This window comes from Nocardiopsis gilva YIM 90087 (assembly GCF_002263495.1).
In the GTDB taxonomy this organism is placed as follows: domain Bacteria; phylum Actinomycetota; class Actinomycetes; order Streptosporangiales; family Streptosporangiaceae; genus Nocardiopsis_C; species Nocardiopsis_C gilva.
The window spans coordinates 2734004-2844448 of sequence record NZ_CP022753.1; the positions used below are offsets into that span (position 1 = coordinate 2734004).

At 70.0% G+C, this 110445-nt stretch carries 127 protein-coding genes, 2 tRNA genes and 2 pseudogenes (2 of these 131 only partly in view); 114 read left to right on the forward strand and 17 right to left on the reverse strand.

Features of this window, described 5'->3' with window-relative positions:
* The 9 genes and pseudogenes from CDO52_RS12445 to CDO52_RS12485 all read left to right on the forward strand — a co-directional run.
* Positions 1 to 360, forward strand: partial view of a DUF2752 domain-containing protein gene (locus CDO52_RS12445; protein WP_017616916.1) — the 3' portion only. The gene continues 75 nt to the left of window position 1, outside the view; only the last 360 of its 435 coding nucleotides appear in the window; the start codon falls outside the window, past its left edge; it ends in the stop codon at positions 358 to 360.
* 209 nt (positions 361 to 569) lie between these two features.
* Positions 570 to 1376 carry an indole-3-glycerol phosphate synthase TrpC gene (trpC, locus tag CDO52_RS12450; RefSeq protein ID WP_017616915.1) on the forward strand — a complete coding sequence of 269 codons (807 nt, stop codon included), beginning with the start codon at positions 570 to 572 and terminating at the stop codon, positions 1374 to 1376.
* A 225-nt stretch (positions 1377 to 1601) separates the two neighbouring features.
* Positions 1602 to 2852, forward strand: a complete 1251-nt coding sequence (gene trpB / locus CDO52_RS12455; protein ID WP_051060636.1) for a tryptophan synthase subunit beta — start codon at positions 1602 to 1604, stop codon at positions 2850 to 2852.
* Positions 2849 to 3667 (forward strand): tryptophan synthase subunit alpha, encoded by an 819-nt coding sequence (trpA, locus tag CDO52_RS12460; RefSeq protein WP_017616913.1) that lies wholly within the window; start codon positions 2849 to 2851, stop codon positions 3665 to 3667. The genes trpB and trpA overlap by 4 nt, the downstream gene beginning before the upstream one ends.
* Positions 3668 to 3955: 288 nt before the next feature.
* Positions 3956 to 4474 (forward strand): MauE/DoxX family redox-associated membrane protein, encoded by a 519-nt coding sequence (locus CDO52_RS12465; RefSeq protein WP_051060637.1) that lies wholly within the window; start codon positions 3956 to 3958, stop codon positions 4472 to 4474.
* 169 nt (positions 4475 to 4643) lie between these two features.
* On the forward strand, positions 4644 to 5693 hold the full coding sequence (locus tag CDO52_RS12470; RefSeq protein ID WP_017616911.1) for a DsbA family protein: 1050 nt from the start codon (positions 4644 to 4646) through the stop codon (positions 5691 to 5693).
* Between the two features lie 9 nt (positions 5694 to 5702).
* A pseudogene (gene lgt, locus CDO52_RS12475) lies at positions 5703 to 6711 on the forward strand (prolipoprotein diacylglyceryl transferase).
* A 76-nt stretch (positions 6712 to 6787) separates the two neighbouring features.
* Entirely contained in the window at positions 6788 to 7936 is a 1149-nt protein-coding gene (locus tag CDO52_RS12480) for a hypothetical protein (protein ID WP_017616910.1), read from the forward strand.
* Positions 7937 to 8086: 150 nt separating this feature from the next.
* A complete protein-coding gene (locus CDO52_RS12485) occupies positions 8087 to 9100 on the forward strand; it encodes a hypothetical protein (RefSeq protein ID WP_017616909.1) in 1014 nt (337 codons plus the stop codon).
* A 113-nt stretch (positions 9101 to 9213) separates the two neighbouring features.
* Here the strand turns inward: CDO52_RS12485 and CDO52_RS12490 are convergent, their stop codons facing one another.
* Complete coding sequence (locus tag CDO52_RS12490; RefSeq protein WP_017616908.1) at positions 9214 to 10878, reverse strand: bis-aminopropyl spermidine synthase family protein; 1665 nt, start codon at positions 10876 to 10878, stop codon at positions 9214 to 9216.
* Between the two features lie 773 nt (positions 10879 to 11651).
* Here CDO52_RS12490 and gltB point away from each other — a divergent pair.
* From gltB to CDO52_RS12510, 4 genes are all read left to right on the forward strand, one after another.
* Entirely contained in the window at positions 11652 to 16214 is a 4563-nt protein-coding gene (gltB, locus tag CDO52_RS12495) for a glutamate synthase large subunit (protein WP_094932399.1), read from the forward strand.
* 30 nt (positions 16215 to 16244) lie between these two features.
* Entirely contained in the window at positions 16245 to 17699 is a 1455-nt protein-coding gene (locus CDO52_RS12500) for a glutamate synthase subunit beta (protein ID WP_094932400.1), read from the forward strand.
* A 107-nt stretch (positions 17700 to 17806) separates the two neighbouring features.
* On the forward strand, positions 17807 to 18184 hold the full coding sequence (locus CDO52_RS12505) for a DUF2784 domain-containing protein (RefSeq protein ID WP_017616906.1): 378 nt from the start codon (positions 17807 to 17809) through the stop codon (positions 18182 to 18184).
* 160 nt (positions 18185 to 18344) lie between these two features.
* A complete protein-coding gene (locus tag CDO52_RS12510) occupies positions 18345 to 19235 on the forward strand; it encodes a prenyltransferase (RefSeq protein ID WP_094932401.1) in 891 nt (296 codons plus the stop codon).
* 67 nt (positions 19236 to 19302) lie between these two features.
* Here the strand turns inward: CDO52_RS12510 and CDO52_RS12515 are convergent, their stop codons facing one another.
* Positions 19303 to 20004 (reverse strand): maleylpyruvate isomerase family mycothiol-dependent enzyme, encoded by a 702-nt coding sequence (locus CDO52_RS12515; protein WP_083919685.1) that lies wholly within the window; start codon positions 20002 to 20004, stop codon positions 19303 to 19305.
* A gap of 134 nt (positions 20005 to 20138) precedes the next feature.
* Here CDO52_RS12515 and pyk point away from each other — a divergent pair, with 134 nt between their 5' ends.
* Positions 20139 to 21569: a pyruvate kinase gene (gene pyk, locus CDO52_RS12520; protein WP_017616905.1), complete on the forward strand. Its 1431-nt coding sequence runs from the start codon at positions 20139 to 20141 to the stop codon at positions 21567 to 21569.
* A gap of 179 nt (positions 21570 to 21748) precedes the next feature.
* On the opposite strand, the gene CDO52_RS12525 is transcribed toward pyk, so the two are convergent.
* The 3 genes from CDO52_RS12525 to CDO52_RS12535 all read right to left on the reverse strand — a co-directional run bounded on the left by CDO52_RS12525 (position 21749) and on the right by CDO52_RS12535 (position 23896).
* Positions 21749 to 22693 carry a DUF1266 domain-containing protein gene (locus tag CDO52_RS12525; RefSeq protein ID WP_017616904.1) on the reverse strand — a complete coding sequence of 315 codons (945 nt, stop codon included), beginning with the start codon at positions 22691 to 22693 and terminating at the stop codon, positions 21749 to 21751.
* A 222-nt stretch (positions 22694 to 22915) separates the two neighbouring features.
* A complete protein-coding gene (locus tag CDO52_RS12530; RefSeq protein WP_026125438.1) occupies positions 22916 to 23713 on the reverse strand; it encodes a helix-turn-helix domain-containing protein in 798 nt (265 codons plus the stop codon).
* A gap of 100 nt (positions 23714 to 23813) precedes the next feature.
* Positions 23814 to 23896, reverse strand: a tRNA-Leu gene (locus tag CDO52_RS12535).
* 106 nt (positions 23897 to 24002) lie between these two features.
* Between CDO52_RS12535 and CDO52_RS12540 the strand changes: the two genes are divergently transcribed.
* The 5 genes from CDO52_RS12540 (at position 24003) to CDO52_RS12560 (ending at position 29387) form a co-directional block, all read left to right on the forward strand.
* Positions 24003 to 24611 carry an ANTAR domain-containing response regulator gene (locus CDO52_RS12540; protein ID WP_017616902.1) on the forward strand — a complete coding sequence of 203 codons (609 nt, stop codon included), beginning with the start codon at positions 24003 to 24005 and terminating at the stop codon, positions 24609 to 24611.
* A 491-nt stretch (positions 24612 to 25102) separates the two neighbouring features.
* A complete protein-coding gene (locus CDO52_RS12545) occupies positions 25103 to 26554 on the forward strand; it encodes a branched-chain amino acid ABC transporter permease (RefSeq protein ID WP_017616901.1) in 1452 nt (483 codons plus the stop codon).
* 13 nt (positions 26555 to 26567) lie between these two features.
* Positions 26568 to 27554 (forward strand): branched-chain amino acid ABC transporter permease, encoded by a 987-nt coding sequence (locus CDO52_RS12550; RefSeq protein WP_017616900.1) that lies wholly within the window; start codon positions 26568 to 26570, stop codon positions 27552 to 27554.
* Positions 27544 to 28482 (forward strand): ABC transporter ATP-binding protein, encoded by a 939-nt coding sequence (locus CDO52_RS12555; RefSeq protein WP_394296707.1) that lies wholly within the window; start codon positions 27544 to 27546, stop codon positions 28480 to 28482. The genes CDO52_RS12550 and CDO52_RS12555 overlap by 11 nt, the downstream gene beginning before the upstream one ends.
* The gene (locus CDO52_RS12560) at positions 28479 to 29387 is read left to right on the forward strand and encodes an ABC transporter ATP-binding protein (RefSeq protein ID WP_017616898.1); all 909 of its coding nucleotides are present in this window, start codon (positions 28479 to 28481) and stop codon (positions 29385 to 29387) included. The genes CDO52_RS12555 and CDO52_RS12560 overlap by 4 nt, the downstream gene beginning before the upstream one ends.
* 384 nt (positions 29388 to 29771) lie before the next feature.
* On the opposite strand, the gene CDO52_RS12565 is transcribed toward CDO52_RS12560, so the two are convergent.
* Positions 29772 to 30995: an ABC transporter substrate-binding protein gene (locus CDO52_RS12565; protein WP_017616897.1), complete on the reverse strand. Its 1224-nt coding sequence runs from the start codon at positions 30993 to 30995 to the stop codon at positions 29772 to 29774.
* A gap of 384 nt (positions 30996 to 31379) precedes the next feature.
* Positions 31380 to 31796 carry a PaaI family thioesterase gene (locus tag CDO52_RS12570; RefSeq protein ID WP_017616896.1) on the reverse strand — a complete coding sequence of 139 codons (417 nt, stop codon included), beginning with the start codon at positions 31794 to 31796 and terminating at the stop codon, positions 31380 to 31382.
* A gap of 122 nt (positions 31797 to 31918) precedes the next feature.
* Between CDO52_RS12570 and polA the strand changes: the two genes are divergently transcribed.
* From polA to der, 22 genes and pseudogenes are all read left to right on the forward strand, one after another.
* Positions 31919 to 34690, forward strand: a complete 2772-nt coding sequence (gene polA, locus CDO52_RS12575; RefSeq protein WP_017616895.1) for a DNA polymerase I — start codon at positions 31919 to 31921, stop codon at positions 34688 to 34690.
* Between the two features lie 105 nt (positions 34691 to 34795).
* On the forward strand, positions 34796 to 35212 hold the full coding sequence (gene arfB, locus CDO52_RS12580; protein WP_017616894.1) for an alternative ribosome rescue aminoacyl-tRNA hydrolase ArfB: 417 nt from the start codon (positions 34796 to 34798) through the stop codon (positions 35210 to 35212).
* 412 nt (positions 35213 to 35624) lie between these two features.
* Positions 35625 to 37121 (forward strand): 30S ribosomal protein S1, encoded by a 1497-nt coding sequence (gene rpsA / locus CDO52_RS12585; RefSeq protein WP_017616893.1) that lies wholly within the window; start codon positions 35625 to 35627, stop codon positions 37119 to 37121.
* A 78-nt stretch (positions 37122 to 37199) separates the two neighbouring features.
* Complete coding sequence (locus tag CDO52_RS12590) at positions 37200 to 37706, forward strand: GNAT family N-acetyltransferase (protein ID WP_017616892.1); 507 nt, start codon at positions 37200 to 37202, stop codon at positions 37704 to 37706.
* Between the two features lie 17 nt (positions 37707 to 37723).
* Positions 37724 to 38329 carry a dephospho-CoA kinase gene (coaE, locus tag CDO52_RS12595; RefSeq protein WP_017616891.1) on the forward strand — a complete coding sequence of 202 codons (606 nt, stop codon included), beginning with the start codon at positions 37724 to 37726 and terminating at the stop codon, positions 38327 to 38329.
* Positions 38330 to 38486: 157 nt separating this feature from the next.
* Complete coding sequence (uvrB, locus tag CDO52_RS12600) at positions 38487 to 40595, forward strand: excinuclease ABC subunit UvrB (RefSeq protein ID WP_017616890.1); 2109 nt, start codon at positions 38487 to 38489, stop codon at positions 40593 to 40595.
* A 148-nt stretch (positions 40596 to 40743) separates the two neighbouring features.
* Positions 40744 to 41172, forward strand: coding sequence for a VOC family protein (locus CDO52_RS12605; RefSeq protein ID WP_017616889.1), 429 nt, complete (start codon positions 40744 to 40746; stop codon positions 41170 to 41172).
* 109 nt (positions 41173 to 41281) lie between these two features.
* Positions 41282 to 41764 (forward strand): DUF3060 domain-containing protein, encoded by a 483-nt coding sequence (locus CDO52_RS12610; protein ID WP_017616888.1) that lies wholly within the window; start codon positions 41282 to 41284, stop codon positions 41762 to 41764.
* Positions 41765 to 42048: 284 nt separating this feature from the next.
* Positions 42049 to 43044 carry a GNAT family N-acetyltransferase gene (locus CDO52_RS12615; protein ID WP_017616887.1) on the forward strand — a complete coding sequence of 332 codons (996 nt, stop codon included), beginning with the start codon at positions 42049 to 42051 and terminating at the stop codon, positions 43042 to 43044.
* Between the two features lie 225 nt (positions 43045 to 43269).
* Positions 43270 to 44169: a hydroxymethylglutaryl-CoA lyase gene (locus CDO52_RS12620; protein WP_017616886.1), complete on the forward strand. Its 900-nt coding sequence runs from the start codon at positions 43270 to 43272 to the stop codon at positions 44167 to 44169.
* Between the two features lie 173 nt (positions 44170 to 44342).
* A complete protein-coding gene (locus CDO52_RS12625; RefSeq protein WP_017616885.1) occupies positions 44343 to 45998 on the forward strand; it encodes a CTP synthase in 1656 nt (551 codons plus the stop codon).
* Positions 45995 to 46639, forward strand: a complete 645-nt coding sequence (locus CDO52_RS12630) for an NUDIX domain-containing protein (RefSeq protein ID WP_017616884.1) — start codon at positions 45995 to 45997, stop codon at positions 46637 to 46639. Before CDO52_RS12625 ends, CDO52_RS12630 begins: the two co-directional genes overlap by 4 nt.
* 447 nt (positions 46640 to 47086) lie before the next feature.
* The gene (locus tag CDO52_RS12635) at positions 47087 to 48079 is read left to right on the forward strand and encodes a site-specific tyrosine recombinase XerD (RefSeq protein ID WP_017616883.1); all 993 of its coding nucleotides are present in this window, start codon (positions 47087 to 47089) and stop codon (positions 48077 to 48079) included.
* 184 nt (positions 48080 to 48263) lie between these two features.
* Positions 48264 to 49229, forward strand: a complete 966-nt coding sequence (locus tag CDO52_RS12640; RefSeq protein ID WP_017616882.1) for a ParA family protein — start codon at positions 48264 to 48266, stop codon at positions 49227 to 49229.
* Complete coding sequence (locus CDO52_RS12645; RefSeq protein ID WP_193373635.1) at positions 49202 to 49669, forward strand: hypothetical protein; 468 nt, start codon at positions 49202 to 49204, stop codon at positions 49667 to 49669. The genes CDO52_RS12640 and CDO52_RS12645 overlap by 28 nt, the downstream gene beginning before the upstream one ends.
* A 124-nt stretch (positions 49670 to 49793) precedes the next feature.
* Positions 49794 to 50663 carry a segregation and condensation protein A gene (locus tag CDO52_RS12650; protein WP_017616880.1) on the forward strand — a complete coding sequence of 290 codons (870 nt, stop codon included), beginning with the start codon at positions 49794 to 49796 and terminating at the stop codon, positions 50661 to 50663.
* A gap of 23 nt (positions 50664 to 50686) precedes the next feature.
* Complete coding sequence (scpB, locus tag CDO52_RS12655) at positions 50687 to 51274, forward strand: SMC-Scp complex subunit ScpB (RefSeq protein ID WP_026125437.1); 588 nt, start codon at positions 50687 to 50689, stop codon at positions 51272 to 51274.
* Complete coding sequence (locus tag CDO52_RS12660) at positions 51258 to 52838, forward strand: pseudouridine synthase (RefSeq protein ID WP_094932402.1); 1581 nt, start codon at positions 51258 to 51260, stop codon at positions 52836 to 52838. Before scpB ends, CDO52_RS12660 begins: the two co-directional genes overlap by 17 nt.
* A 59-nt stretch (positions 52839 to 52897) precedes the next feature.
* Positions 52898 to 53260, forward strand: a complete 363-nt coding sequence (aroH, locus tag CDO52_RS12665) for a chorismate mutase (RefSeq protein ID WP_026125435.1) — start codon at positions 52898 to 52900, stop codon at positions 53258 to 53260.
* 215 nt (positions 53261 to 53475) lie between these two features.
* A pseudogene (locus CDO52_RS12670) lies at positions 53476 to 54546 on the forward strand (prephenate dehydrogenase).
* A gap of 99 nt (positions 54547 to 54645) precedes the next feature.
* Positions 54646 to 55362: a (d)CMP kinase gene (gene cmk, locus CDO52_RS12675; RefSeq protein WP_017616875.1), complete on the forward strand. Its 717-nt coding sequence runs from the start codon at positions 54646 to 54648 to the stop codon at positions 55360 to 55362.
* A gap of 171 nt (positions 55363 to 55533) precedes the next feature.
* Positions 55534 to 56946 (forward strand): ribosome biogenesis GTPase Der, encoded by a 1413-nt coding sequence (gene der, locus CDO52_RS12680; protein WP_051060634.1) that lies wholly within the window; start codon positions 55534 to 55536, stop codon positions 56944 to 56946.
* Between the two features lie 134 nt (positions 56947 to 57080).
* Here the strand turns inward: der and CDO52_RS12685 are convergent, their stop codons facing one another.
* Positions 57081 to 58358: a multidrug effflux MFS transporter gene (locus tag CDO52_RS12685; protein WP_017616873.1), complete on the reverse strand. Its 1278-nt coding sequence runs from the start codon at positions 58356 to 58358 to the stop codon at positions 57081 to 57083.
* A gap of 728 nt (positions 58359 to 59086) precedes the next feature.
* Here CDO52_RS12685 and CDO52_RS12690 point away from each other — a divergent pair.
* The 3 genes from CDO52_RS12690 (at position 59087) to CDO52_RS12700 (ending at position 61121) form a co-directional block, all read left to right on the forward strand.
* Complete coding sequence (locus CDO52_RS12690; protein ID WP_017616871.1) at positions 59087 to 60139, forward strand: dihydrodipicolinate synthase family protein; 1053 nt, start codon at positions 59087 to 59089, stop codon at positions 60137 to 60139.
* A gap of 214 nt (positions 60140 to 60353) precedes the next feature.
* Positions 60354 to 60869, forward strand: a complete 516-nt coding sequence (locus CDO52_RS12695) for a DUF523 domain-containing protein (RefSeq protein WP_017616870.1) — start codon at positions 60354 to 60356, stop codon at positions 60867 to 60869.
* Positions 60870 to 61047: 178 nt separating this feature from the next.
* Positions 61048 to 61121, forward strand: a tRNA-Pro gene (locus tag CDO52_RS12700).
* 15 nt (positions 61122 to 61136) lie between these two features.
* Here the strand turns inward: CDO52_RS12700 and CDO52_RS29450 are convergent.
* The 3 genes from CDO52_RS29450 to CDO52_RS12715 form a co-directional block, all read right to left on the reverse strand.
* A complete protein-coding gene (locus CDO52_RS29450; protein WP_017616869.1) occupies positions 61137 to 62816 on the reverse strand; it encodes a LacI family DNA-binding transcriptional regulator in 1680 nt (559 codons plus the stop codon).
* A 119-nt stretch (positions 62817 to 62935) separates the two neighbouring features.
* Positions 62936 to 63193, reverse strand: coding sequence for a hypothetical protein (locus CDO52_RS12710; protein ID WP_017616868.1), 258 nt, complete (start codon positions 63191 to 63193; stop codon positions 62936 to 62938).
* A 367-nt stretch (positions 63194 to 63560) separates the two neighbouring features.
* Positions 63561 to 64115, reverse strand: a complete 555-nt coding sequence (locus CDO52_RS12715) for a helix-turn-helix domain-containing protein (protein ID WP_017616867.1) — start codon at positions 64113 to 64115, stop codon at positions 63561 to 63563.
* A gap of 207 nt (positions 64116 to 64322) precedes the next feature.
* Between CDO52_RS12715 and CDO52_RS12720 the strand changes: the two genes are divergently transcribed.
* Positions 64323 to 64598, forward strand: coding sequence for a helix-turn-helix domain-containing protein (locus CDO52_RS12720; RefSeq protein ID WP_051060633.1), 276 nt, complete (start codon positions 64323 to 64325; stop codon positions 64596 to 64598).
* A gap of 5 nt (positions 64599 to 64603) precedes the next feature.
* On the opposite strand, the gene CDO52_RS12725 is transcribed toward CDO52_RS12720, so the two are convergent.
* Entirely contained in the window at positions 64604 to 65362 is a 759-nt protein-coding gene (locus CDO52_RS12725) for a GntR family transcriptional regulator (protein WP_017616865.1), read from the reverse strand.
* 272 nt (positions 65363 to 65634) lie between these two features.
* Between CDO52_RS12725 and CDO52_RS12730 the strand changes: the two genes are divergently transcribed.
* From CDO52_RS12730 to CDO52_RS12800, 16 genes are all read left to right on the forward strand, one after another.
* Complete coding sequence (locus CDO52_RS12730) at positions 65635 to 65970, forward strand: hypothetical protein (RefSeq protein WP_017616864.1); 336 nt, start codon at positions 65635 to 65637, stop codon at positions 65968 to 65970.
* 76 nt (positions 65971 to 66046) lie between these two features.
* Positions 66047 to 66331 carry a hypothetical protein gene (locus tag CDO52_RS12735; protein WP_017616863.1) on the forward strand — a complete coding sequence of 95 codons (285 nt, stop codon included), beginning with the start codon at positions 66047 to 66049 and terminating at the stop codon, positions 66329 to 66331.
* Positions 66324 to 66542, forward strand: a complete 219-nt coding sequence (locus CDO52_RS12740) for a type IV toxin-antitoxin system AbiEi family antitoxin domain-containing protein (RefSeq protein ID WP_017616862.1) — start codon at positions 66324 to 66326, stop codon at positions 66540 to 66542. Before CDO52_RS12735 ends, CDO52_RS12740 begins: the two co-directional genes overlap by 8 nt.
* On the forward strand, positions 66539 to 67189 hold the full coding sequence (locus CDO52_RS12745) for a flagellar biosynthesis protein FlhF (RefSeq protein WP_017616861.1): 651 nt from the start codon (positions 66539 to 66541) through the stop codon (positions 67187 to 67189). Before CDO52_RS12740 ends, CDO52_RS12745 begins: the two co-directional genes overlap by 4 nt.
* Positions 67182 to 67403 (forward strand): hypothetical protein, encoded by a 222-nt coding sequence (locus CDO52_RS12750; protein WP_152471482.1) that lies wholly within the window; start codon positions 67182 to 67184, stop codon positions 67401 to 67403. The genes CDO52_RS12745 and CDO52_RS12750 overlap by 8 nt, the downstream gene beginning before the upstream one ends.
* Positions 67400 to 67747, forward strand: coding sequence for a hypothetical protein (locus CDO52_RS12755; protein WP_017616859.1), 348 nt, complete (start codon positions 67400 to 67402; stop codon positions 67745 to 67747). The genes CDO52_RS12750 and CDO52_RS12755 overlap by 4 nt, the downstream gene beginning before the upstream one ends.
* On the forward strand, positions 67744 to 67941 hold the full coding sequence (locus CDO52_RS27410; RefSeq protein WP_157745554.1) for a hypothetical protein: 198 nt from the start codon (positions 67744 to 67746) through the stop codon (positions 67939 to 67941). The genes CDO52_RS12755 and CDO52_RS27410 overlap by 4 nt, the downstream gene beginning before the upstream one ends.
* The gene (locus CDO52_RS12760) at positions 67938 to 68870 is read left to right on the forward strand and encodes a YqaJ viral recombinase family nuclease (RefSeq protein ID WP_017616858.1); all 933 of its coding nucleotides are present in this window, start codon (positions 67938 to 67940) and stop codon (positions 68868 to 68870) included. The genes CDO52_RS27410 and CDO52_RS12760 overlap by 4 nt, the downstream gene beginning before the upstream one ends.
* Positions 68867 to 69898, forward strand: a complete 1032-nt coding sequence (locus CDO52_RS12765; RefSeq protein ID WP_017616857.1) for a recombinase family protein — start codon at positions 68867 to 68869, stop codon at positions 69896 to 69898. Before CDO52_RS12760 ends, CDO52_RS12765 begins: the two co-directional genes overlap by 4 nt.
* Positions 69895 to 70218: a hypothetical protein gene (locus CDO52_RS12770; RefSeq protein WP_017616856.1), complete on the forward strand. Its 324-nt coding sequence runs from the start codon at positions 69895 to 69897 to the stop codon at positions 70216 to 70218. The genes CDO52_RS12765 and CDO52_RS12770 overlap by 4 nt, the downstream gene beginning before the upstream one ends.
* On the forward strand, positions 70218 to 70490 hold the full coding sequence (locus tag CDO52_RS12775; protein WP_017616855.1) for a hypothetical protein: 273 nt from the start codon (positions 70218 to 70220) through the stop codon (positions 70488 to 70490). Before CDO52_RS12770 ends, CDO52_RS12775 begins: the two co-directional genes overlap by 1 nt.
* Positions 70487 to 70864 (forward strand): hypothetical protein, encoded by a 378-nt coding sequence (locus tag CDO52_RS12780; RefSeq protein ID WP_017616854.1) that lies wholly within the window; start codon positions 70487 to 70489, stop codon positions 70862 to 70864. Before CDO52_RS12775 ends, CDO52_RS12780 begins: the two co-directional genes overlap by 4 nt.
* Positions 70861 to 71139, forward strand: coding sequence for a WhiB family transcriptional regulator (locus CDO52_RS12785; protein WP_017616853.1), 279 nt, complete (start codon positions 70861 to 70863; stop codon positions 71137 to 71139). The genes CDO52_RS12780 and CDO52_RS12785 overlap by 4 nt, the downstream gene beginning before the upstream one ends.
* A 145-nt stretch (positions 71140 to 71284) precedes the next feature.
* Positions 71285 to 71806 carry a RusA family crossover junction endodeoxyribonuclease gene (locus tag CDO52_RS12790; protein WP_017616852.1) on the forward strand — a complete coding sequence of 174 codons (522 nt, stop codon included), beginning with the start codon at positions 71285 to 71287 and terminating at the stop codon, positions 71804 to 71806.
* Positions 71806 to 72231 (forward strand): WhiB family transcriptional regulator, encoded by a 426-nt coding sequence (locus CDO52_RS12795; protein ID WP_094932403.1) that lies wholly within the window; start codon positions 71806 to 71808, stop codon positions 72229 to 72231. The genes CDO52_RS12790 and CDO52_RS12795 overlap by 1 nt, the downstream gene beginning before the upstream one ends.
* A gap of 66 nt (positions 72232 to 72297) precedes the next feature.
* Positions 72298 to 72585, forward strand: coding sequence for a hypothetical protein (locus CDO52_RS12800; protein ID WP_094932404.1), 288 nt, complete (start codon positions 72298 to 72300; stop codon positions 72583 to 72585).
* Between the two features lie 44 nt (positions 72586 to 72629).
* Here CDO52_RS12800 and CDO52_RS27415 read toward each other — a convergent pair whose 3' ends face one another.
* Positions 72630 to 72806: a hypothetical protein gene (locus tag CDO52_RS27415; RefSeq protein WP_017616850.1), complete on the reverse strand. Its 177-nt coding sequence runs from the start codon at positions 72804 to 72806 to the stop codon at positions 72630 to 72632.
* A gap of 108 nt (positions 72807 to 72914) precedes the next feature.
* Between CDO52_RS27415 and CDO52_RS12805 the strand changes: the two genes are divergently transcribed.
* The 21 genes from CDO52_RS12805 to CDO52_RS12895 all read left to right on the forward strand — a co-directional run bounded on the left by CDO52_RS12805 (position 72915) and on the right by CDO52_RS12895 (position 82525).
* The gene (locus tag CDO52_RS12805) at positions 72915 to 73304 is read left to right on the forward strand and encodes a hypothetical protein (protein ID WP_017616849.1); all 390 of its coding nucleotides are present in this window, start codon (positions 72915 to 72917) and stop codon (positions 73302 to 73304) included.
* Positions 73304 to 73774 carry a hypothetical protein gene (locus CDO52_RS12810; protein WP_017616848.1) on the forward strand — a complete coding sequence of 157 codons (471 nt, stop codon included), beginning with the start codon at positions 73304 to 73306 and terminating at the stop codon, positions 73772 to 73774. The genes CDO52_RS12805 and CDO52_RS12810 overlap by 1 nt, the downstream gene beginning before the upstream one ends.
* Positions 73771 to 73998: a hypothetical protein gene (locus CDO52_RS12815; RefSeq protein WP_017616847.1), complete on the forward strand. Its 228-nt coding sequence runs from the start codon at positions 73771 to 73773 to the stop codon at positions 73996 to 73998. Before CDO52_RS12810 ends, CDO52_RS12815 begins: the two co-directional genes overlap by 4 nt.
* An 8-nt stretch (positions 73999 to 74006) precedes the next feature.
* On the forward strand, positions 74007 to 74192 hold the full coding sequence (locus tag CDO52_RS12820; protein WP_017616846.1) for a hypothetical protein: 186 nt from the start codon (positions 74007 to 74009) through the stop codon (positions 74190 to 74192).
* Positions 74193 to 74280: 88 nt separating this feature from the next.
* Positions 74281 to 75018, forward strand: a complete 738-nt coding sequence (locus tag CDO52_RS12825) for a hypothetical protein (RefSeq protein WP_017616845.1) — start codon at positions 74281 to 74283, stop codon at positions 75016 to 75018.
* Positions 75015 to 75239 carry a DUF6011 domain-containing protein gene (locus CDO52_RS29455; protein WP_394296706.1) on the forward strand — a complete coding sequence of 75 codons (225 nt, stop codon included), beginning with the start codon at positions 75015 to 75017 and terminating at the stop codon, positions 75237 to 75239. Before CDO52_RS12825 ends, CDO52_RS29455 begins: the two co-directional genes overlap by 4 nt.
* Entirely contained in the window at positions 75188 to 75427 is a 240-nt protein-coding gene (locus CDO52_RS12830) for a hypothetical protein (protein ID WP_017616844.1), read from the forward strand. Before CDO52_RS29455 ends, CDO52_RS12830 begins: the two co-directional genes overlap by 52 nt.
* Positions 75428 to 75437: 10 nt before the next feature.
* On the forward strand, positions 75438 to 75734 hold the full coding sequence (locus tag CDO52_RS12835; protein ID WP_017616843.1) for a hypothetical protein: 297 nt from the start codon (positions 75438 to 75440) through the stop codon (positions 75732 to 75734).
* A 46-nt stretch (positions 75735 to 75780) separates the two neighbouring features.
* Positions 75781 to 76008: a hypothetical protein gene (locus CDO52_RS12840; protein ID WP_017616842.1), complete on the forward strand. Its 228-nt coding sequence runs from the start codon at positions 75781 to 75783 to the stop codon at positions 76006 to 76008.
* A 41-nt stretch (positions 76009 to 76049) separates the two neighbouring features.
* Entirely contained in the window at positions 76050 to 77012 is a 963-nt protein-coding gene (locus CDO52_RS12845) for a hypothetical protein (RefSeq protein WP_017616841.1), read from the forward strand.
* On the forward strand, positions 77012 to 77611 hold the full coding sequence (locus CDO52_RS12850; protein WP_026125432.1) for an ATP-binding protein: 600 nt from the start codon (positions 77012 to 77014) through the stop codon (positions 77609 to 77611). Before CDO52_RS12845 ends, CDO52_RS12850 begins: the two co-directional genes overlap by 1 nt.
* The gene (gene dnaB / locus CDO52_RS12855; protein ID WP_017616840.1) at positions 77608 to 78912 is read left to right on the forward strand and encodes a replicative DNA helicase; all 1305 of its coding nucleotides are present in this window, start codon (positions 77608 to 77610) and stop codon (positions 78910 to 78912) included. The genes CDO52_RS12850 and dnaB overlap by 4 nt, the downstream gene beginning before the upstream one ends.
* Before the next feature lie 14 nt (positions 78913 to 78926).
* Positions 78927 to 79268 carry a hypothetical protein gene (locus tag CDO52_RS12860; RefSeq protein ID WP_017616839.1) on the forward strand — a complete coding sequence of 114 codons (342 nt, stop codon included), beginning with the start codon at positions 78927 to 78929 and terminating at the stop codon, positions 79266 to 79268.
* Positions 79210 to 79776 (forward strand): DUF6011 domain-containing protein, encoded by a 567-nt coding sequence (locus CDO52_RS12865; protein ID WP_017616838.1) that lies wholly within the window; start codon positions 79210 to 79212, stop codon positions 79774 to 79776. The genes CDO52_RS12860 and CDO52_RS12865 overlap by 59 nt, the downstream gene beginning before the upstream one ends.
* Complete coding sequence (locus tag CDO52_RS12870) at positions 79773 to 80018, forward strand: FDXHR family putative zinc-binding protein (protein WP_033299082.1); 246 nt, start codon at positions 79773 to 79775, stop codon at positions 80016 to 80018. Before CDO52_RS12865 ends, CDO52_RS12870 begins: the two co-directional genes overlap by 4 nt.
* Positions 80015 to 80221 (forward strand): hypothetical protein, encoded by a 207-nt coding sequence (locus tag CDO52_RS12875; protein ID WP_017616836.1) that lies wholly within the window; start codon positions 80015 to 80017, stop codon positions 80219 to 80221. The genes CDO52_RS12870 and CDO52_RS12875 overlap by 4 nt, the downstream gene beginning before the upstream one ends.
* The gene (locus CDO52_RS28140) at positions 80218 to 80664 is read left to right on the forward strand and encodes a hypothetical protein (RefSeq protein WP_017616835.1); all 447 of its coding nucleotides are present in this window, start codon (positions 80218 to 80220) and stop codon (positions 80662 to 80664) included. Before CDO52_RS12875 ends, CDO52_RS28140 begins: the two co-directional genes overlap by 4 nt.
* A complete protein-coding gene (locus CDO52_RS12885; protein WP_017616834.1) occupies positions 80661 to 80906 on the forward strand; it encodes a hypothetical protein in 246 nt (81 codons plus the stop codon). The genes CDO52_RS28140 and CDO52_RS12885 overlap by 4 nt, the downstream gene beginning before the upstream one ends.
* On the forward strand, positions 80906 to 81475 hold the full coding sequence (locus tag CDO52_RS12890; protein ID WP_017616833.1) for a hypothetical protein: 570 nt from the start codon (positions 80906 to 80908) through the stop codon (positions 81473 to 81475). The genes CDO52_RS12885 and CDO52_RS12890 overlap by 1 nt, the downstream gene beginning before the upstream one ends.
* Positions 81472 to 81597 (forward strand): hypothetical protein, encoded by a 126-nt coding sequence (locus CDO52_RS29085; protein ID WP_269769184.1) that lies wholly within the window; start codon positions 81472 to 81474, stop codon positions 81595 to 81597. The genes CDO52_RS12890 and CDO52_RS29085 overlap by 4 nt, the downstream gene beginning before the upstream one ends.
* Before the next feature lie 109 nt (positions 81598 to 81706).
* Positions 81707 to 82525, forward strand: coding sequence for a hypothetical protein (locus CDO52_RS12895; RefSeq protein ID WP_094932406.1), 819 nt, complete (start codon positions 81707 to 81709; stop codon positions 82523 to 82525).
* 132 nt (positions 82526 to 82657) lie between these two features.
* Here CDO52_RS12895 and CDO52_RS12900 read toward each other — a convergent pair whose 3' ends face one another.
* A complete protein-coding gene (locus tag CDO52_RS12900; RefSeq protein WP_017616831.1) occupies positions 82658 to 82918 on the reverse strand; it encodes a hypothetical protein in 261 nt (86 codons plus the stop codon).
* A gap of 107 nt (positions 82919 to 83025) precedes the next feature.
* Here CDO52_RS12900 and CDO52_RS12905 point away from each other — a divergent pair, with 107 nt between their 5' ends.
* From CDO52_RS12905 to CDO52_RS12920, 5 genes are all read left to right on the forward strand, one after another.
* Entirely contained in the window at positions 83026 to 83262 is a 237-nt protein-coding gene (locus CDO52_RS12905) for a hypothetical protein (RefSeq protein WP_017616830.1), read from the forward strand.
* 77 nt (positions 83263 to 83339) lie between these two features.
* Positions 83340 to 83471, forward strand: coding sequence for a hypothetical protein (locus CDO52_RS29090; protein ID WP_017616829.1), 132 nt, complete (start codon positions 83340 to 83342; stop codon positions 83469 to 83471).
* The gene (locus CDO52_RS12910; protein ID WP_017616828.1) at positions 83468 to 83695 is read left to right on the forward strand and encodes a hypothetical protein; all 228 of its coding nucleotides are present in this window, start codon (positions 83468 to 83470) and stop codon (positions 83693 to 83695) included. Before CDO52_RS29090 ends, CDO52_RS12910 begins: the two co-directional genes overlap by 4 nt.
* Before the next feature lie 85 nt (positions 83696 to 83780).
* Complete coding sequence (locus CDO52_RS12915) at positions 83781 to 84206, forward strand: carbohydrate kinase family protein (protein ID WP_017616827.1); 426 nt, start codon at positions 83781 to 83783, stop codon at positions 84204 to 84206.
* 230 nt (positions 84207 to 84436) lie between these two features.
* Positions 84437 to 84766, forward strand: coding sequence for a hypothetical protein (locus CDO52_RS12920; RefSeq protein WP_017616826.1), 330 nt, complete (start codon positions 84437 to 84439; stop codon positions 84764 to 84766).
* Here the strand turns inward: CDO52_RS12920 and CDO52_RS12925 are convergent.
* Positions 84760 to 84987 carry a hypothetical protein gene (locus tag CDO52_RS12925; RefSeq protein WP_152471476.1) on the reverse strand — a complete coding sequence of 76 codons (228 nt, stop codon included), beginning with the start codon at positions 84985 to 84987 and terminating at the stop codon, positions 84760 to 84762. The genes CDO52_RS12920 and CDO52_RS12925 overlap by 7 nt on opposite strands.
* 95 nt (positions 84988 to 85082) lie before the next feature.
* Here CDO52_RS12925 and CDO52_RS12930 point away from each other — a divergent pair, with 95 nt between their 5' ends.
* The 26 genes from CDO52_RS12930 to CDO52_RS13055 all read left to right on the forward strand — a co-directional run bounded on the left by CDO52_RS12930 (position 85083) and on the right by CDO52_RS13055 (position 107936).
* On the forward strand, positions 85083 to 85451 hold the full coding sequence (locus tag CDO52_RS12930; RefSeq protein ID WP_017616824.1) for an HNH endonuclease: 369 nt from the start codon (positions 85083 to 85085) through the stop codon (positions 85449 to 85451).
* Complete coding sequence (locus CDO52_RS12935) at positions 85448 to 85882, forward strand: AAA family ATPase (protein ID WP_017616823.1); 435 nt, start codon at positions 85448 to 85450, stop codon at positions 85880 to 85882. The genes CDO52_RS12930 and CDO52_RS12935 overlap by 4 nt, the downstream gene beginning before the upstream one ends.
* A 126-nt stretch (positions 85883 to 86008) precedes the next feature.
* Complete coding sequence (locus tag CDO52_RS12940; protein WP_083919679.1) at positions 86009 to 86482, forward strand: phage terminase small subunit P27 family; 474 nt, start codon at positions 86009 to 86011, stop codon at positions 86480 to 86482.
* On the forward strand, positions 86469 to 87980 hold the full coding sequence (locus CDO52_RS12945) for a terminase large subunit domain-containing protein (RefSeq protein WP_017616821.1): 1512 nt from the start codon (positions 86469 to 86471) through the stop codon (positions 87978 to 87980). The genes CDO52_RS12940 and CDO52_RS12945 overlap by 14 nt, the downstream gene beginning before the upstream one ends.
* Positions 87977 to 88141, forward strand: a complete 165-nt coding sequence (locus CDO52_RS27420; protein WP_157745557.1) for a hypothetical protein — start codon at positions 87977 to 87979, stop codon at positions 88139 to 88141. The genes CDO52_RS12945 and CDO52_RS27420 overlap by 4 nt, the downstream gene beginning before the upstream one ends.
* Positions 88138 to 89397 carry a phage portal protein gene (locus CDO52_RS12950; RefSeq protein WP_017616819.1) on the forward strand — a complete coding sequence of 420 codons (1260 nt, stop codon included), beginning with the start codon at positions 88138 to 88140 and terminating at the stop codon, positions 89395 to 89397. Before CDO52_RS27420 ends, CDO52_RS12950 begins: the two co-directional genes overlap by 4 nt.
* Positions 89394 to 90179, forward strand: coding sequence for an HK97 family phage prohead protease (locus tag CDO52_RS12955; protein ID WP_017616818.1), 786 nt, complete (start codon positions 89394 to 89396; stop codon positions 90177 to 90179). The genes CDO52_RS12950 and CDO52_RS12955 overlap by 4 nt, the downstream gene beginning before the upstream one ends.
* 61 nt (positions 90180 to 90240) lie before the next feature.
* Positions 90241 to 91500: a phage major capsid protein gene (locus CDO52_RS12960; RefSeq protein ID WP_017616817.1), complete on the forward strand. Its 1260-nt coding sequence runs from the start codon at positions 90241 to 90243 to the stop codon at positions 91498 to 91500.
* Positions 91501 to 91530: 30 nt separating this feature from the next.
* Positions 91531 to 91929 (forward strand): hypothetical protein, encoded by a 399-nt coding sequence (locus CDO52_RS12965; protein ID WP_017616816.1) that lies wholly within the window; start codon positions 91531 to 91533, stop codon positions 91927 to 91929.
* A gap of 71 nt (positions 91930 to 92000) precedes the next feature.
* Positions 92001 to 92171 carry a hypothetical protein gene (locus tag CDO52_RS27425; RefSeq protein WP_017616815.1) on the forward strand — a complete coding sequence of 57 codons (171 nt, stop codon included), beginning with the start codon at positions 92001 to 92003 and terminating at the stop codon, positions 92169 to 92171.
* A gap of 3 nt (positions 92172 to 92174) precedes the next feature.
* Positions 92175 to 92726: a head-tail connector protein gene (locus CDO52_RS12970; protein ID WP_017616814.1), complete on the forward strand. Its 552-nt coding sequence runs from the start codon at positions 92175 to 92177 to the stop codon at positions 92724 to 92726.
* The gene (locus CDO52_RS12975; RefSeq protein WP_017616813.1) at positions 92726 to 93193 is read left to right on the forward strand and encodes a hypothetical protein; all 468 of its coding nucleotides are present in this window, start codon (positions 92726 to 92728) and stop codon (positions 93191 to 93193) included. The genes CDO52_RS12970 and CDO52_RS12975 overlap by 1 nt, the downstream gene beginning before the upstream one ends.
* A gap of 2 nt (positions 93194 to 93195) precedes the next feature.
* On the forward strand, positions 93196 to 93654 hold the full coding sequence (locus CDO52_RS12980) for an HK97 gp10 family phage protein (RefSeq protein WP_017616812.1): 459 nt from the start codon (positions 93196 to 93198) through the stop codon (positions 93652 to 93654).
* A gap of 8 nt (positions 93655 to 93662) precedes the next feature.
* Entirely contained in the window at positions 93663 to 93857 is a 195-nt protein-coding gene (locus tag CDO52_RS12985) for a hypothetical protein (protein ID WP_017616811.1), read from the forward strand.
* A complete protein-coding gene (locus tag CDO52_RS12990) occupies positions 93857 to 94345 on the forward strand; it encodes a phage tail tube protein (protein WP_017616810.1) in 489 nt (162 codons plus the stop codon). Before CDO52_RS12985 ends, CDO52_RS12990 begins: the two co-directional genes overlap by 1 nt.
* Complete coding sequence (locus tag CDO52_RS12995) at positions 94342 to 94848, forward strand: hypothetical protein (RefSeq protein ID WP_017616809.1); 507 nt, start codon at positions 94342 to 94344, stop codon at positions 94846 to 94848. The genes CDO52_RS12990 and CDO52_RS12995 overlap by 4 nt, the downstream gene beginning before the upstream one ends.
* Before the next feature lie 335 nt (positions 94849 to 95183).
* Complete coding sequence (locus tag CDO52_RS13005; RefSeq protein ID WP_232524450.1) at positions 95184 to 98654, forward strand: phage tail tape measure protein; 3471 nt, start codon at positions 95184 to 95186, stop codon at positions 98652 to 98654.
* Between the two features lie 12 nt (positions 98655 to 98666).
* Complete coding sequence (locus tag CDO52_RS13010) at positions 98667 to 99635, forward strand: phage tail family protein (RefSeq protein ID WP_017616806.1); 969 nt, start codon at positions 98667 to 98669, stop codon at positions 99633 to 99635.
* A gap of 1 nt (position 99636) precedes the next feature.
* Entirely contained in the window at positions 99637 to 100809 is a 1173-nt protein-coding gene (locus CDO52_RS13015; RefSeq protein WP_017616805.1) for a siphovirus ReqiPepy6 Gp37-like family protein, read from the forward strand.
* Positions 100809 to 101789 carry a hypothetical protein gene (locus CDO52_RS13020; RefSeq protein ID WP_017616804.1) on the forward strand — a complete coding sequence of 327 codons (981 nt, stop codon included), beginning with the start codon at positions 100809 to 100811 and terminating at the stop codon, positions 101787 to 101789. The genes CDO52_RS13015 and CDO52_RS13020 overlap by 1 nt, the downstream gene beginning before the upstream one ends.
* A 17-nt stretch (positions 101790 to 101806) precedes the next feature.
* Positions 101807 to 102103 (forward strand): hypothetical protein, encoded by a 297-nt coding sequence (locus CDO52_RS13025; protein ID WP_017616803.1) that lies wholly within the window; start codon positions 101807 to 101809, stop codon positions 102101 to 102103.
* 579 nt (positions 102104 to 102682) lie between these two features.
* Positions 102683 to 103414, forward strand: a complete 732-nt coding sequence (locus tag CDO52_RS13035) for an N-acetylmuramoyl-L-alanine amidase (RefSeq protein ID WP_017616802.1) — start codon at positions 102683 to 102685, stop codon at positions 103412 to 103414.
* A gap of 48 nt (positions 103415 to 103462) precedes the next feature.
* Positions 103463 to 103714: a hypothetical protein gene (locus tag CDO52_RS13040; protein WP_017616801.1), complete on the forward strand. Its 252-nt coding sequence runs from the start codon at positions 103463 to 103465 to the stop codon at positions 103712 to 103714.
* Positions 103711 to 105972 (forward strand): right-handed parallel beta-helix repeat-containing protein, encoded by a 2262-nt coding sequence (locus CDO52_RS13045; RefSeq protein ID WP_017616800.1) that lies wholly within the window; start codon positions 103711 to 103713, stop codon positions 105970 to 105972. Before CDO52_RS13040 ends, CDO52_RS13045 begins: the two co-directional genes overlap by 4 nt.
* A gap of 8 nt (positions 105973 to 105980) precedes the next feature.
* Positions 105981 to 106724: a hypothetical protein gene (locus tag CDO52_RS13050; RefSeq protein WP_017616799.1), complete on the forward strand. Its 744-nt coding sequence runs from the start codon at positions 105981 to 105983 to the stop codon at positions 106722 to 106724.
* A 3-nt stretch (positions 106725 to 106727) separates the two neighbouring features.
* Positions 106728 to 107936 carry a hypothetical protein gene (locus tag CDO52_RS13055; protein ID WP_017616798.1) on the forward strand — a complete coding sequence of 403 codons (1209 nt, stop codon included), beginning with the start codon at positions 106728 to 106730 and terminating at the stop codon, positions 107934 to 107936.
* Positions 107937 to 108022: 86 nt separating this feature from the next.
* Here CDO52_RS13055 and CDO52_RS13060 read toward each other — a convergent pair whose 3' ends face one another.
* Positions 108023 to 108316, reverse strand: a complete 294-nt coding sequence (locus CDO52_RS13060; RefSeq protein ID WP_017616797.1) for a hypothetical protein — start codon at positions 108314 to 108316, stop codon at positions 108023 to 108025.
* 284 nt (positions 108317 to 108600) lie between these two features.
* Here CDO52_RS13060 and CDO52_RS13065 point away from each other — a divergent pair, with 284 nt between their 5' ends.
* Entirely contained in the window at positions 108601 to 109569 is a 969-nt protein-coding gene (locus CDO52_RS13065; protein WP_017616796.1) for an ATP-dependent DNA ligase, read from the forward strand.
* Here CDO52_RS13065 and ku read toward each other — a convergent pair.
* Positions 109561 to 110445, reverse strand: partial view of a non-homologous end joining protein Ku gene (ku, locus tag CDO52_RS13070; RefSeq protein WP_026125430.1) — the 3' portion only. The gene runs 69 nt beyond the window's last position; the window shows 885 of its 954 coding nt (coding positions 70-954); its start codon lies off the right edge, out of view; the stop codon is at positions 109561 to 109563. The two genes, CDO52_RS13065 and ku, sit on opposite strands and share 9 nt — an antisense overlap.

Consider the following 110445-nt stretch of genomic DNA (forward strand, 5'->3'; position numbering starts at 1 on the left):
GTCGGCATCGCCGGGGCGATCATGGTCCACTTCATCGACCCGCACGAGCCCGGGCACTACCCGACCTGCCCCTGGCTGATGATGACCGGGACGTTCTGCCCCGGCTGCGGCAGTATGCGGGCCATCAACGCGCTCACCAACCTCGACCTCACCGGCGCGCTGCGGATGAACGTCCTGACGATCGCGCTGCTTCCGGTGATGGCGTACTCCTACGCCAAGTGGGTGTACTACTCCTTCCGCCCGCCGACCGAGCACGTCAGGGCCGCACACCCCTTCTGGCTCTGGCTGTTCCTCGGGGTCATCCTGGCCTTCTGGGTGGTGCGCAATCTCCCGTTCGCCTCGGTCCTCGCACCGGGGTGACACACAGGGGAGGGCGGTGACGGCCCTCACCCGGAACACGGCTACGATCGAAGGCACAGGATCCCCGGTCCGCCTCGGCCCGAAAATGAGATCCTGTGCCTTTCGCGTACGAGCGCGGGCAACGGGGCACCGGCCCGGCCTCGCGCGTTCGATACATTCGGCCGTGCCCGGCCGAAAGATGTCCGGCTATTTGGAGGGGGCAGTCCCACGTGAGCGTGCTCGACGAGATCCTTGACGGGGTACGCGCCGATCTCGCGGAACGGCAGGCGGCCACGCCCCTCGAGCGGCTCAAGGAGATGGCGGGGTCCGTGCCCTGGCCGAAGGACGTCGTGGCGGCCCTCCGCAGCCCCGGTGTCCAGGTCATCGCCGAGGTCAAGCGCTCCAGCCCGTCCAAGGGATCCCTCGCCCCCATCGCCGACCCGGCCTCGCTCGCCCGCGACTACTCCGCCGGGGGCGCGTGCCTGATCAGCGTGCTGACCGAGCAGCGCCGCTTCAGCGGCAGCCTGGCCGACCTCGCGGCGGTGCGCGCCGCGGTCGACACCCCGCTGCTGCGCAAAGACTTCGTGGTCAGCTCCTACCAGCTGTGGGAGGCGCGGGTCCACGGCGCCGACGCGGTCCTGCTGATCGTCGCCGCCCTGGAGCAGGACGCCCTGGTCTCCCTGGTGGAGCGGGCCGAATCGCTGGGTCTGACCCCGCTGGTGGAGGTGCACGACGAGGACGAGGTCCAGCGCGCCCTCGACGCCGGCGCCACCGTCATCGGTGTCAACGCCCGCAACCTCAAGACCCTCGAAGTCGACCGCGGCACCTTCACCCGCCTCGCCCCGCTCATCCCCGACGACCGCATCCGGGTCGCCGAGTCCGGTGTCCGCGGCCCGCACGACCTGCTGGCCTACGCCAGCGCCGGGGCCGACGCCGTGCTCGTCGGGGAGAGCCTGGTGCGCGGCCGCAACCCGCGTGAAGCCGTCGCCGACCTGGTCACCGCGGGCGCTCACCCGGCACTGCGGGACCGGCACTGATGACCACGGTGACCATGTGTCCGCGACGGGGGATCGGCACCGACCGGCGGCCCGCCATGCCCGGGCGATGGCGCTAGGGAGCCCGACGCAGTAGTGGAAGTGCGGCACCCGCCCCTCCCTCCATCCTCGGGTTCCCGTCGCCTGCGGACCGACATCCGTCCATCGGTCGGTATGCCCGCGTCGGAAAACCGGCGTGCCGACCGCACTGATCCCGTGAGAGTCACCATGTCATCGACGCCATCGCCAACACCACCAACGCCAACACAGCCCCCGACGCCTGACGAACACGGGCACTACGGCCGCTTCGGCGGCCGGTTCAGCCCGGAGGCCATCGTCGCCGCTCTGGACGAGGTCGCGGCGGCCTGGGCCAAGGCCAAGGTGGACCCCGAGTACCAGGCCACCCTCCGCGAGCTGCTGAGCAGCTACACCGGGCGGCCCAGCCCGCTGACCGACGCCACGAAGTTCGCCGAGCACTGCGGGGGCGCCCGGATCCTCCTCAAGCGTGAGGACCTCAACCACACCGGGTCGCACAAGATCAACAACGTGCTCGGCCAGGCCCTGCTCGCCAAGCGCATGGGCAAGACGCGGATCATCGCCGAGACCGGCGCGGGCCAGCACGGCGTCGCCACCGCCACGGCCGCCGCCCTGCTCGGCCTGGACTGCGTCATCTACATGGGCGAGGAGGACACCCGCCGCCAGGCGCTCAACGTCGCCCGGATGCGGCTGCTCGGCGCCGAGGTCGTCTCCGTCACCATCGGCAGCCGTACCCTCAAGGACGCCGTCACCGAGGCGTTCCGCGACTGGGTGAGCAACGTCGAGAGCACCCACTACCTCTTCGGTACCGCCGCCGGGCCGCACCCGTTCCCCACGCTCGTGCGCGACCTGCACTACATCATCGGCGAAGAGGCCCGCGCCCAGGTGCTGGAGCTGGCCGGACGGCTGCCCGACGCCGTGGCCGCGTGCGTCGGCGGCGGCTCCAACGCGATCGGCATCTTCGCCGCCTTCATCCCCGACTCCGAGGTGCGCCTCTACGGATTCGAGGCGGGCGGCGACGGCGTGGACACCGGTCGGCACGCCGCCTCCATCACCGGGGGGTCCCCGGGTGTTTTCCAGGGCGCGCGGACCTATGTGATGCAGGACGAGCACGGCCAGACCATCCCGAGCCACTCCATCTCGGCGGGGCTCGACTACCCGGCGGTCGGCCCGGAACACGCCGCCCTCGCCGACAGCGGCCGCGCCACCTACGCCCCCATCACCGACGCCGAGGCGATGGAGGCCTTCCGGCTGCTGTGCCGGACCGAGGGCATCATTCCGGCCATCGAGAGCGCCCACGCGCTGGCCGGCGCCCGCAAGATCGGCGCGAAGCTCGGGCCGGACGCCATCGTGCTGGTCAACCTCTCCGGCCGGGGAGACAAGGACGTCGACACCGCCGCGACCTACTTCGGCCTCATCGACGAGCACAAGGAGCAGGCGTGACGACGACACCGACCACTCTTAGGGCCAAACTGGCCGAGGCCAAGGCCGTCGGCCGGGCCGCCCTCATCGGCTACCTCCCCGCCGGATTCCCCGATGTGGAGTCCTCCATCAAGGTCATCCAGGCCATGGTCGAGGGCGGCTGCGACGTGATCGAGGTCGGGCTGCCCTACTCCGACCCGATGATGGACGGCCCCACCATCCAGCGCGCCGCCGGGCGCGCCCTGGAGGCCGGGACCACCCCCGCCGACGTGCTGCGCGTGGTCACCGCGACCGCAGAGACGGGCGCGGCCGCACTCGTGATGTCCTACTGGAACCCCATCGAGTGCTACGGCCCCGGTCGGTTCGCCGCCGACCTGGCCGCCGCGGGCGGCTCCGGCGTCATCACGCCCGACCTGCTGCCTGAGGAAGCCGACGACTGGTTCGCCGCCACCGACGCGGCCGGGCTGGACCGCATCTTCCTGGTCGCCCAGTCCTCCAGCGAGCAGCGGCTGCGGCTCACCACCGGCGCGTGCCGCGGGTTCGTCTACGCGGCCTCGCGCATGGGCGTCACCGGCGCCCGCACCCGCCTGAGCGGCGGCGCCGAGAAGCTGGTGGCCCGGACCAGGGAGGCCGGGGGAGACCTGCCGGTCTGCGTCGGCCTGGGGATTTCGACCGGTGCCCAGGCGGCCGAGGTCGCGGGCTTCGCCGACGGGGTGATCGTCGGTGCCGGGTTCTGCCAGCGGATCCTCGACGCGCCCGACCTGGAGACGGGGCTGGGCGCGGTGCGCGCGTTCGCCGAGGACCTCGCCGTGGGGGTCCGATCCGCGGCCAGGTGACGCCGCCGACACGGCGCGGGTCCGGGTAAGAATCCGGTGTGAAGGCGGCCCCCTGTGAGAGATCGAAGGTCGTGCGCGGTGTCCGGTGGCTAGAGTGCGGGAGCACGGCCGCCGGACACACCGGGTTCCGACCCACTGCCCACGTGCGGTCACGCCGAGTAGGATCTGTCTCGGCATTCGGGCACGTCGTCGGCGTCGCCCGGGAAACGCGCAGATGAACCGTCTCCACCCCCCAGGGAAGTCGTCGTGGACACCGAAGCACAGCAGCCGTCGAGCCAGGACACCGGCGTGGACGGCGACCCGCCGTCCGATGCGGCGCCGCGGACCTCCGCCCTCACCCGCCACTGGCCCACGGTCCAACCGTGGGTCACGCTGGTCTGCCGCATCGCGCTGGCCGGGATCCTGGCTTTCGCCGCCTACACCAAACTGCCCCCGGCACTGTCGGTGCAGTCGGTCGAGGCCTACCAGCTGTTCTCTCCGGGCGTGGCCGAACTCATCGGCTACACGCTGCCGCTCATCGAGTTCGCGCTGGCGCTGCTGCTGCTCATCGGCCTGGCCACGCGGTACGTGGGCGGGGCGACGGCCCTTCTGATGCTCGTGTTCATCGCGGGCATCGTCTCGGCGTGGGCGCGCGGCCTGGCCATCGACTGCGGCTGCTTCGGCTCCGGGGGGCCGGTCGCCGAGGGCGAGACCGCCTACGGCCTGGACATCCTGCGCGATATCGGCTTCATCGCGCTGGCCGGTATCGTCATGATCTGGCCGCGCTCCCCGCTCGCGCTCGACCGGGTCTTCGGGTTGTACCGCTGACCCCGAGCGGGGTCGCACCGCATGCCTCCGGTCGGGGCGGTGTGCGGACCCGCCGGAAGGTCAGGCGGAACGCGGCCCGGTGCACTCGCGAACCGAGGACCGACAACCCGAACGGCATCCCCGGCTGGGCCGGGAAACGACATTTCCAGCGAAGAACGGTGAACGGCTGATGGGCAAGGCGGAGCGGCGCGCGTCCCGCGAACGACTCAAGCAGGAGCGCCTCAAGGCGCAGCAGCGAGCCAAACGCAACAGGATCCTCGGCGTCGTGGGGGCCGCGCTCGTCGTCGTCCTGGTGGTCGTGGGCGGCGGCTACTGGTACCTGACCTCCTCCAACACCGGCGACAAGCTGACCGCCGACCTTCCCCCGCAGACCCTGCAGCAGGACGGCAGCGTCGTGCTCGCGAAGGACGGCGCCAAGGCACCGGTCGTCGAGGTCTACGCGGACTTCCAGTGCCCGGCCTGCAAGCAGTTCGAGACCGCGGCCGGAAGTACGCTGCAGCAGCTGGCGGCCGACGGCCAGGCGATCGTCCACTACCGGCCCGTGAGCATCTTCGCCCAGCAGCAGGCCCCGATCAGCAGCAACTCGCTGCGGGCGGCCGCGGCGGCCCGGGCGGCGGCCGACTACGGCAAGTACGTGGAGTACAACGACGTCCTCTTCGAGAACCAGCCGGCCGAGGGCAGCCCCGGCTACTCGGTGGAGGACCTGATCTCGTGGGGTGAGGAGGTCGGCATCGACGACGCGGCCTTCGGCAAGCGGGTCGAGGCGGAGAACAAGATCGTCGACACCTACACCGGCGACTACACCCCGAAGCTGACGAAGAAGGCCAAGGACGAGCTGGGCATGGACAAGCTCTCCACGATGACCACGGGCGATCTGCTCGAATGGGGCGACGACAACGGCGTGGACAGCTCCTTCCTGGATGGCACCTACGTCAAGGAGACACTGGACGCGACCAACGCCGTCAACACCCGCTACACCGGCGACAACAAGTTCGAGGGCACGCCGTCCATCTACCTCAACGGAAGCAAGATGGGCAATGAGGCCTACAACCCGCAGCAGCTGAAGCAGGCCATCCTCGACGCGGACCCCGGCGAGGTGCAGTCCAAGCCGCTGGCCTCCGACGAGGGAGCGCAGCCCGAATCCGAGGCGTCGAAGTCCGCGGAGCCCGAGTCCGACGACGCCCCCACGACCGACGAGTCCCCCGAAGCCAAGGAATAGAACCGCCCCATGTACTACGCGGCCATCCCGAGCCCGACGGTGAACTCCATTCCCATCGGGCCGCTGACCATCCACTTCTACGCCCTGTGCATCCTGGCGGGCGTCATCGCCGCCGTGTACTGGAGCGAGCGCCGGTGGGCCGCCATGGGCGGCGAGAAGGGCACCATCATGGACCTCGCGGTCCCGGCGGTGCTCCTGGGGCTCGTCGGCGGCCGCCTCTACCATGTGATCTCCGACTACCAGCTGTACTTCGGGCCGGGCCGGGAGCCCATCAGGGCGCTCTACATCTGGGAGGGCGGCCTCGGCATCTGGGCGCGGTCCCGCTGGGGCGCTGGGTGTGTGGTGGGTGGCACGCCGCCGTGGCCTGTCGATGTCGAAGCTGTCCTTTGCCATCGCCCCGACCATCCCGCTGGGCCAGGCGTTCGGGCGTTGGGGGAACTACTTCAACCAGGAGCTCTTCGGCGCCCCCACCGACCTGCCGTGGGCGCTCGAGATCTCCCCCTACCCCAACGGCGTACTGCGCCCGGGCATGGAACCGGGGGTGTTCACCTACCACCCCACCTTCCTGTACGAGTCGCTGTGGAACCTCGCCCTGGCCGTCTTCCTCGCCTGGATCGGCCGGAGGCTGGCCGACGAGCTCGGCGGCGGACGGCTCTTCGCGCTGTACATCATGGGCTACTGTGTGGGTCGGTTCTGGATCGAGTACCTGCGCGTCGACCCCGCCAACGAGATCCTGGGCTTCCGCCTGAACAACTGGACCTCGATCCTGGTGTTCCTCGGTGCCCTCGCTTACTTCGTGTGGGCCGGTCGGCGGCTCGACCGGTTCTCGACGCGCGTCGTCCCCGTGGGGCACGACGTCGGCACCCAGGTGTTCGACACCGACCCCGCCTCCTCGGGCGAGCGGAGCTCCGCGGCCGACAGCGATTCGGACACAGGGGAGTCGACCGAGACGAGTACGGGGGACGACGAGGCCGCCTCCGGAACCACCAACGGCAAGGGGCCGCAACGCGATACATAGACCGCGCCAGGCCCGCCGCCGCACGCCGTAGACGTCGTGCGGTGGCGGGCCGCGCTGAACGGGTGAGTACGTACACGTGAGTAGATCCGACTCCGCCGGCCGCAAGGGCCGCCGCCGGTCGCGACGCGCCGCACCGGACGATCACGTCCAGGACGGCCACGACCAGGGCGGCGCCGTCGATGTGGCCGACGACGCCTCCGCTGCTGACGATTACGAGTACGACCCGGCGGCCGGCGCCGCCGACGACGGCGACGGCGACGGCGAGAACGCCCAGCGCGGCCGCGCCGGTGCGGGGCGCGGCCGCAGATCCGCCGCGAAGAAGGGCGCCAAGGCCGGACGCGGCCGCCGCAGCGCCGGAAGTCCCGACCCCGTCTCCAAGTTCTCCGCCTCCGCGCTGAAGCGCGTCAGTGTCCTGGGGGACCGCCCCAACCAGGTCGTCTACACCCTCGCCGAACAGAGCCAGCGCAAGCGCGGCTCGGTCGTGCTCGGCACCCTGCTCGCCCTGTGCGGTGTGGCGCTCGTCTCCCTCCTGGGTGTCCTCATCGTCCAGCTCGTCAGGGGCGAAACCATCGGCGGCTACGGCGACGGCGCCAACGCCATCGTCGAACCCCCCAAGGGCCACTCCACCCTCGTGCCGCGCCTTTACCAGGGCCAGACCGAGAGCACCGACGTCTTCGCCCCGATCGCCGAGCGCCCCAAGGACGCCGAGCCCCTGAAGGAGAAAGAGGTCTTCGCCGACGCGGAGAAGCTCAGCCTGAAGGACTATGAGCTGCTCCTGGACGACTCCGAGGTCACCGACACCTGCACGGCGGTCGTGTGGGGCGAACAGCTGCAGCAGGCGCTCGTCGACGGATCCTGCGGGTCGGCGGCGCGCGGCGTGTACCAGGACCAGAACAAGAAGTTCGTGGCGCAGTTCACGCTCTTCGACATGTCCGACGCCGAAGCGGCCGGAAAGGTCGCCACGGCGCTCGACATCAACGACCCCACGAACACCGAGCCCGGGTTCCTGCTGCCGCTCGACGACGACATCAAGGGCCTGCACGAGGGCTACAGCCAGGCGACAGCCCAGGTCATGGGCCACTACCTGGCGGTGTTCTGGGTGGCCCGCGCCGACGGCTCCGACCCCGGGGACGACGACAGCATGGCGACGCTGAACGTGGCCGCCATGGAGGCGGGGGTGTACGTCTTGGAGGAGGTCAAGGCCGCCAAGGAGCAGGAGGGGTGAGCGGCGTCCGCGCTCGCCCCTGCGCAGGCTAGGATTTGCGCACCCGCGGCGGAGCCGACCCGCCCCGGCCCTGCGTCCCCCAACCGACCCGGGAGAACCCCTCTCCCGTGAGCTTTCCGAGAGGTTCTGGTGTCTTCTTCTGAATCGTCCGTGCCTGGTGGTCGTGGCCGGCGGAGGAAAAACGACGACGCCGAGGCCATCGCGGGCCTCGTCGCCGACCCGCGGCGCCCCGAAGGCGCGCCGGGAGAAGACGGAGACACCCCTCCTCGGCCCCCGCGGCCCAAGGGGTCGCGGCGCAAGCGCCCGGAGTCCGCGCCGAAGAAGTCCTTCGGGCGAGCGCTGCCCCTCCTCCTCGGGGCCCTGGGCATCGCCGTGATCGCCTTGGTCGTCGTCCTCGTCATCCAGTTCCTGCCGGGGGCCGCGGCCGCGCCGGAGCAGACCCGTCCGGTCTCCTACACCGTCATCGGTTCCGGCGACAGCCTCAACAATGCGCTGGCCTCCCAGGACGTGGACAGCCGCCCGCTCAACGAGCACGAGGTCTTCCGCAACGAGGAGATCTCCAGCCAGGGCATCACCTTCAAACTGGCCGACCAGACGCTCACCGAGGACTGCGCGGAGCTGGTGTGGGGCGATGACCTGAAGAAGGCCCTGAAGGGCGCGGGCTGCACCCAGGCCGCGCGCGGCTCGTACGTCGCCGACGACTACGTCGGACTGGCCGTCCTGTTCAACCTGTCCGACACCGACGGCTCCCAGGCCGTGGCCGATGCCATGGAGCTCCCGGACGACCCCGACTCCGACGCGGGCGGCTTCCTGCTCACCGGAGCGGACGACGGCGACATCGCCGCTCTGGGCGCCGGATACAACGAGGCGGAGGCCACGGTCAGCGGCCACTACCTGCTGGTGACCTGGGCCCAGCCGAAGGACTCGACGTCCACGGAGGAGAAGGAGAGCCTCTCCTCCCCGCTCATCGCCCTGAGCTCCTTCCGCGACCTGCTCTTCCGCCGGATGACCCAGCTGGAGGAGTTCGCCGAGCACCAGGGCGGAACCAGCGGCGCGGGCACCGACACGGGCACGGGTGGCGGCGCAGGGGCCGGGACCGGCGCGGGCACTGGGACCGGCGCCGGTACGGGCGCGGACCCCGCCGCCGGGCAGCCGGCCGGATAACCGCACTGCGGCGTTTCACGCCCGCCCCCGTTGATCTCGGGGATATCGACCGAATGTCGCCGACTATTCGGTCGATATCCCCGAGATCAACGGGGAAGTCGATGACACCGCCGTCACGCGGCAGATTCGGCCACCAGGCGATCGGCGACATCCCGCAGCTCGCCACAGCGATGCCCGGGCAGATCCAGCAGCGTGTGTCCGGGCAGCCAGGGCGCCGACGCGGCCACGCGGGTCCGCGCCCCCTTCTTGTTCAGCGGGCGGCCCAGGTGGGCGGTGACGGCGACGAGCCCTTCGCGCAGCGTGCTCGTGAGCCGTCCATGGGCCCGGTCCTGGCAGTGCCACAGCAGGCGCTGTCCAGCCGACGCCTCGGCGTCCAGGTCCCGGGCGCTGGCGACGACGACGGTCGTGCGCGGGCCGGGGACCCCACGCAGGAAGCGCACGGTATAGCGGGGTTCGAGCCGGGCGCGCAGGGCCTTCTGCCCCGCTTCGTCCCGCACGGCGTCGGCCGAGGACGGCACGACGACGTGCGCCTCGCTCGCGGAGGCGGCCAGGATCACACGGTCCAGCAGGGCCTCCCAGCCGCCCGTCAGGTTGACCGCCACGCGATCGCCCGGCGTGGGGGAGTCCAGCCAGGTCGACAGCCGTACCTTGCGGACGCCGTCGGGCACCGCGCCCTGCGGCCAGTCGCCCACGACCGTGTCCACGCGGTCCGCCGCACCGTCGCCCACGGCACGCTCCAGCACCGAGCGGGCGTCCTCGGGAGGCAGAGCTGAGGCGGCCTCCTTGGCGTTGGCGCCCTGGCTGTAGATCCGTGCCGCCTCGGCCCCGCCGGCGTCGCCGGTGGGGGTGCGGGACGTGGGGCGCAGCACGTACAGGTCACTGGCCGCGCCGATCGCCTCGGCGCCCAGGTAGCGGTTGAAGTCCGGCCAGATCGCCTCGGAGAGCAGGCTCATCCGCGCCAGGCGGGACTGGGTCTTGGCGGCGAGCGCGGGCGTGGTCGCACTCGCCCCGTAGGCGACGAGGATCCGCCCGCGGCGCGGGTCGGCCAGCCCCTCCAGCCCCCGACGCGCGAACAGCTCGACCCCCTCCGGGGTGTAGGGCGGATCGGTGAAGACGAGGTCGGCCCGCCCCCGCACCGCCTCCGGCAGGCCCAGCCGCAGATCGGCGAAGTGGCACCGCACCGCCAACCCGAGCCGTTCCGCGGCGGCGTCGATGTAGGCCAGCATGCGCTCGTCGATGTCCACGACGACGGCCTCGGTGTCCTTGCACACCAGCGTGGTGGCCAGCGACGTCAGGTCGTGGTCGCCGACGCACAGCAGCCGCGTACCGGGTAGCGCGAAGCGCGTCGCCAGGAAGACACCGCGCCGCAGCGCCGTGCGCGCACTCGCGGCGACGTGATCGAGGTCGACGCGCGACGCGGGCGCCTCCGCGACCAGCCGCTCCAGCTCGGCGGCGGCCTCACCGTGCCCGTCCAGCAGATGGCCCACCGGATCGGCCAGCCTCGGTCGGCCGAAGCCCGCGTACCGGCCGGGGGAGCGCAGCCGCACGCGCGGCTCGCGCTCGGCGGCCGCATCCCACTCGACCTCCTCGCCGAGCGCCTCCAGCACCCGCTCGACCAGGCGGTGGGCCACCCCGGTCTCCCGCACGAGGTCGCGGGCGCTCCACCAGCCCCCACCCGCGAGGGCGGCGAGGACATCATGCAGACGCGCGGCATCGGCGCCCTGCTCACCGAGCAGGTCCGACAGTTCTCCCGAATGATCGATCACGCCCCCGATCATCCCACGGCGCTGACCACGCCCGAGGACGTCGTGCGCCCCATGCCCCTGGCGCGATCACGCGGATCCCTCGGGCGAAGCGGACCGAATCGGAGGCCGTCTCGCGGCCACCGGCGCAAGAGGCGGGGAACCGTGGTCTACTGAGGTCTGCTGGGTCGTCCGTGGCGCCGCGACGCGAGGGGCGCGGGTGGCGCAGTGGGAGCGGTGTGGCGTATCTCGCACACGCCTGTCGGTCGGGGGCGGGGGAGGGGCGCGGTCCAGCGTCTCCCGGCGGTGCCACGTCGGCCCTTCAGCACCTCTGTGATCAGCAAGGATGCCGTGGTGAGCGGAGCCCGATCGGGTTCATGCCGGGCGTGTAAATCCCGCGTTATGTGGCGCGTTCGGGTTGCTTTCAATAAGTTTGATGATGTTTGCGAATCCCAGGGCGTGGAAAGATTCGCGTTGGTCGCACCATGGCGGTGCCGACCAGCCGCGCGTGATCCGCGCTAGGCGATGTACACACGTACGCCGCCACAACCACCCCGCAGTGTGGCGGCGGTTGGTCTAGACCTCCGAGTGGCATCGGGGCTGGGCCACGATGTATAACCTGAGTTACCGCGAAGTTTCGCGACCGCCCGGTCGAACACCGGTTACCACGAGGATGTGAACGCAGGTCCGGCTCTTGCCGTCTGTGGAACCGGTGCCGGGCGGTCTTTCACAATGCACACCGCAGCAGGGCCAATGTCGTCCCGGATGCGCTTTTCACGAAGCCCAGACGTTAGACGACAGGAGGGTAGATGCCTGCTGGCCAGGTGCAGCGTTCGTCTGTCCGACCGAACGCCGAGACCACCCCCAAGGGCCTGTACGACAGCACCTACGAGCACGACGCCTGCGGTGTCGGGTTCGTCGCCGATCTCTCCGGCCGTCGCAGCCACGACATTGTCGAGAAGGCGCTCACCGTACTGCGCAACCTCGACCACCGCGGTGCCGCCGGCGCCGACCCCGACGACGGTGACGGCGCCGGGATCCTCACCCAGATCCCGGACGAGCTGTACCGCGAGGTCTGCGACTTCGAGCTGCCCGCCGCGGGCGCCTACGCCGCCGGCATCGGCTTCCTCCCCGCCGACGCCGCCGAGCGCGCCGACGTCGTCGCCACGATCAACGCCATCGTCGCCGACGAGGGCCTGGTCGTCCTGGGCTGGCGTGACCTCCCCGTCGAACCCCGCTACTGCGGCCCGGCCGCGCGCGAGGTCATGCCGTTCTTCGGCCAGCTCTTCCTGGCCGGACGCCCCGGCACCCCCACCGAGGGACTGACCGGCATCGACCTGGAGCGCTACGCCTACTGCGTCCGCAAGCGCGCCGAGCACGAGACCGGCGTGTACTTCCCGAGCCTGTCCCCCCGCACCATCGCCTACAAGGGCATGCTCACCACCCCGCAGCTGGAGCCGTTCTTCCCCGACCTGTCCGACCGGCGCTACGCCTCCGGCCTGGCCCTGGTCCACTCCCGGTTCTCCACCAACACCTTCCCGTCCTGGCCGCTGGCCCACCCGTTCCGCTACGTCGCCCACAACGGTGAGATCAACACCGTCCGCGGCAACCGGAACATGATGCGCGCCCGCGAGGCCAAGCTCGCCAGCGACCTCCTCCCCGGCGACCTGGACCGGATCTTCCCGATCGTCGACCCCGAGGACTCCGACACCGCGTCCTTCGACGCCGCGCTGGAGCTCCTGCACCTCGGCGGCCGCTCGCTGCCGCACGCGGTGCTGATGATGATCCCCGAGCCCTGGGAGAACCACACCGAGATGGACCCGCAGGTGCGGGCCTTCTACGAGTTCCACTCCATGCTCATGGAGCCCTGGGACGGCCCCGCCTCGGTGTCCTTCACCGACGGCAGCGTCGTCGGCGCCGTCCTCGACCGCAACGGCCTGCGCCCCGGCCGGTACTGGGTCACCGACGACGGCCTCGTCGTCCTGGCCAGCGAGGCCGGCGTCCTCGACATCGACCCCGCATCGATCGTGCGCAAGGGCCGCCTGCAGCCCGGACGCATCTTCGTCGTCGACACCGCCCAGGGCCGCATCATCGAGGACGAGGAGCTCAAGGCCGAACTCGCCGCCGAGCACCCGTATGCCGAGTGGCTGGCCGAGGGCGTCGTCGACCTCTCCGACCTGCCCGCCGCCGAGCCCGCCGAGATCACCGACCTCAACCGGGCCCAGCAGACCTTCGGGTACACCGAGGAAGAACTCCGCGTCATCCTCACCCCGATGGCCCGCACCGGCGCCGAGCCCATCGGCTCCATGGGCACCGACACCCCCGTCGCCGCCCTGTCCAGCCGCTCCCGGCAGCTGTTCGACTACTTCTCGCAGCACTTCGCGCAGGTAACCAACCCGCCGCTGGACGCCATCCGCGAGGAGATGGTGACCAGCCTGGGCACCACCCTGGGCGCCGAGGACAACGTCCTGACCCCCGAGCCGGTCGACTGCCGCCGCCTCACCCTGCCCACGCCGGTCATCGACGACGCCGAGCTCGCCGCGATCGTCGCGGCCGGGCAGCCCGGCGGCAACCCGGCCTTCCGCGTGTTCACCGTCGAGGGCACCTACCCCGTCGACGGCGGGGGCGACGCGCTGTCGGCCCGTCTCGACGAGATCTGCGCCGAGGTGTCGCGCGCCATCGCCGACGGTGCGCACATCATCGTGCTCAGCGACCGCGGATCCGGCGCCGACCGCGCCCCGATCCCGTCGCTGCTGCTCACCGGCGCCGTCCACCACCACCTCGTGCGGGACAAGACCCGCACCGACGTCGGACTGGTCGTGGAGGCCGGCGACGTGCGCGAGTGCCACCACGTCGCGCTCCTGCTGGGCTACGGCGCCTCCGCCGTCAACCCTTACCTCGCCCTGGGCACCGTGCGCGACATGGTCGCCCGCGGCGTCATCGGCGGCATCGAGGCCGACGCGGCGGTGCGCAACACCGTCAAGGCGTTCGGCAAGGGCGTCCTGAAGGTCATGTCCAAGATCGGCGTGTCCACGGTGAGCTCCTACACCGGCGCGCAGATCTTCGAGGCGCTGGGTCTGGGCCAGGAGGTCATCGACCGCTGCTTCACCGGCACCACCTCCAAGCTCGGCGGCGTCGGCTTCGGCGTGCTCGCCGAAGAGGTCCGGATGCGGCACGCGACCGCCTACTCCGCCAACCCCGCCGACCACCGGCGGCTGGCCATCGGCGGCGAGTACCAGTGGCGCCGCGAGGGCGAGCCCCACCTGTTCAGCCCCGAGACCGTCTTCAAGCTGCAGCACTCCACCCGCAGCCGCCGCTACGACATCTTCAAGGAGTACACCTCCAAGATCGACGACCAGGCCCAGGACCTGATGACCCTGCGCGGCCTGTTCCGGCTCAAGGAGGGCGTGCGCCAGCCGGTGCCGATCGAGGAGGTCGAGCCGGCCTCCGAGATCGTCAAGCGCTTCTCCACCGGTGCCATGTCGTATGGCTCCATCTCGGCTGAGGCGCACGAGACGCTGGCCATCGCCATGAACCGGCTCGGCGGCAAGTCCAACACCGGCGAGGGCGGCGAGGACCCCGACCGCTTCACCGCCGACCCCAACGGCGACCTGCGGCGCAGCGCCATCAAGCAGGTGGCCTCGGGCCGGTTCGGCGTGACCTCGCACTACCTCACCAACGCCGACGACATCCAGATCAAGATGGCCCAGGGCGCCAAGCCCGGCGAGGGCGGCCAGCTCCCCGGCCACAAGGTCTATCCGTGGGTCGCCGACACCCGGCACTCCACGCCCGGCGTCGGCCTCATCTCGCCGCCGCCCCACCACGACATCTACTCCATCGAGGACCTCGCCCAGCTCATCCACGACCTGAAGAACGCCAACCCGCAGGCCCGGGTGCACGTCAAGCTGGTCTCGGAGGCGGGCGTGGGCACGGTGGCCGCCGGTGTCTCCAAGGCGCACGCCGACGTCGTGCTCATCTCCGGGCACGACGGCGGCACCGGCGCCTCGCCGCTGACCTCGCTCAAGCACGCGGGCACCCCCTGGGAGCTGGGCCTGGCCGAGACGCAGCAGACCCTGCTGCTCAACGGGCTGCGCGACCGCATCGTCGTGCAGGCCGACGGGCAGATGAAGACCGGCCGCGACGTCGTCGTCGCCGCCCTCCTCGGCGCCGAGGAGTACGGCTTCGCCACGGCGCCGCTGGTCGTCTCCGGCTGCGTCATGATGCGCGTGTGCCACCTGGACACCTGCCCCGTCGGCGTGGCCACGCAGAACCCCGCGCTGCGCGAGCGGTTCTCCGGCAAGGCCGAGTTCGTGGTCAACTTCTTCGAGTTCATCGCCGAAGAGGTGCGCGAGTACCTGGCGGCGCTGGGCTTCCGCTCGCTGGACGAGGCCATCGGCGCCGTCGACCTGCTCGACACCACCGAGGCCGTCGAGCACTGGAAGGCCGCGGGCCTCGACCTCGCGCCGATCCTGCACGAGGTGGAGCCCTGGGCCGACGACCACCGCCACCAGGTGCGCGGCCAGGACCACGGGCTGGAGAAGGCCCTGGACAACACGCTCATCCAGCTCTCCGAGGGCGCTCTGGACTACCGGGAGCCGCTCAAGCTGGAGCTGCCGGTGCGCAACGTCAACCGGACGGTCGGCACGATGCTCGGCCACGAGGTCTCCAAGCGCTACGGCGCCGAGGGCCTGCCCGAGAACACCATCGACATCGCCTTCACCGGATCGGCCGGCCAGTCGTTCGGCGCGTTCGTGCCGCGCGGCATCACCCTGCGTCTCACCGGCGACGCCAACGACTACGTCGGCAAGGGGCTCTCAGGCGGACGCATCATCGTCCGGCCGCCCGAGGACGTGTCCTTCGCCCCCGAGGAGCAGATCATCGCCGGAAACGTCATCGCCTACGGCGCGACGTCGGGCGAGGTGTTCCTGCGCGGCATCGTCGGCGAGCGGTTCTGCGTGCGCAACTCCGGCGCGCTGGCCGTCGCCGAGGGCGTGGGCGACCACGGCTGCGAGTACATGACCGGGGGGCGCGCCGTCGTCCTCGGCCGCACCGGGCGCAACTTCGCGGCCGGAATGTCCGGCGGCATCGCCTACGTGCTCGACCTCGACAGCGAGCGGGTCAACGGCGAGATGGTCGACATCGAGCCGCTCGACGGCGCCGACCGCGAGTTCCTGCGCGACGTGCTGGAGCGGCACCACGCCGAGACCGGCTCGGGTGTCGCGCGGAACCTGCTCGGCGACTTCGACACGGCCGCGGGGCGGTTCGCCAAGGTCATGCCCCGCGACTACAAGCGGGTGCTGCTCGCCCAGGCCGCCGCCGAACGCGACGGCCGCGACGTCAACGAGGCCGTCATGGCCTCCGCGCAGTCCTAGTCAGCGCCTACGAAAGGAGGGAAACCACAGATGGCTGACCCGAAGGGCTTCCTCAAGATCACCGAGCGGGAGCTGCCCGCCCACCGCCCGGTCGACGTTCGGATCCAGGACTGGCGCGAGGTCTATGCGGACTTCGACCGCGCCACGGTGACCAAGCAGGCGTCGCGCTGCATGGACTGCGGCATCCCGTTCTGCCACAACGGCTGCCCGCTGGGCAACCTCATCCCCGAGTGGAACGACCTCGTCTACCGGCACGACTGGGGCGAGGCCATCGAGCGCCTGCACGCCACCAACAACTTCCCCGAGTTCACCGGGCGGCTGTGCCCCGCCCCGTGTGAGTCGGCGTGCGTGCTGGGCATCAACCAGCCGGCCGTGACCATCAAGAACGTCGAGGTCTCGATCATCGACCGGGCCTGGGAGGAGGGCTGGGTCCGCCCCCAGCCGCCCGAGGTGCGCACCGGCAAGAAGGTCGCGGTCGTCGGCTCCGGCCCGGCCGGGCTCGCCGCCGCCCAGCAGCTCACCCGCGCCGGCCACGACGTGACCGTCTTCGAGCGCGCCGACCGCATCGGCGGGCTGCTGCGCTACGGCATCCCCGAGTTCAAGATGGAGAAGCGGCACGTCGACCGCCGGGTCGCGCAGATGACCGCCGAGGGCACCGAGTTCCGCACCGGGGTCAACGTCGGCGTGGACATCACGGTCGAGCAGCTGCGCGCCGAGCACGACGCGGTGCTGCTCGCCGGCGGCGCCACCGCCTGGCGCGACCTGCCCGTCCCGGGCCGCGAGCTCGACGGCGTCCACCAGGCGATGGAGTACCTGCCGCAGGCCAACCGGGTGCAGCAGGGCGACATCGAGCGGCCCGCCATCACCGCCGAGGGCAAGCACGTCATCGTGATCGGCGGCGGCGACACCGGCGCCGACTGCGTGGGCACCGCGCACCGGCAGGGGGCCGCCTCGGTCACCCAGCTGGAGATCATGCCCAAGCCCCCGGTGAACCGGCCCGACTCCCAGCCGTGGCCGACCATGCCGATGCTGTACAAGGTCACCAGCGCGCACGAGGAGGGCGGTAAGCGGATCTACTCCGTGAACACCGTGGAGTTCCTCGGCGACGAGCAGGGCCGCGTGCGCGCGCTGAAGCTCGTCGACGTCAAGCGCACCGACAAGGGCTTCGAGCCGGTCGAGGGCACGGAGCGGGAGATCCCGGCCGAGCTCGTCACGCTCGCCATGGGCTTCGTCGGCCCGGAGAAGGAGGGCATGATCGAGGCGCTGGGCGTCGAGCTCGACGGGCGCGGCAACGTCGTCCGCGCCGACGACTACGCGACCACCGTCGACGGCGTGTTCTGCGCCGGTGACATGGGCCGCGGGCAGTCGCTCATCGTCTGGGCGATCGCCGAGGGCCGCTCCGCGGCCGCCGGTGTCGACCGCTACCTGACCGAGCAGACCGCCCTGCCGGTGGCCATCCCGCCCACGGAGCGGCCGCTGGTGTAGCGCGTCAGCGCGAAGCACAGCGTGGCGGGGGCCGTCGCCCGGGGCGACAGCCCCCGCTTCCGTTGCCGGGCCTGTCGGGCGCGATCACGGCCGCATAGCCTGAAGCCATGGCCTACCGAGTACTCGGTGAGACGGCGATGCTGCTGCACTTCGCCTTCCTGGTCTATGTCACGCTCGGGGGGTTCCTCGCCTGGCGGTGGCCCCGGCTCATCTGGCCGCACTTCGTGTGCGCCGGGTACGGGATCCTGATCACGCTCATCGGCTGGCCGTGTCCGCTGACCGGTGTCGAGGACTGGGCGCGGGAGAAGGCCGGCCAGGAGGGGCTGGCCGGGTCGGGCTTCATCGACCACTACCTCACCGGGGTCATCTACCCCGAGCAGTACCTGGACGCGGTGCGGTTCGGCGTGGGGGTCCTCATCTTCGTCGCGTGGACCGGCGTGCTTCTCCTGCAACGTCGGCGATCCGCGACGGCCCATGCCAGGTGAGAGGTCCACAAGACGCGTTAAGAACGCGTGAGAATCTTCCGTGCAGAATGTCCGATTATTGCCGGAGTGGCGCCATCGACCTGGGCAAACGGTGACATATGGCGTACCTCACGGAGGTTTCAACCGGGCACTGCGGGCGTACCTTCGAAATATGAGCTTATTGACCATGGAAGACCTCCGAGCAGCAGAGCACTTCATCTCCCGCACCGCACGGCTGATCGACCGGCACCGCTTCGCGTTCCACTTCTCCAGTGGGCCGGCCGCCCCGATCCTGTCGGCCCTGGAGTCCTACCGGAACGTCGACGGTGGCTATGGCAATGGGCTGGACCCCGACCTGAGAGGTCACGGCAGCCAGCCCATCGCTGTGGAAACCGCCCTGCGCTATCTCGACGAGCTCGGCTCCATCGGCCGCGACACCGCCGCCGACATCTGCAAGTACCTCACCCGCGTCACCCACAGCAACGGCGGCGTCCCCAGCGTCCTGCCCAGCGTCCGGCACACCGAGGCCGCCCCCTGGTGGCGCGAGGCCGACGACTTCGCCGGAGCGCTCGCCCCCACCGCCTCCATCGTCGGCATCCTGCACAAGCACCACGACCCCCACCCCTGGCGGGACCGGGCCACCTCCTTCTGCTGGACCCGCATCGTCGGAATCAACTGGACCGACCCCATTGAAGCCATGGGGATCTGCACCTTCCTGCAGAACGCGCCCAACCGCACCCGCGCCAACGCCGAGCTCGACCGGCTCGCACCGATGATCCGCGCCGTCGTCGAACTCGACCCCGACGCCACCGGCCACGTCCACACGCCCCTCGACCTCGCGCCCAGCCCCGACCACATCGCCCGCCGCCTGTTCACCGATGCTGAGATCGACAAGCACCTCGACGCCCTGCTGGCCCAGCAGGCCGACGACGGCGGCTGGCCGATCAACTGGGAGAGCTGGGCCGACACCGCCACCAACGAGTGGCGCGGCATCATCACCATCCAGCGGCTGCTCACCCTGCGCGCCTACGGCCGCATCGGCAGCTCCGTCCCCGCCCCGATACAGGCCTGACCCGCCCGCACACCGGCGGTCGGCGCGACCGGGCATCCCGGAACCGGCCGACCGCCGCCCCGTGTGATCACACCCCCCGACCGGCCGCATCCGGCCGACCCAGCGTCAGCACCCGCACCCCCGAACCGGCCAGCGCCTCCGGCCCCGGATCACCCGGCAGCACCCGCCCCGTCGCGGCCCGCACCGCCGTCATGGTCGGCACCCCCGGATCTCCCTCGCCGAACAGCAACCGCGCCACCACATCCAGCGCCTCCGGCGACGTCCACGGATCGCGCCCCAGCGCATCCGCCAGGTCCAGGCCGTGCAACGCCAGCTCCACCACGCGCGTCACCAGGAAATCGGTGAGCAGCATCGCATCGCCGTGCCGCGTCAGCACCACCCGGTCCGACGCCTCCTTCGCCAACCGCGGCTCCAGCTCCCGCCACACGCCCTCGCAGACGCGCCCCATCTCACCCGCGTCCGACCGGCGCGCCGCCGCCTCCACGGCGCCCGAAACCCGCTCCTCGTCCGTCTCCGCGGACATCCGCCCATCCGGCGTGTAGTACCCCGCCGCGTCCACCAGCGCCCGCTCCGGCGCCACCTCATCCAACATCGACGCCACCCGGTGCAGCGCACCCACCGTGTGCACCGCCAGCGCCGCCACATCCCACGGCGCGCACCGCGTCGGCCGCACCACCTCCTCCTCCGTCAACCCCAGCAGCACCCCCGTCACCCGGGACGCCTCGGCGCGCAGCGCCGCCATCACATCAGCCCGTTGCCACTCAGCCATGCGGCGGAAGCTACCGCCCCACCCCCGCCGGCCACGCAGCGGGGGACAGGAGTTCGCCGGAACACCAGCTCACCGACGCTCAGTCGCAACCTGGTTTAGACCACCTGGGTCCGGAATAGTCGTAGAGTTGCAACGTGACACGTCGAGCAAAAATCGTCGCGACCCTCGGCCCAGCAACCTCGAGCCCGGAGACCCTCCGCGCGCTTGTTGACGCCGGGCTGGACGTAGCGCGACTCAATCTCAGCCACGGAACATACGAAGACCACCGCAACAACTACGAGAACGTACGCGCCGCGGCCGAAGCCGCCGGACGCAGCGTCGGGATCCTCGCCGACCTCCAAGGACCCAAAATCCGCGTCGGCACCTTCGCCGACGGCCCGGTCGAGCTCGCCCCCGGCGACGAGTTCACCGTCACCATCGACGACGTCCCCGGCGACGCCCGCCGGGTCTCCACGACCTACAAGGGCCTGCCCAGCGACGTCCGCCCCGGTGACCGCGTCCTCATCGACGACGGCCGCGTCGTGCTGGAGTGCACCAAGACCACCAGCGCCGACGTCCACACCCGCGTCATCATCGGCGGCCCCGTCTCCAACAACAAGGGGCTCAACCTCCCCGGCGTCTCCGTCAGCGTCCCGGCCCTCACCGACAAGGACGAGGCCGACCTCCGCTGGGCCCTCCGACAGGGCGTCGACATCGTCGCCCTGTCCTTCGTGCGCAGCCCCGCCGACGCCGACGAGTGCTTCCGCATCATGGACGAGGTCGGCGTCCGCGTCCCGCTCATCGCCAAGATCGAGAAGCCCCAGGCGGTCGAGCGCCTCCAGGACATCATCGAGGTCTTCGACGGCGTCATGGTCGCCCGCGGCGACCTCGGCGTCGAACTGCCCCTTGAAAACGTCCCCATGGTGCAGAAACGCGCCATCGAGCGCTGCCGGGACAAGGCCAAGCCGGTCATCGTCGCCACCCAGATGCTGGAATCCATGATCAGCTCGCCCCGGCCCACCCGCGCCGAGGCCTCCGACGTCGCCAACGCCGTCCTCGACGGCGCCGACGCGGTCATGCTGTCCGGCGAGACCAGCGTCGGCGAGTACCCGATCGAGACCGTGCAGACCATGGCCCGCATCGTCGCCGCCGCCGAGCAGGAGTCGCTGCGCGCCTCGCACATCCTGCAACGGGTGCCGGAGACCACCGGCGGGTCCATCGCCCGCGCCGCCGCCGAGGTGGGCGCCACCATCGGGGCCAGGGCCCTGGTCGCCTTCACCATGTCCGGCGAGACCGCGCGCCGCCTGGCCCGCTACCGCTCGCCCATCCCACTGATGGCCTTCACCACGGAGTCCTCCACGCGCGCGCAGCTCTGCCTCACCTGGGGCGTCGAGACGCACTGCGTGCCGTGGGTCGACCACACCGACGCCATGGTCGCCCAGGTCGAGAGCGAACTCCTGGAGATGGGCGCCTACAACAAGGGCGACAAGATCGTCATCGTCGCCGGCAGCCCGCCCGGAACCCCCGGTTCCACCAACTCGCTGCGCGTCCACCGCCTCGGTGACGCCATCGCGCATGGCCAGTAGTCCATGAGCACCCACCCGGACCCGGCCGCGGGGCGTCGCGGGGCCGCCCTCCGGCCGGGTCCGTGGGCGCGGTTCAGCGCCGCCTGAGCGGACGCGGACGGCTCGCCCCGAGGGGCTCAGGCGGATCAATCCGCCGAGCGCTGTCGGGGACGGCCAGGACGCTTCTCGGGGCGATGCGATCACTGCGGCTGCACGTTGGAGACGCCGTTCTCGTAGGGAACCCGCTCCAGGGGCATGTCCCACGGCAGCAGGTTCCACGGGCTGGCCGGGTCGGTGGTGAGGATCCCCAGGGCCGTCCACACGCGGTCCGACCCCGCGTCATCGGAGCCGCCGCCGTGCCAGAGCAGGTAGCCGCCGTGGAACGCCTCGGCCAGCTGGTGCCAGCTCGCGTAGCGGCGCTGGAGGTCCGTGGCGACGCGCCGCAGCAGGTTGTGCGTCTCCACCGGGCTCAGCCAGTCGAGCGTGGCGCCCCCGCAGGCCAACCGGATCAGGTGCACCGACTTCCACCACTGGTAGGCGCCGATGACCACGGTCTCGGCGGAGTCGTCCGACCCGGTGATCTCGCGCATCCGCTCGACCTGCTCGGGCGTGAGCCGGATCCGCTGCTCTTCGCGCTGCCCCTCGGGATCGCGGCTGCGCGCCGTGCCCGTGCGCAGATCGACGACCAGGTCGGCGCGGTCCCCGGCGTGCAGCTCATCCCAGAGGCGATCGACCGTCGCCAGCAGCGTCTGCCGGTTGACGATGCCCCACTCCTGCTCGAAGACCCTGCGGTAGCGCCGGCGCAGCTGCGGCCGGACCACCACGTCCCAGGGCTCGGCCAACGCCACGCGGAACGGCGCGGCCACCGCCGCGGCCCAGCGCTCGGTGCTCAGCGGCGCGTCGGGGTTCTTGGTGCGCAGCGTGGGCGCCTCACGGGCGCCGATGACCAGCTCGGCGAAGGACCCGGCCGCCAGCGCCACGATGGGCAGGATCGCCCACGCGCCCTGGTCGGCCACCACGAGAACGACGATGAGCAGTGCGAGGGGAGCCATCAGCCACGGCTGTCGCCGCTGAGACCCCCAAGCCACGACGGCCCAGGCACCGATCGTCAGCGCCCCAACCACCCCGGCGACCGCGGTGAACACCCCGCACTCCCTTCGCAACGGGTCCCGGCGCGCCGTCGACGTCGACTGACGATGCCGCTACCCGGACCACTCCCGATTACAGGATCGGGGACTATAGCCCGTCGTGGCGACCAAACCCACGGGTTGTGCCCAGGTTGTAGCCGTGATGTGACCGGTCCTGGTCACTAAGGTGCGCTGGGCATGGCAAACGTCCTGTTCAGGGCCTTCCAGGGTGGGTAAGTCTCAGTATTTCGGGCCGACGAACGAGTCCAGGAGAGCGACCGAGGGCTTCTTGGCGATGGAGACGATGCCTTGGACCTGGTGGCCCTCCCTGCCCCGCTTCCATCGAAACTTCCATTCGATGCCGAGCAGGTCCAGCATGACGACGAGCAGTCCCAGAATGTCGCGGGAGGCGTTGGAGAAGAAGTAGCGAGGGTACTCGTAGTACTTCCACTCGCCGTCGACCATGCGCCGCACGCGGTTGGTCGTCCTACAGCCGTCTGAATGGATGAGCCCGCGCACGAACTCACGGGGATGGTTCTCGACGATAGCGATCTGCCACTCCGCTAGTGAGATCTGGCGTTCGTGCTTGCGGCGGGCGCCGTGCTGAGGGAAGATGCACAGCCAGTGCTTCCAGTACGCCTTCACGTCCTTGCAGCCGGTCCTGTTGACGACGATGACGCGATGATTCGGTAGCACGGTGTGCAAGGCGTTGGTGCACTCCTGGACCAGGCCAGGCCAGTCGTTCGCGCAGGAGATCTGGAGGGCCCACACCTTCTTCGCTCGTTCTCCCACATAGCCGATATAGCCGTCGCCGAGATACAGGCCGAGGAGGTAGGAGTAAGCGCGGTGGTCCAGGCTTGCCCCCGAGCACCGGGGGCAGTAGGTCTCCGATTCGTTCTTCGTGGAGCGTCGTCTTCGTCCTGTCCGCCAGTTCCGGACGGACTGGACGGAAACATTGCATGCCTGAGCTACGGCATGGTCTGTCCATCCTTGGGCGTGGAGTCGCAGGGCCTCGTTGACGGTTGCGCGGGGGTACATACGCCTAGCGTGCCGCGGCGTTCGTACGGGAGTTCGACTATCCACAAGAAAATAACCCCCGAATGGCTCGGAGGAGCTGTTCGGGGGTGGGGTGCGCGGGTGCCGGAAGTGGGATTCGAACCCACAAGCCCTTTCGGGCAATCGCTTTTGAGACGATCGTGTATACCATTCCACCATTCCGGCATGATCCGGACGTCTGCCTCATTTGGCTGAGAAGCCGGATCAGGGTATCGACTTGGCTCCAGTGGGCCCGCCGACGTCCCGGAGTCTACACGTCCTCGGTAGGCTCATGTACGTGACGACGACGCAGAGCCGCGTGGTGATCGCGGAAGACGAGGCCCTGATCCGGCTGGACCTCAAGGAGATGCTTGAGGAAGACGGCTATGCCGTCGTTGGGGAGGCGGGTGATGGCGAGACGGCGATACGTCTCGCGACCGAGCTCAAGCCGGACCTTGTCATCCTCGACATCAAGATGCCTGTCCTGGACGGGCTGTCCGCCGCCGAGCGCATCGCGGCGGAGCGGATCGCTCCGGTCGTGATCCTGACCGCCTTCTCCCAGCGCGAGCTGGTCGAGCGCGCGCGGGACGCGGGTGCGATGGCGTATCTGGTCAAGCCCTTCAACAAGGCGGACCTGGTCCCCGCGATCGAGATGGCGGTCAGCCGGTACGCCGAACTCTCCGCCTTGGAGGCGGAGGTCACCGGGCTCCAGGACCGACTGGAGACGCGCAAGCTCGTCGAGCGCGCCAAGGGGCTGCTGCAGAGCCGACACGGGCTGAGCGAGCCCGAAGCGTTCCGGTGGATCCAGAAGAACTCGATGGACCGGCGGCTGACCATGCGCAAGGTCGCTGAGACCGTGATCGAGACGCTGGAAGGGCAGCCACCCCAAGGGGAGAAGTAGACCCACCCGACCGACAGCGCGTCGACCGCCGCACCGATAGCTACCAGGGCGCGCCTCCCGGACCGTATCCGGAAGGCGCGCCTTTTTGTATGCCACGTGTATGTCGCCCGACACGCCCGACGTCGGGTGGGAAGTAACGCAGCGTCACCGTCGGCCCCGATGAAGCGGGGCGGCGGCGCCCCACGTCACACACGATCTTCGGCCGCGCCGCACGCGCCTTGAGAGCGCTCCGTCGGGCGGGTATCACAGAGAGTCTCACCAGGTCAGAGGTAATAACCCCGGTTTCGTCCCGGGGTTTCGGTCTCCGGTCAACCGGCTTCGTGTCCCGATTTGATCACGTATGTACACAAAGGGGTGACGTTTGGGTCACGTGGCTTAAGGCGTGCTGAATGACCTGGGTAAACCGGGCTAAACTCACGCCACCGAACAGCAAAGAACCGGTCTGGCGCCCCTGCCCGGATCGGCCATCCTAAAATGCGCAAGGAGTGCGCGTGCGCACACGCCTCGTGACAGTGCTGCTCGCCGCGATCACCGCAATCCTGGTGATCCCGGTGCCGGCAGCGGCAGACGTCCAAGGCGGTGAGTCGCTGACCGGACAGATTCGCGCCCCAGGGAGCGATGAGGGTGTCGAAGGCATCGACATCACCGTCACCCGAGACGGCGCGGACATCGGAACGGCGACCACCGACTCTGCCGGCGAATGGACCGTGGAACTCCCCGAACCGGGGGACTACCGCGTGGTCTTGGACGCAGAGTCCGTACCCGACGAGTTCACCCTCCGGGCGAAGCCCGGCCCCGAACGGGATGTCACCGTACGGGAGGGCCGATCCTTCACCGTGGTCTTCCCCCTGGTCCCGGCCGGGCAGGAAGACGTGGAGAGCACGCCGAGCTCCCCATCTCCCGACGACGGGGACGCGGACGGCGCCTCACCGGGGGAGGGGTCCACACCCGTTGGCGACGAGGACGAGGGCGTGGTCGAGGCTCCCGGCGTCGAGGCCGGAACTCCCTTCGGTTCGAAGGTCCTGCAGCTCGCCCTCTCCGGGGTCATCTTCGGCCTGATCATCGCGATCTCCGCCGTCGGCCTCTCGCTGATCTTCGGCACCACCCGGATGATCAACTTCGCCCACGGCGACATGGTCACCTTCGGCGCCATGATGGCGATGATGTTCAGCAACATGGCGCTGTTCTCCAGCTTCAACGCTCTCTTCGACGGCGTCCCCGTGCTGGACTTCGCCACCAACCCGCTGGTCATCGGCCTCCTCCTGGCGGTCGTCCTCGGCGGCCTGCTCGGTGCGGGCATGGAACGTTTCCTCTGGCGCCCACTGCGCCGCCGCAACGTCGCGCTGATCCAGATGTTCATCGTGACGATCGGTCTCGCGCTGATCCTGCGGCACCTGCTGCTCGTCGCATTCGACGCCCGGCGCACCAAGTACCCCGAGTTCCGCATCCAGGAGATGATGCAGCTCGGCCCGTTCGCCATCACGTCCCGCGACCTCACCATCCTCCTGCTGTCGATCGTGGTCCTGGTGGCGGTGGCGAGCATGCTGCAGCTCACGCGGATCGGAAAGGCGATGCGCGCCGTCTCCGACAACCGGGACCTCGCCGAGTCGTCCGGCATCGACGTCGACCGGGTCACGCTCTACGTCTGGGGCCTCGGCGGCGCCCTGTCGGCGCTGGGTGGCGTCTTCCTCGGGCTCAACCAGACCGTCTACTGGCAGATGGGCTTCCACCTGCTGCTGCTGATGTTCGCCGCGGTGATTCTGGGCGGTCTCGGTACCGCTTACGGGGCGATGGTGGGTGGCCTGGTGATCGGCCTGATCGCCCAGCTGTCGACGCTGTGGTTCGCGCCGCAGCTGATGAACGCCTGGGCGCTGGCGATCATGATCATCGTGCTGCTGGTCCGGCCCCAGGGAATCCTGGGCCGACGCGAGCGGGTCGGGTAGGGGAGTAACGACGATGGACATTCTGAACATCCTCACCGCCTCCCTGGAGTCGGCGATCGGGCCGATCGCGGCGATCTACGTGCTCGCGGCCATCGGGCTCAATATGCACTTCGGCTACACGGGCCTGCTCAACTTCGGCCAGGTCGGCTTCATGCTGGTCGGCGCGTATGGCGTGGCCATCCCGGTGGTCGTCTACGGCCAGCCGCTGTGGGTCGGACTGCTGGTGTGCGTCGCCTGCTCCGCCCTGCTGGCCCTCCTCCTGGGCATTCCGACGCTGCGGCTGCGCGCCGACTACCTCGCCATCGCCACGATCGCGGTGGCGGAGGTCGGGCGCCTGCTGTACCGGGCGGAGTTCGCCCGGCCCCTCACCGGCGGCGTGTACGGCCTGCAGGGCTTCGCCACCGACTTCAACGAACTCAACCCGATTCCATCCGGGCGCTACGACTTCCTCGTCGTCTCCTACTCCTCCCGTCAGCTGTGGCTGATGCTGGCCATCTGGGGCCTGGTCGTCCTGGCGCTGGCGATCACGGCGCTGCTGATCCACAGCCCCTGGGGCCGTGTCCTCAAGGGCATCCGGGAGGACGAGGAGGCCGTGCGCAGCCTCGGCAAGAACGTCTTCGCCTACAAGATGCAGAGCCTGGTGCTGGGCGGCGTGTTCGGCGGCCTGGCCGGCGCGATGATCGCGCTGAACCAGCAGAACATCACGGCGGACCAGTTCATGCCGCAGGTGACCTTCTACCTGTGGGCGATGCTGCTGCTCGGCGGCGCCGGGCGCACGCTCGGCCCCGTGATCGGCCCGATGGTGATGTGGTTCCTGCTCACCGCGTTCGACGAGACGCTGCGGGCGCTCTCCCGGGCGGAGGTGCTGCCGTTCATCGGCAACGCCGACATCGGCGCGCTGCGGCACGCGTTCGTGGGCATCGCTCTGGTGCTGTTGATCATCTACCGGCCGCAGGGAATCATCGGCAACCGCAAGGAGATGCTGGTCAATGTCAAGTGACGCGATGGAGCCCGGGGGCCAGGGCACGGGCGCCGTGCTCGACCGGATGGCCGGTGTCGAGCCGCGTCCGGGCGTGGCCAAGCCGGATCCGATTCTGCGGGCGAGCGGGGTGCGCCGCTCGTTCGGCGGGCTGACCGCCGTGGATGTGGGGCACCTGGAGGTGCAGCGCGGCACGATCACCGCGCTCATCGGCCCGAACGGGGCCGGAAAGTCGACGCTGTTCAACCTGCTGACCGGGTTCGACCGGGTGGACGCGGGCGAGTGGTCCTTCGAGGGCCGACGACTGAACGGCATGCCCGGCCACAAGGTGGCCCGGAACGGCATGGTGCGCACCTTCCAGCTCACCAAGGCGCTGACCAGGATGACCGTGCTGGACAACATGCTGCTGGCGGCCCAGGGCCAGATGGGGGAGCGGTTCTTCGGCTCGTTCCTCCGGTGGCAGTGGGCCGGCCAGGAGCAGGACAATGTGCGGCGCGCCATGGAGTTGTTGGAGCGCTTCAAGCTCGACACGAAGAAGGACGACATCGCGGGCAGCCTCTCCGGTGGGCAGCGCAAGCTGCTGGAGATGGCCCGCTCACTGATGGTGAACCCGTCCATGGTGATGCTGGACGAGCCGATGGCCGGGGTGAACCCGGCGCTGGTGCAGTCGCTGCTCGGGCACATCACGGCGCTGCGCGACGAGGGCATGACGGTGCTCTTCGTCGAGCACGACATGGACGTCATCATGGGCATTAGCGACTGGATTGTGGTCTTGGCCCAGGGGCAGGTGATCGCTGAAGGACGGCCCGACGACATTCGCTCCAACGAGCAGGTCATCGACGCCTACCTGGGCGCGCATCACGACGAGCCTGGCAGCGGCGGCGAGTCCGCCGACGCCGGGAACTCCGGCGATGACGGCACCGCGGCCGGTCAGGAGGAGGGCAGATGAGCGAGTACCCGGGGGCGGGCCCCCGCCCCACACCCGACCACGGTCAGGGCCACGCCCACGGCCCGGCGCATGACCACCCGCACGACCACGGGCCGGAGACGGCGGAGGAGGCGGCCGCTCTGCAGGACGTGCGCGAGGACGTGCTGGAGCACGCCGGTCGTACCGTGATCGAGGACTATTCCGACTACCTCCTGGTCGCCGAGGAGATCGAGGCGGGGTACGTCCCCGAGGTCAACATCCTCAACGGCTGCACCCTGACCCTGGGGGAAGGGGAGGTCGTCGGCATCATCGGTCCGAACGGCGCGGGCAAGTCCACGCTGGTCAAGACCATCTTCGGGCTGATCCCGGTGCGCGGGGGCTCGATCGCGCTGCGCGGGGAGGGCATCGCCAATCTCAGCGCCCACGAACTGGTGTCGCGCGGGGTGGGCTACGTGCCGCAGACCCGGAACGTCTTCCCGTCGCTCACCGTCGAGGAGAACCTGGAGATGGGTGCCTTCCTGCGCCCGAAGGCGTTCCATCGGCGCTTCGACGCGGTGGCCGAGGTGTTCCCGCTGCTGGCGCAGCGCCGCCGCCAGAAGGCGGGTGCGCTGTCCGGCGGTGAGCGCCAGATGGTCGCGATGGGCCGCGCCCTGGTGATGGAGCCGTCCGTGCTGCTGCTGGACGAGCCCACCGCCGGACTGTCGCCGATCTTCCAGGACGAGGTGTTCCGGCGCGTCAGGGAGATCAACGCGACCGGTGTCTCGGTGATCATGGTGGAGCAGAACGCACGCCGCTGCCTGCAGATCTGCGACCGCGGCTACGTGCTGGACCAGGGCCGCAACGCCTACACGGGGACCGGCCGTCAGCTGCTGGACGACCCCAACGTCATCGAGCTGTACCTGGGAACCCTGGCCAAGGCGGGCTAGTCCCGGCACCGGGAACACGAGCGCGCACACGAGGGGCGGTGCCACAACGGCACCGCCCCTCCGTCGTGCGCGGGAGACCTCGCCGATCGGGTTCTCCCATCGCGCCGGGGCCTTTCGGCCGGTGATCCCAGGCGTGCATCCGGAACGACGGACAACGACCGACAACGTCAGAGGCGTGCCCCGGGGCATCGCGCGGAGCGGGAGAGACCGGGGTCTGCTGGGCGCCCCAGCCCCCCTCCGCCCCGCTGCCGCTTTTCACCGCAGAACACCGGAGGAGCGGAGCAGGCCGACCCAGCAGACCCGCTGTCCCTGGCAGCACCTGGCCCCCGGACGGCGGTCCGGGGGCCAGGGGTGCGGGGCGATGGTTGTGGTGGGTTCGGCGGGCTACGGGACGGTGATGGACTCGTGCTTCACGTGCTTGCCGCCGTCCTCGAAGCCGTAGACCTGGAAGGTGGCCTGGCTGACGTCGCCCTTCTCATCCAGGTTGATGGGGCCGCTGACGCCTTCGTAGTCGATGTCCTTGCCTTCGCGGATCAGGTCGCGGCACTGGGCGAAGGAGGTGCACTTCTCGCCGTCCTGGGTGACGGGGGCGAGTTCCTTGACGAAGACGGTCGGGTCGGTGCTCTCGGCCTGCTCGGCGGCGAGCGCCGCCACGATGGCGCAGTCGAAGATCTGGCTGGAGAACTGCATGATCTCCAGGTCCTCGTCGAACGCCTGCAGGTCCTTGACGAAGCCCGCTTCACCGACGTCGGGCGCGGTGCCCTGGAACCCGTCGATGATGCCGGGGTTGTCCGAGTCGACCGAGGAGCCGAGCGTCTCGTCGTTCAGACCGTCCGTGCCGTACATCTGGTCGGCGTCCACACCGGACTCCAGCAGGCCGGTGATGATCTGCACGCCCTCCTCGAAGGCGACCATGACGACGGCGTCGGTCTTCTGGTTGGCGATCTCCGTGACCACGGAGTCGAAGTTCGGGGCGTTGGGGTCGTAGCCTTCCTGGTACTTGACCTCGATACCGTTGTCCTTCATCGCCTGGGCCGCGGCGTTGGCCAGGCCCTCGCCGTAGTCATCGGCGCGGTAGGCGATGGCGACGTTCTGGTGGCCGTCGCTGGCGACCTTCTGCGCGAGGACCGGTCCCTGCAGCAGGTCGCTGGGGGCGGTGCGGTAGTAGTACTCGGTCGGCTTCTCCTCGGTGAGACCGGGCGCGGTGTTGGAGCCGGAGCACTGGACGGTCTCCGAGCCGGTCACCGTGTCGATGATGGCCAGGGTCATGCTGGAGCTGGCGGCGCCGAGGACGACGTCCACGTCGTTGTCGACCAGTCGCTGCGCGGCGTCGTTGGCCTGTGCGGCGTCGTTGGCCTCGTCGCCGGTGAGGATGGCGGGAACCTCCTGGTCGAGCACGCCCCCCGCTTCGTTGATCTCGTGCAGCGCGAACTTCGCGCCGCTGATCTGGGGAGGTCCCAGGTGGGAGAGGTCGCCCGTCTCCGGGAAGACGTACCCGAACTGCAGCGCTTCGCTGTCCGCTCCGTCGCCGTTACCGCCACAGGCGGCGGCTCCGAGGGTGATGGCCGCGGCCGCCGCGGCGAGGCTTAGGGCCTTCTTGCCTGGCATCGAGGACTCTCCGTTCAACCGGCTGTTAGCGATGGGGACGGGTCGCCGTTCGAAGCCGCATGGTGAGGGCTTCGCTTAATGTCCGGCGTTAGCGCGACTTAATCATCAGCGTTCATGAACCGGAAGATTGTTGGTCATGTCGGTGCAGAGTCGGGTTCATGCCGTTATCGCTCTGTAGTCATGTTTCGCTGGTAAATACGCAGATCAGAGCGGTTGGTTGGCAAATAAAGCGACGCAATGGCCGGATGTCGCTACCCTGGGTGATCCTATGTTCGGGTCTCGGTCACGTTCTTCCCAGCGACGTCTTCCCAACAACGACAGTGGGGGTGGGGCCACCGATCCGGCGGCCCCACCCCCACAGGGATGGAAAGGGATGAATTGGGCTCAGGCGTCGCGCAGTAGGCAGGTCAGCCGCGAGGTGCACACCCGCCGTCCCTCGTCATCGGTGATGGCGATGTCCCAGGTGGCCAGCGTGCGGCCCAGGTGCACCGCCGTGGCCACACCGGTCACGTACCCCTCGGTGGCGCTGCGGTGGTGCGTGGCGTTGATCTCGATGCCGACGGCGATCCGGCCCTCGCCCGCGTGGATCGCGGAGCCGACCGACCCCAGGGTCTCGGCGAGGACACACGACGCGCCGCCGTGCAGCAGGCCGTAGGGCTGCGTGTTGCCGGACACGGGCATCCGGCCCACGACGCGCTTGGCCGAGGCCTCGCTGACCTCCAGCCCCATCCGCTCCCCGAGCCCACCGCCCGCGTTGGTGTTCCCCATCAGCTCGGCGAGCTGCTCGGCGTCCAGCGTCATCGTCCCCTGCCCTCTCTCGAAACTCCGTCGGCGACGCCCGAAAACACGGGCCGCCCGGATGACCTGGCGCGTCCAATCGCAAGGGACGCGAAAATGTCCGCACCGCATCCTAGGATTTGCTTGTGGTGAAGACTCAACAGACCCCCGATCAGAACAGTCCCTCCCCGGCCGCCGGGGGTGAGGCCGCGGGCCGTCGGCGCCTACTGCTGCTGGACGGCCACTCCATGGCCTTCCGCGCCTTCTTCGCGCTGCCCGTGGAGAAGTTCGCGACGAGCACCGGCCAGTCGACCAACGCGGTCTACGGCTTCACCTCGATGCTGATCAAGCTGCTGCGCGACGAGCAACCCACGCACATCGCGGTGGCCTGGGACCTGTCCGGTCCGACGTTCCGGCACGAGGTGTACGAGGAGTATAAGGACGGCCGCGCCGAAACCCCGCAGGAGTTCCCCTCCCAGGTGGAGCTGATCCAGGAGCTGCTGCGGATGATGGGCGTCACCAGCGTCTCAGCCACGGGCTTCGAGGCCGACGATGTCATCGCGACCCTCGCCCAGCGGGGCGGCGCCGAGGGTATGGAGGTGCTCATCGCCTCCGGCGACCGCGACGCGTTCCAGCTGGTCACCGACGGCTGCACGGTGCTCTACCCGGGCAAGAGCCTGTCGGAGCTGACCCGGATGACCCCGGAGCGGATCGAGGAGAAGTACGGCGTGCCGCCGGGCCGCTACCGCGACCTCGCCGCGCTGGTGGGGGAGAAGGCCGACAACCTCCCCGGTGTCCCGGGCGTCGGTCCCAAGACCGCCGCCAAGTGGATCACCAAGTACGGCTCCCTGGACGAACTGGTCGCGCACGCCGACGAGGTCACCGGCAAGGCCGGGCAGAACTTCCGCGACCACCTCGACGACGTCCTGCGCAACCAGCGGCTCAACGAGCTCGCCACCGACGTCGAGGTCGGCGCCCCGGTCACCGAGCTCACCATGCGGGAGGCCGACCCCTCCTCCATCAACTCCCTGTTCGACGCCCTGGAGTTCGCCTCCACCCTGCGCGACCGCCTGTTCGCCGTGGTGGGGGCCGACGCCGAGCAGGGTGAAGACGAGTCCGAGAACAACGCCGAGGACTTCTCCGTCGACCTGACGGTCCTGGGCACCGGCGAGGTCGGCGCCTGGCTGCGCGGCCACGCCTTCGATGGCAAGCGTGTCGGCCTGGCGCTGTCCGGGGAGTGGGGGCGCGGTACCGGGTCGATCAGCGGCCTGGCGATCGCCGCCGCCGGCGGAGCCGCCGCCCACATCGACCCCACGGCCCTGGACGCCGACGACGAGCGGGCGCTGGCCGCCTGGCTGGCCGACCCCGCCCACCCCAAGGCGGTGCACGACGCCAAGGGCCCCATGCTCGCGATGGCCGCCCACGGCTGGGAGCTCGGCGGCCTCACCAGCGACACCGCGCTCGCCGCCTACCTGGTGCAGCCCGGCCAGCGCAAGGTCGACCTCGTCGACCTGTGCCGCAAGTACCTCAACCGCGAGCTCAGCGAACACACCGGCGGCGGCGAGCAGCTCACCCTCGACGTCACCGGGGAGGGCGACGCCGCCGACACCGCACGGCGCGATCTCGCCCTGCGTGCCCGCGCCACCCTCGACCTGGCCGTGGGCCTCGACTCCGATCTGCGCAAGCGCGGCGCCGACCGCCTCCTCGCCGACCTGGAGCTGCCCCTGGTGCGGGTCCTGGCCGCCATGGAGCGCACCGGCATCGCGGTCGACCGCGCCTACCTCGACGGCCTGGAGGAGGAGTTCGCGGCCGCGGTGCGCCAGGCGGTGGCCGAGGCCCACCGTGTGGTCGGCCACGAGTTCAACCTCGGCTCGCCCAAGCAGCTGCAGCAGGTGCTGTTCACCGAGCTGGAACTGCCCAAGACCAAGCGCATCAAGACCGGCTACACCACCGACGCCGACGCGCTGGCCTGGCTGGCCACCCAGACCGACCACGAACTCCCGGCGATCCTGCTCCGCCACCGCGACCAGACCCGGCTGCGGACCACGGTCGAGGGCCTGATCAAGACGATCGCCGAGGACGGCCGCATCCACACCACCTTCAACCAGACGGTGGCGGCCACCGGGCGGCTCAGCTCCACCGACCCCAACCTGCAGAACATTCCCGTGCGCACCGACGCGGGGCGGCGCATCCGCCGCGCGTTCGTCGTCGGGGAGGGGTACGAGGACCTGCTGACCGCCGACTACAGCCAGATCGAGCTGCGCATCATGGCGCACCTGTCGGAGGACGCCGCGCTCATCGAGGCCTTCCAGACCGGCCACGACTTCCACGCCGAGATCGCCGCCCGCGTGTTCAAGGTCGGCGTCGACGAGGTCGACGGCGAGGCCCGCGCCCGGATCAAGGCGATGAACTACGGCCTGGCCTACGGGCTGAGCGCCTATGGCCTCTCCTCCCAGCTGGGGATCACGCCCGACGAGGCGCGCGGCCTCATGGACGACTACTTCGCGCAGTTCGGCGGGGTCCGCGCCTACCTCCACTCGGTGGTCGAGCAGGCGCGCCGCGACGGCTACACCGAGACGATGCTCGGCCGCCGCCGCTACCTGCCGGACCTGACCAGCGACAACCGCCAGCGCCGGGAGATGGCCGAGCGGATGGCGTTCAACGCCCCCATCCAGGGGTCAGCCGCCGACATCATCAAGGTGGCGATGCTCGACGTGGACGCCGCGCTGCGGGAGGGCGGGTTCACGTCGCGGATGCTGCTGCAGGTGCACGACGAACTCGTTCTGGAAGTGACTTCGGCCGAGTTGGCGGATGTCCGAAAACTGGTATCGGAAAAGATGGCGAACGCCTATGCTCTCCGTGTGCCGCTGGCCGTGTCGGTCGGCGTCGGCCGCGACTGGCACGACGCCGCCCACTAGGCGTTCCGTGCGGGCACGGCGTGTTCCGCGACGGACCCGACGCCCACTGGCGCCGGTGCGGTACGCGCACCCGTTGTGAAGATCCAGGGAGAGGAGGGGCCGACGATGCCGGGCTGTGTCCGGGTAGTCCTGGTCGACAGCGAGCTGCGGTGGCGTTTCTCCCGCTCCGGGGGGCCGGGCGGGCAGCACGTCAACACGTCCGACACGCGCGTCGCGCTCTCCCTGGATCTCACCGCCACCACCGCCCTCACCGACGACCAGCGTCGGCGCGCGCTGCGGCGGCTGGAGGGCCGCCTGGTCGACGGCGTGCTGACCGTCACCGCCGCCGACAGCCGCTCCCAGGCCCGCAACCGCGACCTGGCCCGGGAGCGACTCACCGCCGTACTGGCCGAGGCGGCCGCGCCGGGGCCCCGTCCCCGTCGGGCCACCCGCCCGAGCCGGTCGGCCAAGGAGCGCAGGCTGAATTCCAAGCGCCGCCGCGCCGAGCTGAAACGGACACGCGCGCGGCGGTTCGACGACTGATTCGGGCGTGCGCGCTCGAATCCGCGACCCTTGATGCGTGAGAGGGGCCACACTCTGACGTGGGACGAGTGAGAGTAGAATGCCCCGGTTGCGGTCTTGGTCCGTTAGACGGCCGGGATTCCGATTGACCAAGACGCCCGCGTCTCATATTCTGACCGGAGCGTTGTGGACTCGCATGCGCAGCTCGACCTCGAAAGTTCGTTCCGAGTGAGGCAGACCGACCGCCTCTACCTGGGGCGCACCGGAGCCGGGTGGGCGCGACGGTCGCTTGGCACTTGCGGATAGGCGGGGAGACCCCCGGGGCGTTCATGGCTCCGGAGTCGCCGTCGTTGTCCGGCGGTCCGCCGGGTGTCCGTTCGATTTCGCAGCGCGCCCATTTCTGTCCATATCCGTGTCCGGAGTCCACCCACACATGACGAGCAGCACCGAGGCAACCTCGACACCCCAGGTAGCGGTCAACGACATCGGGTCCGAGGAAGCCTTCCTCGCAGCGATCGACGAGACCATCAAGTACTTCAACGACGGTGACATTGTCGAGGGCACCATCGTGAAGGTCGATCGAGATGAGGTCTTGCTCGACATCGGTTACAAGACCGAGGGTGTGATCCCTTCCCGCGAGCTCTCGATCAAGCACGACGTCGACCCCGGTGAAGTGGTGTCCGTCGGCGACCACGTCGAGGCCCTGGTCCTCCAGAAGGAGGACAAGGAAGGCCGCCTGATCCTGTCCAAGAAGCGCGCCCAGTACGAGCGCGCCTGGGGCACGATCGAGAAGATCAAGGAAGAGGACGGCGTCGTCACCGGTACGGTGATCGAGGTCGTCAAGGGCGGTCTGATTCTCGACATCGGCCTGCGGGGCTTCCTGCCGGCCTCCCTGGTCGAGATGCGCCGCGTCCGCGACCTCCAGCCCTACGTGGGCCGGGAGCTCGAGGCCAAGATCATCGAGCTCGACAAGAACCGCAACAACGTGGTCCTGTCGCGCCGCGCCTGGCTGGAGCAGACCCAGTCCGAGGTCCGCCAGACGTTCCTCAACACCCTGCAGAAGGGCCAGATCCGCAAGGGCGTCGTGTCCTCGATCGTCAACTTCGGTGCGTTCGTCGACCTCGGCGGCGTCGACGGTCTGGTGCACGTCTCCGAGCTGTCCTGGAAGCACATCGACCACCCGAGCGAGGTCGTCGAGGTCGGCCAGGAGGTCACCGTCGAGGTTCTCGACGTCGACATGGAGCGCGAGCGCGTCTCCCTGTCCCTCAAGGCCACCCAGGAAGACCCCTGGCAGCAGTTCGCCCGCACGCACCAGATCGGCCAGGTTGTTCCCGGCAAGGTCACCAAGCTGGTTCCGTTCGGTGCGTTCGTGCGCGTCGAGGAGGGCATCGAGGGCCTGGTCCACATCTCCGAGCTGGCCGAGCGCCACGTCGAGATCCCGGAGCAGGTCGTCCAGGTCGGCACCGAGATCTTCGTCAAGATCATCGACATCGACCTCGAGCGCCGCCGCATCAGCCTCTCGCTGAAGCAGGCGAACGAGGCCGTCTCGCCGGACCAGGTCGACTTCGACCCGACGCTCTACGGCATGTCCGCCGAGTACGACGAGCAGGGCAACTACAAGTACCCCGAGGGCTTCGACCCCGAGAGCGGCGAGTGGCTCGAGGGCTACGAGACCCAGCGCGACGAGTGGGAGCAGCAGTACGCTCAGGCGCAGGCCCGCTTCGAGGCGCACCGCAAGCAGGTCGAGGAGGCCCAGGCCGCTGAGGCCGAGGCCGCCGAGGCGCCGGCCGAGGCCGCTGAGGCCGCGCCGGCCGCTCCGGCCAGCACCGGCGGTGGCGGCGGCAACGCCGAGGCGTCCTCCGGTGGCGCCCTCGCCTCCGACGAGGCGCTGGCCGCGCTGCGCGAGAAGCTCGCGGGCGGCGGCGAGTAAGGTCGCCGCGGTTCCCTGAGGCGAATCGCTGAGGGCCGCTCCCCTTCGGGGGAGCGGCCCTTTCGCTATGGTCGGAGGGTGAGCACCCCGCGAATCTCCGTCGCCGAGGAAGCCGACATCGGCGAGATCTGGACCGTGCAGCGGGCCGCCTACCTGGACGAGGCCCAGGCCGTGGGCGACCCCTACATCGCCCCGCTCGCCGAGACCCGCGAGCAGGTCGGCGCCTACCTCGGTGCGGACCGCATCCTGCTCAAGGCGGTGCTCGGCGGCCGGATCGTGGGCAGCGCGCGCGGCCGCGGGACCGGCGCGGGCTTCCTCATCAACCGGCTGGCCGTCGTCCCCGACGTGCGCCGCCGGGGCATCGGCCGGGCGCTGCTGGCCGCGCTGGAGGAGCACGCCCTGCGGGCCCTGCCCGACCTGGAGTCCTTCGCCCTGGTCACCGGGCGCGGCGGCGCGGCCGACCTGCGGCTCTACCGCGCGCTCGGCTACACCGAGACCGGCCGCGAACGGCTCGCTGACCACATCACCACCGTGCACCTGCGCAAACCCGCTCCCGGGGGCGCGCCCGAGGCGCCGGTGGGCTAGGAGATAGGCTCGGCTGCATGCTGCGTGTAGGACTCACCGGGGGGATCGGCTCGGGCAAGAGCGAGGTGTCGCGCCGCCTCGCGGCGCACGGCGCCCTGATCATCGACGCCGACCAGCTGGCCCGCGAGGTCGTCGAGCCCGGGACCTCCGGCCTGGCGGAGATCGTCGCGGAGTTCGGCGAGGAGGTCCTCACCCCCGATGGGGAACTGGACCGGCCGCGGCTCGGTGAGATCGTGTTCGCCGACGCCGACAAGCTCGCCCGGCTCAACGCCATCGTGCACCCGCGTGTGGGGGAGCGCACCGAGGGTCTGATGGCCCGGGCGGCACCGGACGCCATCGTCGTCTACGACGTTCCGCTGCTGGTGGAGAACGGGCTGGGCGCGCTTTACGACCTCGTCGTGGTGGTCGACGCGCCCGAGGAGACCCGGATCGACCGCCTGATCGCCCACCGCGGCATGCCCGAGGACCAGGCCCGCGCCCGGATCAAGGCGCAGGCCACCCGCGAGGAGCGGCTCGGCGCGGCCGACATCGTCGTGGACAACGCCGGCACCGTCGCCGACCTCGACCGGGCCGTCGCCGACCTGTGGAAGCGGCTGCTGGACCGCGCCGCCGCGGACGCCTGACCCCGCTTCCCTCGACTCCCCGCTCCACCTGCCCGGCCCACGGGACCGGGCCCTGGGGGCCTCCGCCCCTCCCACCGCACAGCGTTGGCGGTTCTGTCACCTTCCGCCGATACCGTGGAAGGGTCCGGGGGTGCAACCGATGGGGAGTTGACGCGACGTGCGGCCGGTGACCGATATCCAGCGCAAGATGGCGCCCTTCGACGTGGTTTCGGAGATGTCGCCCGCGGGCGACCAACCCTCGGCGATCGCCGAGCTGTCCCGGCGGATCAACGCCGGGAACAACGACAGCGTGCTGCTGGGCGCCACCGGTACGGGTAAGACCGCCACGGTGGCGTGGCTGGTGGAGCAGGTCCAGCGGCCCACGCTGGTCATGCAGCCCAACAAGACGCTCGCCGCGCAGTTCGCCAACGAGCTGCGCGAGATGCTGCCCAACAACGCGGTCGAGTACTTCGTCTCCTACTACGACTACTACCAGCCCGAGGCCTACGTCCCGCAGACCGATACCTACATCGAGAAGGACTCGTCCATCAACGACGAGGTGGAGCGGCTGCGGCACTCGGCCACCAACTCGCTGCTCACCCGGCGCGACACCATCGTGGTCGCCTCGGTGTCGTGCATCTACGGCCTGGGCACGCCGCAGGAGTACGTCGACCGCATGGCGATGCTCAGCGTCGGCATGGAGGTCGACCGCGACGACCTGCTGCGCAAGCTCGTCGAGATGCAGTACACCCGCAACGACATGGCCTTCACCCGCGGGACGTTCCGGGTCCGCGGGGACACCATCGAGATCATCCCGGTCTACGAGGAGCTGGCCATCCGCATCGAGATGTTCGGTGACGAGGTCGAGCGCCTGCAGACCCTCCACCCGCTCACCGGTGAGGTGCTGGGCGAGGACGAGGAGATGTACATCTTCCCCGCCTCCCACTACGTGGCGGGCCCCGAGCGCACCGAGCGGGCCGTCCGCCAGATCGAGGCCGAGCTGGGCGAGCGCCTGAGCGAGCTGGAGGCCCAGGGCAAGCTGCTGGAGGCGCAGCGGCTGCGCATGCGCACCACCTACGACCTGGAGATGCTGCACCAGATCGGCACCTGCTCGGGCATCGAGAACTACTCGCGGCACTTCGACGGCCGCGAGCCGGGCAGCGCGCCCAACACCCTCCTCGACTACTTCCCCGAGGACTTCCTCCTCGTCGTCGACGAGTCGCACGTCACCGTCCCGCAGATCGGCGGCATGTACGAGGGCGACGCCTCCCGCAAGCGCACCCTGGTCGACCACGGCTTCCGGCTGCCCTCGGCGCTGGACAACCGGCCGCTGAAGTGGGAGGAGTTCCTGGAGCGGATCGGCCAGACGGTCTACCTGTCGGCCACCCCCGGGCCCTACGAGCTGCGGCAGAGCGGCGGCGACGTCGTCGAGCAGGTCATCCGGCCCACCGGGCTGGTCGACCCGGAGGTCGTCGTCAAGCCCACCGACGACCAGATCGACGACCTGGTCCACGAGATCCGGGTGCGCTCCGAGCGCGACGAGCGGGTCCTGGTCACCACGCTGACCAAGAAGATGGCCGAGGACCTCACCGACTACTTCGCCGAACTCGGTATCCGGGTGCGCTACCTGCACAGCGAGGTCGACACCCTGCGCCGCGTGGAGCTGCTGCGCGAGCTGCGCGTGGGCGAGTTCGACGTCCTGGTCGGCATCAACCTGCTGCGGGAGGGCCTGGACCTGCCCGAGGTGTCGCTGGTGGCGATCCTCGACGCCGACAAGCAGGGCTTCCTGCGCTCGGAGACGTCGCTGATCCAGACGATCGGGCGCGCGGCCCGCAACGTCGCCGGGCAGGTCTTCATGTACGCCGACACGGTCACCGAGGCCATGCGCAACGCCATCGACGAGACCAACCGGCGCCGGGCCAAGCAGCAGGCCTACAACGAGGAGAACGGCATCGACCCGCAGCCGCTGCGCAAGAAGATCGCCGACATCCTCGACTCGCTGGCCCGGGAGGACGTCGACACCGAGGAGCTGCTGGGCACCGGCTACCGCAAGGGCGAGAAGGGCAAGGCGCCGGTCCCGGCCCTGTCCTCGACGGCGGGCGAGGAACGCTCGGCCGACGTCGCCAAGATGCCGCGCGCCGAGCTCGCCGACCTGATCGACCAGCTGGGCGAGCAGATGCACCAGGCAGCGGCCGACCTGCAGTTCGAGCTGGCCGCGCGGTTGCGCGACGAGATCAAGGAGCTCAAGCGCGAGCTGCGCGGCATGGACGCCGCCGGAGTGAGCTGACCCGGCCCCTTTCCTCCCCGGGGGCCGAGCACGGTCGGCCCCCCGCGTGAGCCCCGGCGGCGACGTTGCGCGCTCATTGATTCGAATATATGTTCGAAGACAGCCGCGTCGCCTGTCCACCGCGATGAGAAGTAGGGAGTGGCCCGCCATGGCCCACACGTTCCAGGTCACCTTCGACGCCCACGAGCCCCGCAAGCTCGGCCGGTTCTGGGCGGATCTGCTGGGCTACCAGGAACAGCCGCCGCCCGCCGGCTTCGCGACCTGGGACGAGGCGCTCACCGCCTTCGGCGTGCCCGAGGACGAGCACGACAGCGCCTATGCCATCGTCGATCCAGCCGGTGTCGGGCCGCGGATCTTCCTGCAGCAGGTGCCCGAGGGCAAGAGCGCGAAGAACCGGGTCCACCTGGATGTGAACGTCGCCGCGCAGGTGCAGTACGACCAGCGCCGCGCCAAGGTCGCCGAGGTGGCCGAACGCGCCGTCGAGCTGGGGGCCACCCGCGTGCGGGAGGTCGACGAGCCCAAGGGCTACGCGATGGTCATGCTCGACCCGGAGGGCAACGAGTTCTGCCTGCAGTAGGGGTTCCCGGCCACGGGGAGCACGGAACCGACCCCGCTACTCTTGCATCCAACAGTCGCAACGGGCCCGGACCCGCCGGGGCGGGATGGCGGATGTGGAAGGAGAGCTCATGCGGATGCGGAGACCGGCCATGGTGGCGATCGCGGGCGTGATCGCCCTGACGGGAGCCGGCTGCGGCCTGTCGGTCAATGAGGACGGCGTGTCCTACTCCGACGAGGACGGGAGCGGGGTCAAGGTCGACCAGGACGGCGTCTCGGCCGAGAACTCCGACGGCGGGGTGTCCGTCGGCGAGGACGGTGTCGACGTCGAGGTCGGCGACACCGTGAACATCACCTCCACCGGCGAGACCACGGTGGACGACTGTGCGGGGCGCATGGTCAACGTCGCCTCCAGCGACGCCACGGTCGTGCTCAACGGCGCGTGCGGTGCGGTGAACGTCTCGGGCAGCGGCACCACGGTCCACCTGGCCGCGGCCGACTCCGTCACCCTCGCCGGGTCGGACCTCACCGTGTACCACTCCGGGGAGAAGCCCAACGTCGTCGATATCGGCAGCGGTAACGAAATCACCTCGGGCGGCGATGCCACCGGGTGACCGCGTGACGCCGTAGGGGCGCGGAGCAAGGGCTGGTGGCGGGATCGCCCGAGGAATCAGCTACCGTAGTCCTTTCCGGGGTTGCTCATGATGCAATTGCATGGCGACAAATCCGGAACGATTTCAGTAACTTTGTCGCAGCTCGACAGACGCGAGCCGCGGCAAGGCGGTACGGTCTCTGTGGTGACGACGCGACGTTGCGTGTTCGCCCGTCGGTTCTGGTCACGCCGCGCCACTGAGCCGTGACATGGGCAGGTAGTAGTACTGCGGCCGGGGAGTGTGAGATGAGCGGTTATGTCGCCCGGGTGCGGCATGACGACCTGTCAAGCCGCAGCGCCGAGTTCGATCTACTGGTGAGTTCGGCGGCGCAGCGATGGCACAAGGTCGACCCCCTTCTACCGGTTCCCGCCCATCCCCGCGCGAGCACCTACCCCCTGCTGACGGTCAGCGACGGCGCCGGGCGTCCCGTGGCCGCCGGGACCATGCGCTACTCCTGGTACCAGCCCGGCGAGCCGGGGCGCACCTGGGGCGTGCCGGACCAGCACTGGCTCACCCCGATCGTCGGCGGCCCCGATCCCGGGGCCGCCCTCGACTCGCTGCTCACCCACTGGCGCGACCAGCTGGAAGCGCTGCCCACCGGTACGGGGTCGGAGTCCGCGGCGGTCCTCACGTGGCCCTCCCGGGATGTCTGCGGCGTCCTCCCGCTGCAGCGCCACGGCCTGCAGCCCTACGGCGTCCTCGCGGTGCGCGGCTTCCGCCGGGGCGTTCCCCCGTCGCTGCCGCCGCGCGACGTCACCATCCGGCTGGCCGGGTCCGGCGACGTCGCGCAGGTCGTCGGACTGCTCATGGAGGAGCACCGCTATGAGGAGGCCTTCGGCGGGGTGTTCATCCAGGCCGAGACCGCCGAACAGACCCGGCGCGTGGTCGCGCGGGCGCTGAGCCGCTCGCCCTCGTGGATCTGGCTGGCCGAGCGCGGCGGCCGTCCGGTCGGGCTGGTGTGGGCGTCCCCGCCCGAGCGCGCCCACTGGGCGGCGCCGCTGGTCAGCGCGTCCCCCACCGCCCACATCGGCTACGGGGTCGTGGCCGAGGAAGAGCGCGGCCAGGGCATCGGCACGGCCCTGGTCAGCCAGGTGCACCAGGCGCTCGACAGCTACGGGATCGCGGTCACCCTGCTCAACTATGCGATGATGAACCCGCTCTCCGGCCCGTTCTGGAACCGGATGGGCTACCGGCCGCTGTGGACCACGTGGGAGATCCGGCCGGCCCTCGCCCTGCGCTGACCAACGCGCGCCCCGATCTTCCGTTGATCTCGGGGATATCGCCCTAATACCAGCGAGTATTCGGTCGATATCCCAGAGATCAACGGTGTGAACCCCCGGAGGGCGGCGGCGAACCCCCGTTGACTAGGCTGGCGTGTGATGATCGGCACCATTCGCCGCGCACGGCGCGCGATGGCGGCCGCGGACGATGACGTCAGTGGGACCCGGGAGTGAGGTGATCGCGCCATGGTGGCCGGTCGGGTGGAGATCGTCGAGGTCGGGCCGCGGGACGGCCTGCAGAACGAGGACCGGGTCCTGTCCGTCGCGGAGAAGATCGAGCTGATCGACCGCGCGGTCGCCGCCGGGGTCCGCCGGATCGAGGCGGTGAGCTTCGTCAACCCCAAGCGGGTGCCGCAGATGGCCGGGGCCGAGGAGGTCATGGCCGGCATCGACCGCGGCGCCGGGGCGTCCTACATCGGGCTGGTGCTCAACCGCAGGGGCCTGGACCGCGCGCTGGCCGCCGGTGTCGACGAGGTCAACGTCGCGATTCCGGCCACCGACGAGTTCTGCCGCCGCAACCAGGGCTGCACGGTGGAGGAGATGCTGGCGGCCTACGACGACATCGCCAAGGCCGCGGCCGCCGCCGGGATGCCGGTGAGCGTCACCGTCTCCACGGCCTTCGGCTGCCCGTTTGAGGGCGAGACCCCGCCGGAGCGCGTGGTGGAGATCGCCCGCCGGGCGGCGGCGTCCGGGGCGGTGGAGATCGCCCTCGCCGACACCATCGGCGTCGGCGTCCCCCGGCAGGTCGCCGACCTGGTGCGGCGCGTGCGCGAGGTCGCCGACGGCGCCCGGCTGCGCTGCCACTTCCACAACACCCGCAACACCGGCTACGCCAACGCGCTGACGGCGTTCGAGAACGGCGTCACCGTGCTCGACTCCAGCGTGGGCGGGTTCGGCGGGTGCCCCTTCGCCCCGGCGGCCACCGGCAACATCGCCACCGAGGACCTGGTGTACATGCTGCACCGCAGCGGGGTGGAGACGGGCACCGGACCCACGGCGCTCGCCGATCTCGGCGCGTGGCTCGGAACCCGGTTGGACAAGGCGCCCCCGGCGCTCCTGGGCCGTGCCGGAGGGTTCCCGGCCTGATCGGGCGGTGCGGACGGTGGTGCGATACCGGCGCAGGTGCTCGGCACTGTTATCCTGGTGGCCCGTGGAGTCCGAGGTAGGGACCGGTCTGCGGTCCTGCCGGTGACGGACGCCGCACGGCGGCCCGAACACACTCGGGCGCGCCGTAGCCATTCGACCACGGGAGCATCACTTTGGCATCCGCCGCTAGCACCAAACACCTTTTCGTCACCGGCGGCGTCGCCTCCAGCCTCGGGAAGGGCCTGACCGCCTCCAGCCTGGGGCGGCTGTTGAAGGCGCGCGGGCTGCGCGTCACGATGCAGAAGCTCGACCCTTACCTCAATGTCGACCCGGGCACGATGAACCCCTTCCAGCACGGAGAGGTGTTCGTCACCGACGACGGGGCAGAGACCGACCTCGACATCGGCCACTACGAGCGGTTCCTCGACACCGAGCTGTCGGCGTCGGCGAACGTGACGACCGGCCAGATCTACTCCAGCGTGATCGCCAAGGAGCGCCAGGGCGCCTACCTGGGCGACACCGTGCAGGTCATCCCGCACATCACCAACGAGATCAAGGCCAGCATCTACGCGATGGAGTCGGCCGACGTCGATGTCGTCATCACCGAGATCGGCGGAACCGTCGGTGACATCGAGTCCCAGCCGTTCCTGGAGGCCGTGCGCCAGATCCGGCACGAGATCGGCCGGGACAACAGCTTCTTCCTGCACGTTTCGCTGGTGCCCTACCTCGCTCCCTCGGGCGAGCTCAAGACCAAGCCGACCCAGCACTCCGTCGCCGCGCTGCGCAGCATCGGTATCCAGCCCGACGCCATCGTGTGCCGTTCCGACCGCCCGATCCCGCACGCCATGAAGGGCAAGATCAGCCTCATGTGCGACGTGGAGGAGGGCGGCGTGGTCTCCACGCCCGACGCGCCGTCGATCTACGACATCCCCAAGGTGCTCCACGGCGAGGGGCTGGACGCCTACGTCGTGCGCCGCCTGGGCCTGGCCTTCCGCGACGTCGACTGGACCGAGTGGGACGACCTGCTGGGCCGCGTCCACAACCCGGACCACGAGGTCACGATCGGCCTGGTGGGCAAGTACATCGACCTGCCCGACGCCTACCTGTCGGTGACCGAGGCGCTGCGCGCCGGCGGGTTCTCCGAGCGGACCCGGGTGAACATCCGCTGGGTGCCCAGCGACGAGTGCGCCACCGAGGAGGGTGCCGAGCGTCGGCTCGGGGACGTCGACGGTGTGCTGATCCCCGGCGGCTTCGGCGTGCGCGGCATCGAGGGCAAGCTCGGGGCGCTCAAGTTCGCCCGGGAGCGCAAGATCCCGACGCTGGGCATCTGCCTGGGCCTGCAGTGCGTGGTCATCGAGTACGCGCGCAACGTCGCCGGGCTGGCCGGTGCCAACAGCCTGGAGTTCGACGACAAGTCCGCCGAGCCGGTCATCGCGACCATGGCCGACCAGGCCGACGTCGTTGCCGGTGAGCGCGACATGGGCGGCACCATGCGGCTCGGCCTCTACCCGGCCGAGCTCGCCGAGGGCTCCCTGGCGCGCGGGCTCTACGGCCAGGCGCGGGTCTCCGAGCGGCACCGCCACCGCTTCGAGGTGAACAACGCCTACCGCCCGCAGCTGGAGAAGGCGGGGATGGTCTTCTCGGGTCTGTCGCCGGACGGCAAGCTCGTGGAGTACGTCGAGCTGGCGCGCGACGAGCACCCGTTCTACATCGCCACGCAGGCCCACCCCGAGCTGCGCTCCCGCCCGACCCGGGCGCACGTGCTGTTCTCCGGGCTGGTCTCGGCCGCCTTGGAGCGGCAGGGCACGGCCGGGAAGTCGAGCGCATGAGCGCGTCGGCGCGTGACGACGCGGCGAGATCGGTGAAGATCGAAGACCAGCCGGAGCACTGGACGGTCGAGAAGAGCACCGAGCCGTTCCGCGGCGCCAAGACGGCGATGCGGGTGGACTGGCTGACCATGCAGGGCAGCGACGGCCCGGAGCTGGTGCGGCGCGAGCACATGGTGCACCTGGGCGCCGTGGCCGCGCTGGCGGTGGACGAGGACGACCGCGTGCTCCTGCTGAGCCAGTACCGGCACGCCGTGGGGCACCGGCTGTGGGAGCTCCCGGCGGGGCTGCGCGACGAGGAGGGCGAGCCGGCGGTCCGCACCGCCCAGCGCGAGCTGCTGGAGGAGGCCGGGTACCGCGCGGAGCACTGGTACGAGCTGGCCGACTTCTTCCCCTCGGCGGGCTTCTCGACCGAGCGCATCAAGGTCTTCCTCGCCCGCGGCCTCACCGAGGTGCCGCACGACGAGATCGACTTCGAGCGCATCCACGAGGAGGCCGACATGGTCCCGGCCTGGGTCCCGCTCGACGAGGCGGTCACGGCCGTCCAGGAGGGCCGGCTGCACAACGGGGCCACCGTCGTCGGCATCCTCGCCGCCTCCATCGCGGCGCGCGACGGCTTCGCCGGTCTGCGTCCGGCGGACTGACCAGGGGCCGCCCGCCCACGCTTGCACCGCCGCCCGGGACACCGTCCCGGGCGGCGGTTCTTCGTCTCGTCCCCCCTTCCCGTCGCTCCGCCCCTGACCTGCCGGGAATCTTGGGAATTCGGCGGTGATCACCTGGATCGTCCGGAGATAGGCGGGAGATCCCGCCGTGTCGAGCCTCCGCGACGCGCTGCCGTGTGGCATCATCGCGCTCGGAAACGGCCGCGAGGTCAGGTGATGGCGACGACAGCCGAACGCGCGACACCCCTTCCCCGTGAAGGTGGCGTCCCGTCGCCGTGCGCGGGTGTCGGCGGGTGCGGTCCGCACCGGCGAACGCTCCGCCGCGTTCCGGCGACGCGCCCCTCGTGCCATCCGGCGGAGAGCGGTCCACCCCGCACGACAACTACTGACAGTAACAAATACGTCACTTCGTGAAGGATCAGGGATGCGATGGTAGCCGACGACGCGGCCCCCCTCCTGGTGTCGGCGGTGCGCGGGTACCTCGATCACCTCACCGTGGAGCGCGGCCTGGCCGCCAACACCCTCACGTCCTACCGCCGCGACCTCCGCCGCTACCTGGAGTTTCTGGTCGCCCGCGGACGCACCTCGCTCGGCGAGGTCGGCGAGGGCGACGTCACCGACTTCCTCCGGGGGCTGCGCGAGGGCGACGACACCCACCCCCCGCTCGGGCTCAACTCCGCCGGACGCGCCGTCGTGGCCGTGCGCGGCCTCCACCGCTTCGCCCGGAAGGAGGGCATCACCACCGGCGACCCGGCCAGCGAGGTCCGGCCGCCCTCGCCGCCGCGCCGCCTGCCCAAGGCGATGTCACTGGACGCCGTGGAGTCGCTGCTCGACGCCGTCGGCGCGGCCGACGACCCCCGTGCGCTGCGCGACCGGGCCCTGCTGGAGCTGCTGTACGGAACGGGAGCGCGGATCTCCGAGGCGATCGGCCTGGACGTCGACGACGTCGGCCGCCTCGGCGGGGCGGAGACCGCCGACACTGTTGGCGACGCCCCCGACGCCGACGTCACGGTCGTGCGGTTCCGCGGCAAGGGCGGCAAGGAGCGGCTGGTGCCGATCGGCAGGTTCGCCCGCGCGGCCATCGACGCCTACCTCGTCCGCGCCCGGCCCATCCTCGCCGCCTCCGGCCGCGGTGCCCCCGCCCTCTTCCTCAACGCCCGCGGCGGACGCCTGACCCGACAGGGCGCCTGGGCCGTCCTGCGCGCCGCCGCCGAGCGGGCCGGCCTGAGCGAGGTCTCCCCGCACACCCTGCGGCACTCGTTCGCCACCCACCTCCTCGACGGCGGCGCTGACGTGCGCGTCGTCCAGGAGCTCCTCGGCCACGCGTCGGTCACCACCACGCAGGTCTACACCCTGGTCACCGTGGACCGGCTCCGCGAGGTCTACGCCGCCAGCCACCCCCGCGCCAACGCCGCGCGGTGAACGCGACCCCCGGTCACGCATCGGTGACACCGTTGAGTGTCGCGTTGAATGATCCTGTGCCGAGGTTTTAGAGTCGCGGGCACGACGGTTCGATGCTGTCGACATATTGAGTTTTTCCGACGGCCGGTCAACCGGTACGGATGAAACGTCCGGCCACGGCCGGTTCGTAGGGAGGTCAAGGGTTGTGAGCTGGTCGGAGCACGACGGTGCGGAGGTGGAGGGCGATGTCCCCACCGACGAGAACAGTCCGGAGAGATCGGCGATCAACCCGTGGGGGGAAACGCACAGCACGGGGGCGGCTCTGCAATCGAACAGACCGAAAGTGTGGTTTCCCGAGCCAGAGCCGTTGGACGACCACGGCCCGGCCCGGATCATCGCACTGTGCAACCAAAAGGGTGGCGTCGGTAAGACGACGACCACGATCAATCTCGGCGCCGCCATCGCGGAGTTCGGGCGGCGGGTGCTGCTCGTCGACTTCGACCCGCAGGGGGCGCTCTCGGTCGGGCTGGGCCGACTCGATCCGCGCGAGCTCGACCTGACCGTCTACAACCTGCTCATGCAGCGCGACGTCACCGTGTCGGACGTGCTGCTGAAGACCGACATCGACGGCCTCGACCTCATCCCGAGCAACATCGACCTGTCGGCCGCCGAGGTGCAGCTCGTCGGCGAGGTGGCCCGGGAGCAGATGCTGGGCCGGGCGCTGCGGCCGGTGATGGACGACTACGACGTCATCCTCATCGACTGCCAGCCGTCGCTGGGCCTGCTCACCGTCAACGCGCTCACCGCCGCCGACGGTGTCATCGTGCCGCTGGAGTGCGAGTTCTTCGCGCTGCGCGGCGTGGCCCTGCTGATGGACACGATCCAGAAGGTCCAGGAGCGGCTCAACGAGCGCCTGGTCATCGAGGGCTTCCTCGGCACCATGTACGACCCGCGCACGCTGCACGCGCGCGAGGTGCTGTCGACCATCATCGACGGCTTCGGCGACAAGGTGTACGGGACCGTCATCAACCGCACGGTGCGGTTCCCCGACGCCACGGTGGCGGGGGAGCCGATCACGCGGTTCGACTCCTCGTCGGCCGGGGCCAACGCCTATCGGGAACTCGCCAAGGAGGTGCTGGCTAGGTGGCAACACAGCGGTCACGGCGCGTGACCCTGCCCGGCGCGGACGAACTGTTCTTCCGTCCGTCCGAAACCGCCGCACCCGAGCCCGCACCTCCTGCACCGACAACCCCGCCCACGGAGCCGCCCGACGCCCGCGCCGAGGCGGATCCGGCGCCCGAAGCGCCCGCGCCGGCCGCGGAGCCGGACGCGCCGCGCCCGCGCGCCCGCAAGCCGCGGCCCAAGCGCGCGCCGCAGCCCAGCGGGCGCCAGCGCCACGACGAGAAGATCACGGTGTACATTTCCGCACCCGAGCTCCTCGCCCTGGAGCAGACCCGGCTGACCCTGCGCGCCGAACACGGTCTGACGGCCGACCGGGGGCGGATCGTCCGGGAGGCCGTGGCGGTGCTGCTCGCCGACTTCGAGGAGCACGGGGAGTCCAGCATGCTGGTGCAGCGGCTGCTGGCGGACGCTGACACAGACACAGAGTGAACGCACGCGGCACCGGTGCGGCCCGCCGCTGGAAACGACCGGTGCCGGGGCGGCGAGGTGACCGGGCACGCGCGGATCGGTGACACCCTAGGTGGATGAGCACAACCAACCCGACCCTGGCGGCATGAGCACCGCGGAAGGGGCCTCGGGCGAGCAGGTGGCGACCGAGGAGGCCGACGAGTCCGGCTTCCAGGTGCGCCTGGACAACTTCGAGGGCCCCTTCGACCTGCTGCTGGGGCTGATCTCCAAGCACAAGCTGGACATCACCGAAGTCTCGCTGTCGAAGGTCACCGACGAGTTCCTCGCCCACATCTCGGCGCTCGGCGAGTTCTGGGACCTCGACCAGGCGAGCAACTTCCTCCTGGTGGCGGCGACGCTGCTCGACCTGAAGGCGGCGCGGCTGCTGCCGCGCGGCGAAGTCGAGGACGAGGCCGACCTCGCCCTGTTGGAGGCCCGCGACCTGCTGTTCGCCCGGCTGCTGCAGTACCGCGCCTACAAGGAGGTCGCGGCCCTGTTCTCCGGGCGCATCAGCGCGCAGGGCCGGTGCTTCGCGCGTGCGGTGCCGCTGGAGCGGCGCTTCGCCGACGCGCGGCCCGACGTCTTTATCAAACTGGGCCCCCAGGAGTTCGCGGCGCTGGCGGCGCGCGTGTTCACGCCCAAGGAGCCGCCCAGCGTCCCCGTCGAGCACATCCACCAGACCAGGACCTCCGTGCGCGAGCAGGGCTCCCTGGTGGTGGAGGCGCTGCGGGAGCACGGCACCCTCACCTTCGGCGAGCTGACGGCCGACTGCACCGGTACCTTCGAGATCGTGGCCCGGTTCCTCGCCCTGCTGGAGCTGTACCGCGCCGAGAACGTCGAGTTCGACCAGCCCGAACCGCTCGACGAACTGACCGTGATGTGGACGGGCTCCGCCGAGGGCGAGGTGACCGTCGCCGACGAGTACGAACAGGCGAAGAAGGACCGCCAGAGCGCGGAGGACGAGGAGTCGGCGTGAGCGTGAGCGAGAACACCGCGGCGGTGCCCCCCGGCGATGCGGAGGAGGGTGATCCTGCCCACGCCCGGCTGCGGCGGGACCTCGAAGCGGTGCTGATGGTGGTCGACCAGCCGGTCGCCGCCTACGACATCGCGCGCGCCTTCGACCGGCCGGTGCGCGAGATCGAGGCGGCGCTCACCGAGCTCTCCGAGGAATACACCGTCCAGGGCCGGGGTTTCGACCTACGCCAGGTCGCCGAAGGGTGGCGCGTCTACACCCGCCCCGAGTGCGCCGACATCGTCGAGCACTTCCTCAAGGAGGGCCAGGAGGTGCGGCTCACGCAGGCCGCGCTGGAGACGTTGGCGGTCGTCGCGTACCGCCAGCCCGTGTCGCGGGGGCGGGTCTCGGCCGTCCGCGGTGTGAACTGCGACGGGGTTATGCGTACCCTCGTACTGAGAGGCTTGGTCGAAGAGGCCGGGCACGACCCCGAATCGGGTGCGCTGCTGTACCGGACCACGAGCTACTTCCTGGAGCGCCTCGGCCTGCGCAGCCTCGACGAACTTCCCGATCTGGCACCTTTCCTGCCTGACGACATCGAAGGTTTAGACGACACCGGTGAACACACCTCGTAATAACTCACGGTCCCGCGGTGCGCGGGACAACGCCCCGCGCGGTGAGCGCGGCGACTCCTACCAGCCGCGCGGTGAGCGCGGCGGCTCCTACCGCTCCGGCCAGCGCCGGGACGGCCAACACAACGACCGGCGTCAGGGCGGACGCAGCGGCGGCGAGCGCGGCTCGTTCCGCCGCGACGACCGGGGTTCCCACCGTTCGGAGGGCCGCGACGATCGGCGCGGCCCCGCCGGAAACCGGCGCGGGGACCGCGACTCCTCCCGTTCCCCGGAGCGCGGCGAGCGCCGCGGCCCCGGCTCCTACCGGCGCGACGACCGCCCCGGCTCCCAGCGTGACGACCGGCGGCGTGATGAGCGTGGCTCGTTCCGCCGTGATGACCGGCGCGGCAAGGACTCCGTCCGCCGCGGCGAGGGCGGGCGCGACCGCGACGACCGCCGGGGCAGCTGGCGCGACGACCGCGACCCCGCCGGCTCGGGTGCCCGGTCCGACCGCCGCGCCTTCCAGCGTGACGACCGGCGGCGTGATGAGCGTGGCTCGTTCCGCCGTGATGACCGGCGCGGCAAGGACTCCGTCCGCCGCGGTGACGGCGGGCGCGACCGCGACGACCGCCGCTCCGACCGTCCCCGCACGGGTAGCGGGGGGCGCGGCTCCCAGGGAGACAACCGTGCGACCGGGCGCGGACCGGCCCCGCGCGGCAACCGCGCCGCCGCTGGCGGCAAGCCCAAGGCCGAGAACCAGCTCTCGGTCGCCGCGCGCATGCGGCTCGAAGCGCTGCGTTCTGAGTACGACCCGCGCGACGACGACCGCGCCGACGGTCCGCGCGACACCTACCAGGACGTCCCCGGCGGCATCCGGCTGCAGAAGGCACTGGCCCAGGCCGGTGTCGCCAGCCGCCGCGCCAGCGAGGAGATGATCGTGGCCGGGCGCGTCAGCGTCGACGGCCAGACCGTCCGGCGCTTCGGCGCCCGCGTGGACCCGGAGACCTCGGAGATCCGCGTCGACGGCATGCGCGTCGCCACCGCGCCCGACCTCCTCTACTTCGCGCTGAACAAGCCGCGCGGCGTCGTCAGCACGATGTGGGACCCCGAGGGGCGGCCCACGCTCGCCGACTACGCGGGGCAGACCGAGGAGCGGCTGTTCCACGTCGGCCGCCTCGACACCGAGACCGAGGGCCTGATCCTGCTCACCAACGACGGTGAACTCGCCAACCGGCTCACGCATCCGCGCTACAAGGTCATCAAGACCTACATCGCCAAGGTGCCGGGACCGGTGCCGCGCGAGGTCGTCAAGCAGGTGCGGGACGGCGTCGAGCTGGAGGACGGCCTCGTGAAGGTCGACTCCTTCCGCGTCGTGGACAACATGGAGCCCAAGGCCCTGGTCGAGGTCCAGCTGCACGAGGGGCGCAAGCACATCGTGCGTCGGCTGCTGGACGCCGTGGGCCACCCGGTCTCCGATCTCGCTCGGACCCAGGTCGGCCCGATCGACCTGAACACGCTCAAGCCCGGGACCATGCGCGCGCTGACGGCCAAGGAGGTCAGCGAGCTCTACACCGCAGCGGGCATGTAGTCTCCGCGATGGGGGATGCTTCCGGCGGTATTCCAGCAGCGGACAAGGGCGGGTGTGACGTGGCAGTACGAGCGATTCGCGGCGCGGTGCAGGTGGAGGCCGACGACCGTGATCTCATCCTGGAGGCGACCGCGGAGCTGGTCACCGAGACGATGCGACGCAACGAGCTGACCACCGACGACGTGATCAGTGTGGTCTTCACGGCCACACCCGACCTGACCTCGGAGTTTCCCGCGCTCGCCGCGCGTAAGCTCGGGTTCGCCGACGTACCGCTGATGTGCGCCACCGAGATCGACGTGCCCCACGCGCTGCCGCGCGTGGTCCGGCTGATGGCGCACGTCGAGACGGGCAAGCCGCGGGCCGACCTCCAGCACGTGTATCTGCGCGGGGCGCAGGCGCTGCGGCTGGACATCGCGCAGTAGCGGCGAAGAGCCACGACCGGCTGTACGGACGGGGTGGGACGCGCGGAGACGCGCGTCCCACCCCGTCGTGTATCCGGGGGAGGGCTCGCCGCGGCCCTCATCGAGGCCCGCGTCGGCCGGACTGCTCTAGGCTGAGAGCATCGCGGCTGAGCGAGTAGAGAAACGCATGTGACGACAGGGGAGAACCGGTGACCGGCATCGAGCGCGCCGTCGTGATGGGCACGGGGCTGATCGGCACGTCGATCGCGCTCGCCCTGCGTGAGCACGGCGTCGAGGTGCGCCTCACCGACCCCGACACCGCCTCGCTCCGACTCGCCTGCGACCTGGGCGCCGGTCGGCCGCTCGACACCGCATCGCCCGACCGCCCCGCCGACATCGCCATCATCGCGGCGCCGCCCGCGGCGGTCCCCGAGGTGGTGCGCGACGCGCAGCACCGGGGCCTGGCCCATGTCTACACCGACGCCGCCAGCGTGAAGGACGGCGTGATCGCCGAAGCCGTGCGGCGCGGATGCGACATGTCCACGTTCGTCCCCGGCCATCCGATGGGCGGCCGGGAGAAGCACGGCCCCAGCGCGGCCCGCGCCGACCTGTTCCTCGGCCGCTCCTGGGCGCTGTGCCCGACGGCCAAGGCCGACCCCGGCGCGATCGCCACGGCGACCGCGCTGGCCCGGATGTGCGGGGCCGAACCGGTGACGCTGTCGGCCGCCGCGCACGACCGTGCCGTGGCCCTCGTGTCGCACGCGCCGCACGTCGCCGCCGCCGCCGTCGCCGCACGGCTGCTCGGCGGCGACGACACCGCGCTGGCCCTGGCCGGCCAGGGGGTTCGCGACGTCACCCGCGTCGCGGGCGGTGACCCGGGGCTGTGGCTGGAGATCCTGCGCGACAACCCGGGACCGGTCGCCGAGCTGCTGGAGGAGATCGCTGACGACCTGCACGGGGCCGCCGCCGCGCTCCGCGGTACCGCGCCGGACCAGGCCACCGCCTCCGCCCGGGAGCGGGTGCGCGACCTGCTCGACCGGGGGCGGCGCGGCCACGACCGCATCCCCGGCAAGCACGGCGCGCAGCGCACCCCGCCTACACGGTCGTCCCCGTGGTGATCCCCGACGAGCCGGGGGCGCTGGGCGGCTCTTCGCCGCGGCCGGCGCCGCCCAGGTCAACATCGAGGACGTGCGCATCGACCACTCCCGGGCCTGCCGGTCGGTGTCGCCCAGCTCTCCGTGCTCCCCGAGGCCGCCGCCGAGCTCTCGCGCACCCTGGCGGAGGGCGGATGGTCGGTCCACGCCTGACGGCGTCCCCTCGGTGCGACGGGGGCGAGCACGGCTCATGCGCCGGTAGGCTGAAGCGTTGAAACGAAACCGCGTCATCCCCCGGAGGAGAGAGCCGAAGTGAGTGCGCAGGGCCACGCTGAGGGCATCGTCATCGCCATCGACGGTCCCTCGGGGTCGGGCAAATCCAGCACGGCCAAGGGCGTCGCCAGGGCACGTGAGCTTCGCTACCTCGACACGGGGGCGATGTACAGGGCGATGACCTGGTGGATGCTGCACCAGGGGATCGACGCGAACGACGCGGCGGCCGTCGCCGAGGCGTCATCGCGCCCGGTCATCACCATGGGCACCGATCCGGCGGCCCCCACCGTCGACGTGGACGGCACCGACGTCGCCGCGGCGATCCGGACCCAGGAGGTCACCACGAACGTCAGCGCGGTGAGCGCCGTGCCGGAGGTGCGCGAACGACTCGTCGCCCTGCAGCGCGAGACGATCGCGCGGGCCCGGCGCGAGGCCAGCGGCATCGTGGTCGAGGGCCGCGACATCACCACGGTCGTCGCGCCCGACGCGCCGGTCAAGATCTTTCTGACCGCGAGCGCCGAGGCGCGCGCGGACCGCCGCAGCAAGGAGGTCGAGACCGACGACGTCGCCGCGACCCAGGCCGACCTCGCCCGCCGCGACCAGCTCGACTCCAGCCGGGCGGCCTCGCCGCTGACCCAGACCGAGGACGCCCTGGAACTGGAGACCAGCAACCTGACCCTCGACGAGGTCATCGCGATCGTCGTCAAACTGGCCGACGAGGCCGTCGGAGCCGTGGAGGGCTCCACGGCGCGCTGACAGCGCCGAACCGCCGGTCAGGGCAAGGATCGGACACCGCATCCGGATGCGTCGCACGCCGACGCGGCGTGCGCGTGCGTCCCCTAAACGGCACACTGTTTTCCATCCCCACGGCACGCATCCTGGGCGCGTGGGGCATCGTTACCGGGAGTGAATAGGTTGACCGAGAACATGCATGCCGTATCCGGCATGCCCGAAGAGGGCGAGGCCGCCGCGGAGGCGGCCGTGAAACCGGTGGTGGCCGTCGTCGGACGCCCCAACGTCGGAAAGTCGTCCCTGGTGAACAGGATCATCGGCCGCCGCGAGGCAGTGGTGGAGGATGTTCCGGGCGTGACCCGCGACCGGGTGGCCTATGACGCCTCCTGGCAGGCCGCGGAGTTCACCCTCGTCGACACCGGCGGCTGGGAGACCAGCGTCAGCGGGCTGGCCGCGATGGTCGCCCGCCAGGCCGAGTACGCGGCGCAGACCGCCGACGTCATCCTGTTCGTCGTCGACGCGACGGTGGGCATCACCGACGCCGACGAGGCCGTGACCCGCGTCCTGCGCGCCACCAACCGACCGGTCGTGCTCGCGGCCAACAAGGTCGACGGTGAGCTGCAGGAGGCCGACGCCCTGGTGCTGTGGAACCTGGGCGTGGGCGAGCCGTTCCCGATCAGTGCCCTGCACGGGCGGGGGACCGGCGACCTGCTGGACGCCGTTGTCGCGTCCTTCCCCGAGGTGCCCCAGGCCGAGTCAGCCGACGAGGAGGGCGGCCCGCGGCGCATCGCGCTGGTGGGGCGGCCCAACGTCGGCAAGTCCAGCCTGCTCAACCGGCTCGCCGGCGAGGACCGGGTGGTCGTCGACGAGGTGGCCGGGACGACCCGCGACGCCGTGGACGAGCTCATCGAGCTGGGCGGCGAGACGTGGAAGTTCATCGACACCGCGGGAATCCGCCGACGGTTCCGGAACCTGCAGGGCGCCGACTACTACGCGACCGTGCGCACGTCGTCGGCGCTGGACCGGGCCGAGGTGGCCGTCGTGCTGATGGATGTCAGCGAGCCGCTGGCCGAGCAGGACATCCGGGTCGTCGAGCAGGTCGTCGAGTCGGGCCGGGCCCTGGTGCTGGCCTTCAACAAGTGGGACACGCTCGACGAGGAGCGGCGCTACTACCTGGAGAAGGAGATCGACCGCCAGCTGTCCCGGGTCTCCTGGGCGCCGCGCGTGAACATCTCGGCGAAGACCGGACGGCACGTGGAGAAGCTGGTCCCGGCGCTCGAGACCGGACTGGCCAGCTGGGACACCCGCATTCCGACGGGGCGGCTGAACAGCTGGCTCAAGGAACTGGTGGCCGCCACGCCTCCGCCGGTGCGCGGCGGCAAGCAGCCCAAGATCCTGTTCGCCACGCAGGCCAGCGCGCGTCCGCCGCACTTCGTCCTGTTCACCACGGGCTTCCTGGAGGACAACTACCGGCGCTTTGTCGAGCGTCGGCTGCGCGAGGACTTCGGCTTCGAGGGCAGCCCGGTCAAGCTGAGCATGCGCATCCGGGACAAGAAGGGCGGAGGCAGGGCGTCCAAGGGCAGCACCCGCCCCGACTGGAAGCGCTGACCCGCCGGCCTCTGACGTGACAAGGGCCCGCGTCGGGTCGGGACCACACGGTCTCGACCCGACGCGGGCCCTTCGCGTTCATCCGAAGAGACGGACGACGTGGGACGCGGGAGGAGCTGGGGAGTTCCTGGTCGTCACGCGGATCCGGCGTGCCCTCGCACCGCCGCCACGGCGAACACGCCCGTCGCGGCCAGACCGGTGGCGAGCATGACCACGATCATGCTGGTGAGCGTGGCCTCTCCGGTGCTCGTGAACCCGGCCGCGGCCGCGAGGGTGCCGCCGAGCGCGAACTGCAGCGTGCCCAGGAGCGCCGAGGTGCTTCCGGCGATCGTCGAGGGCTGGCTCGCGATGGCCAGCGTGGTCGCGTTCGGGGAGATGAGGCCGGTGCAGAACATCATCGCGAAGAGCACGGCGGTGACCGTCACCAGGTCCGCCCACCCGGTGATGTCGAGCGCGACGAGCAGCAGGACGGTGAGGGTGGCCCCGGCCAGCCCGGCGAACAGCCGCTGCGAGGTGCCCATACGGCCGATCAGGGCGGCGTTGACCTGGTTGCCGAGGATCATGCCCAGGGTCGTGATGCCGAAGATCAGGCTGAACTGCTGGGCGCTCGCCCCGAACTGGGCCTGGGAGACGAAGGAGAACGACGAGATATAGGTGAAGGTCATCGCGAAGCTGAGCGCCATGGTCAGGGCGGGGGCGATGAAGCGGGGGTCGCGGAGGAGGCGGCCGAAGGTGCGCAGCATGAGCATGGGGTCCTGGCGGCGCCGGTCCGCCCGCGGCAGGGTCTCGGGGAGCCCGAAGAACACGAGGGCGAACCCAACCACCCCGGCGACGCCGAGCGCGGCGAAGATGACCTGCCACGGGCCGAACAGCAGCATCCGGCCGCCGATGATCGGCCCGAGCATGGGGGCCAGCCCCACCAGCAGCACGAGCCGGGAGAAGAAGCGGGCGGCGGAGTCGCCGTCGAAGGCGTCGCGGACGACCGCCCGGGAGACCGCCATCCCGGCCGCGGCCGCCAGACCCTGCAGGAAGCGAATCGCGGTGAACATCTCGGCCGACGTGACGAACATGCACAGGATCGACGTGGCGGCGAACACGGCGGTGCCGATCAGCAGCGGGACGCGACGCCCGAACTGGTCGCTGAGCGGGCCGACCACCAGCTGGCCAAGCGCGAGGCCGACCATGACGGCGGTGAGGGTGAGCTGGACCTGGGCTTCGCTCGCTCCGAGGTCGTCGGCGATCTGGGGGAAGGCGGGGAGGTAGAGGTCGGTGGCCAGGGGGCTGGTGGCGGACAGGACTCCCAGGATGAAGACGAGGAGCACGACGGACCGGCGGGGGCGTGGGGGTGCCGGGCCCGTGGACACGGAGGAACGCCGCACCGGACGGCTGGTGCGCACGAGGGCATGGCTCACAGCGGACTCCAAAAAAGGGCACGATGAACGGATGGGAATGTTCAGGGGTTCTCTAGATGGAGAAGTGATGGCACCGTGAGCCGCCTGAGATACGCGGGGTGCCGGACGGTTCCATGTGGGGGAACTTCGCCTGCAACACCAGTGTCGGGGGGCGAAATCCCCGACTTTGCGGTCTCTTGCCGTGATGTGGGCCACCGGTCGCGAAGCCCGTGTGTGGCGGCGGTTTCGGCCGTTGTGAAGGCGGACACGTCACGGTTTGGAAAAGGACCCCGAGCCGTCGTGCCGCGCGGCCCCGGTCACCGCGGCCCGGTGCGGTGAAGCCGCGATTCGGAGAGGGTCCACGCGGTAGAAGGACGGGGGCGTGGAAGCGGCCACGGGGAATTCCCCGCACGGGAGTCGGTGGGGTTGTGGCCGCGGGCGGTGGCCGAGCAGTACGAGGAACTCAGGCCGCGATTCCCCGATGTCCGGGCCTGCCGGCAGACCGCCCGCGACAGCGACGTCATCAACGGCCACGGCAGGGCCCGCCAGGAAGAAGGGAATGCGTGACCTGTGCGAAGGCGGGGCAGGAACGCACAGGACGGCGGCGTGCGCGGCGTCCGGCACCGGTGGAGCCACGCCGTTCGTCGTCGGTACCGGAGCATCGGCCAGACCAGCGGCGAGGACGGAGACCTGCCTGGGGAAGCGGTCCGCCGTGCCACCCGCCCGTACACCCGAAGGAGAGTGAGGACATGGTCGACACAGCCACTCCGACTCCGCGTATCGACCTCGGCGGCGTCGTGGTCGCCACGGCCCTGCCCTACCGGGGGGACGCGTTCGCGCCCGGCGGCCTGACCGTGGACCACGAGGCCTACGCCCACCACTGCCGCTGGCTGATCTCCCACGGCTGCCGGGGCATCGGCCCCAACGGGTCGCTGGGGGAGTATTCCTCCCTCACCGACGCCGAACGCCGCGCCGTCGCGCGCACCGCGATCGAGGCGGTGGACGGGACCGGAATCGTCGTCGTGGGTGTGCACGGCGTGGGGGCGCACCAGGCGCGGCACTGGGCCGAGCTCGCCGCCGCGGACGGCGCCGACGCCGTCCTGTGCTTGCCGCCGACGCTGTACCGGGCGAACCGGGCGGAGGTCGTCGACCACTATCGGGCAGTCGCGTCGGTCGGGCTGCCGGTCGTGCTCTACAACAACCCCCGCGACACGAAGGTCGACCTGACCCCTGACCTCATCGCCGAGCTGTCCCGGATCGACAATGTCGTCGCCGTCAAGGAGTTCTCCGGTGACCCGGCCCGGGTATCGCAGATCCGCGAGCTCGCCCCGGAAATCCAGGTGATCGCGGGAGCGGACGACCTCGTGCTGGACAACCTCACCGACGGAGCCACCGGCTGGTTCGCGGGGCTGCCCAACGCCTTCCCGGCGGAGTGCGTGCGGATGTTCGACCTGATCCGCGCGGGCAAGACAAAGGAGGCCACGGCACTCCACGCCGAACTCCTGCCGCTCCTCCGCTGGGACACGCGGACGGAGTTCGTGCAGGCCGTGAAGTTGGTGATGGACATGGCGGGGCGGAAGGGCGGGCCGTGCCGCCCGCCGCGCGGGCCGCTGGTCGCCGAGCACCGCGACGACATCATCGCCGCCACACGGCGCGCCATGGCCTACATCGCCACACTCGACACCCCCCGCCCCCAGCGGGCCCCGCGTCCGCGCGGATCGACAGCCCCGGCGGAGAAGGGATCACCCCAGCGGCCCCGTACCCCGAAGAACAAGCGGGCGGCGGCGGGTGGCACACACTGACCGGACCACCAGCGCGGTCGACTCCCACACCGAGGGAATGCCCACGCGCGGCGTCACCTGCACGGGTTCGCCTTCTGACGGAGCGCATCGACCGCGTGCCGCCCGAATCCGCCGCGATCGTCCGGCACCCTCATCACGTATGAAGATCACGCGCGGATCCGGTCACGGGTAGCGTGGCGTGCAGAGGCGCGCCACGGCCGAGGAGGAAGGCGCCATGGAGAAGATCCTGGTCAGCGCCTGCCTGATTGGCAGGCGCGTGCGATTCGACGGACGTGCCAAGACCGTCGAGGACGAGATCCTCGACCGATGGCGCGCAGAGAGACGCCTGGTGGTCCACTGCCCCGAGGTCGCCGGTGGCCTGCCCGTCCCCCGCCCGCCGGCCGAGATCGAGGCGGCGTCGGGCGCCACGGCCGTCCTCACCGGCAACGCCCGCATCAGAACCCCGCAGGGCGCCGATGTCACCACCTTCTTCCTCGCCGGAGCCCACGCCGCCCTCGACACCGCCCGGCAGCACGGGGTCCGCATCGCCATCCTGAAGGAGTCCAGCCCCTCCTGCGGCGTCCACCGCGTCTACGACGGATCCTTCACCGGCGCCACCACCTCGGGCCCGGGCGTCACCGCCCGCCTCCTCCTCGACAACGGCATCGCGGTCTTCACCGAATCCGAACTCCCCGAGGCCGTCGCCCACCTCCAGGCCCTCGAAGCCAGTCCTGAACAGAACGGGTTGTGATCCCACGCCCCCCAGTCACGTGCGCTACCCAAGCACGCGGTCTGCGCAGGTCACCCCGGTAAGCGCCAGCCACTCGGCCTCGGCATCCCCGCTCTGGCCGCAGGAGCTGTCACGAGCACGCTCTGAGATGCGATAGAGTCTTACTCGTTGGCGGGGACGGAAAAGCCCCGAACAGCACCGGGACGTAGCGCAGTTTGGTAGCGCACTTGACTGGGGGTCAAGGGGTCGTGGGTTCAAATCCCGCCGTCCCGACAGCGAAGTAGCACGTTAGAGGCTCGTTGCCCTCCTAGGGTAACGGGCCTTTCTCGTCTCTGTGGGTACATCATGGGTAATGATCTTGGTCGGCGGTGCCGCGATGGGGATGCACCGGCGGTATTTGTGCCGGTACGGCTCCAGTAGATGATCCAAAATCTCAACCTGTGATGAAGGCCACATACGCGCCCGCTCGATGAGCGATGCCTCCCACCGGGCGTCCAGGGACCGCAGGAGCTTCTCCCGCATCGCCGGAGTCGGATGCGAATACGTCGCCTGCACGGTGCCGTTCTCGTGTCCCATCCGCTCGTCCTTCAGCGGCTCGGCGATGCCGTCCTCATCCATCCACACTTTGCCGCTGTGCCGGTGCCCGTGCGGGGTCAACCCCTCGGTGATGGGCAGCCACGCCGCGGTCGCCCGCTCCGCCGCTCCCCGCCCTTTCAGCGGGACACCGGGCCACGGGCCGGCCCCCACCGGTACGGGCCGCTCCGGCAGCGGCTTCTTCGTCGGATACCACCCCCACACCGCCGGGTAGAACACACCGGAGCGGAAGTTGGACCGCGTCCAGTGCGCCTCGGTCGCGCGCGTCGTCGGCGCGCTCGTGAACCCCAGGTTGGCGATGGCGGCCTCGACGCGGGCCCGCGTCGAGGCGCGAACAACGTCGGGGCGATTAAGCACGTTGTACACGGTTCCCGTCGACACCCCAGCCTCCGTGGCGACCGCCTTCAGCGACGGCCCGGAGCGCGACACGATGCCGACCGGACCCGGGAAGATGTGAATCCCTGCAGGATGGCTGTACTTTTCCCGGAACTCCGGGGCGTCCTCGTGCTTCACGCAGGGGCAGGTCCCAGCAGAGGGGCTGATCGCAGGCAGGGTGCGGATCTGGTGCCGGAGCAGCCGGGCGATGTGGGTGGGGACATCGGCAACCCGCCGCTTGCCGTCCTTCGGCAGCTTGCGGATGATGCTGCCGTCGTTGAGCCCGTACAGCTGCCAATGGATATGGAGCCGGGCCATTTCGAGCGCGGTCCGCTCCAGGCCGATCACCTCGCCGAACCGCATGCACATGTAGGGCATGGTGACGCCGATGACGAATTCGGCGTCCCTGCCGGTGAGCAGGGCCATGCGTTCGGCGATGAGGAGTGCCCCGAGCGGGGTGGTCCACATCTCGTCGTCGTCGCGTCGCTTTTGGGCGTCGGCGAGGACGCGGCGCTCCTCGATGCTGCCACGGGTGGAGCGCCGCCGCACCGGCGCCCGGGGTATGGCTTGCTGTGCGACGGCGTCCTCGAGCATGTTGTCGAGGCGGCCGCGGGCCTGCCGTGCGGTGGAGGCCGCGTAGGCGCTGCGGATTTTCCGTTCCCAGGCGTCGATCTCCTGGTCGGCGTAGGCGAGAGAGTTGAGTGTCCGGTTGCCGAACGCAGGCAGGATGAATGACTGCAGCAGGTAGGCGTAGTGCTGCTGGGTGCCGGGGATCGAGGATTGGGCCGGCAGCCAGTTGTTGGCCCATTCGGTGAGGGTGATTTCGCCGTCGCGTGGGTCGATCCAGGTGCCTTTGGTGATTTTGGCGATCTGTTCCCACCCGTGGGCTTCTGCTTCTTCGTGTGTGGTGAACCCGCTGCCGAGGGGGACCATCTCGCCGTCAGCGGTTCGGTACCTGACACGGAATGTGTTCCGCCGCTTCTCTACATAGGGGCGCATCGTGCTCCTGTCTTTGGGGGCAGGGTCAATTCTGCCGGGATGCGCTGATGGGTGGGGAAGGGAGCGGGAAACCCCGGAGCGGGCGGGGTCGTCGCTGTGCGCCGGTGGGGCGGCGATTCTTATGCGGTCGGTCTGGGGTGGGGCAGTGGGGAGAGCTGGATAGGTTGCTGCTCCTCAGGGGTGATGTGGTGGTGCACGTCGGCACCCGGGTGAAGAAGGCCGTGTGAGCCCATGATCTCCTCGAAATTGATGCGGTAGGCCCTGACGGGGACGTAGATGCCGTAGCTCAGCAACCACAGGGTCAGTGTGGAGTCGTCGCAGAGCCGGACGGCGGCCTCGGCGATGTCGAGGCAGTCCACGTGGGGGTGGATGTCCACGCGGACTTTTTCCTCGGCGAGGCGGGACACGGTGATCGGGCTGGAGTCGGGGCTGGGCCGTGGTGTCGCGGCCAGCTCTAGTTGTCGGATTGTAGGTTCTTTGATTTGGATTGTGGCTCGGGTGCGCACCAGAGTCCTTCCTCCCACACGTCGTCGTGCGGGTCCCCTCGTCGTCCTGGTGGCCCAATTTCCTGGTGAGGGACGACAGTAACTCAGGTGAATCTGGCACACCAGATTCACCGAGCCCGAAATAGTAAAAATTTCAGCTGATCACGGTGCGTATTGCCACAGGTCGCATAAGGTTTTGGGTATCTCTCACGACGAAATCTCCGCCTATCTCTAGGCGGTAAAGATAGGCAGACCTAAATTAAATGAGGTCTGCCTTCTCTTTGTCGATGTATTTCAACGAGTCACGAAAAGCCCCCAGCACCTGCTGCTGGGTGTAGTCGGCAGGGAGTCGGAGCTGGGTCCACGTCCCGGGCGAGAACATCAGGATCCACATGACGGTTTCCTCGTCGGCCATGGGGTTGCGCAGGAGCGCCCACCCCACGGGGAGGGAGGCCGCCGGGACTTCCTGGGACTCCTCCCAGAACTCCGGCTCATAGAACTGGTGGCCGCTGAGCGATGCATCGGGGTCCCGGGAGGCCTGCTCATCGGCGGAGGACTGTGCCGGCGATGGGTCGCCGCCGTCCAGGATGCGCTGGATGCTCCCGGCCTCGTACTGGTATGCGCGATCGATTTCGTAGAGCGTTCCCTGGGTGAAGGGGTGGGGTGCCCCGCGCTCGGCTCGCTGGAGAGTCTTGTAATTGACTCCGGTCTCTCGGCTGAGCGCCGCCAGAGATTTGTAGCCCACCTGTACGCGGCGCGCCTTCAGCATGCTCGCCAACCGAGCCCAGGACTCTGTGCTGCTGACCTGTGACACCGCGTACTCCTCTCTGGGGACCCTACCGATTATGCGGACTCAGTAGGACACAGGCAACCAGTCTAGACCCCCTATTTCGCGGCTGATAGGTCCCCCTGTCCTTGGGGCCTAGTGAGTCCTATCTTCACGGGAAGAAATAGGACTGAACGAGCAAATGAGTCTCACCAGGGGTTGTATAGTCGGACTCTGAGTCCTAACGTGTCCTACATGCCAGTCAAATCGACCGCTAAGCACAACGGTGCGGCGATCCGCAGCATCCGAGTCAGCCAGGGCAGGTCATGTGCGGAAGTCGCCGCCAGCATCGGCATCCACGAGCAGACCCTCCGCAACCTGGAGCTTTACGACTCAACGACACCGAGAAAGAAGCGGTGCGGGGTCGAGCTAATCCACCGCATCGCGAGAGAGCTGAACGTACCGGTCAACGCGCTGCTGATGGAGTCGATCAGCCACTGCTGCGAAGCAGTCGGAGGCGACGCGTCATGACTGGCCTAGAGGTCGATGGCGTTGTCCAGCACCACCTGGTCGGCCGGGATGACGATCTCCCGGCACGCCTCGACGACCAGGTCGTCCGCGATGAGGCGGCGGCGGATCGCCTGTACGGGCACGCCGGAGGGCATGCGCAGTGTCTCCGCCTCGTCGGGGGTGGGCATGCGCGCGGTGACGGACTCCTCCACCCGCACGATGGGGTGGCCGAGGTGGCGGGCCTGCGCCAGCGTTCCGCCCGGCCACGGCTCCCTCTCGGGGTCGGCGATCGGGGTTCCGCCCACCAGTTCCCACGGCAGGTAGTTGACGCTGATCTGCGACGGCTGTCCGGCCGCGTAGAACACGAAGTGCCTGCGCAACAGGGCGGTGCCGGGTTCGACCCCCAGCATGTCGGCGAGGTCGTCGTCAGCGTCCACCTGCGCGTAGTCCCGATCCAGCCGGTACGCCGACCAGGGAATGTTCTGATCCTTGGTGAACGAGGTCTGCGGCTGCTCAGGGGTAGGGGTGGCCGCCAGGTCCGCGCGGTAGCGCTCCATCGCGAGACGCCGTACGACCGGACGGCGGAGCACGTAGTTCCCCGACCCGTGCCGCTTCTCGACCAACCCGTCCTCGGCGAGCGCGCCGAGCGCTTGGCGGACGGTCGGCACCGACACGTCGTACCGCTCCGCAAGTGCGGCTTCGGACGGCAGCTTGACGCCGACGGGATGGACGCCTGCGGTGATGTCGCGACGCACGGCGGCAGCCACCAGATCGTGTTTCGCCACGTTATCTCCGCTTTCCCCACCGGTGCCTGTGCCGCGATCGAGTCTAGTCCTCACAAACCCTTGATGACTTCAGAGGACCGGTCTACGGTAGTCATTAACTCATCCTTAGGACTTTATGAGCCGGAGATGAGCTGGACCGTCCGCTCTCGCCCGTCCCTGCGTGGCCACGTGTCCCGGGAGCGGGCGGTCACCCCCATCCCCAACTGCGCGTGCATAGGAGGCCCCATGCCTGACGACGTGCTGTTGACCGAGCCCCATGAGGCGGGTGCCGCATGACCACACCGGACGATGACCTGCGCACCTACACGCCTGAGGAAGTCGTCGAGCACTGGCTGCCGACCGCGACGCCGGACGGGCTCCGCAAGCAGGCGCAGCGCGGGAAGATCGCGCACCGCCGCATCGGCAGGAACAGGCAGATCGTGTTCACCCGCGCCGATATCGCCGCGCTCCTCGACGCCGCAGCGGTCCCCGTGGGTGAACCCGTCGGCTCGTCAGCCAGGCGTCGAGCGCCTGCGAGGTCAGCGCCTCGCCGCGCTACCCCGCGCGACAACGTCTCAGCACTTCCGCTGCAACCCAAGCCGGATTCGGCCCGGCGCATCAGCTTCTGACACAGATGTGCCCCCGCCCGGACCCAACTCCAGGCGAGGGCGTGGCCCCACCCAACCAAGAGAAAGGAACAGGGCCGTGCAACAGAGTAACCGACCCGAGCCGCCGCAGCGGCTGCTCACCCGCGAGACGCAGGAGTGGATCATCCCCTCCTGCGCGGAAACCGAGGTCAAGACCGACCGCGGCGGCCGCCCGCGGATCGGCATCTTCACGTCCGTCGAGGCTCTGGACCCGGCGATGGCCATCGAGATCGTCGGCGACCCGGCCGAGTCCGCCGTGGCTGCCCGGGACCTGTCCCGTGCTTTCGAGCTGCTGGCCGACCACCTGGACGACCAAGCGATGCGCGGGGTGCGCCATGAGTGAGCGCACCACGATCACCCGCCCGGCGGCGGACGTGCTGATCACCATCCGCGAGGCCGAGGAGCGATTCGGCTGCCCCCGGCGGGAGCTGGAGCGGCATATCCGCAGCGGTCGCCTGGACGTGGTGCGCCGCCCCGGCAAGGGCCCCCGGCAGTTGGTGGAGGCGCAGGTGTGCGCCCTGCTGCAGCGCACAGGAGCAGGAGGTGTGTCATGACCACCCCGATCCCCCCAGGCCGCTGGGACCACGCTGACTACTCGCCGCTGCTGTATGACGCGATGCACCAGGCGGGCCAGCGCGTGGAGCAGTCCGACGAGGTGCTGTTCCACGTCGTCGCCGGGTGTGAGCAGGTCGATGCTCTGGTGTCCCTGATCAGGCGGCTGTCGGACGCGCGGGAGGAGCGGCGCGAGGCGCGCTCTGCCCCTGCCCACAACGGTCATCCCGTCCGGGTGGAGCAGGAGCCCGCGTCAGTGCGGGCGGCCTGCGACGAGAGGTTCGCCGCTCATCAGGAGGCGTACCGGATCCGGCGCGCCTATCGCGAGGAGATGCAGGCGAACGCCGATCTCGCCGATGGTGTGCGGCGCCTCGCACAGCGCGCGGCCGACCAGGCATCCGCCAAGACGCCGGAGGAGCCGCGGGCGGATCTCCTCGCTGACACCCCGCCTGGGGAGTTCCCGGAGTGGATCAAGTTCGGGCGGGACGCCAGTGACGCGGGCTACGACGCCCCGCATTTCTACTGCAGCCGGTGCCGGAACCCCGTCACGGGGCTGCGCAGCCGTTTCGATGCGATGCGCATGCCGGTGCGTGACGCCGCCCGGATGCACATCCGCGAGATCCACGAGCGGGGTGAGCGCGGTGAATGACGCCGAACTGTACGTGTTCCTCGTGTTCTTCGTCGCGCTGCTGGTGGTCGGCGTCCTCGCCCTGGTGGCCGTGGGGTGGATCGCCCGCGGGTGGGCGGACGCCCCCATGTGGCGCCGCCAGGAGCGTGAGGTCGCGACGCGCGACGAGATCATCGCCGCCGCTGAGCAGGCGGGCTACATCCACGCCGACCCGCGAGGGAGGCACACGCGATGACCAATCTGATGACCCTGCTGCGGATGCTGTTGGGCCCTGCCTACCGACCGCAGCAGCCGATCGAGACCGCCACCCCGCACGACATCCGGCTGCTGCTGGACCAACTGCCCGAGCTGGCGGACGACGTCCGGGGGTCGCTGGTCAACGGCGAGGCCACCGACTGGCGGCCGGATGCGGCAGCGCGGCTGGTGTCGGACGCCGCAGCGCTCCGGGACACCGCCTCGGCGATCGCGGAGGCCGTGCAGGTGGTGCTGCGGCGCGAGGCGGAGATGGCCCCGCTGCTGGAGGAGATCCGGGCCATGGAGGACCTACGGGATCTGCCGGAGGCGGGTGAGGACCGGTGAGCGCGCCCGCCCCCGCTCAGCTGGCCTCCCCGTGGGACGTCCCGTGCACCTACTGGATCGGTTCCCGCTCTTGCGGGTCTACCCCGACCCGCCTGTATGCGCAGGGTCGCCGCTGCCGAGCCCACACCCCCGCCGCTGTGCGCGGCCTGCCCGAGCCGGGGCGGGCCGCCAAGACCAAGGAGACCAAGCGATGACCGCCACGCTTTCCACGCCCACGGGCCACCTGCTCGGCTCCTGGCCCTCCGGGTCCGAAGCCTGGCACGCCGCCCGCGCCGGGCGCCTCGGCGGAAGCGATATGGCCGCCGTGCTCGGCAGGTCGCCGTGGGTGTCGCACTACCGCCTGTGGCATTTGAAGCAGGGCCTGGTCCAGGACCTGCCGACCACCGAGGCGCAGGCGCGCGGCCACTACCTGGAACCCGCGATCGCGAGTTGGTTCGCTGACCGCCACCCCGAGTTCGAGGTGGTGGAGGCCGGAACCTTCACCAACGTGGAGCGGGACTACCAGCTGGCCAACCCTGACCGGCTCCTGCTGCAGGACGGGCGCGTCCGCGCGGTGCTGGAGTTGAAGTCCGACGCCGGGGACGGCGAGGGGTGGGGCCGGGAGGGCACCGACGAAGTCCCGCTCTACTACCGGACGCAGATCCAGTGGTACCTGGACTGCCTGGGGTTGGACACCGCCCATGTGGCGATGATCGGGCGCGGCCTGGAGTTCCGCGAATACCAGGTGGCCTACGACCCGGCCGACGCCACGCTCCTCCGCCAGCATGCCGAGCAGTTCCTCGACTCGATGCTGTTCGGCGAGGTCCCCGACAAGGACACCACCGACTCCACCTACCTCACGGTGCGCCAGCTCCACCCGTCCATCGAGGACCGCGAGGTTGAGCTGTCCCTGGACCAGGTCGCGGCGTTCACCCAGGGGCGCGAGGACAAGCTCGCCGCCGACGCCGCGTGGAATCTCGCCCGCTCACAGATGGGCGACCTCATGGGAAACGCGCGCCGCGCCTGCTTCCTGGGCCAGCGCATCGCCGCCCGCCAGGCGCGCGGGGATGCCCCGCCATTTGTGGTGGCCGACCGCAAGTGCCCGCCCCACACCGACTTCATCGCTGAGGAGTTCACCGCATGACTGAGATCGCGCTTCGCGCTGACCTGCCCGACCGCATGGAGTACGCCCGCACCCTGGCCTCCTCCGGGCTGCTGCCCAAGGCCTACCGAGGCCAGCCCGCTAACGTCCTGTTCGCCGTGGAGTACGGGCGCGCCCTGGGGTTGGAGCCCATCACCGCCATCAACTCCGTCCATGTCATCGAGGGCAAGCCCTCGGCGTCCTCGGGGCTCATCTCTGCGCTGGTGCGGCGGGCCGGGCACCGGCTGCGCATCCGGGTGCACCGCGACGAGGGCCTGGAGGCCGTCGCGCAGATCATCCGCGCTGATGACCCCGACTTCACGTTCGAGTCCCGGTGGGACCTGGCGCGCGCACAACGCGCCGGGGTCGCCACCAAGCAGGTATGGAAGTCCTACCCGGAGGCCATGCTCAAGGCCCGCGCGATCACCGAGGTGGCCCGCGAGGCGTGCGAGGAGGCGCTGCTGGGGGTCGGCTACACCCCCGAGGAGCTGGGGGCGGAGGTCGACCCCGACGGCAACGTCGTTAGTGTTCCCGACGCTCAGCACCGGGCGGGGGCGACGATCGCCGAGGCGGTCGCCGAGACCACCCAGGCGACCACAGAGCAGTCGGAGCCTCAGGTGGATCCGGATCGGATGCGCTACATGGGCGGGCTCATGCGCCACCTGGGCATGGGCTCCGCCGACGCGCTGCCGTTCGTTACGGAGGTTGTCGGCCGCGAGGTCGCCAACCGGTCGGAGATGACCGCTGAGGAGGTCGAGCAGGTCATCTCCGCTCTGGAGAAGCGGGCAGAGGAGCGCCACGAGCAGGACAGCGGCGAGGAGCGTGCGCCCGCGAAGCGCTTCCACGGGACCGACGACGACTTCGAGCCTGAAGACGAGCCGGTCGACGCTGAGGTCATCGAGCCCTTGCCCGAGGGTCGGGGTTCGTTTGCCTGCGACGAGTGCGGCAAGGCGCTTCCGGCGCCTCCCGGAACGATGGTCGTCCACCCGGATGTGCGGCTGCTCTGCGATGAGTGCGGGGACCAGTCGTGATCGCGCGGCTCGCCTCACTGTTCCGCCGGTCCCGCCCTGAGGGCGGGCCGGTGGCCCCCGCCCCTCCTCTGGTGCCGGACCCCGATGGCGACACCGCCATCTCCCACATGCATCACGCTCACCGGCTGGTGGCTGTGGCCCGCCTGCTGCACGGCCGTGCCCTGGTCGGACACACCTGCCTAGACCTGAATCGCGTTGACGATGCGGCTGTCGAGGCCATTGAGCGGCTGAAGACCTTCCGCGCCCGGCTGGCCGATGAGCGCTCGCTGCTCGCCCAAGCTGCGGACGCCGACCCCGACGACCTGACAGGGGGTGCGTGATGAACAGGTCGCTGATTGCTCAGATCCGCGCCTACGGGGTGCGGGTGGTGCCCGACACCGCCCCCACCGCAGCCACCGCGGCACCACCAGAGGTCCCGGTCGTGCTCGCCGACCCCAGCACCGCCGGTTCTCCCGCTGAGTGGCTGGAGGCCAAGTTCGACCGGGCGCTGCGGCTGCGTGACCGCGTCCGGTACCTGAACCGACACGCACCGAAATCTGTCGAGCTGGCGCGGCTCCGCGCTGAGCTGGCCGACCTGGAGGAGGGGCTGTGACTGACCACGTGATTGGGCGGGACGACGCCCACGTCGTCACGGATACGGCGCCCCGGCACCACGCTGGGCTGCTGGGTGAGCCCACCCCGGAGCAGGCCGCGCTCGCCGCCTACATCGCCGATGTGGGCCCGTGCCCGCCGGAGGCCATGGCCAGGGCCATCACCACCACGTGGGCGCTGACAGAGCGCACGGGCAGCGACGAGCCGCTGGTGGTCCGCTGGGAGGGCACTTTCATCCACCCGGACGACCCGGCCGAGGACACGGTGGTGTGCTGCACCACCGCAGATGGCCGCCCGGTCGCGCTCCTGCTGGACGCTGAGCACGCGGAGGCGCTGGCCGGGCCGCTCCTCGACGGCGGGGAGGTGCCGCAGTGACCGCCGGGATCCCGTTCCGCTGGCTGGAAGTTGGCCCGGTCGACACGTCCTGGCATCCGCGTGCGGCGTGCCGGGGCGCGGATCCCGAGCTGTTCTATCCGCGCGGCCGGGGGAGTGCGGGGGTGGCGCGCGCCCGCCGTATCTGCAAGGCGTGCCCGACCCGGCAGTTGTGCCTCGACGCTGCCCTGGCGGTGCCCCACGCCCTGGACTACGGCATCTGGGCTGGAACCACGCGTGAGCAGCGCAGACGGATGCGGCAGGACCGCGCCGCCTGAACCCCCGCCCCGCCTGCCGTCCTCGGGCGGGGCGGGACCACCCGGGCGCCCCGACCTCGGGGGACGGGGCGCCCCTTGACCACCCCCACGGCCCGCCCGGATCGGGGGATGCCGGGCGGGCCACCCCCACCAAGGAAGGACCACCGTGACCAGCACAGCACACGACTACGCACCCGCTATCGCCTTCGACCTCGTCGTCCGCGGGCGTCCCGCGCCGCAGGGATCGAAAAAGGCGTTCAATCACAACAGCACCGGCAAGATCATCACCCAAGAGATGTCGAAGTACGTGCGCCCATGGCGCCAGGACGTGCGCGCCGCCGCCGAAGACGCGCTCCGCCTAGAAGACGACCCGCACGCCTTCCCGCTGAACGGGCCGCTCTCGGTGGACATGGTGTTCAGCGTCGAGCGTCCCAAGAGCCACTTCGGGACGGGTCGCAATGCCGGCGTCCTCAAGCGGTCCGCCCCGCCGTACCCGGCGAGCATGCCGGACCTCTCTAAGCTCCTTCGCTCCACCGAGGACGCGTTGACATCGGCGGGAGTGTGGCGCGATGACGCCCGCGTCGTCGAATGCGGGCGCCTGGCCAAGGTCTACACCGCCTCCGGCGACCCCGACTCCCTGCAGGTGCCCGGCGCGGTGATCCGCGTTCGCCGCTTGGAGGTGGCGTGATGGCTGCGGCGACCTGCAAGCGGGGTCACCCCCGCACCGCAGAGACCACCTACACCGACGCCCAGGGGGACCTTCGGTGCCGTCCGTGCGCCCGCCAAGTGAAGGCCGACCAGCGCGCCAGTTCGCAGAAGCGCCCACCGCGGATCCGGGAGAAGCGGGCGGCAGCGGACCTGTCGTGGGCGGTGGACGCCGCCTGCCGCGGCGAGGACATCAACCTCTTCTTCGGCCCCGACGGCGAGCACCAGACAGCCAAAGAAGCCCGCGAGGACAAGGCGCGCGAGATCTGCCACGTGTGCCCGATCCGCCGGGAGTGCGCTGAGTACGCGCTCACCGCTCCGGAGCGTGACGGGTTCTGGGGCGGCCTCAACGAAGACGAGCGGACCTCGGAACGCCGACGCCGGACCCGCCGCGCTAACGCCGCCTGACCCAGCCCGCCCGCCGTGTCTTCGGAGCGCCATGGACACGGCGGGCCCCACACCTGGAGGTGCCCGATGACCGCACACCCCGACGACCTCCACGAGGACGTCCTGCATCCCGCCGGGTGCCTGGTCGCCGCCGTCCACCACTGGGACGCGGCCGAGGTGCAGCACATCCTCACCGCCTCCGGCATCCCTCGCGAGGGGTGGCCGATGTGTGTCGCCCTGGCCGCGCAGGTGCCCGCCAAAGCGACGCAGACCGAGCTGCTGGCGTGGACCGACGGCGGCCCGGAGGTCATCACCCCCGGCGCCGCGGCACGCCACCGCGCCGCGTTGGACCAGGCGACACGGAGGGCGGCGTGAGCGCGGGCACGACGGTCCGGCCCACGCCGGGCCGGGTGGGCGCGTCAGTGTTCGGGCCGCTTCGGCAGCTTCGCTTTCGGGCGGCGCAGGTACCACGCGATGAATTCCTTGATGAGGGTGCCGCGGTCGGTGCCTTGCTTCTTGGCGGCTGTCTCGAGATCGGCCCAGTCGTCGTCGGGGACGCGGACGGATCGGTGCTGGGTTTTCGGGGCGTCGGGCATGTGCTCACGGTAAGCGGTGTACGTACATTTCTCAACCCCAAACCCCTTGCGGTGTACGTACACCTCGCCTATTGTGGTGTACGTACACCAAAGCGAACGGGAGACGAGATGACCCTGACCGACGACATCCGCACCCTGCTCACCACCGGCACCGACGCCAACGGCGCCCTCACCCACAACGCCGAATGGGCCACCGACGCCTGCCCCTGTGACCTGGTCCGCCTCGGGCTCGCGAACCACGTACCCGTCTTCGAGCCGGTCCGGCTCAACGACGGCGGGCTGGCCGCGCTCACCGAGATCGAGCCCAGCCACCCCGCCGTCAATGACGGCCTGCCCAAGCACCTCACCGTCTGGCACGACGACGACCTGGGGCACGTGTGGATCTGCTTCGACACCGCGACCCACCCCCAGACCGCCGATCACGGCTACGCCACCCACGACGCGGCCGTGGACGCAGCCCGGGCCCACCTGCACGCCGCCCACCCCGAGGAGTCCTGATGACCGTCCTCTACCGAGTCCACGCCCCCGGCATCGACCCCGCACCCGTCACACACGACCAGCGCGACTACGACCTCTCCCACACCCAGGACTTCCACTCCGAGATCAGCCTCGACAGCGGCCGTACTTGGATCACCACCCGCTTCCCCGACGTGACCCTCGGCGTCATCGCCACCCACCTGGCCCGCGAAGTCGGCGGCGAGCGGCGCGCCCGCTGCTACACCGCCCTCGACAGGGCGTGCGGTGCGGTCGGGGTGGTCGACCGCCTCGACATCACCCCCGACGAGGTGACCTCCCTGATCGCCCACGCGACCTGCCCCCACGGCCACCCGCCCACCGACACATGCCCCGCCTGCCATGCCGCCGATGAGCGCGACCGTCGGATCCTGCACGGGCGCACCGGCACCGACCGGAGCACGGCCCGGACCGCCCTTCAGATCCTGCGCAATACCGACGAGGAGCCCCGATGACCTACGAAGAAGCCCTCGCTGAGGTCGCCACGGTCGGCGCTGTACAGCAGTCCGACGCCGCCCTCATGGCCTCCTACTGCGACGGCCCCATGCAGCTCATGGTGGGTGCCGCCAGCCCCAAGCTCGTGTGGGAGGGCGCACAGAAGAAGGGCCTGAGCGCCCATGACCTCGTGATCTTGGGCCAGACCGACCCGCTCGCCGTCCACGAACTCATGTGGATCTAGGAGGACCGATGACCGACCGCCCCCTCATGACCACCTGGTCGCACCCCGAGGCGCCGATGACCGTCCGGGTGGACTACAAGCTGCCCGGCGCCGCCGACGTCTACCACGTCACCTCTGTGGAGACCGGCGGGACGTGGCACCTCCCCGGCGCCCAGCTGCACGGCTTGGGGTTCCAGCCCGACGAGCGCACGTGACCACCCCAGCCCGCCCGGATCCAGCCGGCGCCCCGGTGCAACGCCGGGGCGGGCACGCACAACCCCTACCTCCTGCGGAGTAGCCCACATGGAAAAACGCAACCGCGACTGCACCTGCACCTGGACCACCCAGGGCCGCGAATGGTGTCACGCCCACGCTCTCACCACCGAGTTCGTCTCCTGCACTCCCCGCAAGCCCCAGCTCCTCCACGCCGTCCAGGTCACCGAGGACAACGCTGACACGCTCGCCGAGCTGCTGCACCAGGGCCGCGTCGAGCGGCTCGACGACGGGACCACCGCCGTGGCGTGGGTGAGCGGTGGCGTCCAGATCGCACCCATCGGCGACTACATCGTCCGCTTCGGAGCCCTTCAGTACCTGGCCTACCCCGCCGAGAAGTACCGCGGTCTGCTCAGGGACTACCCCACGCACACCTCCCGCGATTGGGAGGACCCGATGACAGGACCAGAGCACTACCGAAAGGCCGAACAGCTGCTCGCCGAGGTAGAGCGGCTCACCCACGAGCGCGACCTCGCGATCGCCCACGACCGCCAGCCCTACCCCACTGCCCACGCCTACCAGGCGGTGTGCGACGCGCTGGAGAAGCACAGGGCGCGCGCCGACGCAGCCGAAGCCGAGGTGGAGCGGCTGCGCGGCATCCGCGCCTCCCTGCCGCTGGAGATGGCCAACAGCTTCGAACACGGCGCCATGGAAATGCGAGAGCGGGCCGCCCGGGTCGCCCTCGACCAGGGCGACCGCGACACTGCCGCCCGGATCCACAGTCTCTGGCTCCACGCCGCCGATCAGCCTGCGGAGCATACGCAGTGACGCCCAGGTGCGGCGCCTGCCGCAGGCCCCTGAAATGCCCGGCGTCCATCGCCGCCGGGACCGGGCCCGTGTGCCGCAGGCGCCGCACCCCACAGCCCCAGCACAAGGCCAACCCGTCCCGGGGCACCCGCCCTGGCGAAGGGCAACTCGACCTCCTGGAGGACACAAGATGCCAACCGTCCGATTCGAGTCCCGCACCGCCACCGCCAAGCGCCGCGTGAAGTGCTCCGGCGGCTGCGGCAAGACCCTTACGCGGCAGCGCACCTTCATGCAGACCATCAGCCCCTTCAACCGCGATCCCGGCACCGGCCTGCCCCGCACCGCAGAACAGGTCCAGGAAGCGGTCAACCGCGAGGCCGATGCCTGGCAACCCCAGGCCACCTGCACGAACTGCGACACCGATCACTGAGGAGACCGATATGGACACTGACCACACCCCGCGCGTCCCGGACTACGACTGGCTCGACAACGACACCCTCATGGTCCGCGGCACCAGCACCGAGGAGATCCGCCACCGCGTCGACGCCGCCGTCGCCGAGCTGCGCGACGACGAGATCACCGTCGAGGCGGGCGACTACGCCCCGCAGGACCTCGTCGCCACACCGTGCCCAGGGCGCTGCGACTGCGACGGCGTCCACTACGAGGCCGACGCCCCCGGCCTGCGCGGGGCGCGGTTCCGCGGCCGGATCATGCCCATCGGTCTGCGCGCCCGCTAACCACCCGGGGCGGCGCACCGCGCGCCGCCCCCACCGAGGAGGCCCGTTGACCACCACAACTGAGAACGGCCCCACCCACGCCGACCTCGCGGGCCTCAACCCCGAGGACTACCGCGACACCTGCGACCACTGCATCGCGGTGGAAACAGCGCACCACCGCTACACCACCCTGCCCCACAAGGTCCGCCCAACCCGCACCGGCCTCGTCGCCCGCTACCGCCACCACTGCGGCCACACCTGGGTCTGCGGCTGGGGCCTGCCCCACCGCCGCTGACCCCCTGTCGTTCGCCACCCGCACGTCCGGAAGAGAGACCGATGCCCTGGTTCAAGATCGACGACTCAGCGCACTCTCACCCCAAGTGGGTGAAGGCGGGCAACGCCGCCCTCGGTCTCTGGGCGCGCTGCGGCTCCTACTCCGCCCAGCACCTCACCGAAGGTGTCGTCCCCGGCGATGTCGCTCGGATGTACGGCACCGCCCCTCAGGCCCGCAAGCTCGTCAAGGTCGGGCTGTGGCACGAGGCGGGCCACGACTGCGACCGGTGCCCCCAGCCGGACGCGGGCGACTATGTCATGCACGACTTCTTCGAGTCGGGCCGCAACACCACCAAGGCCCAAGCCGAAGCCGCCCGGGACGCCGCCGCCGAACGGCAGCGCAGGCGCCGCGCGAAGCAGGACACAGAGAAAAACGCTTCCGATTCGCCTTCGAAAACGGATCGATTCGTCGACGAAAAGTCTGCGAATCGCGGACGAAAAGACCCCCCGTTTTCACAAAGCGCTGCAGGTCAAGAGGGGTTGTCACAGCGTGACGCCACAGACGGTGTCACACCACCCCATGCCGATAGCCATGCCAGTACTCCCTACGGGAGTACTACAGATGGACGTCCGCGCGCGGGCGACGCCCACCCTGATCCGATCCCCGACTGGGCGCTGCCGCTGGTGCACCTCATGCAAGCCAACGGCCTCGACGCCATCCGGTGGAACCTCAACAGCGCCGACTGGGTCACCGTCCACGCCCTGATGAAAGCCAAAGGCGAACAGCCCATGGCCGCCTGCGCGATCCAGTCGGCCCGCAACGCCCGCACCGGCGTCTCCTCCGCGAAGTACTTCATCCCCGGCTGGAAGCAGCTACCCAACAAGGCCCCCGACGATCCCGGAGGCATCCCGCAGCTGCGGGTCCTGTCCGGTGAGGCCCGCCGCGGCGGCGCCTACGACGACCACCACATCCTCACCCCCGAACAAGCCCGCGACATCGCCGCCAACGGAGGAATCAACATCTGATGTCCACCGACTTCGACCCCTACGACGACGAGGCCAACTGGCGCCGCGCCCAAGAGTCCTGGCGCCGCGAGCAGGCCGAGCGCCGCCTGCAGGCGTTCCGCACCAAGCGGCCGATCGAGTTCGCCGAACCCGGCGACCTGCACCCCGACATCGAACCGTGGATCGAGGCCTACCTCGCCCGGGGCCGCGCCCTCGCGCTCATCATCATCGGAGCGGTCGGCGCCGGGAAGACCTGGTCGCTGTGGAAGATCCAGGAAACCCTCATCGAACGCGGGTGGCGCGGCCGGTGCGAAATCGCCTCCTCCTACGAACTCAAGGAAGCCACCGACCGGCCGGTGGACCACGACCAGGTCCGCGTCTGGCGCGAGGCCGACCTGCTGTGCATCGACGACATCGGCTCCCAGCGCATCAACGACTGGGACATGGACGCCCTGCACGCGCTGATCGACACCCGCCGCCAGCACCACCGCGCCACCGTCATCACCTCCAACAGCTCCGACCTGCGGCCCCTGCTCGGCGAGCGGGTCGCCTCCCGGCTGGCCGGCGGCGCCACCGCGGTCGTGTTCACCAACGGCGACCGCCGCAGGGGGCAGCAGTGAGCGACGCCCGCGAGATGCCCTGGGACCTGAACGCCGAACAGTGCGTCCTGGAAGCGATGATGCTCAACCGGCGCGCCGCCGAGCAGATCATCGACATCCTGCAGCCCCGCGACTTCTACCGGCCCGCCCACCAGGAGCTGTTTGCGCTGCTGGTCGAACTGGTCACCGCGGGCGCTGAGCACGGCCACGTGGCACTGGCCGCCCAGATGCGCCGCGCCGGGTCGCGCATCGACCCGCTGTACCTGGCCGAGCTGGACGACAAGATCCCCACTGCGGCCAACGGGGGCTACTACGCCAAGATCGTCGCGGATCGGGCCGTGCAGCGCCGCCTCGTCGAGGTCGGCACCCGCATCGCCCACTACGGCTACGACGGCGTCGGGGACGTCACCGACCTGGTCTCCCACGCCCGCGACGCCATGGACACGGTCGACACACCCGTGTGCGACGACACCATCGCCACCATCGGCGAACTGTTCGCCCCCATGGTCGACGAACTGGAGAAGCCTGAGGAGTCCGGCGACGCCATCGAGCTGCCCTACACCGACCTGCAGGAGGTGCTCGGCGGTCTGCACCCCGGCCAGCTCATGGTCATCGGTGCCCGCCCCAGCGTGGGAAAGACCGTCGTCGGAGTGGACATCGCCCGCCACGCCGCCATCCGGCAGGGTCTGCGCACCGTCGTGTTCAGCCTGGAAATGACCAAGCGGGAGCTGATGCACCGCATCGTGTCAGCCGAAGCGCAGATCACCATCACCGCGATCCGCAACAGGTCCCTGCGCGATGCCGAGTGGGAGCGCATGAGCGCGGTCCAGGCCCGGTTCAACGAGTCGCCGCTGATGCTCGACGACGCCAGCAACATCTCCCTGCCCCACATCCGCGCCCGCCTGCGCCACCTCGCCCGCTCCCGCCCCGTCGGCCTGATCGTCGTGGACTACCTCCAGCTGATGGACTCTCCCGGCCGCGCGGAGAACCGGCAGATCGAGGTCGCCCAGATGGCGCGCGGACTGAAAAAGCTGGCCGGGGAGTTCGGCGCGCCAGTGGTGCTGCTCAGCCAGCTCAACCGCGAATCAACGAAGCGCCACGACAAGAAGCCCATCCTCAGCGACCTGCGTGAGAGCGGGGCCGTGGAGCAGGACAGCGACATCGTGGTCCTGCTCCACCGCGACGACATGCACGACCGCGATTCCCCCCGCTCCGGAGAGATCGACCTGATCGTCGAGAAGAACCGGCAGGGGCCCCGGTGCACGGTCACCTGCGCGTTCCAGGGCCACTACTCCCGTGTCGTCGACATGGCGGCCGGATAACCCGAGGAGGACGAATGGACCAGCTCATCGCGATCTGCGGCATCTGCCGCACCCAGATCCCCGCAAACGACGGGGTCGTGTCGGCCGACTTGGCCGACCTCAACGGCTCCAACGAGGACGGCTTCGCCCGGTGGCGGGTCACCCACCGGGGGTGCCACCCGAACTTGGACGCGCTGACCTACGGGATCGAGCTGCAGCAGATCAGCACGGCGTGCCAGCTCCTGGTGTGGACGGCGCACATGTCGGAGAAGACGTGGCTGCCCAAAACGGACTGGATGGAACTGGTGCGCACCGCGGGTGAGACCGGGCGCCTGGACACCGGCCTGTGGCTGGCCTCCCACGGAGTCGAGCAGTGACCGACTGCCCGACCCCCACGACCCCGGCCAGATCACCTACTGGCGGCGCGACGACCGCGGCCGCCTCAACCCCTGGCCCGCCAAAGCCCGCTACGGCCCCGCCCTCTACCGCTCCCAGGTGCCCGCGGGGCTCACCGGGCCCGACCGGCGCGCCTGGGCCCAGGACTGGCACCGCACCCACCGCCACCCGTGGGACGCCGCCATCCGCTCCGCCATCGACGCCGACCCCGACGCCTGCCGGGCCCGCTTCGCGGCGTTCACCACGCGGTGCTGCTCCTGCGGGCGGGCGCTGAGCGACCCGGAGTCCAAGACCGTCGGTGTCGGCCCGGAGTGCCGGGCCGGTGTGCCCGCGGACATGCTCGGGCGCCTGGCGGTGCTCGTGGGCCGGGCACACGCCACCGCCCTGAGCGCCTCAGACGTCCCGCAACCCGCACCCACCCAAGGACACCCGGAGCACCCCGTTAAGCCCGCATTTTTCCGCACGGTCAGCAAAGAGAGGCACACATGAGCAACCGCCCCACCCCACCCGGACACAACGGGTGCGTCTGCCCCCGATGCCACTTGGTGTTCACCGGGCCCACCGCCTTCGACAAACACCAGGACCAACGCGGCGGCAACACCGCCTGCCACGACCCCGCCACCCGCGGCATGGAGATCACCCGCCGCACCGTCGACGGCCATCCCGTGTGGGGGCGGACCATGAGCGACGCGGACCGGCAGCGCCTCGCCCGTACCTGGGAGGCCGCGTGAACGCAGTCCAGGACCCCCTGTTCGACCTTTCCGAACCGCCCGCCGTGCTGCGTGGACGGCTCCGCCCACCCAACACCACCGCCAGCCACCCCAAGCGCCCCACCACCGCAGACGACGCCTACACCGGGCTGCAGCGCCGCCACGGCACCCGCCGCATCGAAACCGTCTACCTCCCAGGCGACAACCCCAAGGAGACCCGATGACCCAACCCCGCCGATTCGAACTCGTCCGCGACCACGACGTCACCGGAGTGTCAGGAACCGGTGTCGTCGCCCTCGGTGTGCAGTGGCCCGACGGAGCAGTCGTCGTGCGCTGGCTCACCGCCACCTCCTCCACCGCGATCTACGACTCCGCCGCCGACGTCGAAGCCATCCACGGCCACGGCGGACACACCCACATCCAATGGACCGACCCCGAACCGGTCAAATGGGCCAACGCCGCCGTGGATTGTCCGCACTGCCCCGACGGCCACACCCCGCCCACTGGCGGGTCCCAACCCTGGGGCGCGTTCCTCAGCAGTCACCGCGACGGCGACGGCCAACCCACCGACATCATCGTCTGTCGCTCTGGTGGGGCACACGTCGCTGAGTCCGACGTGGAGTGGCTCCGGGCGGTCGTGCGCGCGGCGGAAGGCGGTGCTGCGTGAGCACTGAGGTGTCCAAGTGCACGCGCTGCACCCGCGCCGTCCCGACCGAACCACCCCGCGAAGGAGTCCGCTACCGGCTGCGCATGACCACCACGACGCACATCCTCAGGTTCAGCATCTGGCGGTTCCGCTGGATGCCCGCCCACCCGGCCGACCGGGTCCAGACCACCTACACCGATCTCACGCTGTGCGACACCTGCGCCGCCGACGTGCTCGCGTTCGCGCAGGGCAAGGAGACGTGATGCTCAAGTTCCTGCGCACCGTGCGGCACCTGCTGGCCACCCGCCACCCCGCCCACGGCGGCCACATCACACCGCGTCCGCAGCACGACGGATATCCGGTGCAGCTCTCGCCCGGCTACGACCACGCGACCCTCGACACCATCGCCCGCGTACTCGACAGCGAACTCGGCCACACATGGTGCGACGACTGCTACCCCGCCGGAACCGACTGGCAGCACTTCACAGCGACCGCCGTCATCAACGCACTCACTCGCCATGACCAGGACCACGGCCGCGCCTATGAGGCGGACGGCCCCCGCGGCCGGGTCTACGCCGCGATCCGCCAGACCCTCCACCAGCTCCACCCCGACGCCGACGACGGCCGCCCCACCGGCGGCCACACCGCACTCGACGACGACGCCCACCGCATCACCTTCGCCGTCATGAAACAACTCAACGGGCCCTGCGGCGACACCTGTCCACGCATCATCAGCGGGCCGCCCCTCACCTGCGAACTCCCGCACGGCCACCACGGCGGCCACCGTTATCGCGACACAACCTGGACCACCGTCACCGAGGAGCAGCCATGAACCGAGCCCACGCCACCCAGCCCCCGCCGTGGTGCCCCTACTGCGGCAAGCGGCTCCCAGGCCACCGCCCCGACTGCCCCACACTGCCGCGCTGCCACGCCACGACCAGCCCGCCCGCATGAGCAAGGACCGGCGGATCCAACCCGCCGGCCCCCTGCGTCTGGCGCCCGTGTACGCCTGTATCCCCCGATGGGATGCGGTCACGATAGATCACGATCACGAGGGGGCGCTATGGGCGCGATCTGCGAAATCTGCGAGCACCCGGTGGGGGAGCAGGCCTACGTGTGCGCGGCGTGCGCCGGGGGGATGCTCGCCGCCCTGCGCGCCGTCCACGGCGACGCGCACCTGCACGGGCTGGACACCGATCTCGACATCGCCATCGCCCGACAGGGCACCCGGCTGCCCGACACCGGAGCCAAGCGCACCAAGACCGCCTCCCAGATCATCACCGAGGACATCACCCTGCCCCAGGCGCTGGCCATGGGTGGCGTCGACCCCCGCGCGAGCGAGGCCGCCCAGGTGCTGCGCGGCACCCTGTCCACCTGGTGCCGGGTCCTCATCGACGAGGACGGCGGCCACCCGCCGACGGGCACCCTGGCGTCCATGGCGCGCTGGCTCGGGGAGCGCACCGAGACGATCCGGCACCGCGCATGGGCCCCGGAGTGCGTCGACGAGGTCCTGGCCGCCGTCGCCCAGGCGCGGCGCGCCGTCGACCGGCCCCCCGAGCGGGTGTATGCGGGGGAGTGCCCCCAGTGCTCGGCACCGGTGTACGGGGTGAAGGGCCGCGACACCGCGGACTGCCGCCGGGAGGGGTGCGACGGCATCATCGAGGACCCCGACGCCCGCCGGGCGGACGCCGCCCGCGAGGCCGCCCGCCTGGCCCCCGACCGGGAGGTGACCGCGGTTGAAGCCGCGTTGGTGGCGACCGCAATGGGCCAGCGGGTCACTGACCGGTGGATCCGTCGCCTTGACCAGATGGGGCGCCTGGCCCGGTGGACCCGGAGGCGCATCCGCGCCGGTACCGGCTGGGGGACGTGCTGGCCGAGATGAGTCCGCAGTCGCGGGCGAGCTAGTCCTCGGGTGGGGCGGGTCTGGGGCGTGCCCCCGTCCGAGGCGCGGCGTATAGGTCCGAACCAGACCGGTCCGGGCCTATACGCCGCGATCTACCGCCGACCAGATCGCTCATGACCCGGCCCCCTTCTTCGCGGCGCGGCGCTTCTCGGCTGCCGACTTCCTAACGGCTTCGGCGGCCTCCGGGTTGGTGATCCGGCGGATCGTCTCCCGAGTCAGGTCGGTGCGCTTCACAAGATCGGTCTGAGCGACGCCTGCGTCAGCCGCTTTGCGGATAGCGGTGTCACGGTCGTGTTTTGCCTGTTCCAGCAGGTCTTTGAGGTCGCGCCATCTCTGGGCGGCGGCGACGGCTGCTGTCAGTTCGTCTTCCATGCCCAACAGATTGCCACACGAGTAGGCCAATTTCCATTGCCTACTTGCATGGCCTACGGCGTAGGCATACAATGGAATCATCAGCACGAGGCACACAGGAGGCGGGCATGGCGCAGCACACCACCCAGCAGACCCGGTGGCCCAACGGCACCGTGGTCGTCTACCACGGATCCGTCACCCCCTGGCATGGCCACCACTTCGAAGCGTGGCCGTGCGACTGCGAGAACGAGCACTGCGGCCAAACCCGGTACCAGCTGGACGACCTCATCACCGAAGAGGCCGTACTCCTCCACGTGCGGCCCGGGTCCTTCAGCCCTGTGAGCGAGCTGCGCTCAGTCACCTAACAAACGCGGCCCCGGGCCGGTGCGCCAACACCTTCCCGGGGCCTTGATCCACACCTGATGCGCCAGGAGTGAACCCGATGGAATTCAACCACCACGACGACGCGCGGTGCACCTACTGCAAGGAATCCGCGATCACCTACACCTACCCCGACGATCTGCCCACCCCGGTGTGCGGCGCCCACTCCATCGAGCTGGGAGCCGCCGCATGAACCTCCCGTACTGGAACAACCGCTCCGGGATCTGGGACGACGAGCCCGCCACCACGACCTGCCTGTGGGAGACAGACGGCGGCGCCGAGTGCGGCAACCCGATCCCCGCCAACGCCGACTCCGACGAGCCGTTCTGCTCCTGGCATCAGGGCGCGGTCGACCGGGGCGAGATCACCTACGAGGAATACCGCGCGCTCCGCACCCACCACCAGCCCGTGATCTGACACAGAGACGGCCCCGTCACGGCGACGCGACCGCCGGACGGGGCCTCGATCCCATCCATGCAGTTCCAGCCACATAGGAGGATCCGTGCTCAACCGTACCGCTGTTCGCCCCGAGCAGCTGGCCACCTACCGGCAACTCGTTGCCACCATCCACTACGCCAACCAGCGCACCCCCGAGCAGATCGCCGACCGCATTCGCGCCGCCGGGATCGTCGGTGAGCGCGGCAGCGTCGACGCCTCACCGGTCGGCCTGTGGCTTGTCGATGAGCTGCACACCGCTGGGATCCCCGCTGAGACCTACAGCTGGGTGGGTGACGACTTCACGGTCTATGACCGCGAGGGGCGGGTGCTGGCCCGCATCCGCATCCCCAGTGGCCCCACCGCAGGAACCCTGCATGAGCTGGAGTGCCTGGTCAACGACCTCGATCACGACTTCGCGGACCTCGTCGAGGGCGAACCGCTCGGTGAGGCCGACCGAGCCGAGCTGGCCGCCATCGAACCGCTCGAATAGGCCCTAGGTTGCGGGAGTTGCGGGTGTTCCGTATCGTCGTGATCAAATAGATCCACTGTCGCAAGGCCCGGTCGCCACGGCTGGGCCTTCGTCGTGCCCGGCAGGCCCCACACCCGCCCCTACGGGAGCGCCCCACCTGCCGGGCGCCCACCCGTCCGGCCCGACTCCGCCACTGGGGGGTGGGCGTCTGAGTCGGGCCGGACCGCCACACCAGCGCCACGGAGGACACCATGCCGCGCGTCGCCATCACCGTCACCCCGATCACCCGCGACGGTGTCACCGGCGCGGCCGAGGCCGACGGCGACCCCGCCAACAACCACAGTGTGGCGAACACAGGCAGAGTGTTTGTCGAGGTCCGCAACGCGTCGGGCACCACGGCGCACGACGTCACGTTCGTCACGCAGCAGACCGTCGACGGGCAGGCCGTCGGCGACCGAACCAAGAGCATCCCGTTCGGCGAGACCCACCGCTTCGGCAGCTTCCCCGTCAGCGTGTACGGGCGCGAGCTGCACGTGGACGTCGCCCACGCCGACCTCAAGCTCCGCGCGTTCTCCTACTGATCACGCCGCTCATGCGGAGGCTTAGCGCTCGCCCAGAACCCCCCGGCCAGCAGCACACCGCCCACCGCCAGCAACGCCACCGCCAGCGGGGCACCATCAGCCGCCGCCGGACACCCACTTGAGTCGAACGCCGCGCCACACGAAGTCGGCACCAGGCCCAGCACGAACCCGCCCACCACGATCGCGGCACCCACCAGCATCAGCACACCAGCACGGGACACAGGAACTCCTCACCTCGGGGGATGTGGGGCTGAGCCTACGGTCCCGTACCTGCGCCGCGTACCATGTGGCCGGACCAGGCCAGGAGGAGGCGACGATGCCGCTGCGTCCCTGCCTCGGTGTGCACGGCCAACCCTGCAACCGCCTCACCCGCGGCTCCCGCTGCCCCGAGCACCAGGCCGAGGCCGACCGCAGACGGGAAGCCAGCCGTCCGTCGTGGGTGCAGCGGTACGGCAAGGACTGGCAACGCGTCGCCAAGCAGTTCGTCGACGCCGCCGTGCGGCGCGGCGAGGGCTGCGTGTACTGCCACCAGGTCGGCCATTACGACGAGGCAGGCGTCCACAACTCGATGACCGCCGGACACATCGTCGCCCGCGAGGACGGCGGCACCAACGACGACGAGAACCTGCAGCTCGAATGCCGACACTGCAACTCCCGCAAGAAGCGAAGCAGGAAGGGAACGTGACCCGCCAGGTCACGCTGGTCTGTGGCCCACCCTGCTCTGGCAAGACCACCTGGGTAGCCGAGCACGCCAGCCCCGACGACATCGTGGTCGACCACGACGCCCTCGCCCGACACCTCGGCTCCACCCGCCACCACAACCACGGCCCCGCACTCCGAGGACAGGCCGAGCGCTACGTCGCCCAGCTCCTGCGCCACGTCGCCACCATGGAACACGGAACCGCGTGGGTCATCCGCACCGCACCCACCGCAACCCACCGCGCCCGGCTCGCCCACTATCTGAGGGCCGCCCGCACCGTGCTCCTCCTGCCCCCACTGCCCGAGCTGCTGACCAGGGCGCGCGCCCGGCCCGCACGACGCGAGACGACCAAAGCGATCAAGATCTGGCTCGCCAGGTACACGCCACGCGACGGCGACGAGGTCATCACCGGCTGACACGCGCGGGGGAGGGGGAGTCGGATCTTCGGGTCGGGCCGAGCCTGACCCGTGCCCCCCGGGCGGGAATATCGCCGCAACTTAAAGTCATTTTTGCGCCGTTGGCGACTACAGGGGGTGACTTGCATGCCCGGTCAGCCCCCACAGCCGGTTGAGCGCAAGCGGGCCCGCGGCAACCCCGGCAAGCGCTCGCTGCCGGAGCCGGTGGCGGTCCTGCAGCCGAGCGACAACATGCCGCCGGTTCCGGTGACGCTGGGACAGACGGGCCGGGCAGTGTGGCAACGCTTGTGGACCGCAGGACAGGGGTGGCTGTCGCCGACCACGGACGTGGACATCATGACGCGGCTGTGTGAGGCGCACGACGAGAGGGAAGCGATTCGCGCGGAGCTGGCGGAGTCCGGCTACCTAGTGAGTGGGTCGCAGGGCCAGCCGCGGCCAAATCCGCTCATCCGCACCCTGCGGGAACTGGAATCGCAGATGACCAAGCTCGAAGGTCTATGCGGGTTCAACCCCAGCGATCGCGGTCGTCTGGGATATGCCGAGGTGAAGCGCCAGTCGAAGCTGGACGAGCTACTGCAGAGACGCCGTGACGCGGGGTGAGGCGTGGCCGCCGCGGTGGCTGACCCTGGTGCCTGCGGAGGACCTGGTGCGTGGCGACGGAGATCACGCTGCGGATTTCATCGAGGCGCTGTGCCGCATCACCAAGGAGAGCGTGGCGGGCGCCTCCGGGGAACCGATCGTGCTGCGGGGATGGCAGCGCGATCTGCTGGCGCACGTGTATGCGCGGCGGGCCGATGGCCGCTACCGGCACCGCCAGGCGCTGGTGGGGGTGGCGCGCAAGAACGGCAAGTCGGCGCTGGGGGCGGGGATGGCGCTGTACGGGTTGCTGTGCGGTCCTGCGGGCGGCGAGGTGTACTCGTGTGCGGCGGACAAGGAGCAGGCCCGCATCGTGTTCGGCACCGCTAAGCGCATGGTGGAGATGGAGCCGGACCTCGCCGAGGTCATCAAGCCGTACAAAGACGCCCTGGAGGTCAAGGAAACCGGCAGTGTCTACCGGGTCCTGTCGGCGGAGGCCTTCACCAAGGAGGGCCTGAACCCCACCCAGGTCATTTTCGACGAGGTGCACGCCCAACCGAACCGGGAACTGTGGGACGTGATGGCGCTGGCCATGGGCGCCCGGGTGGAACCTCTGCTCATCGGGATCACCACCGCCGGGGTCCGCGCGGACGCCACCGGCAAGGACTCGCTGTGCTACTCGATGTATCAGTACGGGCGGCGCGTCGCGGCCGGGGAGTTCGAGGACCCGAGCTTCTTCATGGCGTGGTGGGAGCCCGCCGACCCCAAGGCCGACCACCGCGACCCCAACACGTGGCGGGAGGCCAACCCCGGATTCGGCGACCTTGTCTCGGCGGAGGATTTCGCGTCCGGGGTGCTGCGCACGATGGAGCCGGAGTGGCGCACCAAGCGCTGCAACCAGTGGGTCAGTACCGCGGAGTCGTGGATGCCCGCGGGGGCGTGGGGCGAGTGCACGGATGCTCGCGGGGTGCCCGACGGCGCCGAGGTCGTGCTCGGCTTCGACGGCAGCTTCTCCAACGACTCCACGGCGCTGGTGGTGGTGCAGATCCCGGATGGCGAGGAGGCCCCGCACATCGACGTGGTCGAGTGCTGGGAGAAGCCCGCTGACGCCGGGCAGGAGTGGCGGGTGCCGGTGATGGCGGTGGAGGAGGAGATTCGCCGGGCGTGCCGCCGGTGGCAGGTGCGCGAGGTCGTGTGCGACCCGGCTCGGTGGTCACGCACTTACGCGATTTTGGAGGAGGAGGGGCTGCCGATCGTGGAGTACCCGCAGTCGCCGACGCGGATGATCCCGGCGACGCAGCGGTTCTACGAGGCGGTCCTCAACGCGACGGTGACCCATTCGGGGGATGCGCGGCTGGCCCGCCACATCGATAACTGCACGGTCTACACCGACTCACGCGGGTCGCGGTTGCGCAAGGACGCGAAGAACTCACCCCGCAAGATCGACTTGGCGATCGCCGCAGTGATGGCCTACGACCGGGCGTGCGTTGCTGAGCCGGAGGGGGTGCCGAACCTGTGGTGAGCATCCTCGTGCAGGCGCTCGGCATCGCGCTGATGGCGGCGTTCTCCTGGTTTGTGTGGCCGCCGCTGCCGCTGCTGGTGGTTGGGGCGACGCTGGTGGTGGCGGTGGAGGCGCGCGATCTGGCGCGGCGACGCCGGGCTGGGGGCGGTGAGCGCTCGTGAGTTTGTTCGGCGGGTTGTTCGAGCGGCGCGGCTTGGAAGACCCGGCGGTGCCGCTGTCAAGCCCGTCCATCGTCAGCCTGCTCGGTGGGAAGCCGGGCACGGCCGGGATGAGCGTCACGGAGAAGACCGCGCTGAAGTTCTCGGCGGTTTTCCGCTGTGTCAAGCTCACCTCCGCAGTGCCTTCGGCGCTGCCGCTGCACGTCTACACCAAGCGGGACAAGACCAAAGCGGGTTCGACACTTCTGGATGAGCCGCATCCAGAGCTGACGGCGCTGGAGCTGTGGCGGCTGACCTATGTGCACAAGGGCCTGTGGGGCAACTCCTACCTGCAGAAGATCCGCAACGGCGCCGGACAGATCGTCGAGCTGTGGCCGATCTCGCCGGACCGGGTGCAGGTCGGGCGCATTCGCCCCACGCCCACCAGCCCACCGCAGAAGGTGTTCACCGTGGTGGACGACTGGGGTGTCACCCAGGACCTGTCCTCGCGCGAGATCCTGCACATGCCTGCGATGGGCTACGACGGCATCACCGGAGTCTCGCCGATCAGGTGCGCAGCCGAGGGCATCGGAATGGGGCTGGCGGCGGAGAAATACGGCGCGAAGCTGTTCGGGTCCGGATCCCTGATGTCAGGCATTTTGCAGACCGAGCAGCGCCTGGACAAGCAGGCGGCCGATGCGCTGAAGGAGCGGTGGCAGTCCAAAGTGGGCGGAGTAGAGAACGCCCACGACATAGCGGTCTTGGACTCTGGAGCGTCATTCGAGTCGGTGACGATGCCCAACAAGGACACACAGTTCATCGAAAGCAGGAAATTCCAGGTCGTCGAGGTCGCCCGCTACTACGGGGTACCGCTGGTGTTCCTGTTCGAGACAGAGAAGTCCACCTCGTGGGGCACCGGGCTGGAACAGCAGGCGCTGGGATGGGTGCAGTTCGACCTGCACCCGGATTGGCTGGCACCCACCGAGGCCCGCATCACCAAGGAACTGCTCGCCCCCGCCGGGCTGTATGCCGAGTACAGCGTGGAGGGCCTGCTGCGCGGGGATTCCGCGGCGCGCGCCCAGTTCTACCGAGTGATGCGCGAGGTCGGCGCCTACTCCGCGAACGACATCCGCCAGCTGGAGAACCGTCCCCCGGTCGAGGGCGGCGACACCTACCTGCAGCCGGTCAACATGGCCCCTCTCGGCTCCGACCCGGACGACGATACTCCGCGACCTCCGGAGGATCCGGACGACGACGATGACGACGAGGAAGACGAATGAGCCTCACGACCCTGGAACGGCGCCGGCTTCCGCTGTCGGACGCGTCCGCTGAGATCCGCGTCGACGGCGGCGATGACGGCCATGGGGAACGGCGCTTCCATGGCTATGCAACCAAGTTCAACGCCCGCACCGCGATCGGGAACCCGCTCACCTGGGGGTTTTACGAGGAATTCGCGGCCGGGGTGTACACGAAGACCTTGTCGGAGGGCGACCAGCGGTTCCTAATTGACCATGACTCCTACTACGTGGTGTCTCGGGTCAGCGCCGACACCTTGAACTTGGCCCAGGACCGGGTCGGCCTGGCGGTGGACTCCGCACTGGATATGCGGCTGTCCTACGTCAGCGATCTCGCGGTCAACCTGGAAAACCGCAACGTCACGGGCATGAGTGTGGGTTTCTACCCGGTCAAGGTCGACTGGGTGGAGGAGGACATTGAGACCTCCGATGGCCAGAGCGCGACCGTGGAGGTGCGCATCATCCGGGAGGCGAAGCTGATCGAGGTCAGTGCGGTGACCTTCCCGGCGTATGAGGACACCGAGGCCGACGTCCGGTCGGTCTCTGCGGCGCTGCTGCGCCGAGGCGACCCCGGCGCGATCGAGCGTCGGGCCGCACACCGTCCCGAACTACGGGACCTATTGCAGGTCATCGAACCGCGCGAGCCGGGAGAGCCCACTCGCGCTGACGCATCCGAGGAGCCGGGAGAGTCCACTCCGAGGAGGCACGTCGACCGGATCGACCTGGCGATGCGGGGTCTAGCCGCCCGCTACCGGCTGCCCCGGTAACCCATCTATCGATCACGACCCCGCCCATGGCGGGGTTGTCGGCATGCCCTGAGGAGGGCGCGTGAGCACGACCGAGAAGACGCTCATCGAGCGCCAGAACACGACCTGGCACCGCATGCAGGAGATCATGCGCGGCGCTGAGGAGGAAGCGCGGGACCTCACCGCTGAGGAGCGCGATACCTGGGATAAGGCCGAGGCCGAACTGACCCAGGTGTCGGAGGACCTGGACCGGGTGCAGCGCATGGCGCGACTGTCCCAGGTCGACCGGTCCCAGCACGTGGACGCCGGTGCGCCGGGAGGGGAGCCCGAGGGCGACTTGCGCGGGCAGGGCGAGACCCCCGAGCAGCGCTACGTCGAGGCGTTCTCCACCTACCTGCGGCGCGGCATGGGGCGACTCTCCATTGAACAGCGCAGCCTGCTGGAGGAACACCACGAAGAGCTGCGTGCCCAGGGCACCGAGGTCGGCACCGAAGGCGGATTCCTCGTCCCGGACGGTTTCCGCAACACCATCACCGAGACGATGAAGGCGTTCGGTGGTCTGCGTGAACTCGCCGAGATCATCACAACCGACACCGGCAACGACTTGCCGTGGCCCACCAACGACGACACCGCCAACGAGGGGTCCTACCTCGGGGAGAACGAGGAGGTGCCCGACACCGAGGTCACGTTTGGGCGGCGCAAGATGTTCGCCCACATCATCACCTCAGGCAAGGTGCTGGTGCCGCTGGCTCTGATGCAGGACAGCGCGTTCGACGTGCAGGCGTTCCTGGGCCGCAAGCTCGGCATGCGCATCGCCCGCCGCGGTGCACGAGCGTGGGCGACCGGCACCGGCGTGGACCAGCCCGAGGGCATCACCACCAATGCCACCGTCGGCAAGACCGGCGCCACGGGCCAGACCACGTCGATCATCTACGACGACATGATCGACCTGGAGCACTCGGTGGACCCGGCCTACCGCAACGCCGGCAACGCCGGCTACGTATTCCACGACGAAACCCTGAAGGTCCTGCGCAAGCTCAAGGACGCCGACGGTCGGCCGCTGTGGCAGCCAGTGCCCGCCCCGGGTTTCCCGCCGACCATTAACAGCTGGGCCTACACCATCGACAACAGCTTCCCGACGCCGGGCGCGTCGAACAAGACGATGCTGTTCGGGGACGTGCGCGCGGGCTACATCATCCGCGAGGTCCGCGGCATGCAGATGGTGCGCCTGGACGAGAGGTACGCCGAGAAGCTCCAGGTCGCCTTCTTCGCCTACGCCCGCCACGACGGCAAGATCAACGACCCGGCGGCGATCCGTCTCTACCAGCACGCCGCGTCCTGACCCCACCTTTGACCTGAGAGGAGCAGCGTCATGCGTGACCTGCACAGCCTGATCACGCCGGTGGAGTCGATCGCGCCGGCCGCCCACACCGCCTCGGCCAACGGGACCTCGGTGGACCGCGGGCAGAACAGCAACGCCTACGAGTCGGTGGCGGTGGTGGCCTACGCCGGGACCATCACCGATGGGGACCACGCCATCACCGTGGAGCACTCCGACGACGACTCCACCTGGACCGAGGTGGCCGCCGCCGACCTGCAGGGCACCCTGCCGACGTTCTCCACGTCGGAGGCGGGAGAGCACACTATCGGGTACTTCGGCCGCAAGCGCTACGTGCGCGCGGTCACCACCGTGACCGGGGCGACGTCCGGAGGCGTGTACGGCGTCCTGGTGGTGCTGGGGCATGCCCGCGAGATCGCCCAGGGGTCCTGATGGTGGCCGTGAGGGTGCTCGTGCCTATCGCGGGCCCTGATTTCTCGTGGGTGCCGGGGGATGTGGTGGACATGTCGGGTGAGCAGGCCGAGCGGTGGGCGGACGGGGTGCGCGCTGAGCTGGTGCGCACCGCGGAGCCGCAGACGCCGGAGCAGTCGGCTCCGAATCCGGAGACCGCCGTGTCGGCTCCGCGCCGACCTGGCAAGGCCACGGCGCGCAAGCGCCCGCCGAAGGGCGAATGACCGGTGCCCGCGCTGACGCTGGCCGCCGCCAAGAAGCAGCTCAACATCACGTCGACGACCCACGACACCGAGCTGCAGGACTACGTTGACGGCGTCAACGAGGTCGTCGAGTTCTACGTCGGCCCGGTGGACGACCGGACGGTGGTGGAGCGGTGGACCGGGGCGCGGCGGGCGATCGCGGTCCGGCACCGCCCAGTGGTGTCCCTGACCTCAGTCACCTACCTGGTCGACGGCTCGGAGGTGGCGGCGGTGGCCGACGTGGACGTGGACATTGAACTGGGTGTGCTGCGGCTCAAAACGGCGGAGTGGTGGCCGGAGGGCCGGTACCTGGTGGAGTACGTGGCAGGGCGGGGCGGTTCGGCTCCCGCAGCGGCGGACATCGCAGGGCGGATCATCATCCAGCACCTGTGGGAGACGCAGCGCGGCGGCGATAGTCGTCGCCCTGACCTCGCGGGAGGTTTGGAGACGGTGACGACGGGCGGGTTTACGTTCTCGGTGCCGCGGCGGGCGATCCAGCTGTTGGAGGCGCATTCGACCGGACCGGCGTTCGCCTGATGGGTATCGCCACGTCCGCGACGAGCTACCCGGCGGTGACCGACGCGCTCATCGCGGGATTCGGCGCGGCGCCGGACCTGTCGGGTGTGCAGATCATCGACGGCCCGCCGACCCGCAACGTCACGTTGGAGCCGGATGTGATCGTCGTGGGTTTTTCGACGGAGCGTCCGGCGATGGAGGTCACCCAGTCCGAGCAGAACCTGGCCGCCACGCGTGACCGGGAGGACTACGACCTGGTGTGTCTGGCCTCGTCCTGGCGGGGCGAGTCAGGCGTGAAGGCGGTGCGCGATCGGTGCGCCGCCCTGGTCGATGCCATGAACCAGGTGCTGATCGCGGATCGGCGGCTGGGCGGGGCGTGCTTGCACGCGCGCCTGTCGGTGCACAGTGTCGCCCCCATACAGACCGACACCGGCCCGTGCTGCACTGCCGAGGTGCTGATCTCCATCAACGCTCTGACCAAGAGGTAACCGTGGCTGGCGACGAGATCAACTTGGGTGAGGCGTTGGCGGGTAACGCGGTCCGGCGGCTCATCAGGGACGTGGGTCGGCTCCCGGACGATCTGCGCAAACGGTTGCGTCCGGCGATGCGGGAGGCGGCGCAGCCGGTGCTGGCGGATGCGCGGCGGCGGGCGTCGTGGTCGACGCGCATCCCCGCGGCGCTCCGGCTGGCCACGTCGTTTACGAGGCGTCAGGCCGGGGTTTCGATCGTGGCGTCGCAGAAGCGGGCCCCGCACGCGCGGCCCTACGAAGGCATCACCGGCCGCGACAACTTCCGCCACCCGGTATTCGGCAACCGCGAGGAATGGGTGGAACAGAAGACGCGCCCGTTCATCGGCCCGGCGGTGGACTTGCACGGGCGCCGGGTGGTGGCCGCCGTCAACAAGACCGTCGACGAGGCCGCCCGCGAGGCCGGTTTCAAACGGACATAGGAGGAGCGATGGCGCAGCAGAAAGTGCGGCTGGTGCACGACGGGGTCAGCGGCCACTACGACGCCCCCGTGAGTGCGGTCGCGTTCTGGGAGTCGCGCGGGTGGCGGCGAGCCGACGCACCGCGCACGGGTGAGCAGGCGCAGGTGCGCACGAGGTCGAAGGACGCCGGGAAGTCGGCGCAGAGCGAGAAGGACGGTAGCTGATGGCCGCCACACCAATCAATGTGAGCGACAAATTCATCCACCCCGGGATCACCGTCGTTCTGTTCGTGCCGACGATCGCGGATCCTGCGGCCCCGACGCGCGTGGAGCTGGACGCGGGCACCGACCTCACCGAGGAGGTCATCGCCGCTGGAGGGTGGCAGTTGAACTCCAACCGCGTCAGCTACAACCCGTTGGGCAGCAAGTTCACGCCGAACATCGCTGGTCGGCAGAGCGTTGATGACTCCTCGCTGACGCTGCCGCAGGACCTGGCGGGCGACGACGTCCGCAGCGTGCTCCCGCAGGGGACCACGGGCTACATCGTGATCATGCATGGCGGTGACGTGGCTGCCTCTCCCATGGATGTGTGGCCGGTGGAGGTGTCCTCGCTGGGCAAGCCCGTCCTGCCCGAGGGCAGCGAGATCGCCAGCATTGCGGTCCAGTTCGCTATCCCCAGCGAGCCCGCTGAGTCGGTGGCGATCCCGGCGTGAGTGATCTGCGGGAGCGGCTGCTCGCTCGGGAGCGGCCGAGCGTCACCTACCCGCTTCGGGTGGCCTCCGTCTCAGAGACGTCCGAGGCGGAGGCGGAGCTGGCGGCTGCCAAACGGTCGCTGCGGATTTGGGAAGCGCAGGACACTCCGGACCGCGCCAAGCTCGCCAAGGCCAAGAAGACGGTTGAGCGTGCGCAGGCGGCGCGGGACGCCTGCTACGCCGAGATCGTCCTGCGCGCCCTGCCCGTCCGCGATTTTGAGAAGCTGCAGGACGCCTACCCCGAGCCCGAGGACGGCGAGGACACAGCTGCCCGCCGCGAGGCCGATGAGGCGTACCTGCGGGCAGTGTTCCACGCGTCGGTCGACTCCGACCTGACTGAGGTGGAGTGGGACCAGGTCATCGCCGAAAACCTCAGCACGGGCGAGCGCAACGAGCTGTTTCAGCTGGCGCTCGGGATCAACGGCCGCACCCGCGCGCCAGGCGGCGGAGTCCCAAAAGGCTAGACCGCGACCCCCAGTTCCGGCTGGAGATGGAGGTCGCCGAGCACTACCGCATCCCCCACTCCCAACTGCTCAGCTGGCCTAAATCCGACCGCGACAAAGCCATCTGGCTGCACGTCCGCAAACGCGCGACGTGCCAGGGGTGCGGGACCCGGACCGAGGAATGGGACCCGGCCCAGGGCGGGCGCCGCGGCGCTTACCTCGCGACGGAGTCCACGTGTCCGGGCTGCCAGCAGCTCGCGGCCCGCCAGGACTGGCTGTCAAAGCAGCACGGTCAGCACCTCCCCGCCGGCCTGAAAGTCCACCTGAAACCCAACCCGCAGCCGAGGGGGTGAGTGGTGGCCCAGAAGGACCTGCGCGTCAACCTCAGCGCGGAAACCCGGTCGCTGGAACGGGGCATGCAGCGCGGCGAGCGCGCCATGGAGCGCTACCGGCGCTCGGTGGAGGACGCCAACTCGGCGATGATGCGCCTGGAGCAGGAGCTGCAGCGCGACATCGACAAGACGCTGGCCGAGGTGGAGGCGCGCTCCGCCCGCGCGGCCGAATCGGCGCAGCGCCTAGGTACCGGAATGATGGTCGCTGGTGGGGCGATCGCCGCCGGGCTGGGGCTGGCCGCGCGGGCAGCGGTGCAGTGGGAGTCCGACTGGGCCGGGGTCACCAAGACCGTCGAAGGCAGCGACGCTCAGATGCAGGCGCTGGAGGACTCGCTGCGCGGACTGGCCCTGCAGATCCCCGCCACCCACACCGAACTCGCCCAGATCGCCGAATCCGCCGGACAGCTCGGCGTGCAAACCGAGAACGTCATCGGGTTCACCCGCACCATCGCCGCCATGGGCGTCACCACCAACATGACCGTGGAGGACGCCGCCAAACAGATGGCGCGATTCTCCAACATCATGGGCACCCCACAGCAGGACATTGACCGACTGGGTGCGTCGATCGTCGAGCTGGGCAACAACTCGGCGACGACCGAGGCGGAGATCCTGGAGATGGCGATGCGTATCGCCGGCGCCGGGAACACCGTCGGCATGACCGAGGGCGACGTCCTCGGGTTCGCCGCCGCCCTCAGCTCTGTGGGCGTCGAGGCGGAGGCGGGCGGGTCAGCGGTCAGCCGGGTGATGCTGAACATCGACACCGCGGTCGCCGAATCCGGCGAAAACCTCACGAGGTTCGCGCAGGTTGCTGGGACCAGCGCTGATGAGTTCACGGAGACGTGGAGGGACGACCCGTCGCAGGCGATCGCTCAGTTCGTGAGTGGCCTGGACGAAATGAACACCTCGGGCGAGAACGTCGCCGCCACCCTCGCCGAGCTGGGCCTAGGTGAGATCGTCGTCCGCGACGCCCTGCTGCGTATGGCCGGGGCCTCCGACGTCGTCGCCCAGTCACTCGAACTCGGCAACCAGGGCTGGGAGGAGAACACGGCGCTGTTGGAGGAGGCGGCCCAGCGCTATGAGACGACCGAGTCGAAGGTGCAGATCGCCCAGAACTCGATCAACGAGATGGGGATCGCCCTCGGGGAGGGGCTGCTGCCGATTCTGGGTGACGCCGCTCAGCGTGTCACCGACTATGGGACGGCGTTCTCCTCCCTGTCGGAGACCCAGCAGGGGTGGGTGACCACCGTGGGCGGCACGGTCTCCGCGCTGGGGTTGGTAACCGGCGCGCTGGTGGCCGGAGGGCCGAAGCTGCTGGAGTGGCGCGAGAACATGCAGGAGTTGGCCACCTCCGGCGGCACCCGCATGCAGCGCGGGCTCGGCGCTACCGCAACATTCCTCACCGGCCCCTACGGTGCGGCTATCGGCGGCGTCATGGCACTAGGTGGGCTGTGGCTGGACCAAAAGGCCCGCCAGATCGCCGCCGAGCAGGAGTGGGCGGACGCGCTCGCTGAGACCGGCGGCGTGATCGACGCCAGCATCGCCCAACTCGGAGCGCGCAAGCTGGAAGAAACCGGGCTGCTGGAGCTGTCCAAAGAACTCGGGGTCCAGGAGGGGGTGCTCACCCAGGCGCTCATCCAGGAGGGCGAGGCCCGCAAGGCGCTGGCGACCGCCGACCAGATGGCGCAGCTCGCCAAACAGGGGCTACTGGAGGAGTACAGCGACGAGCGCCAGTCCATCAAAGACCTCAACGCTGCGCTCGAAGTGTTGTTCGGGACCGGTACGACGTGGCGCGATCTGACCGACGAGCAGTGGCAGCAGATCCAGAACCTTAACGGTGGGTTAGCCGAGCAGATCGAGACGATGGACTCCGCCACCGAGGCACAGGCGGCCCTCGCCCTAGAGACCGAGGCGACCACCGGTCAATACATGACGGCCGAGGAGGCTGCCGACAACTACCGCGACTCCGTCGAACAGCTCACCAGCTCTGCTCTGGATGCGGTCGACGCGGAGATCCGCTGGCAGGAGGCCGTGGATGCGGCAAGCGACTCGATCGCGGCGAATGGGGCGACGCTTGATCTGAATACCGAGGCGGGCCGGTCTAACCAACGCGCGCTCAACGAGATGGTGAAGTCCGGTAACAAGCACATCGCGATGATGATCGAGTCGGGGGCTTCATCCAAGGAACTCCGCAAGGCGCAGGAAAAAATGCGCGAGCAGATCCGCACCGCCGGTAGTGACATGGGGGCGTCGGCAGAGGAGGCCGAGGGGTATGCGGACATGCTCCGCGACATCCCCGACAACATCAACACGGACATCGAAGTCGACGCCAAGGGAAAATGGAAAGTCGTCGGAGGTTTCACGATCTCGCCGTCTGGCGAGACGGCCGCTGGCAGCGGCGGGTCGCAGATCTCTCTGCGGGCGCATGGCGGGCCGGTTTTCGGGCCAGGCACGGAGACCTCAGATTCGATCCCGGCACTGCTCAGTAACAATGAGCACGTCATCCCCGCCAACGAGGTGCGGGCAGCAGGTGGCCAGCAGGCGATCCATGCGATCCGGGACCTGATCCGCGCCGGAGACCTGCGATTCGCAGGCGGCGGCGCTGTCGGTGACGCAGCAGTACAGCGCTACGCCCGCGGCGGATCGGTGCTCCCCAAGAGCGCGCGGATCGTCAATGACCACCGGGAGGACACCCGGATCCGCCTGTTCCGGCTCATCGAGGCGACAGTTGACGGCATGGCCTCCGAGATCGGCAAGCAGCTCAAGAAGCACCTCGAGTCCGGCGGGTCGGTCGTGCGTCAGGCCACCAAGTGGGCGGGCACCCCCTACAGCTGGGGTGGCGGCGGGATCGGCGGCCCATCCGAGGGGTTCGGGCGGGGAGCGGGGATCCGCGGTTTCGACTGCTCCAGCCTGATGCAGTACGCGTGGTACCACGGCACCAACGGCCGGGTGCGCATCCCGCGGGTCACCTACGACCAGATCAACACCGGCAGGGCTGTGCCGACAGGCCAGCAGATCCCCGGCGACCTGGTATTCCCCCACCGCGGGCACGTGGGGATGTACGTCGGCGGGGGCAGGCTGTTCCACACGTTCCGGACGGGTGATGTGGCCGGATACCGGTCGATGTACCCGAGTCCGCTGGCGATCCGACGGCCGGGCCGGTTCGATGACGGCGGCATGATGTATCCCGGCGAGCACGGGGTGAACATGACCCGCCGCCCAGAGAGGGTGTTGGATCCGGCGACGACGGACGCGTTCGACCGGCTCGTCGACGGGCTGCTGTCCCGGCCTGGCGGAGCGCGCGGCGGCGACGGCGCCCAGGTCGTGGAGCACACCGAGTACCACATCCACCACGTCCCCGGATACAGCACCGTGCAGGATCTACAGCGCGCCGACGAGCGCCGCCAGCGCTCGGCCCGCATCGGCCGGGCCAGGTAGAGGAGGCGCCGGGTGCCGCTGCTGCACATCCCGCCGGAGACGGCGCCGCCGGAGCCGCCGGGGTTCCCGAAGGTCCCGGTCGCGCCGGGCAAGAGGATCGTGTGGATCGCGCCGGATGGTACTGAGCTGGGGCTCAGTGACGGCGACCCCTACATTTCAGTGACCGGCCGGTCGGGGTTCGGGGCGGTGCGGCCCGAGCACGTGGTGGACCGCACCATGTCCGGCACGGCTCTGCTCCGCGACGTGCGGGTCACGCCGCGGGTGATGCGAGTGCCGCTGATCGTGCAGGCGGGCGACGCCGACGCCTACCTGGCGGCGTATCGGACCCTGACCGCCTCCACCCGGCACAAAACCGGCGCCACGGTGACGGCGGGGACGCTTCGGGTGGAGCTGCCCGACGGCTCCTGGCGCCAAATCACCGCCTATTACCAGGATGGGCTGGACCCGCACGAGACGGAGCTGGACGACCTGATGTGGTCGCGCCAGGAGCACCCCAGTTTGGAGTTCTACGCGCCGGACCCGTTTTTCGAGGGGCCGGAGGTGACCCAGGCGTGGAAGATTGTCATTTCGTCGCGCGCGTTCTACCCGATCTATCCGATCACGGTGAACCCTTCCCAGCTGGGCGGCAGTGCGACATTCACCAACGCGGGCGACGCGGACGCATACCCGATCTGGGAGATCACCGGTCCCGGTACACCGGTCGTGACGAACTCGGACACGGGAGAGTCCTGGGGGTTCGACACCGCGCTGGGCATCGGCGAGGTCGTCACTGTGGACACCCGGCCACCGGACATCGCCCCGGAGACCGGGCTCACCGCCGTCAGCGGCGGGGGGACCGACTGGTGGCCGAACTTCGCCGGATTCCCCGAACTCTTCCTCCTGCCGCCCGGTGAGACCTCCCTGCAGATCACGATGACCGGCGCGGATGAGGGATCGCAGGTGCGGCTGACCTACCGGCCGCGCTACCGGGCGGGGTGGTGACGTGGTCTCGGTGCGCCGGGTCGAGGTGCTCAGCCGCGATCCGGACCTGGTGATACGTGGGTACCTGCCCTACGCCCGCGCTGAGGTGGCATTGAATTGGCTTGCCGTCGACAGCTTCACGATCGACCTGCCGGCCACCGAGAACGTCCTGGAGAAGTGCTCGCAGGGCTGGGGTGTCCTGGTGCTCCTCGACGGCCAGCAGATCCTGTCCGGGAGCATTGAGGACATCGAACGCGAGCGCGCCGCCAACGACCAGGGGTCCGGCGTGGGGACGGTGTCCATCACCGGCGCCGACGACCTCGCGATCGTCGCCTCAGAGCTGGCGTGGCCGGTGCCAACCGAGCCGGTCACCAACCAGGGCGCCTCCGCGCGCGACTCCCGGTCCGGTGTGGCGGAGACCGTCATCAAGGGCTACGTGTCCGCCAATGTGGGAGTCGGCCGTGACGTGGACCGGGCCGATGCTGCGGCGCCGAACGTGCGCGAGGTCGTCGTCGGTGCAGACCTCGCCCGCGGCGCGACCGTGGAGTATTCGGCGCGATTCGAGCCGTTGCTCGATGTGATCCGCGGGATCCACGGCGGCCTCGGGGTCACCTGCTCCCAGAACGATTCTCAACAACTTGTGTTCGACGTGATCGACCCGCAGGACCTGTCCGGCAGCGCGGTGTTCTCGTTCGAGTTGGGCAACTTGAGGCGCGCACGTTGGTCCGATGGGATGCCCGAGGTCACCCACGCGGTTGTCGGCGGCGAAGGCGAAGGCACCTTGAGAGTGTTCCGCGAGCGCCGGGATTCCACGGCCGCGAACGCGTGGCGCATGCACTCCGCAGTGTTCGTCGACCAGCGCCACACCTCCAACACTTTGGAGATGGATCAGGCGGGCGACGAGGCCCTGGAGGACGGCAAACGGCTGGGAATCATCGAGGCCGAGCTGGTCGACACCGCGCGTCTGGCCTACAGCACCGACTACCAGCTCGGTGACCGCGTCACCATCGTCCCCGAAGCCGCCACCGCGTTCACCGACATCGTGACCAGTGTGCGGATCTCGGCCGATGCCGACTCCGGTGAGGTGCGGATCGCCCCCGCCGTCGGCTGGACGACCGGCCCGTATGAGACCCGGCAGGACAAGGAACTCGCGCGCCTGCAGCGTGCCGTGTCCGCTCTGGAGAGGAGCCAATAGTGGCGTGGACCGCGTGGCCGCACGATTTCTTGCCGGACGGGGTGACCCCGCAGGAGGTCAACGAGGGCCAGTTCCGGTGGACGCTGGAGGCGGCGACCCAGCACGGGGTGGATCGCTACTCCGGCGGTGGTGCGACCGATGCGCTGAAAGCCGCGCCGTTAGCTGACTCCTCCGGTGTGACGATCCAGCCGGGCCGTGCCCAGCTCAACGGCTATTCGGTGGAGTTGGACGCCCAGGACACCGTGTCGGCCCCGGACAACACCAGCTCGCTGCCGAAGCTCTACCGGGTGGTGGTGCGCCATGACGTCGGCGCGCGCACCGCGGTGGGTGCGATCCTCGAAGGGACCGCTGCCTCCTCCCCACAGCTCCCTGCGGTGACCCAGACCGACACCGTCTGGGAACTGCCCATCGCCCGGTTCCGCCGCAACGGCAACAGCGGCTCGATCATCGATTTTGCCGACGACAGGACGTTCCTCAACCCGCTGGGCGACATCCTGTGCAATTCCTCAGCCCGCCCGGTTAACCCGCCAGTGGGGCACCGTGCCTATGAGCTGGACACCGGCCGCACCATCATTCACGACGGGGCGGCGTGGGCGACGCAGGCCGACCCCGGTTTCCCGACGTCGTGGACGCCGATCCCGTTGACGACCGGCTACGTCAACCACACCCCCGAGGGTCACTCCCCGAGCTACCGTTTCCTGTCGCCCACGCGGGTGGAGCTGCGCGGGTCGTTGGCGAGGAGCAGCGGTGCGATATCGAACAACTCAGTCGTCGCCCGCATGCCATCGGGCGCGCGCCCGGCCGCCTGGACCCGCCAGGTGGTCGGGGCGGAGCTGCAGGGCGACACCGCCGCGACCATCCGCCTGTCGATCGCCAGCGTCAACGCCACATCTTTCCAACCTGGCGAGATCTACGTGGGCATACTCACGGGCTACACGCCGGAGTGGATGTATCTGGACGGAGTCTTCTTCGACGTGTAGATGCTGACTGTTAGGCGGTGACTGTGCCCGATGAGCCGACTCTGTGGGAGCTGCAGCGCACCATCCAGGCCGGGTACCGCGAGCTGTCCGCCGACATCCAGGCCCTCAACAGTCGCCTCGACCAGTACGTCCTGAAAGAGGTCTACGAGGCCCGGCGGGATGCGGACCTGGTGCGCATCGCACGGCTGGAGACCGAGCTGGCCACCGCGCGTGAGACCACGCGCAAGGCGCTGCTGACCGCGCTCACGTCGTTCATCGCCCCAATTGTCGTCGGGATCGTGCTCGCGGTGGTGCTGGGCGGGGGTGGGCCATGACCGGGCGACACCGCGTCGGTCTCCGGGGGGCAGCCTTCGTCCTGCTACTTCTGGCGATCGTGACCGCGCTGGCCCTGGTCATCGGGGCGATCGCTCATCAGTCGGAGCGGCTCAGTGAGGCCGAGGCGCACCGTGAGGCGCTATCCGAGCAGGTCGAGGGCCTGGGTGGAACGCCGGTTCCGGTGCCGTCGGTGGCTCCGTCCGGACCGCCGGGCCCCTCAGGCCCACCCGGCTCTGGGGGGTCGCCGGGGCCGCGTGGCCCCCGGGGGCCTGAGGGTGAGGAGGGAGTGGGCGAGCCCGGTGAACCAGGAGCATCCGGGCCGCCGGGGGCTCCGGGTGAGCCCGGAAGCCTGGGGCCGTCCGGTCCTGCGGGAGGCCCCGGGTCGCGCGGGGAGCCCGGTGAGCCCGGCCCGAGCGGCCCCTCCGGACCTCCCGGACCGCCGGGACCCTCCGGGCCGCCAGGGGAGGACGGCCAGGACGGCGAGGCCCCCGACACCGTGTACTGCACCCCGCCCACACCACCCACCGGCGCATGGACCTGCACCACCGCCGCCCCATGACGAGCACAGGAGGACAGTGATGGTCACCATCATTTCGCGGTCCGCGTGGGGCGCGAGATCGCCGCGCGCACGCGCGACCACCAGCTGGGATGCCCGCACGGGCGTCACGGTGCACTACTCGTTCGGATCGCCCACCCAGACGCCCCGGCAGATCCAGGACTTCCACATGGATTCCAACGGATGGTCCGACATCGGCTACAACTTCCTCGTCGACACCCTGGGCAACGCCTATGAAGGGCGCGGCTGGCTGGTGATCGGAGCCCACGCCGCCCCCTACAACACCAGCCATATCGGGGTGTGCTTCATCGGGTCCGACGGCGACGCGACCCCCGCCGCCAAACGCGCGATCCGCGCGATCTGCGACGAGGCCGACCGCCGGGCGGGGCGGGCGCTGCCCCGAAGCGGGCACCGCGACCTCAACTCGACCTCATGCCCTGGCGATGACCTCTACCAGTGGGTCCGCGACGGCATGCCCACCGACGGCACCACCGCAGCAGGAGGCGACGACGTGATCGGACTCAAGAAGGGCGACACCGGCGAGCACGTGCTAGCGCTGCAGGCGCTCATCCTCTACGCGGGCGGCGCGCTGCCCCAGTACGGGGCGGACGGCGACTACGGCGACGAGACCGCATCGGCTCTGCTGGCGGTGCGGCGCAGCGTCGGCAGCGAAGCCAAGGACGGGTGGGGCGACACCGTGACCGGCTGGGCGTATGCCCAGCTCATGGCCGCCGTCGCCCGACGCCAGGGCTAGTCGCCTCAGGAGGCCGCCGTGGTCCATCGAGCAGACAGGAGACCCATCATGCCCGCAACCCTTGAGACGAAGACCGATGCCAAAGATCGGTCGCTGCGCACCGTCCTGCAGAACGCGCTGGCCGGTGTCGTGTCGGTCGTCCTCGTCGCTGCCGCCGGAGCGGTGGCCGACACCCTGACCGCCGGTGAGGCGGTGGACTGGCCCACCCTCAGCGCGGTGGTCGGCACGGCGGTGCTCGGCGCGGTGGTGGCCTACGCCCAGCGGCGCCTGGAGGGCGCCCGTAAGGATCGTTCCCGGTGAGGCACCGGTTCGGTGGCAACCGCGCCGATTGGGTGATGGAGCCCGGGGAGGCGATCCAGGCCGGGGAGACCGTCGTCGCGTACATCCCCAACCTGCTGCCCAACGAGGCGGTCACGTTCTGGGGTGCGGAGACCGGCGGCACCCAGATCACCGACCTGCAGGACCCCGGCACCGGCGACCCACTGGGGTCCTCCATCACCAGCGATGGGGCAGGCAACATCCCGGCGTTCCTGGGCCCGGACGGGGTGACCTACCTGTGGGGGTCCGCGTCGGTGGACGGGTCGGCGACCCGGTATGCGATGACCGCCGTCGACGTCGGTGACTCCTTCGCCGACGTCACTGCGGAGTTGGACGCGTTGGACACCACCGTCAGCGACCACGGCACCCGCATCACCACCCTGGAGGCCCAGCCGTCGATGGACGGCTGGCACGTGGTCACCGACGCGGCCTACGGTGCAACCGGGGACGGCTCCACCGACGACACCGCGGCGATCCAGGCGGCCCTGGATCAGGTGCAGACCGACGGTGGCGGCACGGTCTACGTGCCCGGCGGCACCTACTCCATCCAGACCGGGCCGCTGCGGATCTACGGCAGCACGCACCTCTGGCTCGCCCCGGACGCGGTCATCCGCCGCGACGCCTCCGGCACGATGCTCCTCAACGGCGACGCCGCCCAGAACTTCGGAGGCTACACCGGGCACGGCGACCTGGTGATCGAGGGCGGCACGTGGGACGCCAACGGCACCGTGGTCACCGGAAACAACATGGCCATCAGCATCGGGCACGCCGAGAACGTCACCATCCGGAACACGACCATCCTCGATGTGCCCGGATTCCACGCCATCGAGCTGAACTCGACGAAGCGTGGGCGGATCCTCAACGTCGCAGCGCTCGGGTTCATCGACACCGGTGCCCGGAGCTTCAGCGAGGCGTTCCAGGTCGACCTCGCCAAGTCCAGCAGCGTCTTCGGCGGGTTCGGCCCCTACGACCACACCCCGTGCGAGGACATCGTCGTGCAGAGCTGCACCGTCGGCCCCTCCGGTACCGCGGGCACCACCTCGTGGGGCCGCGGCGTCGGATCGCACTCCGCGACGGCGACCGTGTGGCACACCGGAATCCGCGTCATCGGCAACCGCATCGTCGACACCCTGGAGTACGCCGTCGGGGGCTACGTATGGGACGACGCCATCATCACGGGCAACACCATCGAGGACTGCGGCGCCGGGATCTGGGTGCGCAGCCTGGACTCCTCGATCGCCTCCCACCGGCAGGACACCACCGGCTCCGACACCGGCGCCTCCCAGCCTTCCAGTCGCATCGTCATCGCCGACAACCTCGTCACCGGCACCACCGGCACCCACGATGAGGGCATGCGGGTGCAGGGCGAGGCGACGGGGCACGTGCGCCGCGCCACCGTGACCGGCAACGTCATCGACGGCGTCGGTAGCGGGCAGAACGGGATCCGTGCCGAATACCTCGACGAAGCCGTCATCGCATCCAACACGGCGACGGGCAGCGGGGGGACCGGTGTCTCCACGCTGGTGCTGGAGCACGTCCAGATCAGTACCAACACCATCGACACCCCGGACGGGTCGGGGGTCACCGTGGACAACCGCACCGGCGGGCAGCACGTCCTGGTGGCCACCAACCGCGTCAATGACGCGGGGCTGAACGGCATCCACCTGCTGGGCGGCAACGACACAGAGCTGCTCGGCAACGTCCTGGTCGGCTCGTCGCGCGGCACTGACCTCGCGAACTACGGCATCCGCATCAGCAGCAGCGCCGTCGACGTACTCATCGAGGGCAACAAGGTCCGCCGGAGGGGCAGCGGGAACGAGGCTGCCTTCGGCCTGTCCGTCACGAGCACCTGCTCCGAGATCCGCCGCGGCGACAACGACCTCACCGACTCCGGCACCACCGGCGACATCGAGGACGACACCACCGACCGGTGGACCGCCCCCACCCTGGTGAACTCCTGGGTGAACTTCGGCGGGACCTGGCAGGTGGCCGAATACCGCAAGGACTTGTCTGGGCGGGTGTGGATCCGAGGCACGATCGACGGTGGCACGGCTGGCACCGTCGCCTTTACCCTGCCGAGCGGGTTCCGGCCGCCGGCCGATTTCGTGGTCGCGGCGATCTCCTCCGGCGGGTCGCCGCCGGACCTGTGCCGCCTGGAGGTCGACGCCAACGGTGACGTGATCCCGCAGAACACGGTCGGGACCTTCGTGGGGCTCGACGCCAGCTTCGACACCGCTTAGGGGGCAGGATGGCGCGTCACCCGTTCGGGGCCACCCGGTCGGACTGGGTCATGGTCACCGGGGAGGCGATCACTGAGGACGATGTCGTCACCGGCTACGTGCCGGTGATGCTGCCCGGCCAGGAGGTCACCCTGTGGGATGCCCGCACCGGCGGCACCCAGATCACGGACATCACCGACCCGGCGACCGGGGACCCGATCGCGACGCTGACCGCCGACGCCGACGGCAACATCCCCCAGTTCAACGGTCCGGACGGGGTCCGCAAGCTGTGGGGATCAGCGAGCTCGGATGGTTCGGCCACCCGGTATGCCGTGATCGCCACCGACCTGGGCGACGACATTGCCGACCTGGATACCCGCGTCACCACGCTGGAGTCCGGCGGGGTCGGCTCCCAGGTCCCGGAGACGGTCAGGTTCTCCGCGGCGACAGTGACGGTGGCCGAGGCTGCCTCGCCTCCGCCGCCGCACCGCGCCTACAACATCAGCGGTGCTTCTCAGACAGTCCAGTCGGTGCACGCGAGCGTCGACACCGCACCGAGCACGAATGAGATGGAGTTCGACGTCCAGGTGGACGGCACCTCGGTGTTCGCTGCTGCGGCGGACCGGCCCTCGATCCCGGTGGGCGCCAACACGTCGGGCACGGTGTCACCGACGGGCTCCGCCACGTTCGCGTCGGGCTCCTACCTGACGGTGGTGCCCACGGTCGGGGATGACGCGGCCGAGGCGATCACCGTGTCGGTGCGGGTGGTGTAGCTGATGGCGGTCATCCGGCAGAACTCCTTCGATGGTCCCGACGAGACCGCCGTCACCGTCGCCAACAGTGGAAACCACGGTGATGCGTTCGATGTCGTCGACTCGGGCGGGGTCACCTACGACGCCGACGGCGCCTATGAGGGCGCCGCATCGCTCCGGCTCGACGAGCCCTCCGCGTCCCACGGCCTGGCCTGGACCGGGCTCAGCCTCGGCGACTGCGCTCTGCGCGTCTACGTCAAGCGGTCCGCCTCCGCCGAGTCCGGCAACGTGTGGTGGAACAACGCGATAGGCTCCGCGAGCATCGGCGCCGGGGGCGACCTGGGAACCGGGGTGCTGCTCCTGGAGGACGCGCTCCCCGCCGACACCTGGTGCAGGGTTGAATTCACTCGCTCCGCCACGACCGGGACGCTGGCCGTGTGGTCCACCGCCCCCGAAAGCATCGGGCCGCCTGACGCCGAAACCTCCGCCACGGTGGACGGGTCCACCATCACCCAGTGGTGGCTGGAGCACCAGGGCGATGCGATCTGGTGCGACCAGTGGGCGCTGGCCGACACCGCCGATGAGATCGGCCCGGTAGCCCCCACACCACTAGTCAATTCAGCAGACGGGGCGCATGACACGGCCGTCACCGTCGCGAACTCCGGCGCTCATGGGGATGCGTGGGGCGCGGTCGACACCGGCCTTCTCTACCAGGACACCGCCTACACGGGGGGCGGCAGCATCCGATTCGGATCCGGGTTCACCACCGGCACCGGGGTGGCCTGGTACCCACGCAGCAGCCTCAACGACTTCGCAGCTCGCGGGTACCTGCGCCGCGACGGCTCCGCAGAGTCCGGACACATCGCGTGGGCCAACGACATCGGCGGCGCTGTCCTCACCTCGGGCGGCGGTATCGACTGGGCCGGGCTCAGTCTCGTCTCCGGCGCCGTGCCGGCCGACACGTGGGTGCGCGTCGAGCTGCGCAGGGTCGGCTCCACTGGTCACCTGGAGGTGTGGGCGGCTGACCCGCAGTCCACCGGTGCACCGGACGCATCGGCAACTGGCACCGTCGCGACCGACGCAGTCACCCAGTGGTGGTGGGAGCGGTACGGCACCGGCGGCGTGTGGTGGGACGAGGTCGCGCTCTCCTCATCCGGAGACTCGATCGGGCCGGTTGCCCTCCCCGAATCAACCGGGTTCACCGGGGTGGGGGTGCCGATGTTCGCTGCATGATCTCTGCGCCTGGCTCTGCTGGTCCTCCTGGGCGTGCCCCGTCCACCTGCTGGTGGACGGGGCGTTTTCGCGTGTGCGGGTCCGGGTCAGTGCCGCCGTTTTCGCCAGGACACGGGCCGCTCGGGCTTCTCCTCGGGCGTCTCGGCTCGGTGCTCGACGGGCACCGAGCTGTAGATCTGCCCTCGCACCTGCTCGACCTTGTCCGTCGGCACTTCGGCGACTTCCCACCGCCATTGCTGCCCGTGCTCACCGGTGTAGGTCTCGACCCAGGTGATCCGCGCGAGGATCCCGCCCGTGGTGCGCACCCAGGCCAGGAGGTAGGCGTACCCGGCGCCGCGGTAGTTCACGACGGGCGGGACACGGGTCAGCGGGCTGGGCATGCCACCTATTGTGCCTGGTGAGGGGTCATGCCCAGCTGGAGCGCGTGGTGTTCCATAGTGCGCCGCTGGATCACGGTGATCTCGCGAACGCGACGCATTCTGATCACGCCTCGCCAGGGCTGACGATCACCAGCCCGGGGACCTCCTGGGCGATGCGCGCCACAACCCGCCGGTGGGTTGGGCTCATGACATGCAAAAATCCCGCCTAATACCCCAGGCGGCCCGGGGAGGAGTTTTACCGACGTAAACCACACCCGCGCGCCGAATAAGGGAATGAGGCTGGTGTGGTCCCGGAACGCATGCTCGCGAAGACCGTCACTGCAATGCCGGTCGGCGACCACCTGGTCTATGAGCCGAAATGGGACGGGTTCCGTACAAGGGTGACAACCGGGCCGACGCGGATTGTGTCGAAGTCCGGATACATCACCAACCAGCGGTGGCCGGAGCTGGTGGCCGCCCTCGACACCCTTCCCGACGGGTTGTTGCTAGACGGCGAGATCGTGTGTTGGCGTGACGGTCGGCTAAGTTTCGATGCCCTGTTGCGCCGCAACACCGCCAGTCCGCGGCGGGCACGCGGCCTCGCGCGAACCCAACCCGCGCATTTCGTGGCCTTCGACCTGCTCCGAGAAGACGGTGAAGAGATCTGGCACCAGCCTCTGCGCGACCGGCGCCAGCGCCTCGAAGCCCTGTTCGCCGCCGATCACGACCCCCACCTGGACCTGGCGTGGCAGACCGCGGACCCCGATGAGGCCCGCGACTGGTATGAGCACCTGACGGACGTCGGCATCGAGGGGCTGATCATCAAAGATTCCCGTGAGCCCTACCGGCCGGGCAAACGCGCCTGGTACAAGTACAAAAACCTGCAAACCACCGAGGCGATCGTCGGCGCGGTGGTGGGGAGCGTGGAGGCGCCGACCGCGCTCGTGCTGGGCCGCCACGACCCGGAGACGGGGGAGCTGCGGATCGTTGGTCGCACCTCCCCGCTCTCCCCGCCCCAGCAGAGGGATCTCGCGCCGCTGCTGGAGGAGGCCAGCAGCGGCCACCCGTGGCCCGGCGGAAACGCGCCCGCCCTCGGCCCCTCCCGTGCGGCCCCCTACACCCGCGTCACCCCGGACGTGGTGGTGGAGGTTGCCCCCGACACCGGAGTCGCGGCCGGGAGGTGGCGCCACTCGGTGCGGTACGTCCGAGTTCGCCCGGACCTGTCGGTGGACGAGGTGCCCCAGGGGTTGGATATCGAGCGCCGGTCAGGCTGAGGAGCGCTCCTCGATCGCGGCCACGAGCTCGTCCTTGGACATCTTCGAGCGCCCCGGCACGCCAAGCTGCTGCGCTTTCTCCAGCAGCTCCTTCTTCGTCGCACCGGACTTGGGCGATGAGCCCGAAGGCGCGCGGGGTTTCGGCGCCCTCTTCTTCTTCCCCCGGCGCGCCTCCAGGGTCTGCCGGAGCGCGTCGGTCAGCTCCACGACCGTGCCCGGGGGTGCGGCGGGCTCCTCTCCGTAGGTGATGGTCTGGCCCTTGGCCTTGGCGGCTATCAGCTCCTCCAGCCGCGCCTGGTAGGTGTCCTCGTACTCCTCCGGCGCCCAGTCCTCGGCCATCGCTTCCACTAGCTGCTCAGCCAGAGTCAGGTCGCGGTCGGCCAACTCCGGCTCCTGCGGGATCGGCGGCATGACGTCCTCAGGGGCGCGGATCTCATCCGGCCACCACAAGGTTGCGGCGGTCAACACGCCGGCCTGGGGGCCGACAAGGACCAGATGTTCCCGGTCGCGCATCACCATCGTCGCCAAGCCGAGTCGGCCTGTGCGTTCCAGCGCTGCACAAAGCAACCTGTATGGCTTGGCGGCGGCTTTGTCCAGCGGCCCCATGTAGTAGGTGGTGGCGTACCACAGTGGCGCCACAGCATCTCTGGGGATGAACCGAGTGATTTCCATGGTTTTCGTGCGGCCAGGGGCGATGCGCTCCAGTTCCACGGGTTCGATCACCACGTATTCGTCCGACCCGTCCACCTGGGCGCCTTTGACGATGTCGCTGTCGGCGACTTCCTTGCCCGAGGCCTCGTCGATACGCCGGTAGCGCACCCTGCTCGTCGATCCGCGGACGAATTGGTGCATGGTCGGCCCGTGTCGCTCACGCGC

Excerpts from the sequence above, each read along its gene's own strand:
- trpB (WP_051060636.1), top strand. The coding sequence starts at position 1,602 with ATGTCATCGACGCCATCGCCAACACCACCAACGCCAACACAGCCCCCG.
- CDO52_RS12470 (WP_017616911.1), top strand. The coding sequence starts at position 4,644 with ATGGGCAAGGCGGAGCGGCGCGCGTCCCGCGAACGACTCAAGCAGGAG.
- CDO52_RS12490 (WP_017616908.1), bottom strand. The coding sequence starts at position 10,878 with ATGATCGGGGGCGTGATCGATCATTCGGGAGAACTGTCGGACCTGCTC.
- gltB (WP_094932399.1), top strand. The coding sequence starts at position 11,652 with ATGCCTGCTGGCCAGGTGCAGCGTTCGTCTGTCCGACCGAACGCCGAG.
- CDO52_RS12500 (WP_094932400.1), top strand. The coding sequence starts at position 16,245 with ATGGCTGACCCGAAGGGCTTCCTCAAGATCACCGAGCGGGAGCTGCCC.
- CDO52_RS12505 (WP_017616906.1), top strand. The coding sequence starts at position 17,807 with ATGGCCTACCGAGTACTCGGTGAGACGGCGATGCTGCTGCACTTCGCC.
- CDO52_RS12515 (WP_083919685.1), bottom strand. The coding sequence starts at position 20,004 with ATGGCTGAGTGGCAACGGGCTGATGTGATGGCGGCGCTGCGCGCCGAG.
- CDO52_RS12530 (WP_026125438.1), bottom strand. The coding sequence starts at position 23,713 with ATGTACCCCCGCGCAACCGTCAACGAGGCCCTGCGACTCCACGCCCAA.
- CDO52_RS12540 (WP_017616902.1), top strand. The coding sequence starts at position 24,003 with ATGTACGTGACGACGACGCAGAGCCGCGTGGTGATCGCGGAAGACGAG.
- CDO52_RS12550 (WP_017616900.1), top strand. The coding sequence starts at position 26,568 with ATGGACATTCTGAACATCCTCACCGCCTCCCTGGAGTCGGCGATCGGG.
- CDO52_RS12555 (WP_394296707.1), top strand. The coding sequence starts at position 27,544 with ATGTCAAGTGACGCGATGGAGCCCGGGGGCCAGGGCACGGGCGCCGTG.
- CDO52_RS12560 (WP_017616898.1), top strand. The coding sequence starts at position 28,479 with ATGAGCGAGTACCCGGGGGCGGGCCCCCGCCCCACACCCGACCACGGT.
- CDO52_RS12565 (WP_017616897.1), bottom strand. The coding sequence starts at position 30,995 with ATGCCAGGCAAGAAGGCCCTAAGCCTCGCCGCGGCGGCCGCGGCCATC.
- CDO52_RS12570 (WP_017616896.1), bottom strand. The coding sequence starts at position 31,796 with ATGACGCTGGACGCCGAGCAGCTCGCCGAGCTGATGGGGAACACCAAC.
- arfB (WP_017616894.1), top strand. The coding sequence starts at position 34,796 with ATGCCGGGCTGTGTCCGGGTAGTCCTGGTCGACAGCGAGCTGCGGTGG.
- rpsA (WP_017616893.1), top strand. The coding sequence starts at position 35,625 with ATGACGAGCAGCACCGAGGCAACCTCGACACCCCAGGTAGCGGTCAAC.
- coaE (WP_017616891.1), top strand. The coding sequence starts at position 37,724 with ATGCTGCGTGTAGGACTCACCGGGGGGATCGGCTCGGGCAAGAGCGAG.
- CDO52_RS12605 (WP_017616889.1), top strand. The coding sequence starts at position 40,744 with ATGGCCCACACGTTCCAGGTCACCTTCGACGCCCACGAGCCCCGCAAG.
- CDO52_RS12610 (WP_017616888.1), top strand. The coding sequence starts at position 41,282 with ATGCGGATGCGGAGACCGGCCATGGTGGCGATCGCGGGCGTGATCGCC.
- CDO52_RS12615 (WP_017616887.1), top strand. The coding sequence starts at position 42,049 with ATGAGCGGTTATGTCGCCCGGGTGCGGCATGACGACCTGTCAAGCCGC.
- CDO52_RS12620 (WP_017616886.1), top strand. The coding sequence starts at position 43,270 with ATGGTGGCCGGTCGGGTGGAGATCGTCGAGGTCGGGCCGCGGGACGGC.
- CDO52_RS12630 (WP_017616884.1), top strand. The coding sequence starts at position 45,995 with ATGAGCGCGTCGGCGCGTGACGACGCGGCGAGATCGGTGAAGATCGAA.
- CDO52_RS12635 (WP_017616883.1), top strand. The coding sequence starts at position 47,087 with ATGGTAGCCGACGACGCGGCCCCCCTCCTGGTGTCGGCGGTGCGCGGG.
- CDO52_RS12650 (WP_017616880.1), top strand. The coding sequence starts at position 49,794 with ATGAGCACCGCGGAAGGGGCCTCGGGCGAGCAGGTGGCGACCGAGGAG.
- der (WP_051060634.1), top strand. The coding sequence starts at position 55,534 with ATGCATGCCGTATCCGGCATGCCCGAAGAGGGCGAGGCCGCCGCGGAG.
- CDO52_RS12690 (WP_017616871.1), top strand. The coding sequence starts at position 59,087 with ATGGTCGACACAGCCACTCCGACTCCGCGTATCGACCTCGGCGGCGTC.
- CDO52_RS12695 (WP_017616870.1), top strand. The coding sequence starts at position 60,354 with ATGGAGAAGATCCTGGTCAGCGCCTGCCTGATTGGCAGGCGCGTGCGA.
- CDO52_RS29450 (WP_017616869.1), bottom strand. The coding sequence starts at position 62,816 with ATGCGCCCCTATGTAGAGAAGCGGCGGAACACATTCCGTGTCAGGTAC.
- CDO52_RS12720 (WP_051060633.1), top strand. The coding sequence starts at position 64,323 with ATGCCAGTCAAATCGACCGCTAAGCACAACGGTGCGGCGATCCGCAGC.
- CDO52_RS12730 (WP_017616864.1), top strand. The coding sequence starts at position 65,635 with ATGACCACACCGGACGATGACCTGCGCACCTACACGCCTGAGGAAGTC.
- CDO52_RS12740 (WP_017616862.1), top strand. The coding sequence starts at position 66,324 with ATGAGTGAGCGCACCACGATCACCCGCCCGGCGGCGGACGTGCTGATC.
- CDO52_RS12745 (WP_017616861.1), top strand. The coding sequence starts at position 66,539 with ATGACCACCCCGATCCCCCCAGGCCGCTGGGACCACGCTGACTACTCG.
- CDO52_RS12755 (WP_017616859.1), top strand. The coding sequence starts at position 67,400 with ATGACCAATCTGATGACCCTGCTGCGGATGCTGTTGGGCCCTGCCTAC.
- CDO52_RS12760 (WP_017616858.1), top strand. The coding sequence starts at position 67,938 with ATGACCGCCACGCTTTCCACGCCCACGGGCCACCTGCTCGGCTCCTGG.
- CDO52_RS12765 (WP_017616857.1), top strand. The coding sequence starts at position 68,867 with ATGACTGAGATCGCGCTTCGCGCTGACCTGCCCGACCGCATGGAGTAC.
- CDO52_RS12775 (WP_017616855.1), top strand. The coding sequence starts at position 70,218 with ATGAACAGGTCGCTGATTGCTCAGATCCGCGCCTACGGGGTGCGGGTG.
- CDO52_RS12795 (WP_094932403.1), top strand. The coding sequence starts at position 71,806 with ATGGCTGCGGCGACCTGCAAGCGGGGTCACCCCCGCACCGCAGAGACC.
- CDO52_RS12800 (WP_094932404.1), top strand. The coding sequence starts at position 72,298 with ATGACCGCACACCCCGACGACCTCCACGAGGACGTCCTGCATCCCGCC.
- CDO52_RS27415 (WP_017616850.1), bottom strand. The coding sequence starts at position 72,806 with ATGCCCGACGCCCCGAAAACCCAGCACCGATCCGTCCGCGTCCCCGAC.
- CDO52_RS12805 (WP_017616849.1), top strand. The coding sequence starts at position 72,915 with ATGACCCTGACCGACGACATCCGCACCCTGCTCACCACCGGCACCGAC.
- CDO52_RS12810 (WP_017616848.1), top strand. The coding sequence starts at position 73,304 with ATGACCGTCCTCTACCGAGTCCACGCCCCCGGCATCGACCCCGCACCC.
- CDO52_RS12815 (WP_017616847.1), top strand. The coding sequence starts at position 73,771 with ATGACCTACGAAGAAGCCCTCGCTGAGGTCGCCACGGTCGGCGCTGTA.
- CDO52_RS12820 (WP_017616846.1), top strand. The coding sequence starts at position 74,007 with ATGACCGACCGCCCCCTCATGACCACCTGGTCGCACCCCGAGGCGCCG.
- CDO52_RS12825 (WP_017616845.1), top strand. The coding sequence starts at position 74,281 with ATGGAAAAACGCAACCGCGACTGCACCTGCACCTGGACCACCCAGGGC.
- CDO52_RS12830 (WP_017616844.1), top strand. The coding sequence starts at position 75,188 with ATGCCAACCGTCCGATTCGAGTCCCGCACCGCCACCGCCAAGCGCCGC.
- CDO52_RS12835 (WP_017616843.1), top strand. The coding sequence starts at position 75,438 with ATGGACACTGACCACACCCCGCGCGTCCCGGACTACGACTGGCTCGAC.
- CDO52_RS12845 (WP_017616841.1), top strand. The coding sequence starts at position 76,050 with ATGCCCTGGTTCAAGATCGACGACTCAGCGCACTCTCACCCCAAGTGG.
- CDO52_RS12850 (WP_026125432.1), top strand. The coding sequence starts at position 77,012 with ATGTCCACCGACTTCGACCCCTACGACGACGAGGCCAACTGGCGCCGC.
- CDO52_RS12860 (WP_017616839.1), top strand. The coding sequence starts at position 78,927 with ATGGACCAGCTCATCGCGATCTGCGGCATCTGCCGCACCCAGATCCCC.
- CDO52_RS12870 (WP_033299082.1), top strand. The coding sequence starts at position 79,773 with ATGAGCAACCGCCCCACCCCACCCGGACACAACGGGTGCGTCTGCCCC.
- CDO52_RS28140 (WP_017616835.1), top strand. The coding sequence starts at position 80,218 with ATGACCCAACCCCGCCGATTCGAACTCGTCCGCGACCACGACGTCACC.
- CDO52_RS12890 (WP_017616833.1), top strand. The coding sequence starts at position 80,906 with ATGCTCAAGTTCCTGCGCACCGTGCGGCACCTGCTGGCCACCCGCCAC.
- CDO52_RS29085 (WP_269769184.1), top strand. The coding sequence starts at position 81,472 with ATGAACCGAGCCCACGCCACCCAGCCCCCGCCGTGGTGCCCCTACTGC.
- CDO52_RS12895 (WP_094932406.1), top strand. The coding sequence starts at position 81,707 with ATGGGCGCGATCTGCGAAATCTGCGAGCACCCGGTGGGGGAGCAGGCC.
- CDO52_RS12900 (WP_017616831.1), bottom strand. The coding sequence starts at position 82,918 with ATGGAAGACGAACTGACAGCAGCCGTCGCCGCCGCCCAGAGATGGCGC.
- CDO52_RS12905 (WP_017616830.1), top strand. The coding sequence starts at position 83,026 with ATGGCGCAGCACACCACCCAGCAGACCCGGTGGCCCAACGGCACCGTG.
- CDO52_RS29090 (WP_017616829.1), top strand. The coding sequence starts at position 83,340 with ATGGAATTCAACCACCACGACGACGCGCGGTGCACCTACTGCAAGGAA.
- CDO52_RS12910 (WP_017616828.1), top strand. The coding sequence starts at position 83,468 with ATGAACCTCCCGTACTGGAACAACCGCTCCGGGATCTGGGACGACGAG.
- CDO52_RS12920 (WP_017616826.1), top strand. The coding sequence starts at position 84,437 with ATGCCGCGCGTCGCCATCACCGTCACCCCGATCACCCGCGACGGTGTC.
- CDO52_RS12930 (WP_017616824.1), top strand. The coding sequence starts at position 85,083 with ATGCCGCTGCGTCCCTGCCTCGGTGTGCACGGCCAACCCTGCAACCGC.
- CDO52_RS12940 (WP_083919679.1), top strand. The coding sequence starts at position 86,009 with ATGCCCGGTCAGCCCCCACAGCCGGTTGAGCGCAAGCGGGCCCGCGGC.
- CDO52_RS12955 (WP_017616818.1), top strand. The coding sequence starts at position 89,394 with ATGAGCCTCACGACCCTGGAACGGCGCCGGCTTCCGCTGTCGGACGCG.
- CDO52_RS12965 (WP_017616816.1), top strand. The coding sequence starts at position 91,531 with ATGCGTGACCTGCACAGCCTGATCACGCCGGTGGAGTCGATCGCGCCG.
- CDO52_RS27425 (WP_017616815.1), top strand. The coding sequence starts at position 92,001 with ATGTCGGGTGAGCAGGCCGAGCGGTGGGCGGACGGGGTGCGCGCTGAG.
- CDO52_RS12975 (WP_017616813.1), top strand. The coding sequence starts at position 92,726 with ATGGGTATCGCCACGTCCGCGACGAGCTACCCGGCGGTGACCGACGCG.
- CDO52_RS12985 (WP_017616811.1), top strand. The coding sequence starts at position 93,663 with ATGGCGCAGCAGAAAGTGCGGCTGGTGCACGACGGGGTCAGCGGCCAC.
- CDO52_RS12990 (WP_017616810.1), top strand. The coding sequence starts at position 93,857 with ATGGCCGCCACACCAATCAATGTGAGCGACAAATTCATCCACCCCGGG.
- CDO52_RS13035 (WP_017616802.1), top strand. The coding sequence starts at position 102,683 with ATGGTCACCATCATTTCGCGGTCCGCGTGGGGCGCGAGATCGCCGCGC.
- CDO52_RS13040 (WP_017616801.1), top strand. The coding sequence starts at position 103,463 with ATGCCCGCAACCCTTGAGACGAAGACCGATGCCAAAGATCGGTCGCTG.
- CDO52_RS13050 (WP_017616799.1), top strand. The coding sequence starts at position 105,981 with ATGGCGCGTCACCCGTTCGGGGCCACCCGGTCGGACTGGGTCATGGTC.
- CDO52_RS13055 (WP_017616798.1), top strand. The coding sequence starts at position 106,728 with ATGGCGGTCATCCGGCAGAACTCCTTCGATGGTCCCGACGAGACCGCC.
- CDO52_RS13060 (WP_017616797.1), bottom strand. The coding sequence starts at position 108,316 with ATGCCCAGCCCGCTGACCCGTGTCCCGCCCGTCGTGAACTACCGCGGC.